General features: G+C 66.4%; 108 protein-coding genes and 1 pseudogene (1 of these 109 running past the window's edge). 52 read left to right on the forward strand and 57 right to left on the reverse strand.

All coding sequences use genetic code 11. From position 1 onward, the window contains the following. The 3 genes and pseudogenes from KHO22_RS04455 to rfaE2 all read left to right on the forward strand — a co-directional run. A pseudogene (locus KHO22_RS04455) lies at positions 1-196 on the forward strand (ferritin-like domain-containing protein); the annotation flags it as partial. A 658-nt stretch (positions 197-854) separates the two neighbouring features. After that, complete coding sequence (locus KHO22_RS04460) at positions 855-1,808, forward strand: LysR family transcriptional regulator (RefSeq protein ID WP_211945906.1); 954 nt, start codon at positions 855-857, stop codon at positions 1,806-1,808. Between the two features lie 65 nt (positions 1,809-1,873). After that, positions 1,874-2,368, forward strand: a complete 495-nt coding sequence (gene rfaE2, locus KHO22_RS04465) for a D-glycero-beta-D-manno-heptose 1-phosphate adenylyltransferase (RefSeq protein ID WP_211945907.1) — start codon at positions 1,874-1,876, stop codon at positions 2,366-2,368. A 51-nt stretch (positions 2,369-2,419) separates the two neighbouring features. On the opposite strand, the gene KHO22_RS04470 is transcribed toward rfaE2, so the two are convergent. From KHO22_RS04470 to KHO22_RS04480, 3 genes are all read right to left on the reverse strand, one after another. Further along, a complete protein-coding gene (locus tag KHO22_RS04470; RefSeq protein WP_211945908.1) occupies positions 2,420-3,172 on the reverse strand; it encodes an SPOR domain-containing protein in 753 nt (250 codons plus the stop codon). Positions 3,173-3,258: 86 nt separating this feature from the next. After that, the gene (locus tag KHO22_RS04475; protein WP_211945909.1) at positions 3,259-4,095 is read right to left on the reverse strand and encodes a type III pantothenate kinase; all 837 of its coding nucleotides are present in this window, start codon (positions 4,093-4,095) and stop codon (positions 3,259-3,261) included. Then, entirely contained in the window at positions 4,092-4,952 is an 861-nt protein-coding gene (locus KHO22_RS04480; RefSeq protein WP_211945910.1) for a biotin--[acetyl-CoA-carboxylase] ligase, read from the reverse strand. The genes KHO22_RS04475 and KHO22_RS04480 overlap by 4 nt, the downstream gene beginning before the upstream one ends. A gap of 198 nt (positions 4,953-5,150) precedes the next feature. On the opposite strand from KHO22_RS04480, the gene KHO22_RS04485 reads away from it, so the two are divergent. From KHO22_RS04485 to KHO22_RS04505, 5 genes are all read left to right on the forward strand, one after another. Then, positions 5,151-6,281 (forward strand): MlaE family ABC transporter permease, encoded by a 1,131-nt coding sequence (locus KHO22_RS04485; protein ID WP_211945911.1) that lies wholly within the window; start codon positions 5,151-5,153, stop codon positions 6,279-6,281. Positions 6,282-6,283: 2 nt separating this feature from the next. After that, a complete protein-coding gene (locus tag KHO22_RS04490) occupies positions 6,284-7,135 on the forward strand; it encodes an ABC transporter ATP-binding protein (RefSeq protein WP_211945912.1) in 852 nt (283 codons plus the stop codon). Then, on the forward strand, positions 7,132-8,073 hold the full coding sequence (locus KHO22_RS04495) for an MlaD family protein (protein WP_211945913.1): 942 nt from the start codon (positions 7,132-7,134) through the stop codon (positions 8,071-8,073). Before KHO22_RS04490 ends, KHO22_RS04495 begins: the two co-directional genes overlap by 4 nt. 64 nt (positions 8,074-8,137) lie before the next feature. Then, positions 8,138-8,773 (forward strand): ABC-type transport auxiliary lipoprotein family protein, encoded by a 636-nt coding sequence (locus tag KHO22_RS04500; RefSeq protein ID WP_211945914.1) that lies wholly within the window; start codon positions 8,138-8,140, stop codon positions 8,771-8,773. Between the two features lie 12 nt (positions 8,774-8,785). Then, positions 8,786-10,048, forward strand: a complete 1,263-nt coding sequence (locus KHO22_RS04505; RefSeq protein WP_211945915.1) for a VanZ family protein — start codon at positions 8,786-8,788, stop codon at positions 10,046-10,048. A 70-nt stretch (positions 10,049-10,118) separates the two neighbouring features. Here the strand turns inward: KHO22_RS04505 and pcp are convergent, their stop codons facing one another. The 9 genes from pcp to KHO22_RS04550 all read right to left on the reverse strand — a co-directional run bounded on the left by pcp (position 10,119) and on the right by KHO22_RS04550 (position 17,514). After that, positions 10,119-10,769 (reverse strand): pyroglutamyl-peptidase I, encoded by a 651-nt coding sequence (gene pcp / locus KHO22_RS04510; protein WP_211945916.1) that lies wholly within the window; start codon positions 10,767-10,769, stop codon positions 10,119-10,121. 15 nt (positions 10,770-10,784) lie between these two features. Further along, entirely contained in the window at positions 10,785-11,735 is a 951-nt protein-coding gene (locus KHO22_RS04515; protein ID WP_211945917.1) for a DUF979 domain-containing protein, read from the reverse strand. Positions 11,736-11,738: 3 nt separating this feature from the next. Continuing rightward, on the reverse strand, positions 11,739-12,467 hold the full coding sequence (locus tag KHO22_RS04520) for a DUF969 domain-containing protein (protein WP_211945918.1): 729 nt from the start codon (positions 12,465-12,467) through the stop codon (positions 11,739-11,741). Positions 12,468-12,566: 99 nt separating this feature from the next. Continuing rightward, a complete protein-coding gene (gene pxpA / locus KHO22_RS04525; RefSeq protein WP_211945919.1) occupies positions 12,567-13,307 on the reverse strand; it encodes a 5-oxoprolinase subunit PxpA in 741 nt (246 codons plus the stop codon). A gap of 12 nt (positions 13,308-13,319) precedes the next feature. After that, the gene (locus tag KHO22_RS04530; protein ID WP_211945920.1) at positions 13,320-14,339 is read right to left on the reverse strand and encodes a 5-oxoprolinase subunit C family protein; all 1,020 of its coding nucleotides are present in this window, start codon (positions 14,337-14,339) and stop codon (positions 13,320-13,322) included. Continuing rightward, a complete protein-coding gene (gene pxpB / locus KHO22_RS04535; RefSeq protein WP_211945921.1) occupies positions 14,336-14,986 on the reverse strand; it encodes a 5-oxoprolinase subunit PxpB in 651 nt (216 codons plus the stop codon). The genes KHO22_RS04530 and pxpB overlap by 4 nt, the downstream gene beginning before the upstream one ends. 240 nt (positions 14,987-15,226) lie before the next feature. Continuing rightward, positions 15,227-16,222 carry a lipoyl synthase gene (gene lipA, locus KHO22_RS04540; RefSeq protein ID WP_211945922.1) on the reverse strand — a complete coding sequence of 332 codons (996 nt, stop codon included), beginning with the start codon at positions 16,220-16,222 and terminating at the stop codon, positions 15,227-15,229. Between the two features lie 44 nt (positions 16,223-16,266). Then, positions 16,267-16,980, reverse strand: coding sequence for a lipoyl(octanoyl) transferase LipB (gene lipB / locus KHO22_RS04545; protein WP_211945923.1), 714 nt, complete (start codon positions 16,978-16,980; stop codon positions 16,267-16,269). 165 nt (positions 16,981-17,145) lie between these two features. After that, positions 17,146-17,514: a DUF2917 domain-containing protein gene (locus KHO22_RS04550; protein ID WP_211945924.1), complete on the reverse strand. Its 369-nt coding sequence runs from the start codon at positions 17,512-17,514 to the stop codon at positions 17,146-17,148. 224 nt (positions 17,515-17,738) lie between these two features. Between KHO22_RS04550 and KHO22_RS04555 the strand changes: the two genes are divergently transcribed. Continuing rightward, the gene (locus KHO22_RS04555; RefSeq protein WP_211945925.1) at positions 17,739-18,698 is read left to right on the forward strand and encodes a transcriptional regulator GcvA; all 960 of its coding nucleotides are present in this window, start codon (positions 17,739-17,741) and stop codon (positions 18,696-18,698) included. Between the two features lie 4 nt (positions 18,699-18,702). Here KHO22_RS04555 and KHO22_RS04560 read toward each other — a convergent pair whose 3' ends face one another. The 7 genes from KHO22_RS04560 to KHO22_RS04590 form a co-directional block, all read right to left on the reverse strand. Beyond that, positions 18,703-19,800 (reverse strand): tyrosine recombinase XerC, encoded by a 1,098-nt coding sequence (locus tag KHO22_RS04560; RefSeq protein ID WP_211945926.1) that lies wholly within the window; start codon positions 19,798-19,800, stop codon positions 18,703-18,705. A gap of 34 nt (positions 19,801-19,834) precedes the next feature. After that, on the reverse strand, positions 19,835-20,506 hold the full coding sequence (locus KHO22_RS04565) for a DUF484 family protein (protein WP_211945927.1): 672 nt from the start codon (positions 20,504-20,506) through the stop codon (positions 19,835-19,837). 83 nt (positions 20,507-20,589) lie between these two features. Then, positions 20,590-21,732 (reverse strand): rod shape-determining protein RodA, encoded by a 1,143-nt coding sequence (gene rodA / locus KHO22_RS04570; RefSeq protein ID WP_211945928.1) that lies wholly within the window; start codon positions 21,730-21,732, stop codon positions 20,590-20,592. Positions 21,733-21,743: 11 nt separating this feature from the next. Then, complete coding sequence (gene mrdA, locus KHO22_RS04575; RefSeq protein WP_211945929.1) at positions 21,744-24,044, reverse strand: penicillin-binding protein 2; 2,301 nt, start codon at positions 24,042-24,044, stop codon at positions 21,744-21,746. A gap of 31 nt (positions 24,045-24,075) precedes the next feature. Next, positions 24,076-24,588 carry a rod shape-determining protein MreD gene (mreD, locus tag KHO22_RS04580; protein WP_211945930.1) on the reverse strand — a complete coding sequence of 171 codons (513 nt, stop codon included), beginning with the start codon at positions 24,586-24,588 and terminating at the stop codon, positions 24,076-24,078. Next, complete coding sequence (mreC, locus tag KHO22_RS04585; protein ID WP_211945931.1) at positions 24,588-25,553, reverse strand: rod shape-determining protein MreC; 966 nt, start codon at positions 25,551-25,553, stop codon at positions 24,588-24,590. The genes mreD and mreC overlap by 1 nt, the downstream gene beginning before the upstream one ends. 181 nt (positions 25,554-25,734) lie before the next feature. After that, entirely contained in the window at positions 25,735-26,778 is a 1,044-nt protein-coding gene (locus tag KHO22_RS04590) for a rod shape-determining protein (protein ID WP_211945932.1), read from the reverse strand. A gap of 627 nt (positions 26,779-27,405) precedes the next feature. Between KHO22_RS04590 and gatC the strand changes: the two genes are divergently transcribed. From gatC to gatB, 5 genes are all read left to right on the forward strand, one after another. Next, the gene (gene gatC, locus KHO22_RS04595) at positions 27,406-27,705 is read left to right on the forward strand and encodes an Asp-tRNA(Asn)/Glu-tRNA(Gln) amidotransferase subunit GatC (protein ID WP_211945933.1); all 300 of its coding nucleotides are present in this window, start codon (positions 27,406-27,408) and stop codon (positions 27,703-27,705) included. 71 nt (positions 27,706-27,776) lie between these two features. Next, positions 27,777-29,282, forward strand: a complete 1,506-nt coding sequence (gene gatA / locus KHO22_RS04600; protein ID WP_211945934.1) for an Asp-tRNA(Asn)/Glu-tRNA(Gln) amidotransferase subunit GatA — start codon at positions 27,777-27,779, stop codon at positions 29,280-29,282. Beyond that, entirely contained in the window at positions 29,279-29,743 is a 465-nt protein-coding gene (locus KHO22_RS04605; RefSeq protein ID WP_211945935.1) for a hypothetical protein, read from the forward strand. Before gatA ends, KHO22_RS04605 begins: the two co-directional genes overlap by 4 nt. Before the next feature lie 11 nt (positions 29,744-29,754). After that, a complete protein-coding gene (locus KHO22_RS04610) occupies positions 29,755-30,822 on the forward strand; it encodes a dienelactone hydrolase family protein (RefSeq protein WP_211945936.1) in 1,068 nt (355 codons plus the stop codon). A gap of 85 nt (positions 30,823-30,907) precedes the next feature. Further along, positions 30,908-32,365 carry an Asp-tRNA(Asn)/Glu-tRNA(Gln) amidotransferase subunit GatB gene (gene gatB, locus KHO22_RS04615; protein ID WP_211945937.1) on the forward strand — a complete coding sequence of 486 codons (1,458 nt, stop codon included), beginning with the start codon at positions 30,908-30,910 and terminating at the stop codon, positions 32,363-32,365. 67 nt (positions 32,366-32,432) lie between these two features. On the opposite strand, the gene KHO22_RS04620 is transcribed toward gatB, so the two are convergent. From KHO22_RS04620 to KHO22_RS04640, 5 genes are all read right to left on the reverse strand, one after another. Further along, positions 32,433-33,332 carry a transglutaminase family protein gene (locus KHO22_RS04620; protein ID WP_230426740.1) on the reverse strand — a complete coding sequence of 300 codons (900 nt, stop codon included), beginning with the start codon at positions 33,330-33,332 and terminating at the stop codon, positions 32,433-32,435. Positions 33,333-33,340: 8 nt separating this feature from the next. Further along, on the reverse strand, positions 33,341-36,070 hold the full coding sequence (locus KHO22_RS04625; RefSeq protein ID WP_230426741.1) for a circularly permuted type 2 ATP-grasp protein: 2,730 nt from the start codon (positions 36,068-36,070) through the stop codon (positions 33,341-33,343). A 2-nt stretch (positions 36,071-36,072) separates the two neighbouring features. Further along, positions 36,073-39,549, reverse strand: coding sequence for a transglutaminase family protein (locus tag KHO22_RS04630; RefSeq protein WP_211945939.1), 3,477 nt, complete (start codon positions 39,547-39,549; stop codon positions 36,073-36,075). Between the two features lie 97 nt (positions 39,550-39,646). Beyond that, on the reverse strand, positions 39,647-40,396 hold the full coding sequence (locus KHO22_RS04635; protein ID WP_211945940.1) for a tetratricopeptide repeat protein: 750 nt from the start codon (positions 40,394-40,396) through the stop codon (positions 39,647-39,649). A 152-nt stretch (positions 40,397-40,548) separates the two neighbouring features. Continuing rightward, the gene (locus tag KHO22_RS04640; protein ID WP_211945941.1) at positions 40,549-41,520 is read right to left on the reverse strand and encodes a magnesium and cobalt transport protein CorA; all 972 of its coding nucleotides are present in this window, start codon (positions 41,518-41,520) and stop codon (positions 40,549-40,551) included. Positions 41,521-41,718: 198 nt separating this feature from the next. Between KHO22_RS04640 and minC the strand changes: the two genes are divergently transcribed. The 4 genes from minC (at position 41,719) to KHO22_RS04660 (ending at position 45,103) form a co-directional block, all read left to right on the forward strand. After that, entirely contained in the window at positions 41,719-42,519 is an 801-nt protein-coding gene (gene minC / locus KHO22_RS04645; RefSeq protein WP_211945942.1) for a septum site-determining protein MinC, read from the forward strand. A 68-nt stretch (positions 42,520-42,587) separates the two neighbouring features. Continuing rightward, positions 42,588-43,403 carry a septum site-determining protein MinD gene (minD, locus tag KHO22_RS04650; RefSeq protein ID WP_211945943.1) on the forward strand — a complete coding sequence of 272 codons (816 nt, stop codon included), beginning with the start codon at positions 42,588-42,590 and terminating at the stop codon, positions 43,401-43,403. A 24-nt stretch (positions 43,404-43,427) separates the two neighbouring features. Continuing rightward, positions 43,428-43,682: a cell division topological specificity factor MinE gene (gene minE / locus KHO22_RS04655; RefSeq protein ID WP_006164360.1), complete on the forward strand. Its 255-nt coding sequence runs from the start codon at positions 43,428-43,430 to the stop codon at positions 43,680-43,682. A gap of 305 nt (positions 43,683-43,987) precedes the next feature. After that, positions 43,988-45,103 carry a porin gene (locus tag KHO22_RS04660; RefSeq protein ID WP_211945944.1) on the forward strand — a complete coding sequence of 372 codons (1,116 nt, stop codon included), beginning with the start codon at positions 43,988-43,990 and terminating at the stop codon, positions 45,101-45,103. Between the two features lie 131 nt (positions 45,104-45,234). Here the strand turns inward: KHO22_RS04660 and KHO22_RS04665 are convergent, their stop codons facing one another. Further along, a complete protein-coding gene (locus KHO22_RS04665) occupies positions 45,235-45,942 on the reverse strand; it encodes a response regulator transcription factor (protein ID WP_211945945.1) in 708 nt (235 codons plus the stop codon). Between the two features lie 199 nt (positions 45,943-46,141). Here KHO22_RS04665 and KHO22_RS04670 point away from each other — a divergent pair, with 199 nt between their 5' ends. Then, positions 46,142-46,843: a response regulator transcription factor gene (locus KHO22_RS04670; RefSeq protein WP_211945946.1), complete on the forward strand. Its 702-nt coding sequence runs from the start codon at positions 46,142-46,144 to the stop codon at positions 46,841-46,843. Here the strand turns inward: KHO22_RS04670 and KHO22_RS04675 are convergent. From KHO22_RS04675 to KHO22_RS04685, 3 genes are all read right to left on the reverse strand, one after another. Next, positions 46,830-47,816 (reverse strand): Bug family tripartite tricarboxylate transporter substrate binding protein, encoded by a 987-nt coding sequence (locus KHO22_RS04675; RefSeq protein WP_211945947.1) that lies wholly within the window; start codon positions 47,814-47,816, stop codon positions 46,830-46,832. The genes KHO22_RS04670 and KHO22_RS04675 overlap by 14 nt on opposite strands. 79 nt (positions 47,817-47,895) lie before the next feature. Beyond that, complete coding sequence (locus KHO22_RS04680; RefSeq protein WP_211946220.1) at positions 47,896-48,180, reverse strand: hypothetical protein; 285 nt, start codon at positions 48,178-48,180, stop codon at positions 47,896-47,898. A 268-nt stretch (positions 48,181-48,448) separates the two neighbouring features. Then, on the reverse strand, positions 48,449-49,681 hold the full coding sequence (locus KHO22_RS04685) for an MFS transporter (RefSeq protein WP_230426742.1): 1,233 nt from the start codon (positions 49,679-49,681) through the stop codon (positions 48,449-48,451). A 127-nt stretch (positions 49,682-49,808) separates the two neighbouring features. Between KHO22_RS04685 and KHO22_RS04690 the strand changes: the two genes are divergently transcribed. Further along, the gene (locus tag KHO22_RS04690) at positions 49,809-50,636 is read left to right on the forward strand and encodes an AraC family transcriptional regulator (RefSeq protein ID WP_211945948.1); all 828 of its coding nucleotides are present in this window, start codon (positions 49,809-49,811) and stop codon (positions 50,634-50,636) included. A 54-nt stretch (positions 50,637-50,690) separates the two neighbouring features. Here the strand turns inward: KHO22_RS04690 and KHO22_RS04695 are convergent, their stop codons facing one another. From KHO22_RS04695 to KHO22_RS04705, 3 genes are all read right to left on the reverse strand, one after another. Next, a complete protein-coding gene (locus KHO22_RS04695; protein WP_211945949.1) occupies positions 50,691-51,914 on the reverse strand; it encodes a M20 aminoacylase family protein in 1,224 nt (407 codons plus the stop codon). Between the two features lie 300 nt (positions 51,915-52,214). Continuing rightward, on the reverse strand, positions 52,215-53,057 hold the full coding sequence (locus tag KHO22_RS04700) for a fumarylacetoacetate hydrolase family protein (protein ID WP_211945950.1): 843 nt from the start codon (positions 53,055-53,057) through the stop codon (positions 52,215-52,217). Next, the gene (locus tag KHO22_RS04705; protein WP_211945951.1) at positions 53,054-53,794 is read right to left on the reverse strand and encodes a GntR family transcriptional regulator; all 741 of its coding nucleotides are present in this window, start codon (positions 53,792-53,794) and stop codon (positions 53,054-53,056) included. Before KHO22_RS04705 ends, KHO22_RS04700 begins: the two co-directional genes overlap by 4 nt. A 178-nt stretch (positions 53,795-53,972) precedes the next feature. Between KHO22_RS04705 and KHO22_RS04710 the strand changes: the two genes are divergently transcribed. From KHO22_RS04710 to gstA, 5 genes are all read left to right on the forward strand, one after another. Next, positions 53,973-55,271 carry an MFS transporter gene (locus KHO22_RS04710; RefSeq protein WP_211945952.1) on the forward strand — a complete coding sequence of 433 codons (1,299 nt, stop codon included), beginning with the start codon at positions 53,973-53,975 and terminating at the stop codon, positions 55,269-55,271. A gap of 94 nt (positions 55,272-55,365) precedes the next feature. Further along, positions 55,366-56,094, forward strand: coding sequence for a maleate cis-trans isomerase family protein (locus KHO22_RS04715; protein WP_211945953.1), 729 nt, complete (start codon positions 55,366-55,368; stop codon positions 56,092-56,094). A gap of 31 nt (positions 56,095-56,125) precedes the next feature. Continuing rightward, positions 56,126-57,547: a dihydropyrimidinase gene (gene hydA / locus KHO22_RS04720; RefSeq protein WP_211945954.1), complete on the forward strand. Its 1,422-nt coding sequence runs from the start codon at positions 56,126-56,128 to the stop codon at positions 57,545-57,547. A 24-nt stretch (positions 57,548-57,571) separates the two neighbouring features. Beyond that, the gene (locus KHO22_RS04725; protein ID WP_211945955.1) at positions 57,572-58,309 is read left to right on the forward strand and encodes an aspartate/glutamate racemase family protein; all 738 of its coding nucleotides are present in this window, start codon (positions 57,572-57,574) and stop codon (positions 58,307-58,309) included. Between the two features lie 144 nt (positions 58,310-58,453). After that, on the forward strand, positions 58,454-59,080 hold the full coding sequence (gene gstA / locus KHO22_RS04730) for a glutathione transferase GstA (RefSeq protein ID WP_211945956.1): 627 nt from the start codon (positions 58,454-58,456) through the stop codon (positions 59,078-59,080). Here the strand turns inward: gstA and KHO22_RS04735 are convergent, their stop codons facing one another. The 5 genes from KHO22_RS04735 to KHO22_RS04755 form a co-directional block, all read right to left on the reverse strand. Next, positions 59,081-59,872, reverse strand: a complete 792-nt coding sequence (locus KHO22_RS04735; protein ID WP_211945957.1) for an oxygen-binding di-iron domain-containing protein — start codon at positions 59,870-59,872, stop codon at positions 59,081-59,083. A gap of 136 nt (positions 59,873-60,008) precedes the next feature. Further along, on the reverse strand, positions 60,009-60,647 hold the full coding sequence (locus tag KHO22_RS04740) for a glutathione peroxidase (RefSeq protein ID WP_211945958.1): 639 nt from the start codon (positions 60,645-60,647) through the stop codon (positions 60,009-60,011). 89 nt (positions 60,648-60,736) lie between these two features. Continuing rightward, entirely contained in the window at positions 60,737-62,227 is a 1,491-nt protein-coding gene (locus KHO22_RS04745) for an MDR family MFS transporter (protein WP_211946222.1), read from the reverse strand. 376 nt (positions 62,228-62,603) lie between these two features. Then, on the reverse strand, positions 62,604-63,044 hold the full coding sequence (locus KHO22_RS04750) for a CBS domain-containing protein (protein WP_211945959.1): 441 nt from the start codon (positions 63,042-63,044) through the stop codon (positions 62,604-62,606). 153 nt (positions 63,045-63,197) lie between these two features. Beyond that, positions 63,198-63,902 (reverse strand): TetR/AcrR family transcriptional regulator, encoded by a 705-nt coding sequence (locus KHO22_RS04755; protein ID WP_211945960.1) that lies wholly within the window; start codon positions 63,900-63,902, stop codon positions 63,198-63,200. Between the two features lie 56 nt (positions 63,903-63,958). On the opposite strand from KHO22_RS04755, the gene KHO22_RS32715 reads away from it, so the two are divergent. Then, the gene (locus tag KHO22_RS32715) at positions 63,959-64,600 is read left to right on the forward strand and encodes a DUF2855 family protein (RefSeq protein WP_268914525.1); all 642 of its coding nucleotides are present in this window, start codon (positions 63,959-63,961) and stop codon (positions 64,598-64,600) included. After that, on the forward strand, positions 64,597-65,079 hold the full coding sequence (locus KHO22_RS32720) for a DUF2855 family protein (protein WP_268914527.1): 483 nt from the start codon (positions 64,597-64,599) through the stop codon (positions 65,077-65,079). The genes KHO22_RS32715 and KHO22_RS32720 overlap by 4 nt, the downstream gene beginning before the upstream one ends. A gap of 68 nt (positions 65,080-65,147) precedes the next feature. Here the strand turns inward: KHO22_RS32720 and dbpA are convergent, their stop codons facing one another. The 3 genes from dbpA to KHO22_RS04775 form a co-directional block, all read right to left on the reverse strand. Further along, on the reverse strand, positions 65,148-66,566 hold the full coding sequence (gene dbpA, locus KHO22_RS04765) for an ATP-dependent RNA helicase DbpA (RefSeq protein ID WP_211945961.1): 1,419 nt from the start codon (positions 66,564-66,566) through the stop codon (positions 65,148-65,150). Between the two features lie 36 nt (positions 66,567-66,602). After that, positions 66,603-67,538, reverse strand: coding sequence for a DUF72 domain-containing protein (locus KHO22_RS04770; protein ID WP_211945962.1), 936 nt, complete (start codon positions 67,536-67,538; stop codon positions 66,603-66,605). A gap of 154 nt (positions 67,539-67,692) precedes the next feature. Then, the gene (locus tag KHO22_RS04775; RefSeq protein WP_211946223.1) at positions 67,693-68,871 is read right to left on the reverse strand and encodes a DUF4382 domain-containing protein; all 1,179 of its coding nucleotides are present in this window, start codon (positions 68,869-68,871) and stop codon (positions 67,693-67,695) included. Positions 68,872-69,417: 546 nt separating this feature from the next. On the opposite strand from KHO22_RS04775, the gene KHO22_RS04780 reads away from it, so the two are divergent. After that, positions 69,418-71,217 carry a methyl-accepting chemotaxis protein gene (locus KHO22_RS04780; RefSeq protein ID WP_211945963.1) on the forward strand — a complete coding sequence of 600 codons (1,800 nt, stop codon included), beginning with the start codon at positions 69,418-69,420 and terminating at the stop codon, positions 71,215-71,217. A gap of 54 nt (positions 71,218-71,271) precedes the next feature. On the opposite strand, the gene uraD is transcribed toward KHO22_RS04780, so the two are convergent. Both uraD and KHO22_RS04790 read right to left on the reverse strand, forming a co-directional pair. Continuing rightward, positions 71,272-71,799, reverse strand: a complete 528-nt coding sequence (gene uraD, locus KHO22_RS04785; RefSeq protein ID WP_211945964.1) for a 2-oxo-4-hydroxy-4-carboxy-5-ureidoimidazoline decarboxylase — start codon at positions 71,797-71,799, stop codon at positions 71,272-71,274. 129 nt (positions 71,800-71,928) lie between these two features. Beyond that, positions 71,929-72,876, reverse strand: a complete 948-nt coding sequence (locus KHO22_RS04790; protein WP_211945965.1) for a LysR family transcriptional regulator — start codon at positions 72,874-72,876, stop codon at positions 71,929-71,931. A 405-nt stretch (positions 72,877-73,281) separates the two neighbouring features. Here KHO22_RS04790 and KHO22_RS04795 point away from each other — a divergent pair, with 405 nt between their 5' ends. The 4 genes from KHO22_RS04795 (at position 73,282) to KHO22_RS04810 (ending at position 76,512) form a co-directional block, all read left to right on the forward strand. Beyond that, positions 73,282-74,622 carry an MFS transporter gene (locus KHO22_RS04795; RefSeq protein ID WP_211945966.1) on the forward strand — a complete coding sequence of 447 codons (1,341 nt, stop codon included), beginning with the start codon at positions 73,282-73,284 and terminating at the stop codon, positions 74,620-74,622. Between the two features lies 1 nt (position 74,623). Continuing rightward, positions 74,624-75,130 carry a hydroxyisourate hydrolase gene (gene uraH, locus KHO22_RS04800; protein ID WP_211945967.1) on the forward strand — a complete coding sequence of 169 codons (507 nt, stop codon included), beginning with the start codon at positions 74,624-74,626 and terminating at the stop codon, positions 75,128-75,130. Positions 75,131-75,161: 31 nt separating this feature from the next. After that, positions 75,162-75,497 carry a hydroxyisourate hydrolase gene (gene uraH, locus KHO22_RS04805; RefSeq protein WP_211945968.1) on the forward strand — a complete coding sequence of 112 codons (336 nt, stop codon included), beginning with the start codon at positions 75,162-75,164 and terminating at the stop codon, positions 75,495-75,497. A gap of 268 nt (positions 75,498-75,765) precedes the next feature. Beyond that, on the forward strand, positions 75,766-76,512 hold the full coding sequence (locus tag KHO22_RS04810) for a carbonic anhydrase (protein ID WP_211945969.1): 747 nt from the start codon (positions 75,766-75,768) through the stop codon (positions 76,510-76,512). Between the two features lie 184 nt (positions 76,513-76,696). Here the strand turns inward: KHO22_RS04810 and KHO22_RS04815 are convergent, their stop codons facing one another. Continuing rightward, positions 76,697-77,029, reverse strand: coding sequence for a nucleotide pyrophosphohydrolase (locus KHO22_RS04815; protein ID WP_211945970.1), 333 nt, complete (start codon positions 77,027-77,029; stop codon positions 76,697-76,699). Between the two features lie 138 nt (positions 77,030-77,167). Between KHO22_RS04815 and KHO22_RS04820 the strand changes: the two genes are divergently transcribed. Further along, the gene (locus KHO22_RS04820) at positions 77,168-77,827 is read left to right on the forward strand and encodes a methyltransferase family protein (RefSeq protein ID WP_211945971.1); all 660 of its coding nucleotides are present in this window, start codon (positions 77,168-77,170) and stop codon (positions 77,825-77,827) included. 75 nt (positions 77,828-77,902) lie between these two features. On the opposite strand, the gene KHO22_RS04825 is transcribed toward KHO22_RS04820, so the two are convergent. From KHO22_RS04825 to KHO22_RS04840, 4 genes are all read right to left on the reverse strand, one after another. Then, positions 77,903-78,586, reverse strand: coding sequence for a type 1 glutamine amidotransferase domain-containing protein (locus KHO22_RS04825; protein WP_211945972.1), 684 nt, complete (start codon positions 78,584-78,586; stop codon positions 77,903-77,905). Between the two features lie 243 nt (positions 78,587-78,829). Then, entirely contained in the window at positions 78,830-79,570 is a 741-nt protein-coding gene (locus KHO22_RS04830) for an SDR family oxidoreductase (RefSeq protein WP_211945973.1), read from the reverse strand. A gap of 61 nt (positions 79,571-79,631) precedes the next feature. Further along, positions 79,632-81,293 (reverse strand): AMP-binding protein, encoded by a 1,662-nt coding sequence (locus tag KHO22_RS04835; protein ID WP_230426744.1) that lies wholly within the window; start codon positions 81,291-81,293, stop codon positions 79,632-79,634. A 46-nt stretch (positions 81,294-81,339) separates the two neighbouring features. After that, entirely contained in the window at positions 81,340-81,930 is a 591-nt protein-coding gene (locus tag KHO22_RS04840) for a 2-hydroxychromene-2-carboxylate isomerase (protein ID WP_211945974.1), read from the reverse strand. An 82-nt stretch (positions 81,931-82,012) separates the two neighbouring features. On the opposite strand from KHO22_RS04840, the gene KHO22_RS04845 reads away from it, so the two are divergent. From KHO22_RS04845 to KHO22_RS04855, 3 genes are all read left to right on the forward strand, one after another. Then, the gene (locus KHO22_RS04845) at positions 82,013-82,588 is read left to right on the forward strand and encodes a TetR/AcrR family transcriptional regulator (protein ID WP_211945975.1); all 576 of its coding nucleotides are present in this window, start codon (positions 82,013-82,015) and stop codon (positions 82,586-82,588) included. A gap of 204 nt (positions 82,589-82,792) precedes the next feature. Continuing rightward, the gene (locus tag KHO22_RS04850) at positions 82,793-83,422 is read left to right on the forward strand and encodes a 2-hydroxychromene-2-carboxylate isomerase (protein ID WP_211946225.1); all 630 of its coding nucleotides are present in this window, start codon (positions 82,793-82,795) and stop codon (positions 83,420-83,422) included. Positions 83,423-83,462: 40 nt separating this feature from the next. Then, a complete protein-coding gene (locus KHO22_RS04855) occupies positions 83,463-84,281 on the forward strand; it encodes a YdcF family protein (RefSeq protein ID WP_211946226.1) in 819 nt (272 codons plus the stop codon). A 3-nt stretch (positions 84,282-84,284) separates the two neighbouring features. Here KHO22_RS04855 and KHO22_RS04860 read toward each other — a convergent pair whose 3' ends face one another. Continuing rightward, complete coding sequence (locus KHO22_RS04860; RefSeq protein ID WP_211945976.1) at positions 84,285-85,196, reverse strand: LysR family transcriptional regulator; 912 nt, start codon at positions 85,194-85,196, stop codon at positions 84,285-84,287. 113 nt (positions 85,197-85,309) lie between these two features. Here KHO22_RS04860 and KHO22_RS04865 point away from each other — a divergent pair, with 113 nt between their 5' ends. Next, positions 85,310-86,215 (forward strand): aldo/keto reductase family oxidoreductase, encoded by a 906-nt coding sequence (locus KHO22_RS04865; RefSeq protein WP_211945977.1) that lies wholly within the window; start codon positions 85,310-85,312, stop codon positions 86,213-86,215. Here KHO22_RS04865 and KHO22_RS04870 read toward each other — a convergent pair. Next, positions 86,212-87,261 (reverse strand): AraC family transcriptional regulator, encoded by a 1,050-nt coding sequence (locus KHO22_RS04870; RefSeq protein ID WP_211945978.1) that lies wholly within the window; start codon positions 87,259-87,261, stop codon positions 86,212-86,214. The genes KHO22_RS04865 and KHO22_RS04870 overlap by 4 nt on opposite strands. A 311-nt stretch (positions 87,262-87,572) precedes the next feature. Here KHO22_RS04870 and KHO22_RS04875 point away from each other — a divergent pair, with 311 nt between their 5' ends. The 3 genes from KHO22_RS04875 (at position 87,573) to KHO22_RS04885 (ending at position 92,305) form a co-directional block, all read left to right on the forward strand. Then, complete coding sequence (locus tag KHO22_RS04875; protein ID WP_211946227.1) at positions 87,573-88,475, forward strand: TauD/TfdA dioxygenase family protein; 903 nt, start codon at positions 87,573-87,575, stop codon at positions 88,473-88,475. Positions 88,476-88,499: 24 nt separating this feature from the next. Next, a complete protein-coding gene (locus tag KHO22_RS04880; protein WP_211945979.1) occupies positions 88,500-89,564 on the forward strand; it encodes a beta-keto acid cleavage family enzyme in 1,065 nt (354 codons plus the stop codon). Positions 89,565-89,797: 233 nt separating this feature from the next. After that, a complete protein-coding gene (locus tag KHO22_RS04885; RefSeq protein ID WP_211945980.1) occupies positions 89,798-92,305 on the forward strand; it encodes an EAL domain-containing protein in 2,508 nt (835 codons plus the stop codon). A 110-nt stretch (positions 92,306-92,415) separates the two neighbouring features. Here the strand turns inward: KHO22_RS04885 and KHO22_RS04890 are convergent, their stop codons facing one another. Continuing rightward, entirely contained in the window at positions 92,416-92,745 is a 330-nt protein-coding gene (locus KHO22_RS04890; protein ID WP_211945981.1) for a DUF1484 family protein, read from the reverse strand. Between the two features lie 503 nt (positions 92,746-93,248). On the opposite strand from KHO22_RS04890, the gene KHO22_RS04895 reads away from it, so the two are divergent. Beyond that, positions 93,249-94,637, forward strand: coding sequence for a DUF3427 domain-containing protein (locus KHO22_RS04895; protein WP_211945982.1), 1,389 nt, complete (start codon positions 93,249-93,251; stop codon positions 94,635-94,637). 201 nt (positions 94,638-94,838) lie between these two features. Here KHO22_RS04895 and gyrB read toward each other — a convergent pair whose 3' ends face one another. The 3 genes from gyrB to dnaA form a co-directional block, all read right to left on the reverse strand. Further along, on the reverse strand, positions 94,839-97,364 hold the full coding sequence (gene gyrB, locus KHO22_RS04900; protein WP_211945983.1) for a DNA topoisomerase (ATP-hydrolyzing) subunit B: 2,526 nt from the start codon (positions 97,362-97,364) through the stop codon (positions 94,839-94,841). A 215-nt stretch (positions 97,365-97,579) separates the two neighbouring features. Further along, entirely contained in the window at positions 97,580-98,707 is a 1,128-nt protein-coding gene (gene dnaN, locus KHO22_RS04905; RefSeq protein ID WP_211945984.1) for a DNA polymerase III subunit beta, read from the reverse strand. A 385-nt stretch (positions 98,708-99,092) separates the two neighbouring features. Further along, on the reverse strand, positions 99,093-100,826 hold the full coding sequence (gene dnaA, locus KHO22_RS04910) for a chromosomal replication initiator protein DnaA (RefSeq protein WP_211945985.1): 1,734 nt from the start codon (positions 100,824-100,826) through the stop codon (positions 99,093-99,095). Between the two features lie 787 nt (positions 100,827-101,613). On the opposite strand from dnaA, the gene rpmH reads away from it, so the two are divergent. The 5 genes from rpmH to tam all read left to right on the forward strand — a co-directional run bounded on the left by rpmH (position 101,614) and on the right by tam (position 105,158). After that, positions 101,614-101,748, forward strand: coding sequence for a 50S ribosomal protein L34 (gene rpmH / locus KHO22_RS04915; RefSeq protein ID WP_008650850.1), 135 nt, complete (start codon positions 101,614-101,616; stop codon positions 101,746-101,748). Between the two features lie 61 nt (positions 101,749-101,809). Further along, complete coding sequence (gene rnpA, locus KHO22_RS04920; protein ID WP_420839579.1) at positions 101,810-102,292, forward strand: ribonuclease P protein component; 483 nt, start codon at positions 101,810-101,812, stop codon at positions 102,290-102,292. Positions 102,293-102,304: 12 nt separating this feature from the next. Continuing rightward, positions 102,305-102,601 carry a membrane protein insertion efficiency factor YidD gene (yidD, locus tag KHO22_RS04925; RefSeq protein WP_211945986.1) on the forward strand — a complete coding sequence of 99 codons (297 nt, stop codon included), beginning with the start codon at positions 102,305-102,307 and terminating at the stop codon, positions 102,599-102,601. Positions 102,602-102,622: 21 nt separating this feature from the next. Further along, positions 102,623-104,290, forward strand: a complete 1,668-nt coding sequence (yidC, locus tag KHO22_RS04930) for a membrane protein insertase YidC (RefSeq protein ID WP_211945987.1) — start codon at positions 102,623-102,625, stop codon at positions 104,288-104,290. Between the two features lie 97 nt (positions 104,291-104,387). Next, positions 104,388-105,158 (forward strand): trans-aconitate 2-methyltransferase, encoded by a 771-nt coding sequence (tam, locus tag KHO22_RS04935; RefSeq protein ID WP_211945988.1) that lies wholly within the window; start codon positions 104,388-104,390, stop codon positions 105,156-105,158. Positions 105,159-105,161: 3 nt separating this feature from the next. Here tam and KHO22_RS04940 read toward each other — a convergent pair whose 3' ends face one another. Beyond that, on the reverse strand, positions 105,162-105,548 hold the full coding sequence (locus KHO22_RS04940; RefSeq protein ID WP_211945989.1) for a VOC family protein: 387 nt from the start codon (positions 105,546-105,548) through the stop codon (positions 105,162-105,164). A 35-nt stretch (positions 105,549-105,583) separates the two neighbouring features. Further along, positions 105,584-106,021: a PaaI family thioesterase gene (locus KHO22_RS04945; RefSeq protein WP_211945990.1), complete on the reverse strand. Its 438-nt coding sequence runs from the start codon at positions 106,019-106,021 to the stop codon at positions 105,584-105,586. 167 nt (positions 106,022-106,188) lie between these two features. Between KHO22_RS04945 and KHO22_RS04950 the strand changes: the two genes are divergently transcribed. Continuing rightward, positions 106,189-106,986 (forward strand): CHAD domain-containing protein, encoded by a 798-nt coding sequence (locus KHO22_RS04950; RefSeq protein ID WP_211945991.1) that lies wholly within the window; start codon positions 106,189-106,191, stop codon positions 106,984-106,986. 107 nt (positions 106,987-107,093) lie between these two features. Continuing rightward, positions 107,094-108,521: a tRNA uridine-5-carboxymethylaminomethyl(34) synthesis GTPase MnmE gene (gene mnmE / locus KHO22_RS04955; protein WP_211945992.1), complete on the forward strand. Its 1,428-nt coding sequence runs from the start codon at positions 107,094-107,096 to the stop codon at positions 108,519-108,521. An 11-nt stretch (positions 108,522-108,532) separates the two neighbouring features. Here mnmE and KHO22_RS04960 read toward each other — a convergent pair whose 3' ends face one another. Both KHO22_RS04960 and KHO22_RS04965 read right to left on the reverse strand, forming a co-directional pair. After that, positions 108,533-108,796, reverse strand: a complete 264-nt coding sequence (locus KHO22_RS04960; RefSeq protein WP_211945993.1) for a FitA-like ribbon-helix-helix domain-containing protein — start codon at positions 108,794-108,796, stop codon at positions 108,533-108,535. 100 nt (positions 108,797-108,896) lie between these two features. Beyond that, a complete protein-coding gene (locus KHO22_RS04965; RefSeq protein WP_211945994.1) occupies positions 108,897-109,511 on the reverse strand; it encodes an HAD family hydrolase in 615 nt (204 codons plus the stop codon). Positions 109,512-109,682: 171 nt separating this feature from the next. Here KHO22_RS04965 and KHO22_RS04970 point away from each other — a divergent pair, with 171 nt between their 5' ends. The 4 genes from KHO22_RS04970 (at position 109,683) to KHO22_RS04985 (ending at position 112,533) form a co-directional block, all read left to right on the forward strand. Next, positions 109,683-110,927 (forward strand): glycosyltransferase, encoded by a 1,245-nt coding sequence (locus tag KHO22_RS04970; RefSeq protein WP_211946229.1) that lies wholly within the window; start codon positions 109,683-109,685, stop codon positions 110,925-110,927. Positions 110,928-110,974: 47 nt separating this feature from the next. Next, a complete protein-coding gene (locus tag KHO22_RS04975; RefSeq protein WP_211945995.1) occupies positions 110,975-111,544 on the forward strand; it encodes an OB-fold putative lipoprotein in 570 nt (189 codons plus the stop codon). Positions 111,545-111,598: 54 nt separating this feature from the next. After that, positions 111,599-111,799 (forward strand): hypothetical protein, encoded by a 201-nt coding sequence (locus KHO22_RS04980; RefSeq protein ID WP_211945996.1) that lies wholly within the window; start codon positions 111,599-111,601, stop codon positions 111,797-111,799. 155 nt (positions 111,800-111,954) lie between these two features. Next, positions 111,955-112,533, forward strand: a complete 579-nt coding sequence (locus tag KHO22_RS04985; RefSeq protein ID WP_211945997.1) for an Sbal_3080 family lipoprotein — start codon at positions 111,955-111,957, stop codon at positions 112,531-112,533. 19 nt (positions 112,534-112,552) lie between these two features. Here the strand turns inward: KHO22_RS04985 and KHO22_RS04990 are convergent, their stop codons facing one another. Beyond that, on the reverse strand, positions 112,553-112,676 hold the 3' portion of the coding sequence (locus tag KHO22_RS04990) for a M14 family metallopeptidase (RefSeq protein ID WP_211945998.1). The gene runs 851 nt beyond the window's last position; only the last 124 of its 975 coding nucleotides appear in the window; its start codon lies off the right edge, out of view — the gene reads right to left on this strand; its stop codon occupies positions 112,553-112,555.

Here is a 112,676-nt window from a genome sequence, read left to right on the forward strand (position 1 = left end):
TCCCGACTGGCTGGAAAAATGGCTCGACGAGCAGATCCGCTTCGACGAGGGCTGGGAAAAGAAAGTCATCGAACGGATCCTGCACAATATGTCGCTGCTGTTCGAGCGCACCTTTGAAACGGTGCAGGACCTGAACCGCTATCGCAAGGAACTGAACGCGAGCCTGCAGGCCGGCGGTGGCGAGCAACCGGCCTGAACCCCGGAATCATTCCCCGCTGACTGAAAAGCCCCATCGGACCGATGGGGCTTTTTTCATTGGTGCCCGCCATTTTCACGGGCAAACCCGTCGGCATGGTTTCATCCGATCCAAATCTCGCTGACACAATCGTCGTGTAGCGATGGGGCGGATCAAGGGGTGAATGCACGCCAGGGCCGCTGCTTTGTTCGAAGGGGCCAAAGTATTACCTACAACATCGCCCGTGAAGGTAGTAACGGGCTACCACATCGCCTGGATGGTGGATCACTGTGCCCTCGTCGCCGCCTTCCATCTGGCTTTTCACGGTTTTTCACGAAATCTTTTAAATCACCTAAAAGAAAAACTAAATCACCACTCACCGTTAATGTGGTAACGAATATTGATTATTAATGTTCGTTTTTGCAAACATTAGATGATTTAATCTAGTCATTTTGTAAGGGACTGAAATATACGATAAGATAATCACGCCTCCTGTCCTGGAGGGCCTTGTCGCAGTGCTCCTGGCCCGAATGGGTGAGTCATCCCTCGCGCAAGCAGGGAGCCCATTCCGCATATCCACCTTTCCACAAAACATGGGAATTTCCGGATATGGCCGGTTATTCGATCGGCTGGCATTTTGATTCGGCACGCGGCAACATAATCGTCAGGGGGTTGAATATTGCGTCACATTGATTTCAAGGCGCTCGATGTCTTTCTCCACGTCATGCGCCACGGCAGTATCGCCACTGCCGCCGCGGCACTCGGCATGCGCGCGCCCACGGTGGTCTACGCCATCCGCAAGCTGCGCGAAGTGACCGGCGACCCGCTCTTCCTGGAACGGCGCGGCAACCTGGTGCCGACCGCGCGTGGGCTGAAGCTGGAAAAGGCCGCCTCCGGCATGCTGCAGAACTGGCACGGCCTGATCGAACACAACCGCCAGGCGCCACGGCTGGCGGGACCGAGGCAGACCCTGCGCATCGGCTTGTCGATGGCACTCGGCGACCCGGCGCTGACGCAGATCCTGGCGGGGCTCTCGGCCGCGCTGCCGGAGCGCCAGATCGTCTCCAGCGTGCTCGACAACGGCCGGCAAGTGGGCCAGGCGCTGCGCCGGGGGCTGATCGATTGCGCGGTGACGGTCGACGGCGTGGTGTCGCTCGACGGCATCGCCACCGAGCACATGCTCATGGCGCAGCGCTGCATGATCGGCCTGCCGGCGGCGGACACCGGCCCTGGCCACGGCCAGCGCGAGCACTGGACCCTGCTCAGCGACGATGCCGACACCGACAGCCCCGTGCGGCGCTACCTGGCCGGCGCGGCGGAGGGCGTGCGGCTGACCGTGGCGCCGTCCTGGAACGGCCAGCTGGCGCTGTGGCGCTCGCGCGGCGGCCTGACGCCGGTGCTCAAGTTCAATGTGCCGTGGATCGATGGCGCCAGCGCGGCCTACGTGACCGAGGTCCCGCCGGGCTTCCCTGCCTGGGCCAACCTGAGCCTGTTCTATCTGGCCGGGTGCGCCGATGCGCCGTGGCTCGGCACGGTGCGCCGGGAGTTGCTGGCGGTGCTGCGCGGGATCGCGGCGGCCACCATGCCGCTGCCGGCCAATGACGAGGCCTTGCCTTTGCGGCGCGCAGGCTGAATCGGCCGCCAGGGGTCGAGCCGGGGTGGGGTACCATTCCGGGGATGAAAAACCTGGCCCCAGACATGTCCGTACCCGCCTTCGAATCCAAACTGATCCTGCCCGACGATGCCGCCGCGCTGGCCGCGCGCATCGCGGCGCTGCCGCGCCCGCTGGTATTCACCAACGGCGTCTTCGATATCCTGCACCGGGGCCACGCGACCTACCTGGCCCAGGCGCGCGAGCTCGGCGCCAGCCTGGTCGTGGGCGTCAACAGCGACGGCTCGGTCCGGATGCTGGGCAAGGGCGACGACCGCCCGCTGAACCATGAATCCGACCGCATGGCACTGCTGGCCGCGCTGGCTTCCGTGGACCTGGTGGCGATGTTCCGCGAGCAGACCCCGGTGGAGCTGATCCGCCAGGTGCGTCCGGATATCTACGTGAAGGGCGGCGACTACGACATCGAGACGCTCGAGGAAACGCGCCTGGTGCGCAGCTGGGGCGGGCGGGCCATCGCCATCCCCTTCCTCCACGACCGCTCCACCACCAAGCTGCTGACCAAGGTCCGGCAGCATCGTTAAAGCAACGGGCCCCCGGCCCGTCATCCGCCTGCCTCTGCTGAAACCGGAGACTCAGGTGGCGCCGCAGCTCAGCAGCGTTTCCGCGCCGTAGCGCTGGCGCATGGCGTCCAGCCGTGCGCGCGCCGCTTCGTCGGCACCGCGCACGCGCAGCCACGGGCGCGTGAACGGGCGCGGCGCATCAGCCAGCACGGCGGTGCGCACGCCCTGTCCGCGCAGCGTCTCCATGTAGTGTTCCGCGTGTTCGCGTTCGCGGAACAGGCCCAGCGACACGGTGAACGACTCCGCGTCGGGCGCGCCGCTGGTCACCACCGAATAGTCGGTCACGTTGCGGCGGCGCAGTTCGGCCAGCTTGCGTTCGAGGTTCTCGCGCGTGGGCTGGGCGGGCAGGTGGATCCACCAGCGCACCTGTTCGCGGCGCTCGAACTGCTCCACCTGCCAGGCGCCACCGGAGAGGTCTTCGGCCGCGCGGCGCGCGGCCTGCGCGCTGAACCCGCCGATTTCCACGCACTGGCTGTCACTGCCCGCGCTCGCTACCGCAACGACCTTGCCGGCCGGGCCGGCGCTGCGCGGAGCCGCCGCGGGGGCTGCGCCGGACGCCGGCGGCGCGGGCCGAAGCTCCATGCGCTCGGTGCGCACCTGCTGCCGCAGCCGCGCCGGTTCCCGCGGCGTGCCGAGCCAGCCCGACATCGGGTCGGGGCCGAACGCGCCCAGCACGGCCGCGAGCAGGACGACGTTTGCCAGCAGGAGCAGCGGCAGCAGGATCGACAGCCAGTGCGGCTGGTCGGGCGGGCCAAGGCGGAACATGGGGCGGGGCGGTGTGAAAAGGTCGACGCGTAGACGAATGCGGGCGGATCCTGCCGGGCCTGGCGATGACGGCGGCGGCGCGGCGCTCAGGCCGTTGCCATCGCATGCAGCCCGAGCAGCACGAGATTATCGTGCATCTCGAACGGCACGGCGAGCGCGCCAGCCAGCGCCTGCCGCGCGCCGCCCGACAGCAGGCAGCGCGTGGGGCCGCGCTCGCTCAGCGTGCGCCAGGTCCGCTCCACGGCGCCGGCCTGCGCGGCCAGGCAGCCCGCGGCAATGGCGTCATGCGTGTTGTCAGCCCACGACAGGCGCGTGGCGGCTGCGGTTCCGGTATCCTCCACGTCCAGCGCCGGCAGTTGCGCCGTGTTGCGCGCCAGCGCGCCGAGCATCAGCGCCAGGCCCGGCAGGATCAGCCCGCCTTCGAAGCACGCCTGGCCGCCCGGCTGCGCCGTGACGATATCGAGGGTGGTGGCGGTGCCCGCCGTGACGATCAGCAGGGTTTCGCCGGGTAGCCAGCGGTGCGCGCCGACGCCGCCGACCCAGCGGTCCACGCCGAGCTGCGTGGGTTCGCGGTAGCCGTTGACGAGGTCGCCGTGGGCGGCCGCGCTGCGCACCCATTGCACCGCGGGGCATGCGCCGAACGCCGCCACGAGCGCGGCGTCGACCCGAGTGGCAATCACCGGTCCCGCGACATTGGTAACCCACACCGATGGCATCGGCCCGTTGCCGCGCAGGTCGCGCAGGCCGCGCAATGCGCCAGCCAGCGCGTTCATCGCGCCCTCTTCGGTGTGCGCAACGGCGCCACAGTGCTGCCATGGCGTGGGCAGGTGCCCCGGCTCGGCCACGGACGCCCGGCCGGCATCGCACCAGGCCCATTTCAGGCGTGTATTGCCGATATCGATCAGCAGCACCGGCGCGCTCATGCCGCGCCTCCGGCGGGCCGCAGCGACAGCTCGCCGCTGGTGATGCGTTCCAGCCCGGCCGGCGTTTCCAGCAGCAGCTGACCGTCGCCATCGACGCCGCGCGCGATGCCTTCGGCCAGCACCTTGCCGTCGTGCAGCAGGCGTACCGGCTGGTCGCGATAGGCGTCCAGTGCGGACCACTGCGCGGCCATGGGCGCGAAGCCCTGCGCCAGGAACAGCTCCCGCATCGCACCCAGCCGCGCGAGCACGGCGGCCAGCAGCCCGGTCGCGTCGCGCCGCGCGTCGAAGCCCGGCACGGCTTCGGCCACGCCGGCCAGTCCGCGTCCGAGTGCGACCTCCATCTGCGGATCGCGCACCAGGTTCAGGCCGATGCCGACCACCGCCCAGACGCGTTGCGGGCCGGCCGGCACGGCCTCGATCAGGATGCCGGCAAGCTTGCGCCCGTCGATCTGCAGGTCATTCGGCCATTTCAGGCCGACGCGCGCGCCCAGGCCCGCGTCGACATCGCCAAGCGCCTGCGCGAGCGCCAGCCCGACGGCCAGGCTCAGGCCGCTCAACTGCGACGGCGCCAGCGCCAGCGGCAGCGCCACCGAGAACGTCAGCCCCGCCTGCCCCTGCCACGGACGGCCCTGCCGGCCGCGGCCGGCGGTCTGGCGGTAGGCCAGGCGCAGCGTGCCGGCCTCCGACCACGGCGCTTGCCGGCAGGCCAGCGTCAGGTCGGCGTTGGTGGAGCCGGTTTCTTCGACCAGGTCGAGCGTCCACCCCTGCAGCGACTGGGGCAATTGCGCACGCAGGGCGGCGGCGTCGATGCGCCAGGATTGCGCGTTGGCGGGCTGCGGATCGGGGGCGGCGGTCATGGGAATGCGAGGCATGGACGTGGCAAGCGCGTGGCAAGGGCGTGGAAAGCCGATAAGCGGCGCCGGTCTCGCCGGCCCGGGAACCGCCGTGATGCAAGCGCCGGTTCCAAGGCCGCATTGTAGCCGCGGGCGCCCTTTCCTCGCGCCACCCCGGCCTGTGGCTTAGAATCGGGACTAAGCCATCACATTGTCCACCCCTTGGAAAGCCAGACGACGCCTGCCTTCGACATCACGCGCCAGGACGGAACCGTCAGCGTTCAGCTGTGTGGCGACTGGACCGCGCTCGCGCTGGCCGGGTGCCACGAGGCGCGCACCATGCGCTCGCGGCTGCACGCGTTGACGGAGGCGCCCGAGGACGCCCACTGGTCGCTGGCCGGCGTGGACAAGCTCGACCACGTGGGCGGGCAGCTGCTATGGCAGGCCTGGAACGGCAAGCTGCCGGAGCGGCTCGAAGCGAGCCAGGGCCAGCGCCGCGTGTTCGAGCGCATTGCCAATCTGCACAGCGATGGCTGGAAGAAGCATATCGTCGAGCGGTTCAACCCGATCACGGTGTTCGGCGGCTCGGTGTTGTCGTTCGGCGCGCAGGCCGCCAACGGCATCAGCATGCTCGGACAGCTCGCCTTCGACCTGATCCGCTTCGCGCGCGTGCCGCAGCGCGGACCGTGGCGCGAGATTTCGGCCAATATCTACAACATCGGCTACAAGGCGCTCGGCATCACGGCACTGGTCGGTTTCCTGATCGGCGTCGTGCTGTCATACCTGTCGGCCAACCAGCTGCGCACGTTCGGGGCGAGCACCTTCATCGTCAACATCCTCGGCATGGCCGTGATCCGCGAGCTTGGTCCGGTTCTGGCCGCGATCCTGGTCGCCGGGCGCTCGGGCTCGGCCATCACCGCGCAGATCGGCGTGATGCGCGTGACCGAGGAGCTCGACGCCATGCGCGTCATGGGCATTTCCCACGGCTTCCGCCTGATCATGCCGCGCGTGGTCGCGCTGGCGGTGTGCATGCCGCTGCTGGTGGCGTGGACAGACGTGCTGGCACTGGCCGGCGGCATCCTCGCCGCGCGCATGCAGCTCGGCATCAGCCCGACGTTTTTCCTGCGTGCGCTGCCCGACGCCGTGCCCGTGGCCAACCTGTGGCTGGGCCTGGGCAAGGGGGTGGCCTTCGGCATGCTGATCGGGCTGGCGGCCTGCCACTTCGGGCTGCGTATCAGACCCAATACCCAAAGCCTGGGCGAAGGCACCACGGCCTCGGTCGTTGTGTCGATCACCATCGTGATCATTGCCGATGCCATCTTCGCCGTGATGTTCAAGGACGTGGGCCTGTGATTATGACCGTCACCCCCGCGACCGCCACCCCCGACGTGTCACCGGCCCCCGCGCGCGGCGATGCCGTCATCGAAGTACACGACCTGGTCAAGCGCTATGGCAAGGCCGTCGTGCACGACGGGGTGAACCTGGACGTCTACCGCGGCGAAGTCCTGTCCATCGTGGGCGGCTCGGGCAGTGGCAAGACGGTGCTGCTGCGGCAGATCGTCGGGCTGGAGCGGCCCACGTCGGGGTCGATCCGCGTCTTTGGCGAGGATCCGACCCGCCTGAAGTCCGCACAGCTGCAGGCACTGCGCAATCGCTGGGGCCTGCAGTTCCAGGGCGGGGCGCTGTTCTCGGCATTGTCGGTCATCGACAACATCGCGCTGCCGCTGCGTGAACTCCGGGCCCTGCCCGACAATCTCATCTGCCAGGCAGCCTTGCTCAAGCTGCAGATGGTCGGCCTGACAGCGCGCGATGCCGACAAGATGCCGTCGGACCTTTCCGGCGGCATGACCAAGCGCGTGGCGCTGGCGCGCGCGCTGGCGCTGGAGCCGGAACTGCTGTTCCTGGACGAGCCCACCGCCGGCCTGGACCCGATGGCCTCCGACGGTTACGTGGAGTTGATTCGCGAGTTGCGCCGCGAACTGGGACTGACCGTGGTGATGATCACGCACGACCTCGACACGCTGGTGGCGCTGTCCGACCGCGTGGCCGTGCTCGCCGACCACAAGGTGGTGGCCGCGGCGCCGATCGAGGAAGTCGTCAAGGTGGACCATCCGTTCATCCACGAGTACTTCCTCGGCGAACGGGCGCAGCGCGCGATGCAGGCCCTGCAGCCGGCCTCCGGCGGCGCGCAACCTGGAGAACAATGATGGAAAACAAGTCACACGCATTCCTCGCCGGCCTGTTCACGATCGGCCTGGCCGTGCTGGTGCTGTTCGCGATTTTCTGGTTCAGCAGCGACCACGCCGTGCGCGTGCCGTACGACCTGATCACGCGCTCCACGGTGAACGGCCTGGGCCCGCAGGCGGACGTGAAGTACCGCGGCCTGGAAGTGGGCAAGGTGGTGTCGATCCGCTTCGACCCGCAGGTGCCCGGCCAGATCATCGTGCGCGTCAGCGTGAACCAGGACACGCCGATCACGCGCACCACGTACGCCACGCTGGGCTTCCAGGGCGTGACCGGCATCGCCTACGTGCAGCTCGACGACACCGCCGCGGAGGAAGGCACTGTTACGTCGCCGCCGCTGCACACATCGCCCAAGGCCGTGGCACGCATCGCCATGCGGCCCGGCTTCTTCGAGGAACTGGAAAAGCGCGGCGACTCGCTGCTCACGCAGGTCGAGACCATCATGACCTCGCTCAACGACATGTTCCAGACCAACAACCGGGCCGAGCTGATGGCGGCCATCCGCTCGATCCACAAGACCGGCGAGGACTATTCGCGCCTGTCTGCATCCCTTGCGCCGGCCGCGGCGCGGCTGCCGCAGGTGGCCGAGAACCTCAACATGACGCTGCAATCGACACGCCGGCTCACGCAGGAACTGGCCAACCCGAACGGCACGGTGCTGCGCACGGTCGATACGGTCGGACACGACCTGCAGGGCGCGTCCGAGTCGATCCAGTCCGCCGCCGGTACGCTCAGCCAGGAGACGCTGCCACAGATCAACGGCCTGGCACGCGACGCGCGTCAGACCGCGCGCACCTTCGAACGCGCCGCCGGACAGTTCAGCGACAGCCCGAACAGCCTGCTGTTCGGCTCGCCAACGCCGGTGCCGGGTCCGGGCGAGCCCGGCTTCAGCGCCCCGTGATTGTCGTGACCGCAGTGACCGCCGCGACCAATATGCCAGCCCTGATGACCCACCGAGGCCGATCGTGACATCGACACCAGCCCTGCCCACTGCCCGCCGCGCCGCCAGGACTCTGTTCGCCGCGCTGGCCATTGTGTCCGCCCTGGCGGGCTGCGCGCTGACCCGTTCGTCGCCGCCCGTCACCACCTATGACCTGGGGCCGCCGCTGTCCATCGAGAATTCGGCCGGCACGCTCGCGAAGCTGCCGAAGCTGAGAATCGCCCAGACCGAAGGCCCGACATGGATGGAAAGCAATGCGCTGTTTTACCGCCTGCAGTACTCGCAGGCGCAGCGGATGCAGTCCTATGCCACGCAGCGCTGGGTGATCCCGCCCACGCAGCTGTTCGACGGCCGCCTGCGCGAAGCCGTGGCCGCGCGCGGCGCGCTCACGTGGTTTGGCGATACCTCCGTGCCCGCACTCAAGATCGACATGCTCGAGTTCGAGCAGGTGTTCGACAGTGCCACCGAAAGCCGCGGCGTAGTGCGCGTGCGCGCCACCGTGTACCACCATGGCATGATCGGCCAGCAGACCTTCGCCGCACGCGAGCCGGCGCCCAGCGCCGACGGCGCGGGTGGCGTCAAGGCGCTGGCGGACAGCACCGACAAGGTCATCGCCGACATGCTGGCGTGGGCGGCCACGCTGCCCCTGCAGGGCAAGTAGGACAACAGCACCATGGTGCCGGCACCCACGCCGCCCGCCATGCCGCCGCAGGCACCGCTGCCTGAGGCGAACGGGCCCAGGCACTCGCCGCTGGCGCGGGTGGGCCTCGTGTGCTTCACGCTGCTGGTGGTCTACGCGAGCCTGTACCCGTTCAGCGGCTGGACCGATAACGGCATCTCGCCGTTCGCGTTCCTGAGCGCGCCCAAGCCGCGCTACATCACCGAGTTCGACCTGCTGACCAATGTGCTCGGCTACTGTCCGTTCGGCGCGCTGGCGGTGCTTGCCTTGCATCCGCGCGTGTCGGGCGCGCGCGCCACGCTGATCGCGTTCGTCGCGGGCGCCCTGCTCTCCGGCTGCATGGAAGCGCTGCAGACCTGGCTGCCGAGCCGCATCTCCTCGAACATCGACCTCATCACCAATGCGCTGGGCGCGCTGCTCGGCGGCGCCGTGGTGGCGCCGTTCACCTCCGCGCTGATCGACCGCGGCACGCTCACGCAGCTGCGCACCGCATGGTTCGAGCCCCATGCAAGCTTCGCCATCCTGCTGCTGCTGCTGTGGCCGTTCGCGCAGATCTTTCCGCAGGAGCATTTGTTCGGCATGGGCGGCATCGTGCGCGAATGGCTGACCGACCCGGACTCATGGCCCATGCAGGTCTTGCAGATGCTGGTGCCGTCGCTGCCGGCATGGCAGGAAAGCATCGGCCTGCGCCCTGACGACATGCAGAGCCAGCAGTTGCTGGAAACGCTGGTGACGGCCAGCAGCTGGCTGGGCACGGGGCTGTTCGCATCGATCGCCATGCGCCGGCACGCGCCGATGCTGCGCATCCTGGCCGGGCTGCTCGCCACGGCCTTGCTGATCAAGGCCGCGGTGGCGGAACTGCAATTCCCCGATGGCAACGCCTTCAACTGGCTCTCCGAAGGCGGCCGCTTCGCCTTGCTGACCAGCTCGCTGGCGCTCGCCGTGCTGCTGTATGCGCCGCGCTGGATACGCGCGGTACTGGCCATGGCCGCGCTGATCACGCTGGTCGTGCTCACCAATGTGCTGCCGTCGAACCCGTATGCATGGATCTCCGAACAGGGCTGGCGGATGGGGCGCTTCGTCCATTTCAACAGCCTGGCGCAATGGCTCGGGTGGCTGTGGCCGTTCCTGGCGTTCTGCTATGTGATGTGGCGCTTTGAACAGGTGAGCCTGCGGCGGCATGAGCGGCGCAAGGCGGCGGCGGCGCGGAGGGAGGCGCTCAAGAAGACCGCGGAGGAGACCACGGAGGCGCAGTAAGGCCAGCGCCTGCTGCCGTTTCCCACCTGTCGGAGAGGGAAAGACAAGACGTCCGTCGGGACGCACGCACTCAGTGCAACTGGCCACCCTGCTCGCGCACATCGACCTCCGTTGCCAGCGTGGTGGCAACAGCCTGGCGGATACCCCGGACCATCATCTCCAGCGACATGCTGGGCTCGCCCGGATGGCGCGCAGCCTGCTCGGGCAGGTAGGGGATATGGATAAAGCCGCCGCGCACGCCTGCGCCGGCGGGCGTAGCCAGGGCGTGCATCAGGCCATAGAACACGTGATTGCAGACGAACGTTCCCGCCGTCTGCGATACCGCGGCAGGCACGCCGGCCGCGCGCATGTCGCGCGCGATCGCCTTGATCGGCAGCGTGGAGAAGTACGCGGCCGGACCTTGCGCCGCGATCACGGTGTCGATTGGCTGCGCGCCGGCGTTGTCGGCGATGCGGGCATCGTCGACATTGATGGCCACGCGCTCGACCGACATTTCCGTGCGTCCGCCCGCCTGTCCGACCGCGATGGCCACCGCGGGCTTCAGTTCGCGCAGCAGCGTGGCCATGGCATCGATGGCGGCACCGAACACGCACGGCAACTGGCGCGCGACGACCATGGCATCGCCGATGCGCTCGCCGTCGAGTGCGCGCACCGCTTCCCAGGACGGGTTGATCGGCTCGTTCTCGAACGGCTCGAAGCCTGTGAGCAATACGGTGCGCATGACGGGTCTCCGGATTTACATGAGGAAGTAAAGCAGCGCGATGTTCGCGGCGAGGATCGCCAGCGCGGTCGGCACTTGCGCGCGAATCACGGCGTTCTTGTCTTCCAGTTCCAGCAGCGCGGCCGGCACGATGTTGAAGTTGGCCGCCATCGGCGTCATCAGGGTACCGCAGTAACCCGAGAACATGCCGATCGCCGCCATCACCGCCGGGTTGCCGTGGAACATGCCGATCAGGATCGGCACGCCGACACCGCCGGTCATGACCGGGAACGCCGCGAAGCCGTTGCCCATGATGACCGTGAACAGCGCCATGCCGACGCAGTACACCACCACCGCGACCAGCTTGTAGTCCATGTTGATGTAGGCGGTGGTCAGGTGTGCCACGGCCTTGCCCACGCCGGCGTCGGCGAACACCAGGCCAAGCATCGCCAGCATCTGCGGCAGCACCAGCGCCCAGCCGAGCGACTCCGTCAGCCGGCGCGATTCGCGCACGCCCTGCGCGACCGAGTCGCGCGTAAGCCAGCACACCACGCCCAGCGAGATCAGGCAGCCGATGCCGAGCGAGACGAAGGTCACGTTCTTCGGATCGAGCAGGGGAATGCCCGCGATCTTCACATCCTTGAACAGCACGGTGCCGATCACGGTCACCAGCGGAATCAGCAGCGCCGGCACGAACAGCTTGTTGCCGAGGCGGCGCGCGCTGGCGCGGCGCTCTTCTTCGGGCAGCGTGTCATGCTTGCCGTGGCCGACGCCGCCGAAGCCGGCGATCAGCGCCATCACCACGGCGCCGATGCCCACTGCCGCGGGCGGCAGGCGGTCGCCGATCAGGAAGACGGCGGCATACAGCAACCAGAACAGGCCCGTGCTGAAGCGGCGCGGATGCTCGCGGTCGGCAAAGGTCAGCAGCGCGGTAATGGCCAGGACCAGGCCCGCCAGCCAGTACAGGTACTCGATGGAAACGATCATGGCTTACTCCCCGCTCTTGGCCGCGACATCGGTGGCGGCGGCCTTGCCGCCAAGCTCGCGCTCCAGCCAGCCGTCCAGGCGCTTCAGGCGCACCGCGTGGATCAGGAACGCGCAGACCGCGGTCGGGATGCCCCACACGGCGATATGCAGCGGCTCCACGTCGATATTCGACGACAGCAGGAAGGTATGCATCAGCGCGATGGCGCCGAACGCCACGAAGATGTCCTCGCCGAAGAACAGGCCGACATTGTCGGTGGCCGCGCAGAATGCCAGCACACGCTGCCGCACGGGCTCCGGCAGGTGGCCGAAGCGGTTCTCCGCCGCACCTTCCGCCATCGGCGCCAGCAGCGGGCGCACCATCTGCGGATGGCCGCCGAGGCTGGTCAGGCCGACCGCCGCGGTCAGCTCGCGCACGCCCAGGTAGACGATCAGCAGGCGGCCGACGGTGGCCGATGCGATGCGCGCGATCCACGCCTGCGCATGCTCGCGCAGGCCGTGCCGTTCCAGCAGGCCGATCACGGCCAGCGGCAGCAGGATGATCAGCGGCAGGTTGCGCGCCTTGACGAAGGCGGTGCCGATCGCGGCGAAGATCTGCATGACCGGCATCGGGGCGGCAAGGCCCGTGGCAATGGCGGCCAGGGCCACCACCAGCATGGGATTGAAGCGCAGCACGAAGCCGATGATGATGACGCCGACCCCGATTAGGGGCCAGAGGTTGACTGCCTGTTCCATAAGAGACACCAGAGCGTGTGATGGAGGCGGGCGGCCTTCAGCCGTCAGACTGCACGACGGGAAAGGCTGCGGGAATTGCCGGAGGCCTCGGTTGCGTGCCTAGGCGCCGGCACGGACTGCAATGCCTTCGGCGCCGAGCCGCTCGCGGATGCGGCGCGCAAAGGCAAGCGCGTGGGCGCCGTCGCCGTGCAGGCACACGGTCTCGGCGCGGATCGGGACCCAGTTGCCATCGATGGCGCGCACGCGCTGCTCGCGCACCATGGTCAGCGTCTGGTTCAGGGCGACTTCCTCGTCTTCATGCAGCGCGCCCGGCGTGCCGCGCTTGACGAGCGAGCCGTCGGGGTTGTAGCCGCGGTCGGCAAAGACTTCTTCCTTGACGCGCAGGCCGGCCTGGCGCGCCACGTCGATCATCTTGCTGCCGGCCAGGCCGAAGAAGACGAGGTCGGAATCGAAGTCGCGCACGGCGCGCACGATCGCCCCGGCCAGCGCCGGGTCGCGCGCGGCCTGGTTGTACAGCGCGCCATGGGGCTTGACGTGGTGCAGTTGGCCGCCCTGTGCGCGAACGATCGCGGCGAGCGCGCCGATCTGGTACAGCACGTCCGCGTAGACGGCTTCGGGGTCGCGCTGCATCTCGGTGCGGCCGAAATTCTCGCGGTCAGGGAAGCTCGGGTGCGCGCCGATGGCAACACCCTTTTCAATGGCCCACTTCACGGTCTGCAGCATGGTGGCGGCATCGCCCGCATGCCAGCCGCACGCCACGTTGGCGGAACTGATCAGCGCGAGCAGCGCCTCGTCATTGCTACAGCCTTCACCAAGGTCGGCGTTCAAATCGATCTGCATTGCGGTTCTCCTTCAGGCTGCTGCGCGCGTGCGGGTGCGGCGGCGCGCGGCAATGGTCATGCCGTCTCCCTGCCATTGCAGGGCCTGGTCAATCTGGCGCAGGTAGCGGTCCACGGTGGCCTGCGCGGCTGCGGCCTGCGCGAGCGTGACACGCACGAAGCGCACCGTCGCGCCCAGCGGCACCTGCGCCAGGCGCCACAGGTCGGCGCCGATCACGACGCCGATCTTCGGGTAGCCGCCGGTGGTCTGCGCATCGGCCATCAGCGCGATCGGCTGCCCGGCCGGCGGCACCTGGATCACGCCCGGCACCACGCCGTGCGAGAGCAGGTCGGCACTGCGCTCTGCCTTGCGCGCGAGCACGGGGCCCTGCAGGCGCAGGCCCATGCGGTTGCTGTTCGGCGTGATGGTCCACTCGGAATCCCACAGCGCGGCCTGCGCGGCGGGCTCGAAATCTTCGTACTCGGGGCCGGGCAGCACGCGGATCGGCATGGCGTCGCCGGCGTCGGCGCACGGCAGCGCCCACGCCGGCGCCTGCACGCCGAGCCAGTCCGAGCCATCGACTACGCCGGGGCGCGCGGCGACTAGGCGGTCACCCTCATGCAGCGCACGCCCGGCAAAGCCGCCGAAGCCGGCCTTCAGGTCGGTGCTGCGCGAGCCCATCACCGGCTCCACGTCGATGCCGCCCGCCACGCACAGGTAGGCACGCGTGCCGCCGCGCGTGGCGGGCAGCGTCAGCGTCTCGCCGCGGCGCACGTCGAAGGCGTGCCAGGACCAGACCGATATGCCGTCCAGGTTGGCGTTGCACTCGGCGCCGGCCAGTGCCACGCGCATATCGGCGTGGAAGCGTACGGCGGCACGGCCAAGCGTGAATTCGATGGCGGCGCAGCCGGGCGCATTGCCGAGCAGCCGGTTGCCGATGGTCAGCGCCAGCGGGTCCATGGCGCCGGAGCGCCCCACGCCGAAGCGGCGAAAGCCGGTGCGGCCAAGATCCTGCACGGAGGCCAGCGCACCGGGCCGGATGATCTCGATCACGCGATGACCTCCTCGGCAACAAAACGCACGGTATCGCCGGGGGCGAACAGCGAAGGCGGGTCGCGATCGGCCACGAACAGCGCGGCATCGGTATGCCCGATCAGTTGCCAGCCGCCCGGGGCGGAGGCCGGATAGATGCCGGTCTGCTCGCCGCCGATGCCAACCGAGCCGGCCGGGACGGCCAGCCGCGGCTCGCGCCGGCGCGGCGTGGCCAGTTCCGGCGCCAGCCCGCCCATGTAGGCAAAGCCCGGCTGGAAACCGAGGAAGTACACCACGTACTCGCCCGCGCTGTGGCGGCGCACCACTTCCTGCGGGCTCAGGCCCGTATGCGCGGCCACATCGGCCAAGTCGGGCCCATGCTCGCCGCCGTAGCGCACGGGAATCTCCACGAGCCGGCCGATAGCCTGGCTCGCCTCGCCCGAGGCCCAGGCGAGCTTCAGGTTGCGTTCGAGCGCCGCGACATCGGCGGCCTCGTCAAAGATCACCATCAGGTTGTTCATGCCGGGCACGACGTCGACCACGCCGCGCCAGTCGGCCGCGCGCGCCGCCATGGCCCAGATGCGGCGCTGGGCCTCGAGCGAGGCCGGCGGCGGCACGCTGCAGAGCAGCGCCTGTTCGGCAAGACGGTGGACAGTACAGGAGGTCATGGGCAACACAGGCTGGACCACTGCTGATCAGTGTAGGCCGGTATGGCACCAGATGTGACTCACCAGCAATTCATCGATAATTTATCGATGAATTCATCATAACGAAACAAGGCCAGGCGCGGCACTAAGGATTGACCCTAATAAGAACTGCGACCTGCCCCGCTTGCGCAGTGGGCTGCCCCAAAACAAAACGGCCGGGTTTCCCCGGCCGCCTGGCTGATTCCGATGCGCGGGTGCCGATCAGGCAAACCCGGCCTGATGCGCCTGCTGGTCGGCGTGGTAGGAGCTACGCACCATGGCGCCCACGGCGGCGTGCGTGAAGCCCATCTTGTAGGCCTCTTCCTCGAACATCTTGAAGGTGTCGGGATGGACGTAGCGCAGCACCGGCAGGTGGTGGTTCGACGGCGCGAGGTACTGGCCGATGGTCAGCATGTCGATGTCGTGCGCGCGCATGTCGCGCATGACTTCGAGGATTTCCTCGTCGGTCTCGCCCAGGCCCACCATCAGGCCGGATTTGGTCGGCACGTTCGGGTTGCGGCGCTTGAACTCCTGCAGCAGCTTGAGCGAGTGCGCGTAGTCGGCGCCCGGGCGGGCCTGCTTGTACAGGCGCGGCACGGTTTCCATGTTGTGGTTCATCACGTCCGGCGGGCAGGCCTGCAGGATGTCCAGCGCCTTGTCCAGGCGGCCGCGGAAGTCGGGCACCAGCACTTCGATGCGGGTAACGGGCGACAGCTCGCGGGTCTGGCTGATGCAGTCGACATAGTGCTGGGCACCGCCGTCGCGCAGGTCATCGCGGTCGACGCTGGTGATCACCACGTAGTTCAGCTTGAGCTGGGCGATGGTGCGGGCCAGGTTGCCCGGCTCGTTCACGTCGAGCGGGTCGGGGCGGCCGTGGCCGACGTCGCAGAAGGGGCAGCGGCGCGTGCACTTGTCGCCCATGATCATGAACGTGGCCGTGCCCTTGCCGAAGCATTCGCCGATGTTCGGGCAACTCGCTTCCTCGCACACCGTCACCAGGTTGTTGGCGCGCAGGATGTCCTTGATCTCGTAGAAGCGCGAGTTGCCGGTGGCGGCCTTCACGCGGATCCAGTCCGGCTTCTTGAGCTTCTCGGCCGGCACGATCTTGATGGGGATGCGCGCGGTCTTGTCGGCAGACTTCTGCTTGCGGGTCGGATCGTACTGCTCCGCGGGGGATTGCGGGGTGTCGCTGGAGGAGGCGATCAGGGCGTCGCTCATAAATATCTCCGCACGCAATGGCGTGCAATTCGCTTGTCAGCTTGTCACAAAGAGGCCAGGGCCGGCGTGGCGGCAGTCTTGTCTGCCGCCAGCGCACGGGCCTCGCGCGCTGCCAGCACCTCGCACAATGCCGCCGCCAGGCGTCGCGCGATGTCAGTTTGTTGTGCGGCGGTCACGGGCTGGTCCTGCCAGTGTCCACCGGCAGTGGCCATGTCGACGGTTTCCAGTCCGGCATAGCCGCACGGATTGATGCGCAGGAACGGCGCCAGATCCATCTGCACGTTCAGGCTGACGCCGTGATAACTGCAGCCATTGCGGATCTTGAGACCGAGCGCGGCAATCTTGGCGCCCCGGTGCAGCCCGTCCGACAGGTAGATGCCGGGGGCGCCGGGCTTGCGCTCAGCCGCGAGATTATACGCCGCGAGCGTGTCCAGCACGGCCTGCTCGATGTCATTGACCAGCTCGCGCACCATCAGCCTGCGGCGCTTGAGATCGAGCAGCAGATAGGCCACCACCTGGCCGGGGCCGTGGTAAGTGATCTGTCCACCACGATCGATCTGCACCATCGGGATGTGCGCGTCCGGCGCCAGCAGGTGCGCGGGATCGCCCGCCTGGCCAAGCGTGTAGACCGGAGGGTGTTCGACCAGCCAGACCTGGTCAGGCGTCTCGGGCGAGCGCGCGGCAGTGAAGGCGCGCATCGCGTCGAAGCAGGGCTGGTAATCCTCGCGGCCCCGCTCGATGACTTGAATCGGATGCATGGCGAGAGTGTAACGAAAAGGGCCGGCTTTCGCCGGCCCCTGCCACGTTCATGGGGGATTCGTCAGTCCCGCCCCGTGTCCGGGCTGCCGGTTTCATCACCCGGCCTGGACCAGACCAGGCGCAACCGCGGTGCATGTGCCGGGGACGATTCTCCGTGCATCGCGTCACGCGACCTTGGCGTGGTCGTCGCCTGGCGTCCACTCCGTGCCTCGAACCAGGCGCCGCAGCGCGCGGTACACGAGGTGCGGGACATCGGCCAGCGTCGGCACCGGGCGACGCGCCTCGGCGATCAGCGCCAGGCGCACGGCACGGCGGGCACGCGGGTCGATGCTCAGCACCACTTCATCGCCACGCCGCAGCAGCAGGCTCGCGCCACAACGCAGCCAGTAATCCTCGGAATCGCCTTCGCGGGTGATCCACAGGTCGGTGCCGGCGGCATCTTCCACATGGAGGCGCTGTGCCGCATGCATGGACAGCGCGGTCACTTCGCCGGGACTCAGGGTGAAAACGGTCGTTGTGAGCAGGGCTTGCATAATGGATCTCCTATCCGCCGGCCTCGGCAGGTCTTGCCGGGTCTTGCCGAGTGCTTGCCATCTGACCGGTACTGGCCTGGTTTTCCCTCCAGGCCACTTCGAATCGCAAGATTCGCAGAGGCAATGGGGCGCCGGTGAATTGAATTCTAGTGATTGCCCGGGCACTGGCAAAACGATATATTTTTGAGGTTCTTGTTAGTGAAGCTCACAAAGCGGAGGGTGTCATGGCATGGAAAGGTGCATCGGACAGCGACATGCCGCGCGGCTGGCACCGTGAACTGCCGCGCTTGCCGGCGCTGACGGCACTGCGCGCGTTCGAGGCGGCAGCCAGGCATGAGAGCTTTTCGCGCGCAGCGACCGAGCTGTTCGTCACGCATGGCGCAGTCAGTCACCAGATCCGCGCACTCGAAGAAGAGCTTGGCATGCCGCTGTTCGAGCGTCACGGCAAGCGCGTTGCCCTGACGCCGTCCGGGCGCCTCTACGCCGAACGCATCCGCGACGCCCTGCTGCAGATTGCCGACGCCACGCGGGTGCTGCAGGCCGGCAACCGTGACAAGCGGCTCACCATCAGCACCATGCCGTCATTCGCCGCGCGCTGGCTGATGCCGCGCATCGGCAGCTTCATCGAACGGCATCCCGAACTGGACGTCGAACTGCTGTCGTCGAATACGCTTGTGGATTTCGGCCAGGAAGAGGTCGATATCGCGCTGCGCATGGGCACCGGCGACTACCCGGGCCTCTATGTGGAAAAGCTGCTCGACGATGTGTTCTTTCCGGTCTGCAGCCCGAGCTTCAACGGCGGCCGCCTGCCGCAGCGGCCTGGCGACCTGGCCGGCCTGAACCTGCTGCGCGGCGAAGGGGATCCCTGGAAGCCATGGTTCGACGCCGCCGGGCTGGACTGGCCCGAGCCGCGCAAGGGGCTGCTGCTCGAAGATTCCTCACTGCTGCTGCAGGCGGCGGCCGAAGGCCAGGGCATTACGCTGATCCGTTCCTCGCTGGCCTACAACGACCTGCTGTCCGGGCGCGTGGTGCGGCTGTTCAATGTCAGCATTCCGTGTCCGTGGCTGCTGTATTTCGTGTGCGCGCCCGGGACGCTCGATTCGCCGAAAGTGCAGGCGTTTCGAGGGTGGTTGTTGCCGGAAATCGACCGGTTCCGGGAGGTGCTGGCGCAGTGGGCGGATTGAGGGATCAGTCCTTCAGGGACGACGCGCTGCCATCGTGGTCATCCTCGTCATCGTCCTTGGCCGGCGCCGCGCGCCCGGCCCGCGGATGCGCCTTGTCATAGACCTTCGCCAGATGCTGGAAGTCCAGGGACGTGTAGATCTGCGTCGTGGAAATGCTGGCGTGCCCGAGCAGCTCCTGCACCGCCCGCAGGTCGCCCGACGATTGCAGCATATGCGTGGCAAACGAATGCCTGAGCATATGCGGATGCACGTCCGCTGGCACCCCGGCACGAATGGCCTGCTCCTTGAGCCGCAATTGCACCACGCGCATCGACAGCCGGTGTCCGCGCGCACCCAGGAACAGCGCGCATGCATCCACGGGTGCGGCGCCCGGCCGCAATAGCTGCTCCCGCACGGCAAGCCAGCCGCGCAAGGCTTCCATCGCCTTGCTGCCAACCGGCAACGTACGCCGGCGCGAGCCCTTGCCGGTCACGGTCAGTTCGGCGCCCGACATGTCGAGCCAGCCGGCAGACTCATAGCCATCGAGCTTTTCATAGCGGACATCGAGCTGCACCAGCTCCGACAAACGCAAGCCGCTGGAATAGAAGAGTTCCCACACCGCCTGGTCGCGCAGCGCCGCGGCATCGGTCCCCCCGGCATGGGACACCAGCGCCACGGCATGCTCGACGGATAGTGCCTTGGGCAGCCGGTGACCGGAACGCGGCGCGCGCACGCCATCCACCGGATTGGCCTGGACCCCAAGGCCGTGCTGCGCCGCCCAAAGATAGAAGCCACGCCAGGCGGACAAGGTGCGGGCAATGCTGGTGCCGGCCAGCCCTTCGCCGTGCATGCGCGCGGCAAAGGCGCGGATATGGCGGGTCTGCAGCGTCAGCAGCGCGAACCCGGGCGCGTGCCTGGCGGCGTGCGCCTGCAGCGCGGTCAGGTCGCGGCGATAACTGCGGATGGTGTGTTCGGCAAGCTTGCGGCTGCCCTGCAGCCATGCCAGGTAGCGCGCGACGGCCGGGTCGGCCGCCGGCGGCTGCGTGTCGACCGCCCGAGGCTGCGGGTCGGCCGCCCGAGGCTGCGCCTCAGCCCCTGAGGCATTGGCCGGATCGGTGGTCATGGCGGCAAGCGTGGACGGAGCGGTACGCCGGATTTCAGTCGCGCAGGCGGTTCAGCGCGGCACCGGCCACTTCGCCGATCTGCACCAGGTAGGCCGTGCCCATGCCTTCGTGGAAACGGCGCGCGTCGGCCGAGCCCAACACCAGCAGGCCGAAGGCCGCGCCCGGAACCTCACCGGCGCTGCGCACGGGCGGACGCAGGGCCACCATGGCAATCGAGGCGACTTCGTCGAGTTCCAGCAGCCCCGCGGCCTCGAAGCCCGCATTGGCGCCGCAGTACGGTGCGCGCAGGCCTTCGGCGAACAGCCGCAGGTCATCGCTGCCGCCCTGCACCACTTCCATATGGGCATACTGCTCGGCCACGTCCCACAGCTTGAGCGCCACGGCGGGCACATCGAACACCTGTTGCAGGCCGTCCTGCACGGCATAGGGCAGCGCGTGGGAGTCCGGCTCGCCCAGCAGGCGCAGCTGCCATGCGTGCATGCGCTGCTGGGTGCGGTCGTTGTCGTGCCCGTGGCGCATCAGGTCGGCCAGGCGCAGTTCCAGCCCCTTGTTCTTTTCACGCAGGATTTCCATCTGCCGTTCCTGCAGCGACACCGCGCGGTGGCTGTGCGGACTGGTCAGCTGCACGGTGGCCAGCAGCTCCGCATGCTCTTCGAAGAACTGGGGATTGCTCTGCAGGTAGGCGGCGACGTCTTGGGCGTTCATGGGCTTCGAACCGGGTGAAATTTGCATGGCAGTTTAGCAAAGCGGGGCGCCGGCGCCCCGCACCCGGCCATCTTCCTTCCCGATTACGTCTGGATCAGCCGTTTCTGTCGCGAAATCGCCATCAGGATGCCAATGCCCGCGCCCAGCGTCACCAGCGCCGTGCCGCCGTAGCTCATCAGCGGCAGCGGCACGCCCACCACGGGCAGGATGCCGCTCACCATGCCCATATTGACGAAGGCATAGGTGAAGAAGATCAGCGTGATCGAACCGGCCAGCAGACGCGAGAACAGCGTCGGCGCGTTGGCGGCAATGAACAGCCCGCGGAAGATCAGCAGCAGATACAGCACCAGCAGGATGGCGTTGCCGATCAGGCCGAACTCCTCCGAATACACCGCGAAGATGAAGTCGGTGTGCTTTTCCGGGATGAATTCCAGGTGGGTCTGGGTGCCATTGAGCCAGCCCTTGCCCTCGACGCCACCGGAGCCGATCGCGATGATCGACTGGATCGTGTGGAAGCCCTTGCCCAGCGGATCGGTAGTCGGATCGAGCAGCGTGCACACGCGGTGCTGCTGGTAGTCATGCAGGATCGGCCAGTTCACGCCGGGCGCGCAGATGTCGTTCTGGAACGTGATCAGCAGCGAGACCGCCACCACCAGCACGCCCAGCAGCGGCAGGATGATGCGCCACGTCAGGCCGGCAAAGTAGATCACGTAGACGCCGGCCGCCATTACCAGCAGCGCGGTGCCCAGGTCTGGCTGCTTGGCGATCAGGCCGACCGGGATCAGCAGCAGCACCAGCGCCACCGCGAAGTCATACCATCGGATCACGCCCTCGCGCTTCTGGAAGTACCACGCCAGCATCAGCGGCATCGAAATCTTCATGATCTCGGACGGCTGGATCACCATGCCCACGTAGAGCCAGCGGCGCGCGCCCTTGCGGATCAGGCCGAACATGGCCACCGCGATCAGCAGCGCCACGCCGACGGTATAGATCGGCACCGCTACCCGCATCAGCGTCTGCGTGGGCAGGTAGGCGATGATCAGCATGATCACGTAGGACAAGAGGATATTGCGCAGCTGGTCCTCGACCTTGCCCGGCATGTCGATGGCAGCCGAGTACAGGGCCACGATACCGGTGGCGAACAACAGGAACACGATCAGCGCGAGCGGCTTGTCGAAGCCGGTGAACGCTGTCTTGATCAGCGACAGGACGCGACGCTTGTCCATGCGCGTCTCCTTCAACGGATGACGTCGGCGCCCGTCGCCGGCGTGGCGGCAACGGGCTTGACGCGTGGTTTGGGCGCGGGCGCCTTGGCGGCGGCCGGCGCGGAGGCAGGTGCCGCGGGCCGCGGCTTGCTGTGGCCCAGCGCCTGCAGCATGCGCTCGTCCAGCGTCTGCACGGCGGAGGCCGGCGCAATCGCGGCCGGGTCGAGCGCCGGGGCGGAGGCGGAGGCGGAGGCGCTCGCCACGGCGGACGACGCCGCCGCCACGGATGACGCACCCGCCGCGCTGGCCGCCACGGTGCTGGCTGCGCCGGACATGACCGTCGCGCTGGCGATGCTTGCGGTGTTGCCGGTGGTGAAGACACTGGCCGTATCGACCGGCGGCCGCTCGGCCGGCTGTGGCGCCGAGGCCTCCAGTTCGGCCGGCCACTTGCCGAGCAGGTAGTAGTCCATCACCTTGCGCGCGATCGGGGCCGCCACCGCGGCGCCGAAGCCCGCGTTCTCGACGATCAGCGCAAGCGCGATCTTCGGGTTGTCTGCGGGCGCAAACGCGGTGTAGAGCGAGTGGTCGCGCTTGCGTTCGTCCAGCGCGTGGTGGTTGTACTTCTCGTTCTTGCCCATGGTGTAGGTCTGGGCCGTACCGGTCTTGCCGGCGGACTCGTAGGCCGCGCCGGCGAACACGCGCGCGGCGGTACCCGAATGCGTCACCGCGACCATCGCGCGCTTGATCACGTCGATGTCGGCCTGCTTGAAGTTCAGGCGGTAGCTTTCCTTGGGCACGGTCAGCGTGCGCTTGCGCGTGACCGAGTCCTCCACGGCCTTGACCAGGTGCGGCTTCATCGCCGCGCCGTTGTTGACGATGATCGAGATCGCGTTGGCCAGCTGCAGGATCGTGAAGCTGTTGTAGCCCTGGCCGATGCCCAGCGAAATGGTCTCGCCGTCATACCACTTCTGCTGCTCGGGCTTGCGATAGGCCTTGCGCTTCCAATCCGTGGACGGCAGGATGCCGCGGCTTTCACCCTCGATGTCGATGCCCGTGATCTGCCCGAAACCCAGCGGCTTCATGAAATCGTGGATGGCGTTGACGCCCATGTCGCGTGCGAGCGCGTAGTAGTACGTGTCGCACGACTGCACGATCGAGGCCTGCATGTCGACCCAGCCGTGGCCGCCCGGCTTGTCGTCGCGGAAGGTATGGTTGCCCAGCGTGAACGAACCCGGGTCATGCATGCCCCACGCGGCCGTGCGCTTGCCCGTGGTGAGCGCCGCCAGCGCCATGAACGGCTTGTAGGTCGAACCCGGCGGATAGGTGCCCCTGAGGGGGCGGTTCAGCAGCGGCTTGTCGGGCGAACCGTTGAGTTCGCTCCAGGTGTTGGAGTCGATGCCTTCGACGAACAGGTTCGGGTCGAAGGTCGGCTTCGACACGAAGGCCAGGATGTCGCCCGTGGAAGGCTCGATCGCCACCAGTGCGCCGCGGCGGTCGCCGAACAGTTCTTCGGCAAGCTGCTGCAGCCGGATGTCGAGCGACAGGATCAGGTTGTTGCCCGGCGTGGCGGGCGAGGTCGACAGCGTGCGGATCGGCCGCCCGCCCGCGCTCACCTCCACTTCCTCGAAGCCGGTCAGGCCGTGCAGCTCGGTTTCGTAGCTCTGCTCCAGGCCGATCTTGCCGATGTAGTTGGAGCCCTTGTAGTTGTCGGCATCCTTGCGCGGGTCGTACTTCGCGCCATCGGCATCGTTGGCCTCGTCCATGGCCTCGATGCGCTCCTGGTCGCGCTGCGAGATGCGCCCGAGATAGCCGATCACGTGCGAGGCCGATTCGCCCAGCGGATACTGCCGGAACAGGCGCGCGCGCACATCCACGCCCGGGAAGCGGAAACGCTGCGCGGAAAAGCGCGCGACCTCTTCGTCCGTGAGCTGGCTGCGGATCGGCAGGCTTTCGAAGCTGCGCGACTCTTCCTGCAGGCGCTTGAAGCGGCGCCGGTCGCGCGGCTGGATGTCGACCAGCGTCGACAGGGCTTCGATCGTGTTGTCCAGCGTATCGGTCAGCTTCGACGGCGTGATTTCGAGCGTGTAGGCCGAGTAGTTGCGCGCCAGCACGATGCCGTTGCGGTCCATGATGATGCCGCGGTTGGGCTCGATCGGCGCCACGGAGATGCGGTTGTCTTCGGCCTTGGCCGAATACTGGTCATGCTTGTACCACTGCAGCCAAAGGAAGCGCGTGAACAGCAGCCCGAAGCAGATCACCGTGAACAGCGCCGCGGCCGCCACGCGGAGGCGGAAGCGGCCGATTTCCAGTTCGACGTTGCGGATTTCGGTCATGGTGCTGCCGGTTGGGATACGTTGGTCGCGCTCAGATCGGACGCGTTTCGTCCACATCGACCGAGCGGCGCTGCGGTGCGAGCAGCACTGCGGTAGCCAACGGCCAGAGCAGGGCCTCGATGCCGGGCGCCAGCAGCAGCGGCCAGCCCGGCAGCGGCGCGCCCATGGCCAGGCGGATCACCACGGGCACCGCGTGCGCGACGAACAGCAGCGGCAGCACGTGCAGCGCCTGCGTGTAGACCGTGAACCACAGCACGCGGCGGTGGATGGTGATGGCGAAATAGGCCAGCAGCGTATAGGCCACCGCATGCTCGCCCAGCAGGCGCGCGTCATGCACGTCCATCAGCAGGCCCAGCGCGAACGCCACGCCCATGCCGACCTTGCGCGGCTGGTGGATGTTCCAGAACACCAGCACCAGCGCCACCATGTCCGGGATCCACAACGTGGTGCCCCACGGCATCAGGTTGAACAGGAAGGCCATGACAAAGCTGAACGCGATGAACGCGGGGTTCACCGGGCGCAGCAGGTACTGGGGATTGGTCACTATTGAGCCTCCTTGGCGGCGGGGGCGGCCTTGGCCGCCGCAGCGCTGGCCGCCGCGGCACGCGCCGCCGCCGACCGGGCACCCCTGGCGGGCGCCTCGGGCTTGTCCTCGACCGCCTCGCGCGGCGGCATGGCCGAGTCGTAGCGCACCACCAGCAGCTGACGGTGCGCGCGCACGCCGGCCACCGGTTCGCACCACACGCGCGAGAATGCGGTATCGGCCTTGCGCTCGATATGCGTGATCTTCGCCACCGGCAGGCCGGGCGGGTAGGTGCCGTCCAGCCCGGAGGTCACCAGCAGGTCGCCCTGCTGCAGGTCGGCCGCCGCGGCCATGAAGCGCAGGTCGAGCTGGCCGGCGCGCGCGCCGCCGAACGCCACGCTGCGCAGCCCGTTGCGCACCACCTGCACGGGAATCGCCAGGTCCTTGTCGGTCAGCAGCGTGACTTCGGACTGGAACGGCGAGACCCGCGTCACCTGCCCCACCACGCCGCGCTCGTCGATCACCGGGTAGCCGGCGCGCAGCCCTTGCTGGCTGCCCTTGTCGATCACGATGCGCTGCGAATACGGGTCGCGCGCGTCGTAGAGGATCTCCGCCGCCGTGACCGGCGTGGCCGACTGCTGCTGCAGGCCCAGCAGCTTGCGCAACTGGTTGTTCTCGGCCTCAAGCTGCGTCTGGCGCACCGAGGCTTCAGCCTGCTGCACGGCGCTGAGGCGCAGTTCACGGTTCTCGCTGGCAAGCGCGGCGGATGATTGCGCGAAGTCGAACACGGCGCGCAGCGCATCGCGCGGCACCAGCACGACGCGTTCGACGGGCATCAGCACCGTGGCAGCCACCTGGCGCACGACGCTGAGCGCGTTGAAGCGCGCGTCGACGATCAGCAGCGCCAGCGCGATGGCCACGTACAGGACCAGGCGCGCGACGGCCGAAGTCCCTTGCTTGAAAAGCGGCGGTGGAGAGTAATCCATTTAGCCGGGCGCGGGCGTTGACGGGATGGAAGACGGAAGCGAAGACGCAAAGACATTGCCGCCCCGGCGTGCCGGGGCGGCAATCGGTGCCGCGGAAGCGTTCCCGCGAGCGCGGCCTTGCCCCGCAGCCCTGATCAGCAGATCCGGCAGGCGGTGCATCGCCGCGCGCAGTCCTGTGGCCTTACTCGTACGAGAAGATGCCGCCGAGCTTGTCCATGCGCTCCAGCGCCATGCCGGAACCGCGCACCACGCAGGTCAGCGGGTCTTCGGCGACCAGCACCGGCAGGCCGGTTTCCTCGGCCAGCAGGCGGTCCAGGTCGCGCAGCAGCGCGCCGCCACCGGTCAGCATCATGCCGCGCTCGGCAATGTCGGCGCCCAGTTCGGGCGGGGTCTGTTCCAGCGCGATCTTGACGGCCGACACGATCTGGTTGAGCGGATCGGTCAGCGCTTCCAGGATTTCGTTGGACGACACCGTGAACGCGCGCGGAATGCCTTCGGACAGGTTGCGGCCCTTGACTTCCATCTCGCGGACTTCGGAACCCGGGAAGGCCGAGCCGATTTCCTTCTTGATGGCTTCGGCGGTCTGTTCGCCGATCAGCATGCCGTAGTTGCGGCGGATGTAGTTGACGATGGCTTCGTCGAACTTGTCGCCGCCGACGCGCACCGAACCCTTGTAGACCATGCCGCCCAGCGAGATGATGCCCACCTCGGTGGTGCCGCCGCCGATATCCACCACCATCGAGCCCGACGGCTCCGACACCGGCAGGCCGGCGCCGATCGCGGCCGACATCGGCTCCTCGATCAGGTACACCTGGCTGGCGCCGGCGCCCAGGGCCGATTCGCGGATGGCGCGGCGTTCGACCTGGGTCGAACCGCACGGCACGCAGATGATGATGCGCGGGCTCGGACGCAGCAGCTTCGAGTCATGCACCATCTTGATGAACTGCTTGAGCATCTGCTCGGTGACGGTGAAGTCGGCGATCACGCCGTCCTTCATCGGGCGGATCGCCTCGATATTGCCCGGCACCTTGCCCAGCATCTGCTTGGCTTCCTTGCCCACCGCCTGGATGGTCTTCTTGGCGTTGGGGCCGCCTTCCTGGCGGATGGCCACGACCGAAGGCTCGTCCAGGACGATGCCCTTGTCGCGCATATAGATCAGCGTGTTGGCGGTGCCGAGGTCGATGGCCAGGTCGTTGGAGAAGTAGCTGCGGAGAAATCCGAACATCAGGAATCCTGTTTCTGTTGGGTTCGCGGGTAGGCGAAGTGGCCGGCACCGCCTGCGGGCCGGCCACAAAATCTGTTCATACGGGTAAGGTCAAGGCTTCCCGGGCGGCGGACAGTGCGCCATTCGCCACCCTGGCAGGGTGGTGCCGGCAAACTGCCACAGTGCGCTCCCGCGCACCGCTCTTACGGGAACCTTTGATTAGACCTCGCGAAAAAGTTCGCGAAAAGATCACGTCGGTGCCACTTTGCTGAAGATCAGCAAAGCAACGGAGGGCTAATCAGAGGGACCCAGACCACCCGGCTTCGGACACCGCCGCCACGGGGAGTGGCCAGTGCAGTCCGGAGCGCATTTCGTGACAGCGAAGCCTACGCCGCAAAAGTGACAAATCGCGCACTTGCGAGATTGCACCGGCGGTCGTGTGGCGTGGACGCTGCCAAAGGTCGGGAGCACGCAATGATACCTTATAATTCCTGCTGAATCGGGCGTTTACGGCCTGAAAACCACAGCTGATCCGACGACCCCGGGGCGCCCCTCCGGCACCCCGCCCTGGCCGCGCGACGCACCCGCCGCATGCCTCCGGCGCCTGTGCCGCAAGCGCCTTTTTGCACCCGACCTATCCACCTCGCCATGGCCCTCGACCTTTCCGACGTCAAGCGCATCGCCCATCTGGCCCGCATCGAAACCAGCGATGAAGAGGCGTCCCAGACGCTTGCGCAGCTCAATAATTTCTTTTCGCTGGTCGAGCAGATGCAGGCGGTCGACACCACCGGCATCGAGCCCCTGGCCCACCCGCTGGCGACCGTGCGCGACATGGCCCAGCGCCTGCGCGCAGACGCCGTGACCGAAAGCGACCGGCGCGAAGACTACCAGCGCCCCGCGCCGGCCACCCAGAATGGCCTCTACCTGGTGCCCAAGGTCATTGAATGACCCGGCCGAATGCCCCGTCGTCAAGCCGCACCCGCACCGACGCACGCCACCCCTGATGCCAACCGACTGTCATGCCCTTTTCCGCTGATTCCGTGACCTCCCTGCGACAGCTGGCCGATGCCCTGGCCGCGCGCACCGTCTCCGCCGAGGAGCTCGCCCGCACCTACCTGGCCCGCATCGAGCAGGCCGGCGCGCTGAACGCCTTCACCCACGTCGACGCCGAACGCACGCTGACCCAGGCGCGCGCAGCCGATGCGCGCCGCGCGCGCGGCGAGGCCACGCTGCTCACCGGCGTGCCGGTGGCCCACAAGGACGTGTTCGTCACGCGCGGCTGGCGCGCGACGGCCGGCTCGAAGATGCTGGCCGGCTACGAAAGCCCGTTCGACGCCACCGTGGTCGAGCGCATGGCCGCCGCCGGCATGGTCACGCTGGGCAAGACCAATATGGACGAGTTCGCGATGGGCTCGTCCAACGAAAACTCCTTCTTCGGCGCGGTGCGCAACCCGTGGGACACCAACCGCGTCCCGGGCGGCTCGTCGGGCGGCTCGGCCGCCGCGGTGGCCGCGGGCCTGGCGCCGGCCGCGACCGGCACCGACACCGGCGGCTCGATCCGCCAGCCATCGTCGTTCTCGGGCATCACCGGCATCAAGCCCACCTATGGCCGCGTGTCGCGCTACGGCATGATCGCCTTCGCGTCGTCGCTGGACCAGGGCGGCCCGATGGCCCATAGCGCCGAGGACTGCGCCCTGCTGCTCAACGCCATGGCGGGCTTCGACCCCAAGGATTCGACCAGCATCCCGCCCGAACAGGGCGGCGTGGATGAAGACTTCACGCGCCACCTGGGCCGCGCGCGCGCCGGCGCGTCGGAAAGCCAGCCGCTGGCGGGCCTGCGCATCGGCCTGCCGCGCGAGTACTTCGGCAAGGGCCTGTCGCCCGATGTGGAAGAGACCGTGCGCGCCGCGCTGCGCCAGTACGAACAACTCGGCGCCACGCTGGTCGAGGTGTCGCTGCCCAAGACCGAGCTGTCGATCCCCGTGTACTACGTGATCGCGCCGGCCGAGGCTTCGTCGAACCTGTCGCGCTTTGACGGCGTGCGCTACGGCCACCGCGCGGCCGAGTACCGCGACCTGCTCGACATGTACAAGAAGAGCCGCGCCGAAGGCTTCGGCGCCGAGGTCAAGCGCCGCATCATGGTGGGGACCTACGTGCTGTCGCACGGCTACTACGACGCCTACTACCTGCAGGCGCAGAAGATCCGCCGCATCATCGCCGACGACTTCCAGCGCGCCTTCGCGCAGTGCGACGTGATCATGGGCCCGGTCGCTCCGACGGTGGCCTGGAAGCTCGGCGAGAAGACCTCGGACCCGGTGCAGATGTACCTGGCCGACATCTTCACGCTGTCGACCAGCCTGGCCGGCCTGCCCGGCATGAGCGTGCCGTGCGGCTTCGGCGAGGGCAATATGCCGGTCGGCCTGCAGCTGATCGGCAACTACTTCGACGAAGCGCAACTGCTGCAGACCGCGCACGCGTTCCAGCAGGCCACCGACTGGCACCTGCGCCGTCCCGCCAAGCCATGAAACCGCTTGCGCAAGTCTTCCGCCTGATCCTCGCCGCGGCACTGGCCGCGGTGGTGGCCGGTTGCATCCAGTTGCCGACCATCGGCAAGCCGACGCCGATCGCCAGCCGCGATATCGACATCGCCGGCGACTGCCGCCGCACCGAGGAAGACGGCTACCGCGAGGACGCCCAGCTGCGCGTGTCCGACAACAGCGTGCAGCAGCTCTCGTGGAAGCTGTGGGTCGGCAAGCGTGGCTCGTGCACGTTCAACCTGGCCGATTTCCGCCAGGTCCAGAAGAAGCCGCACATCGAGCTGCGCGCCAATGACGGCAGCGGCTGCAAGCTGATGGTCTGGCAGGATCCGCGCCGCATCACGCTCGCGCATGCCAACTGCGCGCAGCGCTGCACGCCGGGCATCTACGAACATACCTGGCCGGTGATGTTCGAGCCTGGCACCGGCGCCTGCGCGCAAATCCGCTAAGGCCGCCCGCCATGACCGCCCAGCCTGCCAGCTACCGCCTGCATCGTCTGCACCGGCTCGCCACGCGCGTTGCCGGCGCGGCCGGCATGCTGCTGGCCGGTACCGTGTTCGCGCACACGCCCGCGCCACCGACGCCGGCACTCGTGCAGCCGGCCACTACCGCGCCGCTCACGGCCTTCGCGCCAGGCGCCGCCACGCGCACCGCGCCGGCCGTCAGGCCGGCCACGCCGGCACTGCGCGTGCAACTGCCAGGCGAACCGGGCGCACCGGCGCTGAACGCCTACTGGTTCGTGCCGCGCGAAGGCAGCACGCCGCGCACCCAGGCGCTGCCAGTGGTGATCGCGCTGCATGGCTGCAGCGGCCTGATGGCCTCGCGCCCCGAAGCCGTGCGCGCGGGCAGCAATGCCGGCGAAAGCGATGCCGCCCCCGCGCTGCAACCGCGCTATCGCGATTACGCGCAATGGCTGGCCGAGCGCGGCTACGCCGTGCTGATGCCCGACAGCCTGTCGGCGCATGGCAGGCTGCAAGGCTGCGGCGATTCGCCCGAGGCGCGCGGCCTGGACGAACGGCTGCGCCGCGCCGACGCGCTGGCGGCGCTGCGCTGGGTGGCGCGCCAGCCCGGCATCGATGCCGCGCGCATCGTGCTGCTCGGCTGGTCCAACGGCGCGCAGGCTGTGCTGGCCACTGTCGATGCGAGCCGTCCGTGGCCGGCCAGCACGCCGCAAGTGGAACGTGCCGTGGCCTTCTATCCCGCCTGCAAGCGTGCCGTGCAGCAGCACAATTTCCGGCTGCGCGCACCGGTACTGCTGATGATCGGCGGCGCCGACGACTGGACCCCGGCCACGCGCTGCGCGATGCTGCAGAACGCGGTGCTGGCGCGCCAGCCGGGCGCGCGTTTCCGGCTGGAGATCTACCCCGGCGCTTACCACGGCTTTGACGGCACCAGCGAATTGCAGGGGCGCCGCGACGAGCCTGGCGGCTCGCGCCCGGGCCGCGGCGTGACCGTCGGCGGCGACGCCGTGGCACGCGTCGCCGCGATGGCCCAGCTCGACTCCTGGCTCGCCAGCCCCGACCCCTGAGCGCGCCCGCACAGACACACGGGCCCGGCGCCTGCGCCGGCCCTTTGCAACAGACAGAACCCAAGAACCGAACAGGAATACCGCCATGCAATGGGAAGTGGTGATCGGCCTCGAAACGCACACGCAGCTCTCGACGGCCTCCAAGATTTTCTCCGGGACCTCCACCGCCTTCGGCGCCGAGCCCAACACGCAGGCCTCGCCGGTTGATCTCGCGCTGCCGGGCGTGCTGCCCGTGCTCAACAAGGGCGCGGTGGAGCGGGCCATCCAGTTCGGCCTGGCGATCGGCGCCACCATCGCGCCGCGCAGCATCTTCGCGCGCAAGAACTACTTCTACCCCGACCTGCCCAAGGGCTACCAGATCAGCCAGTACGAAATCCCAGTCGTGCAGGGCGGCACCATCACCATCCAGGTCGAAGGCAAGAAGGGCGAGGTCTACGAAAAGACCGTGCAACTGACGCGCGCCCACCTGGAAGAAGATGCGGGCAAGTCGCTGCACGAGGACTTTGCCGGCATGACCGGGATCGACCTGAACCGCGCCGGCACGCCGCTGCTCGAAATCGTGACCGAGCCCGACATGCGCAGCGCGGCCGAAGCCGTGGCCTACGCCAAGGCCCTGCACTCGCTGGTGGTGTGGCTGGGCATCTGCGACGGCAACATGCAGGAAGGCAGTTTCCGCTGCGACGCCAACGTATCGGTGCGCCCGGTCGGCCAGAAGGAATTCGGCACGCGCCGCGAGATCAAGAACCTGAACTCGTTCCGCTTCCTGCAGCAGGCCATCGAATACGAAGTGCAGTGGCAGATCAACGAGATCGAGGACGGCCGCAAGATCCAGCAGGCCACGGTGCTGTTCGACCCGGACACCGGTGAAACGCGTGCCATGCGCACCAAGGAAGACGCGCACGATTACCGCTACTTCCCTGACCCTGACCTGATGCCGCTGGAAATCGACGCGGCGTGGGTCGAACGCGTACGCGGCGAGCTGCCGGAACTGCCGGCCGCGATCCAGGCGCGTTTTGTTTCGCAATACGGCCTGTCGGCCTATGACGCGAGCACGCTGACCGCCACCAAGGCGCTGGCCGGCTACTACGAAGCTGTGGTCACCGATGCCGGCGCGGCCAACGCCAAGCCCGCGGCCAACTGGCTGATGGGGGACGTGGCGTCGCAGCTGAATCGCGAAGGCATCAGCATCGACGCCGCCCCGGTCAGGCCGGCGCAACTCGCCAAACTACTTGCGCGCATTGCTGACGGAACGGTCTCCAACAACACCGCCAAAAAGGATGTCTTCCCCGCCATGTGGGCCGGCGAAGCGGACGGCGATGCCGATGCGATCATCGCCGCCAAAGGGCTGAAGCAGATGTCCGATACCGGTGAGCTGGAGAAGATCATCGATGACGTGCTGGCGGCCAACGCCAAGTCGGTGGAAGAGTTCCGGGCCGGGAAGGAGAAGGCCTTCAATGCGCTGGTCGGGCAGGCGATGAAGGCGACCAGGGGGAAGGCCAATCCGGCGCAGGTGAATGAGTTGTTGAAGAGGAAGCTGGGCTAAGGGTTTCGAGGGGTGGCTGCCTGCCTGCGCCATGCGCGGGCTTGTCGTTCCTGGCAGCCCCCCCGAATCACTCCACCGGCACCACCGTCACGGCTACATCCACGCCGTGCGCGCCGCCGCCAACGATCACGCCATGCAGCAGCGGCACGTCGCTATAGTCCCGGCCCAGCGCCAGCGTGACGTGTCGCGTGTCCGCCAGCACATTGTTGGTCGGGTCAAGGTCGACCCAGCCCGCGACAGGGCAATACACCGACACCCACGCATGCGATGCGTCGGCGCCGACCAGGCGCGGCTCGCCAGATGGCGGCACGGTACATAGATAGCCGCTGACATAGCGCGCCGCGAGCCCGACGGATCGCAGGCAACCGATCATCACCTGCGCAAAATCCTGACACACGCCGCTGCGCTGCGCGAACGCCTGCATCGCTGGCGTATGCACCTCGGTGGATTCGCTGTGATACTCGAAGTCCGCATGGATGCGCCGCATCAGGTCCATCGCGCCCGCCACGACCGGCACGCCTGCGGCAAAACTGGGCGACGCATACTCGCGCAGACCCGGATGCAGGGCGATATTGGGCGAGGCAAAGACGAACTGCGCGGCGGGATCGAACGGCTGGCCCGCGTGGAAACGCAGGGATCGCGCCACCGTCTCCCACGGTGCGGACGCGGCCGCGTCCAGCGCCTGCCAGCGCGGCGTCAGCACCACGGTGCTGGAACAGGTCAGCTGCATCTGCGTATGCGGCACGTCGAGCATGAAATGCTGCACGCGGTTGCCAAACGCGTCGATCCTCACATGCTGGTGCGTGGGCGCGGGCTCGATGAGGGTGTCGTGCGCGGTCACGGCCTGCCATGGCAAGTCCGGCGGCGTGGCCACGGCACGCTGCTGGGCGTGCTCGACCGGCTGCGAATAGCGATAGGTGGTGGTATGCAGCACGTTGAGCGTGCAGCTTCCGGCAGGAGATGTCACGGCGTCGTTCACTGGATGTCGGCGTCGGGGTTGGCGGCTGCGTGGCTGAAGTAGCGCGCGCTGATCTCATCGGACACCCGCGCCATGCGCTCGATGAACTGGAGGCACAACGCCGACAAGCTGGCCGCGTCGCCGTCCGCGTCGCAAAGGGCCTCGCACAGCGCTGCGCGCGTTGGCAGCGCGCTCGGCGCGGGCAGCAGTTCCGCGAGCGGCACGCGTGCCTGCGCGCTGCCGCCCGGTGCCAGCTGCACCAGCTTGCCGCGCAGCCGCTCCAGCAAACCGTAAAGGCCGCGCGGATTGGTGGGCTCCAGCACGAGCAGGTCGACCAGCGCCGCCAGGTCGGTGCGGCCCGGATAGAGCGAGCGGTAGGTCAGCGTGCAATCGAACAGGTGCAGCAGCAGTTCGAAGCCGCTGCGCGAGCGCAATGCGCCGGTGTCGATGGCCGCCAGCAAGAAGCCGCTCATGGTGGACAGGCGTTCGATATGGCGGCCGATGAATACCAGGCGCCACGCTTCGTCGCGCGACATGCGGTCGCCCTGCGCACCGTTGATGGCGCCAAGCTGCATCGCCAGGTGCTCGAGCGCAGCCAGCACGCGTGCGCGGTCGTAGCTGACGGAGCCGCCGTCGCCGGTGGCCAGCGTGGCTTCCATCATCGCGTCGCCGAAATCGTTGCGCGCGGCGAGGATGGTGCGCCAGTGGTCGTTGGACAGCCGGTTGCGGATCTCGCTGGCCGTGGCCGCGTGCGCGGCGAGATTGCGCACCAGGCCGGTGCCGGCACGCGCGTCGGCCAGCGTGGCGACCAGGCTGCGCTCGAACAGGCGCAGCGATACCTTCGGCTGCGGTGCCTCGGCCGGCACCAGGCCAGCCAGCTGGGCGAGGCGACCCACCATCGACAGCGTGCCGTCATCGGTATCGTCGCTGCTTTCGATCGACCCGAGAATCTGCCGGCACAGCCTCACGTTGTTCTCGGCGCGTTCGGCATAGCGCCCGGCCCAGAACAGGTTCTCGGCAGCGCGGCTCGATACCGCCAGCGCCCGCGCCGGTGTCCGTGCCGGTGCCGGTACAACAAGCCCGGCGCGCCCGGCCAGCGGCGCGGCCGGCACCGGCTGGCCGGACAGCACCCACGTATCGGCACTGGTGCCGCCGAGCTGCATCGACACCGATTCGAGCCGCGGCGCCGCGAGCCGGCTGAAGCCGCCCGCCATGACCTGCCAGCCGCCATTGCCGTCCGCGACGGCGAATACGCGCAGCATGGCCGCGCGCGAGCCGATCCGGTCCCCTTCCCAGCACGGCGTGTGCGACAGCGGCAGCGGCGGCTGCAAGGTGTAGCGGTCGGGCATGCGGGCAATGCGCTCGCGCCAGCCGTCCAGCGCCTGCAGGCCCAGCTCCATGCCCACCACGGGCTCGTCGGTGAGATCGGCGCGGCGCGGATAGGTCGGCATCACGAAGGCTTCGGGCAGCGTCGCCAGCGCCTGCTCGCGCGCGGCGTCTTCCCCGCACCACCAGCTCGGCACACCGGGCAGGAGCAGCGGCTCGCCCAGCAGCGCTTCGGCAATGCCGGGCAGGAAGCCGTGAATCGCCGGGGACTCCAGGAAGCCGGAGCCGGGTACGTTGGACACCATGACATTGCCCGCGCGCATCGCCTCCAGCAGTCCGGGCACGCCCAGCGTGGAGTCGTGCCGCAGTTCGAGCGGATCGCAGAAGACATCGTCCAGGCGCCGCAGCACTACGTCCACGCGTTCGAGTCCGCCGAAGGTCTTCAGATAGACCACGTCATTGCGCACGGTCAGGTCCTTGCCCTCCACCAGCGTGATGCCAAGGTAGCGCGCGAGAAACGTGTGCTCGAAGTAGGTCTCGCTGTAGGGGCCGGGCGTGAGCAGCACGATGTGGTGGCCGGTGCCGGAAGCGGCCGCCCCGTCGCGCCCGCTGCCAGCCTCGGTCGCGGCGGCCAGTGGCGCATGCGCGAGCGTGGACACCAGTTGCGCGAACGCCGGCGGCAGCCGGCGCACGTGCAGGTCGCGGAAAGCGTCGGTGAACAGGCTGGAGATGATGAGCCGGTTCTCGAGCGCGTAGCCCATGCCCGAAGGCGTATCGGTGCGGTGTGCCATGACGGTCCAGCCGTCTTCGGTGTGCACCAGGTCCACCGCGACGATCTGCAGGAAGCTGCCGCCCGGCGGCTGGTAACCGCGCAGCGGGTGCAGGTAGCCCGGATGCCCGTACACCAGCCCGGGCGGCAACAGCCCGCGCGACAGCAAGGTCTGTTCGCCATAGATGTCGGCCAGGATCGCATTGGCCAGCGTCGCGCGCTGGGCGGCGCCACGTTCGATGACCCGCCAGTCCTGTTCGGTGACCAGGAACGGAAACAGCTCCAGCGGCCATGCGCGCGCCGCGCCCTGGTCGGCATAGACGTTGTAGGTCACGCCGTTGTCGCGGATCTGCCGCGCCATGGCCGCCGCGCGCGGGGCCAGCTCCACCATGCCGGGCTCGCCCACCACGGCAAAGAAGCGTGCCCACGCGTCGCGCAGCGTGCCGGCCGGCAAGCGCAGTTCATCGAGGTGACCGGCGGGCACCGGCTGCGCGAGTCGTGCGGCGGCGGCAATGGCCACCGAGGCTTGAGGGGCGTCGGTGTCGTCGGCGTGCCGTGACTGGGGCCGCGATTGAGGCCGCGACAGGGGTTGGGCCAAGGTCTGGTCTCCGGTTGGCGGCGCGCCGGTCCCGGCGCGGCCGCGCTGCTGCATGCCTACCCCTGGCGCAGGTCAAGCGTGAAGGGAAACTCCAGGCTGCGCCGCGGCGCCTGCGCGATGGTGCACCCTGGCGTATGTCCGTGGGCCGAGAAGCGGGCCAGGCGCCGGCTTTCCGCCTCATAGGCATTGACGGGGAAGGTCTGGTAGTTGCGCCCACCCGGATGCGCCACATGATACTGGCAGCCACCGATGCTGCGCTCGGTCCAGGTATCGACCACGTCGATGGTCAGCGGCGCGTGCGACGCAATGGTCGGATGCAGCGCCGACGCCGGCGCCCACGCGCGGTAACGCACGCCCGCGACGAATTCGCCCGCGCGCCCGGTGGGCTGCAGCGGCACGGCCCGGCCGTTCGCGGTGACCACGTGGCGGCTGTCGTTCATGCCGAGCACGCGCACCTCAAGGCGTTCCACCGATGAATCCACGAAGCGTACCGTGGTACCGGCCGCGCCCTCCTCGCCCATCACATGCCACGGCTCCAGGGCACCGCGCAGCGTGAGCGCCAGGCCGCCGGCGGCCAGTTCGCCGATGCGCGGGAAGCGGAACTCGAAGTGCGGGGCAAACCAGGCGGCATCGAAGGCAAAGCCCGCGGCGCGCATGTCGGCCAGCACGTCGTCGAAATCCATCTGCACGAAGGTGCCCAGCATGAAGCGGTCATGCAGGGCCGTGCCCCATCGCGTGAGCGATGCCTGGTATGGCTCGCGCCAGAAGCGTGCCACCAGCGCACGCAGCAGCAGCTGCTGCACCAGGCTCATGCGCGCATGCGGCGGCATCTCGAAGGCGCGCAACTCCAGCAGGCCGAGCCGGCCGGTCGGGCCGTCGGGGGAGTAGAGCTTGTCGATGCAGAATTCCGCGCGATGCGTGTTGCCGGTGACATCGATCAGCAGGTTGCGCAGCACGCGGTCGACCAGCCACGGCGGCACGTAGCCGCCCGTGCCGCCCTGCTCGCGCCCGGCAAGCTGGCGGCGCAGTTCGGCGAACGCGATGTCGAGTTCGTAGAGCTGGTCGTTGCGCGCCTCGTCCACGCGCGGCGCCTGGCTGGTCGGCCCGATGAACAGCCCGGAGAACAGGTACGACAGCGACGGATGGTTGTGCCAGTACGCAATCAGGCTGGCGAGCAGGTCCGGCCGGCGCAGGAACGGGCTGTCTGCCGGCGTCGCCCCGCCCAGCACGAAGTGGTTGCCGCCGCCGGTGCCGGTATGCCGGCCGTCGAGCATGAACTTCTCGCTCGACAGGAAGCACTCGTGCGCGGCCTGGTAGAGGAACTCGGTGTGGTCGGCCAGTTGTTCCCAGTCGGCGGCAGGATGGATGTTCACCTCGATCACGCCGGGATCGGGCGTGACCTGGAGCACCTTGAGCCGCGCATCGCGCGGCGGCGGATAGCCTTCCAGCACGATCTGCACGCCAAGGGACGCGGCCGTGGCCTCCACCGCCTGCAGCAGGGCGAGGTAGTCTTCGAGCCTGGGTAGCGGCGGCATGAAGACGTAGATGACGCCGCGCTTATCGACCGCCTGGTCCGCCTGCTCGGCCTCGACACGCGGACCTGCCGCGCGCGCCGGATGGCGGACTTCGACGCACAGTGCCGTGCGCACGACGCCGGGCGCGGATTGCCCGCGCGCGGGCCCGGCGTGCGCCGTGCCACTGGTGCCGCTGCCCGTACCCGTTGCAGCGGCAGTGGTGGCGGCGTACCGCGCCGCCGCCGCCGGTGTCGCGGACAAAGGTGCCGGCGACTGTCGGCGCAGACCCGCTGCTGCCGGCAGCGGTGCGCGCGGCGCGAAGGGATCCTGCTCGAACTGCTGCTCCCGGTCGGCGGGGCTCGACCAGGGCAGCGCATCGAGCGGCAGCCGGTAGCCCATCGGCGAATCGCCGGGCAGCAGGTACAGGCGTTCGTCGCGCAGATGCCAGCGGCCGCTGGACCAGCCGCCCGCGTCGCCCTGCCCCGACTGGTCCGACTGGTCCGACTGGTCCTTCTCGCGCGCAAGCGGCAGCACGTAGCCGGTCACGCTCGCCAGGCCCGCGTCGAATACGCGGCGCAGGCGCATGCGCTCCATTTCGTCATCCAGGCGCGAAGCATGCGGATCGACGTTGACGGGCAGCCGCCGCTCGCGCCACAGGTAGTACCAGGCATCCTCATAGCCCGGCATCGCACAGGATGGGTCGAGCCCGAGCCGGTCGCACAGGGCCATGATGAAGCGGCGCGCATCGGCGTCGGTATAGTCGCGGGGATGGCGCTCGTCGGCGAACAGCGCCGGGTCTTGCCAGCAGGGCGCGCCGTCGGCGCGCCACGCGATCGTCAGCGCCCAGCGCGGCAATTGCTCGCCCGGATACCACTTGCCCTGCCCGAAATGCAGGAAGCCGCCCGCGCCGTAGCGCTCGCGCAGGCGATGCACCAGTTCGGTGGCCAGGCCGCGCTTGGTCGGCCCGAGCGCATCCGTATTCCATTCCGCACCATCGCGGTCCCGCGCCGAGACAAAAGTCGGCTCGCCGCCCATGGTCAGGCGCACATCCATGGCCTGCAGTTCGCGGTCCACCGCGGCGCCGGCGGCGTTCACGGCCTGCCACTGTTCCTCGGTATAGGGCAGCGTCACGCGCGGCGACTCATGGACGCGCGTGATGGTCATGGCATGGCTGAACTCGACTTCGCTCATTTCCACGGCGCCCGTCACGGGTGCCGCGCTGCCGGGCTCGGGCGTGCAGGCGAGCGGGATATGTCCCTCTCCCGCCAGCAGGCCGGAGGTCGGATCCAGCCCGACCCATCCTGCCCCGGGCAAGTACACCTCGCACCAGGCATGCAGGTCGGTGAAGTCGCGCTCGGCACCGCTCGGGCCGTCGATGGCCTTCACATCGGGCGCCAGCTGCAGCAGGTAGCCCGACACGAAGCGCGCGGCCAGCCCGAGGTGGCGCAGCGTCTGCACCAGCAGCCAGCCCGAATCGCGGCACGATCCCGAGGCATTGGCCAGCGTGGTTTCCGGGCTCTGCACGCCCGGCTCCATGCGGATCAGGTAACGGATATCGTGCTGCAGGCGCTGGTTCAGCGCCACCAGGAAATCGAGCGTGCGGCGTTCGGTGCGGTCGATGCTGTCGACAAAGGCGGCGAACCGTGGCGTCAGTTCGTCGCGCACCAGGTAGGGCGCCAGGTCGTGCGCGAGGCCCGCGTCGTACTCGAACGGAAAGCGTTCCGCCGACGGCTCCAGGAAGAAGTCGAACGGGTTGTAGACCGACATCTCGGCCACCAAGTCGACTGTGACCTTGAATTCCGTCGTCGCCTCGGGGATGACCAGGCGCGCCAGATAATTGGAGAACGGGTCCTGCTGCCAGTTGATGAAGTGCTGCGCCGGCTCGATGCGCAGCGCGTATGACAGGATCGGCGTGCGGCAATGCGGCGCCGGCCGCAGGCGCACTACCTGCGGCGACAGCTTCACCGGACGGTCATAGCGATAGTGCGTGACGTGATTCAGTGCGACATGTATGGCCACGGCGCCCTCCCAGGCGGTTGCTGCGATTGGTGTCGCGCTGTCTCAAGCAAGACTTGTACCCTGACTTCTACCCTGACTTCTACCCTTCGCCGGCCACTCACATCGAGCCACCGGCCTTCGCGCGCACGGACTCCTCCAGCAGCGAGCGCAGCTTGGCCAGCGCGCCCGGATCGCCATGCGCCGCCGAGCGCGCATACCAGATCTTGGCCTGTTCGATGTCCTTGCCGACCACGCCGGGCTCGCCGCGCTCGTAGTAGCTGCCGACGATGTACTGGGCCCCGCCGTCGCCCGCGCTGGCCGCGCGGCTGTACCACTCGAATGCCTTGGCATAGTCGCGCGGCATGCCGCGGCCGGTGAAGTAGTTGGTGGCCAGCGCCATCTGCGCCTGCACGTGGCCGCCCTGCGCGGCGCGCTCATACCAGCGATTGGCCTCTTCCAGCGAACGGGGCACCAGTTCGCCGCGCTCGTACAGGTCGCCAAGGGTGAACTGCGCGTGTGTCATCTGGTTGTCGGCGGCCTTGCGCAGCCAGACCAGCGCCTCCTGCGGCTTGGGCGGCGTACCCTCGCCGCGCAGCAGCATCATGGCGTAGTTGAACTGGGCCAGCCGGTTGCCATCGCGCGCCGCGGCGGCAAAGCCGCGGAGTGCGGTATCGAACGCCCCGGCCTCATAAGCGGCGAGCGCATCGCGGGTCTGCGCCTGGGCCGGCTGGGCAGGCGCGGGCGTGGCCTGGACCGGGACACCGGGGCAGACAGCCAGCGCGATAGCCATGACGGCAAGGGCCAGCGCACGACGAGGGGCCGGGCCGGCTGTTGCGGCGGGCCAGAGCGGGGGGCGGGCTAGTGGCATGGCGGACTCCGGATGCGCTGGGCCTTCTCGAATCCAGTGTAGGAGGCGGCGATGCGGCCCGGAAGCCGATAGCGAGGGCACGACTATTCAGGCGAATAATCAACAACCAAATAAACTACACCAATAAATCCATACGGTTAATGATTGGGTGCTCAGATCCATCCGGCGCGATGCAAACGCCGCCATAGCGCGCCGCACGCCACGGCTGTCACGCCGATCACGACCGGGTACGCATAGTGGAACTGGAGCTCCGGCATGAACGAGAAATTCATGCCGTAGAGGCTGAACACCACCGTCGGGATCGCCAGGATGGCGCCCCAGCCCGCCAGCCGCTTGACCACCTCGTTCTGCCCCACCGTGACCAGGGCCAGGTTGACCTGCACCGCCGTGGTCAGCATCTCGCGCACGACATCGAGCGTGCGCACGAGCCGGCTCGCGTGGTCCGCGATATCGCGGAAATAGGCGCGCAATTCCTTGGGCACGAGATCTTCGTGAAGGCGGATGAGCTGGCCGCAGATATCTTCGACCGGGTTCACCGCATTGCGCAGGCGCAGCACCTGCCGCTTGATCTGGTACAGGCGCTCGATCGCGGCGCGGTCGAACTCGTCACGGAAGATGCCCTGCTCCAGTTCGGCGAAGGTGTCCTCCAGGCCGGTGACGATGGGCAAATAGTGGTCAACCACGAAGTCCATCAGCGCATACAGCACGTAGCCGGGGCCGTTGGCGAGGCCCTGCGGGTCATGCTCGCAGCGCTCGCGCACCGGCGCGTAGGTGCTGCTGGCGCCATGCCGGACCGACACCACATAGTTCGGGCCGACAAACAGATGGGTCTCGCCGACCACGACCTCGTCCCCGACGAGCTGCGCGGTATTGAGCACGACGAAGACCGAGTCGCCATACGCCTCCAGCTTGGGGCGCTGGTGTGCATCGAGCGCATCTTCCACTGCCAGATCATGCAGTCCGAAGGATTGCTGGACCTGGCGCAGCAAGGCAAGGTCTGGCTCATGCAAACCCAGCCAGACGAAGGTGCCGGGTACGCTCAATGCCTCGGGAATCTCCTCGATGCCGACGGTGCCGATCCGCTTGCCTGCCCGGTAAGCCACACTATTGACGATCGCACCCATGACAGCTCCATTGCGCAGATGGCGCAATCGTAACAAGGCGGCGCGGGATGCGTCGCAGAAGTCCGAGAGCCCTGCCGTCAGCGCCACTTCCGCGCGTCCGATGGATCGCGTGCGGCACCCGGGGATAAAGTCGGCCTATTTGTTACAGTTCGCACCGAAGACGCAGTTAGAATGTGGCATTTCCACGGTCACCCGGCTATGTCACAGAAGAAATCGCCACGCTTCGAGCTGCGCAGTGGCAATGTAGACGCCCTCCTTCTCGCGCTCCAGACCGCCGACATGGCTGCACTGCGGGACGACCTGCTCTCCCGGTTCGAAACCACTCCCGATTTCTTCTCCAATGACGTGATTGCGCTGGACCTGCGCGCGCTCGAAAGTGACGACAGGGTCTCGCTCGACACCGTGATCGGCACGCTGGCGACGCTCAAGGCCCGTGCGATCGGCGTGGTCGCGCGCCCGGCGCAGCATGAGTGGGCGCAGCGCTTCGGCCTGCCGCTACTCGACAGCCAGAGCCGCCGCGGCCTGCGTGAATCGGCTGAAGCCGCCGAGGCCACCGAACGCGCTGCCGCGAACGCCGCCGCCGAACAGGCCGCGCGCGAGGAAGCTGCCCGTACGGCCGCCCAGTCCGCCGCCGAGGCCGCTGTCAAGGCCGCCATCCAGCAGACCCAGACCCTCCTGATCGACAAGCCGCTGCGCTCGGGCCAGCAGGTCTACGCGCAGGGCGACGTGGTCATCATGGACGTGGTCAGCTACGGCGCCGAGGTCATCGCCGAAGGCAACATCCATGTCTATGCCCCGCTGCGCGGCCGCGCGCTGGCGGGCGTGAAGGGCAACACCAGTGCACGCATCTTCAGTACGTGCATGGAACCCGAACTGATTTCCATTGCCGGCATCTATCGCACGGCCGAGCAGACCCTGCCGGCCGACGTACTCGGCAAGACCGCCCAGGTTCGCCTGGCCGATGAAAAGCTGATCCTGGAAGCCATCCGGTTCAAATGAGCCGGCGACCAGTCACGAACCGAATCACAGCAGCGCAAAGCTTCAACCTAATTACGGACCAAAGAGCCATGGCAAAAATCATCGTTGTGACCTCCGGCAAGGGAGGCGTCGGCAAGACCACCACCAGCGCCAGCTTTGCCGCGGGCCTGGCCCTGCGCGGCCACAAGACTGCCGTGATCGACTTCGACGTCGGCCTGCGCAACCTTGACCTGATCATGGGTTGCGAGCGCCGCGTGGTGTATGACCTGATCAACGTGGTGCAGGGCGAAAGCAATCTCCGCCAGGCCCTGATCAAGGACAAGAAGTGCGAAAACCTGTTCATCCTGCCGGCCTCGCAGACGCGCGACAAGGATGCGCTGACCAAGGACGGCGTTGAGAAGGTGATCAAGGGCCTGGTCGAGATGGACTTCGAGTACATCGTCTGCGACTCGCCGGCCGGTATCGAGTCGGGCGCGCTGATGGCCATGTACTTCGCCGACGAAGCGCTGATCGTCACCAACCCGGAAGTGTCCTCGGTGCGCGACTCCGACCGCATCCTGGGCATCCTGGCCTCGAAGACCAAGCGCGCCAGCGAAGGCGGCGATCCGATCAAGGAACACCTGCTGATCACGCGCTACAACCCCAAGCGCGTGCACGGCGGTGAAATGCTGTCGCTGACCGACATCCAGGAAATCCTGCGCATCAAGCTGATCGGCGTGGTTCCCGAATCCGAAGCCGTGCTGCACGCGTCCAACCAGGGCACGCCCGCCATCCACCTGGAAGGCAGCGACGTGGCGGACGCCTACGGCGACGTGGTGGACCGCTTCCTGGGCAAGGACAAGCCGATGCGCTTCACGGACTACCAGAAGCCGGGGCTGCTGTCGCGCATCTTCGGCAACAAGTAAAACAAGTACGGAGGACTCATCCCCATGTCGATCCTGTCCTTCCTGCTGGGGGAAAAGAAGAAATCGGCCTCGGTCGCCAAAGAGCGGCTGCAGATCATCCTGGCGCATGAACGCACAGGCCATTCGGCCCCGGCAGACTATCTGCCGGCACTGCAGCGCGAGCTGGTGGCCGTCATCTCCAAGTACGTCAAGATCAGCGACCAGGACCTGCGCGTGAGCCTCGAGCGCCAGGACAACCTGGAAGTGCTCGAAGTCAAGATCGAGATCCCGCAGGGCTGATTCGCCAGTCCCGCCCGCTGCACTATCCACCGGCGCCCCTTCCAGCAAGGGTGCGCCGGTGTCATTTCACGCCCCTCCCTACACCGCCAAAAGGCGGCCGATGCTGGTGCAACGCACCAACACGGTATTGTGTAGCGGCCAGACAACGGATTTGCACCAAAATCCTGCTCGAATCCGCCCCCCAACGCGTATTTGTGTCCTTAGCTCCGGTGTTTTGTTAAATTTTCGCGGCGTTTACACGAAACGTAGACCCCGTGCACCGTCGTGATCCGGCGGAGAACAGAACAGAACAGAAAAGGAGCACCATGAAGAAATCGGCCATCGTCCTCGCCGCCGGCAGCCTGCTGGCAGGTTCCGCGTTTGCACAAACTTCCGTCACGCTGTACGGCATCGCCGACGTCAGCCTGCGCTATGAGAACCACGCTGACGCATCGGGTCACGGCAAGACCTACATGACCGACGGCGCCATCACGCAAAGCCGTTGGGGCCTGAAAGGCGCCGAAGATCTCGGTAACGGCCTGAAGGCGATCTTCCAACTGGAAAACGGTTACAGCATCGACACCGGCAAGATGAACGGCGCCTCGACCGGCCAACTGTTCAATCGTCAAGCCTATGTCGGTCTGGCCGGCAACTTCGGCGCCGTCAAGCTGGGCCGCCAGAACTCGGAAGCGTTCGCCTTCTTCGGTGACTACGATCCGCTGACCGTGGGTAACTACTTCCAGAACTCCTGGATGTACGGCACCCTGGCCCGCCTGCGCAACAACAACGTCATCAACTACAGCGGCAAGTTCGGTGGCCTGGACGTCGGCGCCAGCTACGGCTTCGGCGAAACCCCGGGCAGCTTCACCAAGGCCTCGGGCGACCCGACTTCCAACGGCTCCTCGGTTCCCTACTGGGGCGTTCATGCCGCGTACGAATACGGCCCGTTCGGCTTCGGCGGTGTGTTCCAGGAATCGCGTGACCAGGTTGGCAACAAGCAGCAGTTCTGGGGCATTGGCGGCAAGTACAACATCGCCGCGTTCAAGCTGTTCCTGGGCTACCAGGGCGGCAAGGACCGCACCGGCGCGGGTGACATCAACCTGAACCAGAGCATCAACTCTCCGGCGGCAGCGACAATTATCGCCGGCGCAGCCAACAACCCGCGCAAGGACAGCATCGCCTACGCTGGCACGACCTGGCAAGCCACGCCGGCTCTGGCTGTGACGGGCGCGTTCTACTACGACTGGGCGCAGAACGTGAACGGCACGACCGCCAGCGGCAAGCGTTACACCGGCGCGCTCATCGCCGAGTACTCGCTGTCGAAGCGCACGCAGGTTTACGGCGCAGCCGACTACAACCACGTTTCGGGTCAGTCGATCACCGAACTGCCGAGCTCCAACAACCAGTTCGGCGTGGCCGCTGGTATCCGCCACATTTTCTGATCGTTTCCCGATCAGCTGACTGTTTGGCAGAAAGGCACCTTCGGGTGCCTTTTTTTATTGCCTCGACGAAGCCCGGAAAGACAACGACATCGTCTAGATCATCGCCCGCCGGCTCACGGCGCTGTGCTGCCTCAGGCGGCCTCGCTCTCCGCCAGCTCCAGTCGGTATCCATGCGTATAGACCGGCGTCAGCCGGAGTCCATTCGCGGCATGCAGCCCGAGCTTGCTGCGCACGCGCGACACATGCGTATCGATGGTGCGCGACAGCGGCGAGATCTCGCGGCCCCAGACCGTGGCGATGATGTGGTCGCGCGTGACGATGCGCCCCTCGTTGCGGAACAGCAGCACCGCCAGGTCGAACTCCTTTGGCGTCAGGCAGACCGGATGCCCGTGGAAGGTCGCCTGCCGGGCGGTGCAGTCGAACACGTAGCCGGCCAGGCGCAACGGCGCGTTGCGCGCGAAATCCCCGGGACAGGCGCGGCGCAGCACGGCGCCGATGCGCGCCGACAGTTCCGCGGCCCGGATGGGCTTGACCATGTAGTCGTCGGCGCCGGCGATCAGCGCGCTGACAGCGTCGGCCTCGGCATCACGCGCGGACAGGAACATGACCGGGATGCGGCGGTCGAGGTTGCCGCGCACCCAGTTCAGCACCTCGCGGCCGGACATGCCCGGCATCTGCCAGTCGAGCAGCAGCAAATCAAAGGCGGAGTCATGCAGGGCCAGCAGCAGGCGCCGGCTCTGGCCGAAGCTCACGCATTCGTAGCCGGCCTCATTGACGATCCTGCGGATCAGCGCCGCATGGACAGGATCGGCTTCCAGCGAGGCAATGGTCTTTCTCATGGTCTGTCTTCCTCAGCGTTTGCGCGTGACGGAATTAGAAACCTCGGACCGGGACGTCAGAATAGGACGGGCCTCAAAACGGGCCTTCAACAATCGTTCACTTCTTGCCGCAGGCGCGGGTCCATACCATGGGCCATTGCCGTGCCGGCCATCGCGCCTGCCGGACTTCCCCGCATCCGGAAGCGCCAGGAGAGACGACGTGAGAATTGCCGTATTGGAGGCCGACCCGACCCGGGCCATCGGCATTGACCAGACCCTTCGCCTCAACGGGCACCAATGCACGCGCTACATCCACGGCCGCTCGCTGATCCAGGCGCTGCGCGGCGGCACCTTCGACATGCTGTTGCTGGACAGCGATGTGCCGGGCATTTCAGCGCTGGACGTGCTGGCGTGGGTACGCCGCACGCTCGGCCACGAGCTGCCGGTGATGCTGCTTGGAGACAGCGACGACGACAGGCATATCGCCGCCTGCTTTGGCGAAGGTGCCGACGCCTATCTGCGCAAGCCCGTCGGCATGGCGGAGCTCGCCGCAAGAGTGATGGCGCTGCAGCGCCGTGCCTACCCGGGCGGCGCGCATGCCTGCGATCTGAATCATGGCGCCTTCCGCTTCGCCACGGCCGACCGCCGTGCGTGGGTCCACGGCCGGCCGGTGGCGCTGGCGCCAAAGGAATTCGACCTGGCCGTGCTGCTGTTCCGCAACCTCGGCTCGCTGGTGCTGCGCCAGACCATGGTGAACGAAGTCTGGCGCTACCACGTCGATGCGGCTTCGCGCACCGTCGACAGCCATCTGTCGCGGGTCCGCACCAAGCTCGCGCTGTGGCCGCACAACGGCGTACGGTTGTCCGCCGTCTACGGCCTCGGGAACCGGCTGGACCAGGTGCAGGGCATCAGTCCGCCTTGATGCCGGCTTCCTTGACGATGCGGGCGTTCTCCACGGATTCGTCGTGGATGGCCTTGGCGAACTGCGCGGCCGTGCCGCCGGTCGGCACTTCGCCGCCCTTGAGCAGGCGTTCACGCACCTCGGGCTCGCCGAGGGCCTTGTTGAGTTCGGCGTTGAGCTTGCTGATGATTGCCGGCGGCGTCTTGCCCGGGGCAAAAATGCCGAAGGTCGAGGTCAGGTTCGCCTTCGGGTAGCCGAGTTCCGCGAGCGTCGGCACGCTGGCCATGCTTTCGATGCGCTTCGGCGCACCCACGGCGAGCGGGCGCAGCCGTCCGGCCTGCATGTGCTGGGTCAGCACGGGGCTGGCATTGGTGCTCATGACCTCGAACTGGCCGCCAAGCGCGTCATTCATCTGCTGGCCGGCGCCCTTGTACGGAATCAGCGTCAGCTCGGCCTTCGACTTCGCCTTCACCTGCTCGAGCACGACATGGCCGACCGTGCCGAGGCCCGACGTGGCCCAGCGCACCGAGCCCGGTTTGGCCTTGCCCTGTGCCACCAGGTCCTGGAAGGTCTTGCCGGCAAAGCTCTGCGTGGCGACGATCAGCACCGGCGAGTACATCACGCTCATGACGGGCGCCACGTCGCGCAGCGGGTCATAGTTGACGTGGCCCACATGCGGGTTGAGCGTGAGCGGGCTGGTCGAGGCGAACCCGAGCGTGTAGCCATCCGGCGCGGCCTTGGCCACGGCATCGATGCCGATGCTGCCGCCGGCGCCAGCCTTGTTCTCGACCACCACCGAGGTCCCCATCTGGGCAGAGAGCCGCTCGCCGAGCGCGCGCGCCACGGTATCGCTGATCCCGCCGGTGGGATAGGCGACGATCATGCGGATCGGACGGCTGGGGTAGTTGTCGGCGGCGGCAGCGGGCAACGCTGCAGCCATCAGGCCGGCGGCGCCAAGCGCGGCCAGCACGGGCAAGCGGGAATGAAAAGCCATGACGGGTGCGGGAAATGGAAGGGCGCGGCGCGTGGCCGCGTCGCGCTATGTTAGCCGATCGGCTGGCCGGGCTTGCGTCTCAGCGCACCAGCGGGTGCTCCGGCACCCACGACACGAACAGTTCGTTGGCGCGGTCGTACAGGCGCCAGACCGTGCCGCAGTCGCGGCAACAGAAGGTCAGCATGCTGTACGGAACGCCGGCCTGGCTCTGGCTGACCAGCGGTGCGGTATTGCGCAGCGCCAGGCAGGACGGCGGCTCGCGGCGCCGCGGATCCTCCGCCAGCGCCAGGCAGCGCTCACAGGCAGGAACAGCGGTGGGAGGAGAAACAGGGAGCGAAGGTACGGCGGACGTCATGCCCGCCATGATGCCGCAAAACGCCCGCGTGCTGCGCGCCTCGCAGCAAGGCGCGCACCATTGCGCCTTCCTGCGGCACATTCGCCACATCCATTACGATCCATCCGATTCGCGCGCATGCGCATGTATGGGACTCGCGATCTCCGCCGTCATTCGATGGCTGGCGTGCAGGCATAGGCCCCAGTGTAGGAGACGCCGCTACCAGTGAAAACGCCCCGCCGGCCGCGGGGCGCGATGGCGCTGTGTGCGCTGTGTGCGCTATGTGCGCTGGCGCGCGTCAGGCAGTCTTGCGCCTGCCGCCGAGGTCGGGCAGGAACACCGCCAGCAGGCCCAGCAGCGGCAGGTACGCGCACAGCCGGTAGACGCTCTGGATGCCGTGCGTGTCGGCCAGCCCGCCCAGCACCGCGGCGCCGATGCCGCCCATGCCGAAGGCCAGGCCGAAGAACAGGCCCGAGACCATGCCCACCTTGCCGGGAATCAGCTCCTGCGCGAACACCAGGATCGCCGAGAAGGCCGAGGCCAGGATAAAGCCGATGATGAAGGTCAGCACGCCGGTCCAGAACAGGCCCACGTGCGGCAGCACCAGCGTGAACGGCGCCACGCCGAGGATCGAAGCCCAGATCACGCGCTTGCGGCCGATGCGGTCGCCGATCGGGCCGCCCAGGATGGTGCCCGCCGCCACCGCGAACAGGAACACGAACAGGTAGACCTGCGCGGTCTGGCGCGCCAGCCCGAACTTCTCCATCAGGTAGAAGGTGTAGTACGTGGTCAGGCTCGCCATGTAGAAGTACTTGGAGAACACCAGCACCAGCAGCACCAGCATGGCCCGCACCACGACGCGCGTCGGCACCGGACTGGCCGTGGCACCGGCCGTCTTGCCCTTGCGCGCGCGATGCGCGAGTTGCTGCGCATACCAGCCGCCGATTTTCCACAGCACCACGATGGCCAGCAGCGCCGCCAGCGAGAACCACGCCACACTGGCCTGCTTGTGGACGATGCCCGCCGCCAGCAGTGGCCCCATGGCGCTGCCGCCGTTGCCGCCGACCTGGAAGATCGACTGTGCCAGCCCGTGCTGGCCGCCCGACGCCATGCGCGCCACGCGTGACGACTCCGGATGGAAGATCGACGAACCGGTGCCGACCAGCGCCGCTGCCACCAGCAGCACGCCATAGGTCGGCGCTACCGACAGCAGCAGCAGCCCGGCCAGCGTGAAGCCCATGCCGATGGCCAGCGAGTGCGGCTTGGGATGCTTGTCGGTGTACAGGCCCACCACCGGCTGCAGCAGCGATGCCGTGACCTGGTAGGTCATGGTCAGCAGGCCGATCTGCACGAAGCTCAGGTTGAAGCCGCCCTTGAGCATCGGATAGATGGCCAGGATCAACGACTGGATCATGTCGTTGAGGAAGTGCGCAAAGCTGATTGCGGACAGGACGCGGAAGCCCGTGCGCTCGGCGGATTGATCGGAATGAACGCCGGACGCAGCAGCGTTGGAGTCGATGGTTGTGCTCATTGGCGGTCTCGACAGGACGGATGACGAACCGCCGGGGGCGCTCGTCGGGACAGTAAGAAACGCGATGCTATCTGGCCGCAAGCCGCCTGTCCTGCGAGAATGGGTCCACAACCTTGGAGAAAAGGACATGCCTGCCTCACGTGTGTGGAAGCCGGCACCGGCGCAAACCCAGGCGCTGGGAGACACGTACACCAGCCCGCCGCGCTATGTGCACTTCGATCGGGGCCCCATGCCGGTCACGGCGATGGCGGCCGACTACCAGCCCGGCGACGTCACGGCCCGGCACCAGCACCCGCATGCGCAGCTGATCCACGCCGTCCATGGTGTGATGGTGGTCTCGACCGACGAGGGCCAGTGGATCGTGCCGCCCACGCGGGGCATGTGGATGCCCGGTGGCACGCTGCACTGGATCCGCATGGTGGGACAGGTGCAGATGCGCACCGCCTACATCCGGCCCGATGCAGCGCCGGACCTGCCGCTGCGCAGCACCGTGCTGGGCATCTCGCCGCTGCTGCGCGAACTGATTCTGGCCGCGATCGACGTGCCGCTGCCCTACTCCGCCGACTCGCGCGACGGGCGGCTGATGCAGTTGCTGCTCGATGAGGTGGTGCTGGTGCCGACGCTGCCGCTGCACCTGCCGCATCCGGCCGATGCCGGACTGCGCCAGATCTGCGATGCCATCATTGCCACCCCCGACACATCGCTGACGCTGGCCGACTGGGGCGAACGGCTGGGCGTCGATCCCAAGACCATCCAGCGCCGCTTCGCGCGGGAAACCGGGATGACGTTCGGGCAGTGGCGGCAGCAGGCGCGATTGCTGGCGGCGCTGGAGAGGCTGGCCGCTGGCAGCAAGGTGGTGGATGTGGCGCTCGATCTCGGTTACGAGAGTCCGAGTGCGTTTGCGACGATGTTCAAGCGGCAGTTCGGGGTGCCCCCGAGTGCGTTCTTCCGGTGAGTAGGCCGGCGGCCGTCGGTAGCGATGCGTACCGAACTACGGCGCTACGGGGGGTTACCGCGCCAGGTAACGCTCCACCAGCCTGGTCCAGTACGCTGCGCCGACGGTCAGGTTCTCGTCATTGAAGTCATAGCCGGGGTTGTGCAGCAAAGGCTGGTTCGCGCCATTGCCCAGCCGCACGAAGCATCCGGGCCGCTGCTGCAGGAAGTAGGCGAAGTCCTCGCTGCCGGTAATGCGCGCGGCCTGCGTGACCACCTTGTCGGCGCCGACCAGTTCCTCGGCGATCTGGCGCGCGAACTCGGTTTCCCTTTCGCTGTTGATCAGCACCGGGTAGCCATGCACATAGTTCACTTCGGCCACGGCGCCGTAGCCCTCGGCCTGCGAGAGCGCAAGCTGGCGGATACGGGTCTCCAGCGAGGCCCGCACTTCGGGACTGAACGAACGCACGCTGATTTCCATGCGCGCGCTGTCCGGGATCACATTCGGGGCATGGCCCGCGTGCAGCGTGCCGATGGTGACCACGGCGGTCTCGTTCGGGTCGACATAGCGCGACACCACCGACTGCAGCGCCATCACCAGGCTGCCCGCCACCAGGATCGGGTCGACCGACTGGTGCGGGCGCGCCGCATGGCCCCCCTTGCCGCGGATGGTGATGGTCACCGTGTCGCAGGCCGCCATGAACGGCCCCGCACGGAACAGGAAGTGGCCCTGCTCCACGCCCGGGTGGTTGTGCAGGCCGAAGATGGCATCGCACGGGAAGCGTTCGAACAGGCCGTCGGCCAGCATGCGCTCGGCCCCGCCGCCGGCGCCGATTTCCTCGGCTGGCTGGAAGATCAGGTGGACGGTGCCATTGAAGTTCTGTGTGCGCGCAAGCTGCTTCGCGGCGCCAAGCAGGATGGCGGTGTGGCCGTCGTGCCCGCACGCGTGCATGCGTCCTTCGTTCGCGCTCGCATACGGCAGGCCGGTGCGCTCGTGGATGGGCAACGCGTCCATGTCCGCGCGGATGCCGATGCTGCGCGCACCGGTGCCCGCCTTCAGCGTGCCGACCAGGCCGGTGCCGCCCACGCCGCGCGTGACCGTGAAGCCCCAGCTCTCCAGCAGGCTGGCGACCAGCCCGGAGGTACGGACTTCGTCAAAGGCGAGTTCGGGATTCTGGTGGATGTTGCGCCGGATGGCTTCCAGTTCGGCGCGGCTGTCCAGGGTGTCGGCCAGCGCGCAGAAACGGCGCTTCAGCGTGGTGCCGAGGTAGGACTCGATCTCGGGGGCGTGCTCGGACATGGTTTGCTCTTCTGGCAGAGACTGTGGACGGTCAGAACGCCGTCCTTATAACCAGTATTTCACGCAGAAATCGCAACGCAAACGTGATTGGTCGGATTTCATGTAAAACGATGTAATCCCGCCCTTTTCGACACCGCAACTGTTGCTCTCACGGCACGCTTTGTATGGAAACCCAACGCTTTGTATGAAAGCGTTTCGGCGGGGAACCTTGGCGGGCGCCTTGCACGCCCGCCTTTTACGCCGACCTTACGCCCGTCTCGCGCGACGCATGTCACGCGCAGTGCCGCCGCAGCGGATCACTCACGCGTAAGGCACCACCTTCTGTGCCTGCACGCCCAGGCCCTCGATGCCCAGCCGCATGGTATCGCCCGCCTTCAGGAAGCGCGGCGGCTTGAAGCCCATGCCGACGCCCGGCGGCGTGCCCGTGGCGATCAGGTCGCCGGGCTGCAGCGTCATGAAGCGGCTCACGTAGCTGACCACCGTGGCCACGTCGAAGACCATGGTCGCCGTGCTGCCTTTCTGTACGCGTTCGCCGTTGACCTCCAGCCACAGGCCCAGCGCCTGCGGATCGGGCACTTCGTCGCGCGTCACCAGCCACGGGCCGACCGGGCAGAAGGTGTCGCAGCCCTTGCCCTTGTCCCAGGTGCCGCCGCGCTCGATCTGGAACTCGCGCTCCGAGACATCGTTGACCACGCAGTAGCCGGCCACATGGCTGAGCGCGTCTTCACGCGAGACATTGCGTGCGGTACTGCCGATCACCACGCCCAGTTCCACCTCCCAGTCGGACTTCAGCGAGCCGTAGGGCAGCATCACGTCGTCGTCGGGCCCGTTGAGCGAGCTGTTGGCCTTCAGGAAGACGATCGGCTCGGCCGGGATCGGCATGCCGGCTTCGGCCGCGTGGTCCGCATAGTTCAGGCCGATCGCGATGATCTTGCCGATGCCGGTCCAGGGCACGCCAAAGCGCGCGCCCTCCACGACCGGCAGCGTGGCCGCATCCAACTGCGCCAGGCGTGCCAGCGCGTCCGGCGACAGCTGCGACGCGGTGATGTCCCCGACCACGCCGGACAGGTCGCGCACCTTGCCCTGCGCGTCGATCAGGCCCGGGCGCTCGGCGCCGGGCTGGCCAGTTCTTACCAGTTTCATTGTCTTCCCTTGGATGGTGGATTGACCTGACGGTCGGGCGCCCCTGCGAGCGAGCGGGCGACCACCGTCAGCACTTCATTGGCAGTGTTCTCGGAATGCCGGCGCAGCACTTGCGCCAGGTGCGGGCGGCCCGGCTCGCGCAGGGCCGCCATGATTTCCTCATGTTCCTCATGCGACTCCTGCCAGCGCAGCGTATCCGCGTTGGCGGCACCGCGTGCGCGGTGCACCTTGCTCATCAGCGCGGCATAGACGCCGGCCAGCACCGGGTTGGCGGCCCCGTCGATGATGAGCTGGTGGATTTCCTGGTTGATGCGGAAATAGTCGGTACGCCGCCCCGCTTCATGCGCGTCGATCATGGCCTGGTGCCGGCGCTCCAGCTTGGCCTGCGCGGCGGCGTCCAGGCGTTGCGCGGCCAGTTCGCCGGCGGTTGCCTCCAGCCCGTGCAGCGTCTCGAAGGTGGAGCGCAGTTCGTCCAGGTCCAGCGGCGCGACGCGGTAGCCGATGTACTGGCGATGCAAAACCAGCCCTTCGGCCACCAGCACCTTGAGCGCCTCGCGCAGCGGCGTCTTGGAGACATCGAACGCCTCGCAGAAGGCCCGCTCGTCGATGCGCTCGCCGGGCGGCAGTTCGCCCTCTTCGATCATCGTGCGCAGCCGCGCCGCGATTTCGGCGGACATGCCCAAAGTGCGCAGACGGGCGGTTTTCGGAAGGGTTTGTGTCACGGACGTCACCAGCATGGGGAATTTGCACCAACCGAAGGCTATCACACCCACGATTGTGCAATTACATCATCGTGAAATCAATGACTTACACGAGTTGTAATTACAGATTACGTATCCTATACTCCGGCCAGTTGCGCGATACACACTACAAACGCCTCAATCGCAGGACCAGAAGCAAAGGAGACACCCCGTCATGCAAACGACAAGCCAAGCCGGCACCCTCACGGCCACGCGCAGCAGCGTGCGCTGGAAAATCTTCCTGATGATGCTGATGCTCGTCGCGATCAACTACATCGACCGCGCGTCGCTGTCGGTAGCCATGCCGCTGATCGCCAAGGAGTTCGACCTCAGCCCCGCCATGCAGGGCCTGATCCTCAGTTCCTTCTTCTGGACTTACGCATTCATGCAGATCCCGGGCGGGATGCTGGCCGACAAATACAAGCCGCGCATCGTGATTGCCTGCGCCACCGTGTTCTGGGGCTTCTTCCAGGCCATCGCGGCGGTCTGCACCAACGCCACCTCGCTGCTGCTCACGCGGCTCGGGCTGGGCGCCGCCGAAGCGCCGATCTATCCGGCCGGCGGCAAGCTCAACGCCATCTGGATGACGCAGAACGAACGCGGCCGCGGCGCGACGCTGCTTGACGGCGGCGCGCCGCTGGGCGCGGCGCTTGGCTCGCTCATCATCGCCGGCCTGATCAGCGAGCTCGGCTCGTGGCGCATGTCGTTCGTGGTCGCCGGCGTCGGCACCGTGCTCGCCGGCTTCGTGGCCTGGTGGTACATCCGCAATTCCCCGCGCGAACACAGCGGCGTCAATGAACTGGAAGCGCGCCACATCGAGGAAGCCCAGGCGCGCGAGCACAGCGCCGAGCCGACCAACCTGTCCGGCCGTTCGCTCGACTTCTTCAAGTACCGCTCGGTCTGGTGCATGGCCATCAGCTGGATGTGCTTCAACGCCGTGTTCTACGGCCTGCTGACCTGGATGCCGACCTACCTGAGCAAGGCACGCGGCTTCGACCTGAAGACGATGGGCGGTGCGAGCTTCCTCATCTTCATGAGCGGCTTCGTCGGCGAACTCGTCGGCGGCTGGATCGCCGACAAGTGGAAGGAAGCCGGCGGCCGTCCCAACGTGGTGATGCGCACGCTGTTCGGCATCGCCGCCGTGGTCGCCACCGTGTCGATCTTTTCGGTGGCCTATGTCGCCGACGCGGTGGCCGTCGTGGCGCTGCTCTCCTCCACCATGTTCTTCCTGCGCTGGTGTGGCCTGTTCTGGTCCGTGCCGTCGATGCTGGGTACCCGCAACAAGATCGGCTTCCTGGGCGGCCTGATGAACCTGGGCGGCAATATCGCCGGCATCAGCGTACCGATCATCGTCGGCCTGATCGTGCAGGCCACCGGCTCCTACTTCCTTGCGCTGATGTTCTTCGCGGCGGCCGGCGTGGGCCTGCTGTTCGCGTCCACCGCGATCGACTACGAAACCAAGATTCCGGTCTGACCGATTCAGCGCGCGCCCGCAGCGCGCGCTCACCATACCAACGAGGTGCCGGCGCGGATGCCGGCACCCGCCACGATTCCTGAGAACCACTGCAATGACCAAGCAAATCCGCCTCGGCATGCTGACGCCGTCTTCCAACACCGCGCTCGAACCGATCACCAGCGCGATGGTCAGCGGCCTGCCCAACGTCAGCGCGCATTTCTCGCGCTTTACCGTCACCGAGATCTCGCTGCGCGACCAGGCCCTGGGCCAGTTCGACCTGGAAAAGATCCTGGGCGCCGCGCGCCTGCTGGCCGACGCGCGCGTCGATGTGATCGCGTGGAACGGCACGTCGTCGGGCTGGCTCGGCTTCGACAAGGACGAGGCGCTGTGCAAGCAGATCACCGAAGCCACGGGCATCCCCGCCACCACGTCGGTGCTCGCGCTCAACGAGATCCTGGAGAAGACCGGCGCGCGCCGCTTCGGCCTGGCCACGCCATATCTCGATGACGTGCAGCAGCGCATCGTCGCCAACTACCAGCGCAGCGGCTTCGACTGCTCGGCCGAGCGCCACCTGGACCTGCACGTGAACTACAGCTTCGCCGAGGTCGAGGAGGACACCATCCGCACCATGGTGCGCGCCCTCGCCGAAGACAAGCCGCAGGCCATCACCACGTTCTGCACCAACCTGCGTGCGGCGCACCTGGTGGAAGCACTGGAAGCCGAGACCGGCATTCCCGTGTACGACACCATCTCCACCGTCGTGTGGAAGTCGCTGCGCCTGGCCGGCGTGGATACGCGCGCGCTGACCGGCTGGGGCCGGCTGTTCCGCGAAGTCGAATAAGGCAGCGAGTCAACGAACCGGAGTGATGACCATGCCCGCAGACAATAACCTCGACCTGGTGATCCGCAATGCCGACGTGGTCACCGCTTCCGACCGCTTCCAGTGCGATATCGGCGTGCGCGACGGCCGCATCGTCGCGCTGGGCCAGGGCCTGCCGCAAGGCAACCGTGAAATCGACGCAACCGGGCTGCTGGCGCTGCCCGGCGGCGTGGACGGCCACTGCCACCTGGACCAGCCCATGCCCGACGGCATGCGCATGGCCGATGACTTCTTCACCGGCACGCGCGCGGCCGTGTGCGGCGGCACCACCACGGTGATCCCGTTCGCCGCGCAGGAAAAGGGCGCTTCGCTCAAGGCCGCGGTCGAGGACTACCACAGCCGCGCCGAAGGCCGTGCCGTGATCGACTACGCGTTCCACCTGATCGTGGCCGACCCGACGCCCGCGGTGCTGCAGGACGAGCTGCCCACGCTGATCCGCAAGGGCTATACCTCGTTCAAGGTCTACATGACCTACGACGACCTCAAGCTGTCGGACCGCGAAATGCTGGAGGTGCTCGACGTCGCGCGCGAACACAAGGCGCTCGTCATGGTCCACGCGGAAAACTCGGACTGCATCTCTTGGCTGACCGACAAGCTGACCGGGGAAGGGCGCATCGCCCCGCGCTTCCACGGCCTGGCACGTCCCGCGCCGGTCGAGCGCGAGGCCACCCATCGCGCCATCACGTTCGCCGAACTCGTCGACGTGCCGATCCTGATCGTGCATGTCTCGGGCAAGGAAGCGATCGAGCAGATCCGCTGGGCGCAGGGCAGGGGACTGAAGATCCTGGCCGAGACGTGCCCGCAGTACCTGTACCTCACCGCCGATGACATGGGCCTGCCCGGTGATGACGGCTACGAAGGCGCCAAGTGCGTCTGCAGCCCGCCGCCGCGCGACCCCGAGAACCAGGCCGCCGTGTGGCGCGCGCTGGTCAACGGCGTGTTCAGCGTGTTCTCGTCGGACCACGCGCCGTTCAGCTACGACGATCCGCAGGGCAAGAAGCTTGGCGGCAGCACCGAGCATTCGTTCGACCATATTCCCAATGGCGTGCCCGGCATCGAAACGCGCCTGCCGCTGCTGTTCGACGGCGTGGCGCGCGGCAAGCTGTCGCTGCACCAGTTCGTCGAGCTGACCTCGTACCGTCCGGCCAAGATCTACGGCCTGTATCCGCGCAAGGGCACCATCGCGGTCGGCGCCGATGCGGACATCGTGCTGTGGGATCCCGTGCGCAAGGTGCGCATCACCAACAGCGCGCTGCATCACGCGGTCGACTACACGCCGTATGAAGGCATCGAGGTGACGGGCTGGCCCGTGACCGCCTTCTCGCGCGGCGACATGCTGGTGAGCAACGGCGAGTACCTGGAGCCCGCGGCCGGACGCGGCAGGTTCCTCGAAGCCGGGCAACCCGAGGTCTGAACCAGAACCCATCGCAAACCCATCATGAATCTCCTGATCGTCAACCCCAACATCAGCGAGTCGGTCACCGACCTGATCCACGCGGAAGCCCTGCGCACCGCCGCACCCGAAACGAACATCACCATGGCCACCGCGCAGTTCGGCGTGGCCTATATCGAAACGCGCTTTGAAGCGCTGGTCGGTGGCTACGCGACCGCGTGCGCCGCCGCCGGGCATGCCGGCAAGTTCGACGGCCTGGTGGTCGCCGCGTTCGGCGACCCGGGCCTGGCCGGGCTCAAGGAGCTGTTCGACGTGCCCGTGGTCGGCATGACCGAGGCCGCACTGGCCAGCGCCTGCCTGCTCGGCCAGCGCTTCTCGATCATTGCGATCTCGCATCGGATCGAGGCGTGGTATCGCGAATGCGTGGCAAGCAACGGCCTCTCCTCGCGCCTGGCCAGCATCCGTTCGCTGCAGGAACCGCTGCGCGATATCGGCAGCGTGCAGGAAGACCATGCCGCACGGCTGGAAGAACTCAGCCTGCAGGCCGTGCGCGAAGACGGCGCCGACGTGATCATCGTCGCCGGCGCGCCGCTCGCGGGGCTGGCGCGTTCGCTCAAGGGACGCATTCCGGTGCCGGTCGTCGACGGCGTCAGCAGCGCCGTGCGCCATTGCGAAACGCTGGTCGCGCTGCAGGCCGGCACCACGCGCGAAGGCAGCTTCGCGCGCCCGCCGCGCAAGCCCAACGCGGGCCTGCCGGCAGCGCTCGCGCAGCTGCTCGCCTGAGCGCACGCCCCCGTGCAAACTTGCGGGGCCGCTGCGCGTCCCTGCGCATTGCCTGCCCATTGCCCGCCACCCGGGCGCGTCCTAGACTGCCTGCACGGCCACTGCACGACGCAGTGGCCGCCCAACGCGACATAGGACAGCCTGATGAAGCTCTACTATTCCCCCGGCGCCTGCTCGATGGCGGTCCACATCGCCCTGCGTGAAGCGGGCCTGCCCGTCACGCTCGCCAGGGTCGACCTGATCCATCACAAGCTGGTGGAAGCCGAGAACGGCACCGACGACTACTACGCGATCCATCCGCGCGGCTACGTGCCCCTGCTGCAGCTTGACGACGGCTCGCGCCACAGCGAAGTGGGATCACTGCTGCAGTACATCGCCGACCTGGTGCCCGAACGCAAGCTGCTGCCGGCTGCCGGTACGCGCGAGCGGCTGGAAGCGGCGAGCTGGCTCACGCTGGTTTCCACCGAACTGCACAAGGTATTCAGCCCGTGGCTGTGGCACAAGGAAACCGCCGACAGCACCGCGCGGGCGTGCAAGGCGAAGCTACAGCTGCGCTTCGCCGAACTCGACCGCCACCTGAAATCGCGCGAGTACCTGACCGGCGGCACCTTCACCGTGGCCGATGCCTACTGCTTCACGATCATGGGCTGGGCGCGCATGCTGATGATGCCGCTGACGGCCTACCCGTCGCTGCAGCAATACCTCTCGCGCGTCGCCGCGCGCCCCGCCGTGCAGGCAGCCATGCGCGCGGAAGGCCTGATCCGCGACTGATCAGGCCATCGTGGCGCGGGCTGACGGCACGCGATAGTGCTTCGCCGTGAGCAGGTCCAGCCCGCATTGCAGGTTATCGACCCAGTCGATCAGGCGCGCCACCATGGCCTTGCCGCGAAACGACGGGCCGTGCTGCGGCACGATCCATTCGATATCGAGCGTGCGCGCCATGGCCGCCCACAAGCGGCAGGCGCGGTTGCCGCTCATGTAGCGCTGGTGGAACGGCAGCATGCGCGGTGCGTGGGCATCGAAATCCGTGACGGTGGTGCCGGCCTCGGCGGCGCTCGTCATGGCCGCGCCGAGGTCGCCCGAGAACAGGATCTTGCTGACCGGATCGTAGAACTGGAAATTGCCCTCGGAATGCAGGAAGTGCGCCGGCAGGGCAACCAGCGAACCGCGGCCCAGCGGGATATGCGCGCCGGCATCGGGAATGGTTACGATGCGGCCGGCGGTCTTGCCCGCCTGGCAGAAATGCGGAAGGAAGCGCGCCCAGACCTTGGAGATCAGCACCTGGCAATCCGACCCCGTCAGCCAGCGTCCGACCGAGGCGACGATATCCGGATCGGCGTGCGAGGCCAGGACGTAGTCGAGCTGCTTGGGCGGAAAGTAGCGGCCGATGGCCAGGTACAGTTCGCTGTAGGTCATGTTCCCGCCAGGATCGATCAGCGCGCCGTGGCCGTGGTCCACCACCAGGAACTGGTTGGTCTGCACCACCTCGCCATGCGCTTCCTCGACCAGGTCGGCAAACATCAGGCAGGTGTGTCCGTCTGCGTCGTACAGGGTGATGCCCATCGTCTGGTCCCGCCGTCTGAAAGACGCGACGTTAATCAGCGGGCAGCAATGGGAGCTTGATGCAGGTCAATTTCCCTAAGCAAAACAGCCCGGCCATGGCCGGGCTGTCGCAAGCGAAAGACAGGAAACGGAGGGCTCAGCGCGGGCTGGCCAGCAACTGCTCGATCGTTGCCACGAACTGCTTGTCATCCGGCGTGGTCTTGCTGTTGTAGCTGGCCACCACCTTGCCACTGCGGTCGATCAGGTATTTGTAGAAGTTCCACTTCGGCGCAGTACCGGTTTCCTTCGCCAGCAGCGCGTACATCGGATTGACATCGCCGCCGCGCACGTGCGACTTGCCGAGCATCGGGAACTTGACGCCGTAGGTGTTGTAGCAGAAGTCGGCGATCTCCTTGGCCGACCCCGGCTCCTGCGAGAAGTCATTGGACGGGAAGCCCAGCACCACCAGCCCGCGGTCGCGGTACCGGGAATAGAGCGCCTCCAGCCCTTCGTACTGCGGCGTGAAGCCGCAATAGCTCGCGGTGTTGACCACCAGCACCACCTTGCCGGCGTACTGGCAAAGGTTCTGCGGTGCCTCGTCCTGCAGGCGCGGGAACTGGAAGTTGAGCGAGGCCGGGCAGTTGCCGGCCGCGGCGGCCGGGATGGCGGCCGGCTTGTCCGCAGCACGCGCCGGGTGCGGCAGGAGCGTGGCACTGGCAGCGGCAAGCGCCAGCGCCGCAGCAAGCATGGCAGGACGCAGTGAAGCAGCGGCTAGGGCGGTGTGGCGGCGGTTCATGCGATGTCTCCTGTCTTCATATGGGGGGCGTCTCGCTGTATCGGGTACGCAATAGTCTACGCCCTTGCCTGGCTTGCCGCCGGCGGCCGCTAGTCCATGGCCAGCGTGGCGGCGTGTTCGGTGACGCTGCCGCGCAGTTCCAGGTCCGGCATGCAGCGCACGATGCCCAATGCCAGGAGCGCAGCCACGGCACCCGCGGCGAAGATCAGCTGGAAGCCCGATTCGACGCCCGCGGCAAGCACCTCCCGCACCATCGGCGAGAGCTGCGCGAGTGCTTCGCTGCCGTGCCGCAGCGCCCCCAGGTCCAGCGCTTGCGTCACGCCGGCGGCGGCCGTCGCGTGGCGGAACTCCAGCGTCAGCAGCGTGCCCGCCAGCGCGCCGCCAAGCGCGCTGCCGAGCGAGCGCAGCACCAGCAGTGCGCCGGTGCCGGCGCCGGTGTCGCGGCGCTCCAGCGTATTCTGCACGCTCATCAGCGTGCCGACCATGGCCATGCCGAGGCCGACGCCACCCACGGCCATCGCCATCAGCACCATCGCCAGCGGCACGGCGGGCGTGGACAGCGCCAGCACCGCGAGCCCGAGCACGCCCGCCACGAAGCCGGCTGTCAGGATGCCGCGCATGCGGCCCACGCGCGGCGCCAGCCACGCCACGATGAAATTGCCCGCCACGGTGGCCAGCAGGAACGGCATCACCAGCAGGCCCGACATCGACGCGTCGGCGCCGCGCACGAGCTGGAAATGCAGCGGCAGGGCGAAGATGCACAGGAAGATGTTCAGCGCGGCCAGCGCCGACGCCGCGACGCCCATCACATAGGCACGGTTGGCGAACAGCCGCGGCGGCAGCATCGGGTCGGCGGCGCGGCGCTCCTGCCAGGCCAGCGCGGCGACGGCGGCCACGGTCAGCAAGGCCAGCAGGCCAAGCTGCGGCGACAGCCAGTCGAACACGTCGCCGCCCCAGCTCATCGCCAGCAGGAACGCGATGATCGCCACGGCGAGCAGCACGGCGCCCAGCCAGTCCACGCGCGCACGGCCGCCGCGCACGGGCAGCATGGCGAGGCCTCGGTAGCACATCACCATGGCCAGCCCGCCCAGCGGCAGGTTGATCCAGAACAGCCAGCGCCACGACGTGTTGTCGGACACCCAGCCGCCCACCAGCGGCCCGGCGATCGACGCCACCGCCCACACCGTGGCCAGGTAGCCCTGGTAGCGCCCGCGCTGGCGCGGCGCCACCACGTCGGCAATAGCGGCCTGCGCCAGCGACAACAGCCCGCCCCCGCCGATGCCCTGCAGCGCGCGGAACAGGATCAGCTGGCCCAGCGATTGCGCCATCGCGCATGCGGCCGAGGCCAGGATGAACAGCGTGATCGCCACCATCAGCAGCCGGCGCCGCCCGAAACTGTCGGACAGCTTGCCGTACAGCGGCGTGGCGACCGTCGAGGTGATCAGGTACGCGGTCACGATCCACGACAGGTGCCCGAACCCGTTCAGGTCATTGGCAATCGCCGGCACGGCCGGAATGACCACGGTCTGGTCCAGCGCCGCCAGCAGGATGCAGAGCACGATGCCGCCGATGACGCGCATGATGGCGTGGTGGTCGCTGGCGGAGACAAGGGGAATCGAAGCGTTGGCCTGACTGGCCGGGGTAAGCGAGGACATGGGCAGAACAACAGCAAGCGCGCAGCCAGATGGCCGCAAGCGGGCAACAAATCAGGGGACTGGCCGGCCGGGAGTCCAGGCGCGCGGCGGGTTGAGACGGAGGGCGCCGCGGCGGATGGCCGGATTCACGAATTCAGCAACCGCATAATTATATGCGTGTATCGCATATGGCGTGCGGCTGTGCAACAACGAGGCGGTCAGGAACGGTGACTCCCGACCGAATGCGCCTAATCCGGCACCGAAAAGGACCGGGGCAAAGGCAGCGGTGCGCCTGGTGCGCACCGCGCTGGGAATCCGGCAGCTAGCGGCTGCCGCCGTGGATATAGTGCTCGAGCTGCTCGATGATGAACTGCTGCTCGGAGATGATGTCCTTCACCAGGTCACCGATCGACAGCATGCCGAGCAGGTCTTCGCCGTTCATCACCGGCAGGTGGCGCATGCGATGCTTGGTCATCAGCGCCATGCACTCGTTGGTGCTCTGGTCCCCGCTGACGTAGATGACCGACGACGTCATGATGTCGCGCACCAGCGTGTCGCGCGACGAACGCTGCATCAGGATCACCTTGCGCGCATAGTCACGCTCGCTCAGGATGCCAACGATCTTGCCGTGCTCCATCACCAGCACGGCACCGATGCCTTTTTCCGCCATCAACTGCAGCGCGGCATACACCGTCGCCGTGGGCGGAATGCTGAAGATGGACTGGCTTGGCTTGGACTCTACGACCTGGCGTGCGGTTGTCATCACCCACTCCTCTTCTGTCGATCATGCGCGGCGGCAGAAATGCCATGTCCTCCAGATTAGCAAAGGATCGGGCGCCGTTACAGGGTGACTTACACGAATCTTCCTAAACACAGATCTGTACGAAACTGTCAGGTGCCCGACGGTACCGGGCCGCTATGCCTGCGGGGCACCACCGAGTGCCGCCAGGCAAATGCGCCCCATCTGCTCCTGCCACGCATCGCCCGGCAAGGCAGCCTCATGCAATAACAGCCGGTAGCGGCGCGCGCCCCACACGGCCACCACCAGCGACACAACGGTTGCCTGGTCAACCATGACGGGCAGGTCATCGCAGGCAGCCAGCGCGCGCTGCCACGCCTGCGCCAGTTCGTCGAACACCCGCCGGTGATGCTTGGGCTCGGCGATGCGCGCTTCGAGCATCAGCATCTCGTGGTCGAACACGATGCCCGAGGCGGCATCGTCGGCCCCGCAGGTGATCGCCACCAGCCGCGCCACGCGCGTACGCCAGTCCTGGCCGACGGCCTGGGTGACCTCGGCATCGATGCGCCCCAGCAACCATTCCACCGTATGCCGTACATAGCCGGAGAGTAGCGCTTCCTTGCCCGGGAAGTACTCGTACAGCGTACCGACCGAGAATCCAGCCTCCAGCGCCACCGCCCGCGTGGTCACGGCGTCCCATCCGCGGGCGCGCCAAATCCGAACAAAGGCGTCGTAGATGGCGTTGACGGTGAAGCGGGCGCGCTGCTGCGACGGGCGCTTGAGCGGCTTGCTGCGCGGCGCGGGGCGCCCCGGCTTTGCGCCCTGGCCTCGCTCCGCATTTCCGAACCCGGCTGCGGGCAGGCGGCGATAAATTCCTGGCATCGGGTTTTGGCTTCGTTCCGTAGCAAAAGCCGGAACCAACTCACAGGGGGGACAAGATGACCAACACGCCATCCACCATTGCCGTCACGCGGCTGTTCACACGCAAGGATGCCCTAAACGAAAGCCGGCTGGAAGCCGGCACGGAGCGCGCCGATGCCGCCGATGCCGAGGTGCTGTTGCGCATCGACCGCTTTGCGCTGACGACCAACAACATCACCTACGCGGCCTTCGGCGATGCCATGCAGTACTGGGACTTCTTTCCCACCGGACAGCCGGGCTGGGGCCACATGCCGGTGTGGGGCTTTGCCGATGTGGTGGCCTCGGGCGTGGAGGGCATCGATGTCGGAGAACGCTTCTATGGCTACTTTCCCATCGCCAGCCATCTGCGCGTGCAGCCCGTGCGCGTGACGGAACGCGGCTTCTACGATGGCGCCGAGCATCGCGGCAAGCTGACATCGGCGTACAACCAGTACACGCGCGTCAGCCAGGACGCAGCCTACGCGCACGAACTGGAGTCCTACCAGATGCTGTACCGGCCGCTGTTCATCACCTCGTTCATGCTGGCGGATTTCCTGCAGGACAACCGCTTCTTCGGCGCCACGCGGCTGGTCGTGTCCAGTGCGTCGAGCAAGACCGCGTACCGTACGGCACCGCGTTTTGCCTGCAGGCGCTCCCGGGCATTTCCCTGGTTGGCCTGACCTCCTCACGCAATCGCGCCTTCGTCGAGGGCCTGCGCTGCTACGGCGAAACCATCACTTATGACCAACTCGACACGCTGACGACGGACACGCCAACGCTCTACGTCGACTTTTCCGGCGATGAATCGTTGCGCGCACGGGTCCACCAGCACTTCGGCGCCTCGCTCGTCTATGACTGCTACGCCGGCTCCGCGCAGAACACCGCCTTCCTGCGCGACCTGCACCTGCCCGGGCCCAAACCCGAGTTCTACTTCGCGCCCGTGCAGATCCGCAAGCGCAACGCCGACTGGGGACCGCACGAAGTCAATCGCCGCTTCAACGCCGCCCAGCGGGCGTTCATCGACCACGCGCGCGAACCCGGCAACGGCTGGCTGTCGCTGATTCAGGAACGGGGATTCGGCGCGGCGCAGGAGAGGATCGCGCGGCTGGTGGCGGGCGGCGGAGAGCCGAGGGAAGGCTATGTCGTGGAACTGGGCTGAATGTTGACACTGAATGCTGACCAGTTGACCAGCGTCCCGCCGCAGGCGGGCGGGACGCTCCGAACCACCTACTCCGTCAGCATCCTCACCTTCACCTTCTTCCCCTTGACCTTGCCGGCATTGAGCCGGCGCACCGCTTCCCGGCCGATGGCACGATCCACCGCGATGTAGGTCGACATCTCCATCACGTTGATCTTGCCGATCTGTTCCTTGGTGAAGCCGGCGTCGCCCGTCAGCGCGCCCAGGATATCGCCCGGACGGATCTTTTCCTTGCGCCCGCCCAGCATCTGCAGCGTGACCATGGATGGCAGCAGGCGCTCGTTGCTGGCAGGCCGCAGTTCCGCCAGTGCGTGCCATTCGAATTCCCCGCCGTGGTGCTGCTCCAGGTTGCCCACGCGCCCCATCTCGTCCATGCTGACCAGGCTGAAGGCCCAGCCGTCCTCGCCGGCACGGCCGGTGCGGCCGATGCGGTGGATGTGGATTTCGGGGTCGGGCGTGACTTCCACGTTGATGACCGCTTCGAGTTGCGCGATATCCAGCCCGCGCGCGGCCACGTCGGTCGCCACCAGCACCGAGCAGCTGCCGTTGGCGAACTGCACCAGCACCTGGTCGCGGTCGCGCTGCTCCAGGTCGCCGTGCAGGGCCAGCGCCTGGAAGCCTTGCGCGCGCAGCAGGTCCACCAGGTCGCGGCAGCGCGCCTTGGTATTACAGAACGCCAGCGTGCTGGCCGGACGGAAATGGTCCAGCAGGCGGCCCACGGCGCCCAGCCGCTCGCCCTCATCGACCTCATAGAAATACTGGCGGATGCTGGTGCTGTCGTGCCGCTCGGCCAGCTTGACCTCCTGCGGCTTGCGCAGGAACTTCTGGGTGAGCTTGTCGATGCCGGGCGGATAGGTCGCCGAGAACAGCAGCGTCTGGCGCTCGCGCGGGCAGCGGCTGGCCACGTAGGCAATGTCGTCGAAGAAGCCCATGTCGAGCATGCGGTCCGCTTCGTCGAGCACCAGCGTGCTGATCGCCGACAGCTCCAGGCTGCCGCGGTCGATATGGTCGAGGATACGGCCCGGCGTGCCCACCACGACGTGCGCGCCATGGACCAGGCTGTCGACCTGCGGGCGCATCGGCGAACCGCCGCACAGCGTCAGCACCTTGATGTTCTCTTCGGCGCGCGCCAGGCGGCGGATTTCCTGGGTGACCTGGTCGGCCAGCTCGCGTGTGGGGCACAGCACCATGGCCTGCACGTCGAAGCGGCGCGTGTCCAGCCGGTGGAGCAGGGCCAGCGCAAACGCGGCAGTCTTGCCGCTGCCGGTCTTGGCCTGGGCAATCAGGTCATGGCCGGCCAGCGTCAGCGGCAGGCTGGCGGCCTGGATCGGCGTCATCTCGTCATAGCCGAGCTGGGCCAGCGTGGCCAGCATGGACGGCGACAGGGGCAGGGCGGAGAAATCCGCGGCGGGGGCGCCGGCTTGCGGCGATTGCGAGTTTTCGTTCATGCCGGATTGTAGCAACGGGGTTTCGGTCAACCGCCCTCAGGCGCGCTTTTTCGCCGGCACCGGTTCCCGCGGCTCCCATCCCAGACGCGCAAGCAGTGCCTGCGCGGCCGCCGGGGCGCGTTCCTTGGCGCCGTTGATGAAGAAGATGAAGACTTCACGTTGTCTGGCTGCCGGCGGCTTGTCTTCCACCTGCTCCAGCTCCGCCGGTGCCTTGCCCGCGGCCCAGGCATGCGCGTGCCCGGCCCATGCATCGAGCGCCTTCGGCCCGTAGCCGGTCTTCAGCTTCTCGCTGCTGTCCATCAGGCGCGCATAGACGAAATCCGTGGTCAGGTCCGCGATCGACGGAAACTTCGGCGAATCGGTGTAGACCGTGGCGGCCTGGTACTTTCGCGCGAGCTTCAGGTACTCGGGCGACCTGAAACTGTCATGCCGCACTTCCAGCACGTGGCGCAGTTTCACGCCTTCCACCGAATCGGGCAGCAATTGCAGGAAGGCCTCGAAATCCTCGGCGTCGAACTGCTTGGTCGGGGCGAACTGCCAGACCAGCGGCCCGAGTTTCGGGCCAAGTTCCGCAATGCCGCTGTCGATGAAGCGCGCGACCGAGTCGCCGGCTTCCGCCAGCACGCGGCGGTTGGTGGCAAAGCGCGAGGCCTTCACCGAGAACATGAAATCATCGGGCGTTTCATCGCGCCACTTGGCGAACGACGTGCGCTTCTGGGTGCCGTGATAGGTGCTGTTGATCTCGATGGCCGTCAGGTGGCGGCTCGCGTATTCAAGCTCGCGCGACTGCGCGAGCCCTTCGGGATAGAAGTTGTCGCGCCACGGCGCGTAGCTCCATCCACCGATGCCGACGCGTATCAGGGAACCGGCCGTGCCCGCTGCACCGGCCTTGCGCCGCGAAGCAGGCTGCGGTGCCGAGGCAGGCGATTCATCTGGCGTGGCTGCGGACTTGCCCGCGGTACGTGCTGCCATGGCGCGATACTCCGGGGAAGGGAGATTCAAAGTCTAGCGGGAAACCACGGCCAGCGGGAATGAAAAGACGGGACCGCCCAGGGAAGGCCGGCAACGAAAAAGCCGGAAGCAGGCTTGCGCCCCTTCCGGCTCGTCCGACCGCGGCTGGCTTCGCTCAGAACGAGAAGTTCTGGACCACGTCGGCGCTGTTTACATCCACCTGCTGCGTTGCCACCACGCCAGCGGAGCTGGTGGCCTGCACGCTGTATTTGCCGCCTGCCGCGCCATCAGGCTGCAGCGGGATCGGCAGCGCTGCCTGGTACGTGCCGATCACCGGCGCGGCAACCGGCAGCGCCGGCGCGGCCGCGAAGAAGCTGTAGGCACCGGTATCGCTCGCGGCAGCCGTCGCGGCGATCTCGAAGGTACCGCCGCTGACCAGTTGCAGCGCGCGCAGCGTCGCCTCGGCAGATGCCGGCGAGACCGTCCCCGAAACCCGGCGGTAGGTCGAGGTCGGCAGCGACATCGGTGATGCGGAGGTCGAGATCGCGGTGCTGCCGCCCGCCACCACCGGCACGCCGCGCACGATACCCGTGCCGCGGCCATTGGCAGCGCCCGGCACCACCACGACATCCACCGCGCCGGCAGTGCTGCTCTGCTCGATCGGCGACAACGTGAAGTTGCCGTTGGCATCCGCCACCGTGGCCTTCACCACCACGCCATTGCGCTCGGCATAGACGCTTGCGCCCGGGGCCGAACCCACCACGCCGGTCACCGCGCCGCTGACCACGGTCGGTACCGCCGTCACCACCGGCTTCAGGCCAAAGCTGCCGTTGCCACGCTTCACCACCGACTTGCAAGCGTCGAAGTCCAGCACCAGGTCGGTCAGCGTGCCGGACGATACCGTGAATGGCCGGTTGATCTTGATGCCGGACTGCACCGCACTCGGCGTATCCAGCGATTGCTCGGTGCCGCCGGTAGGCACCACCGAGTTGGCCAGCGCCGCCGAACCGCCCCCGGTGTTGGCGTCAAGCACCAGTCGCACCTGCTGGTAGTTGCCGGCTGGCAGTGCGGTCTGGCCCAGCGAAGTGAGCACGCCGTTGGTCAGCGACAGCAGATCGATCTTGCGCGCGGGCGACACGTCGATGTTGACCCAGCCGCTGGCAGTGGGATCGGCGTTGGCGCTGGTATGCACGCGCACCCTGTTGACGGTCACGAAGACATGGTCGAAGCCGCAGGCCGGCGCGTCAGTCATCGAGACCTTCAGCGTCCCCTGGCCGCCGCCACCCGAGTCATCGCCACCGCCACCACCGCACGCTGCCAGCCCAAGGGCGCCGGACAGCGCCACGATGCGCATGGCCCTGGAAGAAAAACAGAAAGAAAAAGCCGACACGGTATGTCTCCGCTCGTTTGTTTATGGGGTGCGCCGAGGATATGTTGCAACGTGCATATTCGCTGTAAGTGTTTGTAATGCGTTGTAAAGAAGCTTCCTCCATGTCTGCACGACCATTCAGGCGAACGGGTGCGGCCAGCTTCCGAGTGACCATGCAGTGCAGCGTCGCTTTTGCTGCGTCGCCATCGCGGCAGCAAGCATTGCCATTGACCATGGTTGCCGCGACCTCGCGCTGCACGGCGACACGCATTGCATGGCGGCGCAACGTCTCGCCATGCGTCGCTCGACGCCCCGGATCCCCGTGACGAACAGATACGTGAAAGCGCGCGCCGGGGCGACTCCGAGCGACGAAACGCGCACAAAACTGGTGGATTGCACCACCAACCTGCGTCGAATCCACGGTAACTGACGCGCCCACCTCAAGTCGGCCGGAGGGCCTCCGTTTACCTGCGCTGTGGAGATCCCACCTGCAACGCCCCCAACCATTCCCTACGAAGGAAAACTGCCCCGATGTTCAACACCATCCGTGCCCGGATCATGGCCCTGTGCGTGGCCATTGTCGTCATCGCACTGGCCGTCAACGCTATGCTCGGCCAGCTGGTCGCCAACCGCTACAACAACGAAGCCATCGACAGCAGCCTGACGGCCGTACAGAACGGCCACGCCGCCGCCATCTCCGACTGGGTTGCCTCGCACAGCCAGATGATCAACTCGCTGCAGGACGCCGTGCAGCAGCCCGAACCCGACGCCGCGCTGAAACAGATCGCCGATGCCGGCGGCTTCACCAACGTCTACGTCGGCTACGCGGACAAGACCGCCAGGTTCTCTAACCCGACCGGCATCCCGCCCGGTTACGATCCCACCGGCCGCCCCTGGTACAAGCAGGCCGTCGGCGCCGGCAAGCCGGTGGTGACGCCGCCCTATGTCGATGCCGGCACCGGCAAGCTGGTGGTCGCGTTCGCGGCACCGGTGGTCCGCGACGGCGGCGTGAAGGGCGTTGTCTCAGGCGACGTGGCCATGGACACCGTGATCGCCAACGTCAAGGCGATCCACCCCACGCCGGCGAGCTTCGGCATGCTGGTGTCGAAGAACGGCCTGATCGTCGCCCACCCCGACGACAAACTCACGCTCAGGCCCGTGTCGGAACTGATCCCGGCGCTGGGCGCCGACCAGCTCGCTTCGCTGCCGGGCGCGGCCCGGCCGCTCGAAGTGGAAGTCGCCGGCGTCGCCAAACTGCTGCGCGCGCGTGAGATCCCGAACTCCGACTGGATGGTGATCGTCGCACTGGACAAGTCCGAGGCCACCGCCGGCATGCGTTCGACGCTGATCGCCGCGGTGGTGGCGCTCATCATCATCGCGTGCGTGGCGGCGGTGGTGGCCGGCGCGGTAACAGCCGTATCGTTCCGCCGCCTGTCGCAGATCTGCGATGCCATGCGCGCGATCGGCTCCGGCGATGGCGACCTCGCGCAGCGCCTGCCTGCCCACGGACGCGACGAAGTCGCGCAGATCGCGGTGGCATTCAATACGTTCGCCGACAAGCTCTGCACCGTCATGCGCGAAATCCGCGAGGCCAGCGAATCCGTGCGCGCCGCCTCCGAGGAAATCGCAGCCGGCAACGTCGACCTGTCGCGCCGCACGGAAAGCGCCGCGGCCAGTCTCGAGCAGACCGCGGCGTCAATGGAAGAGATCACGGCCACCGTATCGCAATCCGCGAACTCGGCAAGCCAGGCCAATGAATCCGTCGGCGCGGCGTCGCGCGTCGCCGCGAACGGTGGCGTGGTGATCGGCGAAGTGATCCGCACCATGGGCGAGATCGAAAGTGCCTCGGTGCGTGTGTCGGACATCATCAGCGTGATCGAAGGCATTGCCTTCCAGACCAACATCCTCGCGCTGAACGCGGCCGTTGAAGCCGCGCGCGCAGGCGACCAGGGACGCGGCTTCGCAGTGGTGGCGGGCGAGGTGCGCGCGCTGGCGCAACGCAGCGCGCAGGCGGCCAGGGAAATCAAGACGCTGATCGAATCGACCGTGGGCAGCGTGACCACCGGCTCGGGCCAGGTGCAGCGTGCCGGCGAGACCATGCATGAGATCGTCAGCAACGTCTCGAAGGTGACCAGCATCATCTCGGAGATCACGCACGCCGCCATCGAGCAGACGCGCGGCATCCAGGAAGTGAACAAGGCCGTCACGCAGCTGGACGAGATGGTGCAGCAGAACGCGGCGCTGGTGGAGCAATCCACGGCCGCGGCATCGGCGCTGCAGACGCAGGCGGCGAGCCTCGCGGGGGCGGTGGGGCAGTTCAGGCTCGGTTGAGTTGCCCGGCCCCGGTTGCGTGCCCCGCGATCCTGCGCGGGCACGCAGCCGCCATCATGACGCCAGCGTATTCAGCCGCGCATCGAGCCGCCCGCGCGTAATCGCCGCGATCTGCGCCAGCGCCTCGTCGAGCTCCACGGGCGTGCTGCGGTCGACACGGCGCTCCAGCGCGGCGAAGATGCCCTCGCGCGTGTAGTGCCGCACGCAGATGATGAACGGGAAACCGTGGCGCGCGAGATAGGCCGCGTTCATGCGGTCGAGCGACGCTTCCTGCTGCGCCGACATCGCATCGAGCCCCGCGCTCCTCTGTTCCGCATTCGAGTCCGCCGTCATCGTGCCCGCGCGGATGTTGGCGCCGGACAGCAGCGGGTGCAGGTTGAGGAAATCGCGCTGGCCCTTGTCGTCGAGCTGGCGCACCACGTCCATCATCGCGTCATGCAGCGCCGCCACCGACGCAAACGGGCGCTGCGCCCAGGCCCCCGCCGCCGCCTGCGGAAAGTGCTCGAACACGCTGCCGAACACGCGCGCGAAGCCCGCCTGGTCCAGCGCGTTGACCGGCGCGAGATCGATTGACTGTGACATGGACTGCTCTCCCGTAGAACCCGCCGCGTTGGCAGGGCATGGTCGTTGAATACGGGCCGAGTATAGGAAGCGCTCCGGGCAGCGGCGAGGCCCGCCACCCTATAGGTCCCATAACAGAATCCGATACGGCTAGGCTTGCCGCATGTCGCGCAGATTGCGCAACGCTTGCGAGGCCGTCGTCAGCATGCCGCGCAGCCACATGTGCGCGGCCGAGCGGTGGCGCGACGGGTGCCACAGCTGGTAGAAGCGCATGAACGGGAAGTCGATCGGCGGCCTGAGCACCGCCACCGGCACATGCTGTGCGTGATAGTTGGCAAAGTGACGGCCCGTGGTCAGGATCAGGTCGGTGCCGGGGATCAGGCTCGGCGCCAGGTTGAAGTAAGGGCAGCTCACGCGGTTGTCGCGGTGTACGCGCATGGTGCTGAGTCCCGAATCGACCAGCCCGCGCTGGTCGCGCGAATAGGGCGTGGGCACGATATGCGCCGCACCGAGGTAGGCCTGCGCGGTGAACTTGCCTGGCTGGTTATGCACGCTGTCCTGCGCCACCATGCAGACCACCTCGTCCTCCAGCAGCACCGACAGGTGCAGGTGTTCCGGCGGGTTGGGCCAGTTGCCGATGACGATATCCGCCGTGCCTTCCGACAAGGCCTGCTCGTAGTCGAAGCTCGCGCTCAGCGGCACGGCCACCAGGCGCGCGTGCGGCGCCGCGCGGCGGAACTCGCGCACCACGTGCGCAAAGAAGGGCGGCGCCAGGTAGTCGGGCATCGCCACGGTGAAGGTCTGCTCGGTGGTGGCCGGATCGAAGCGGTCATCCGACACCAGCAGATTGTCCAGCGCGCTGAGCGCGGCCTGCGCGTTGCGCGCGATCTGCAGGGCGCGCTCGGTCGGCACCATCACGTTCTTTTCGCGCGTGAGCAGCGGGTCGTTGAAGATCACGCGCAGCCGCTTGAGCGCCGAGCTGATCGCCGGCTGCGACTGGTTCAGGCGAATGGCCGTGCGCGAGACGCTCTGTTCGGCAATCAGGATGCACAGCACGCGCAGCAGGTAGGTATCGAAGGGGTCGTCGGCGCGAATCATAGTGATGTCCTGGGCGAGAATGACAGCTGGGTGCAGCCGGCGACGCAATCGTCGCAGGATCCCTGCCTGCCAATGGCGACTTTGTAGCGTGTCGCGCACCGCACGGCAACGCGGTCGAACCCGGAGGCGATCGGGGCTTGCCGAAACCGACACCCGCCCAGGGATCTGAAACGGGCAGGCTAGGGTAATCCATAGGTCCGCGAACGCGTCCCGCGATCGCCCGCAAACCCGCCCCACACAAGGCTTTCCGCCCCATATCGATGCTGATATAGGGCCTATACCAGCCCTCCCGTTCCGCCCCGTCAGGCCGTTCCTATACTTGCTTCCAACCAAACGGACGGCGCCCGCCGCACCGCCTTCGGGCACCCGGGCCGCACGACGCAAACCGACAAGACAGGAGACACCATGTCCATCACCAAGCAAGGCGTGCCGATCTTCGCCGGCACGGCGGATGACGCCGAAGCCAGCGTCTACCGCAAGGTTTCCTGGCGCCTGCTGCCCTTCCTGGGCGTGCTGTGGGTGCTGGCCTGGCTGGACCGCGTGAACATCGGCTTCGCCAAGCTGCAGATGCTCGATTCGCTGCAGTTCAGCGAAGCGGTGTACGGGCTCGGCGCCGGCATCTTCTTCATCGGCTATTTCCTGTTCGAAGTGCCGTCGAACATGCTGCTGCAGAAGATCGGCGCCAAGAAGACCATCATGCGCATCACCATCTGCTGGGGCGTGATCTGCATGCTGCAGACCCATGTCACGACGCCCACGCAGTTCTACACGCTGCGCTTCCTGCTCGGCGCGTTCGAAGCGGGCTTCTATCCGGGCGTGATCCTGTATCTCACGTACTGGTACCCGTCGGAGCGCCGCGCCCGGGCGTTCGGCACCTTCATGTCGGCCTCTGCCATCGCCGGCGTGCTGGGCGGCCCGCTGGCCGGCTGGATCATGACCTCGATGGGCGGCGTGCATGGCATGCACGGCTGGCAGTGGCTGTTCATCATCGAAGGCATCCCGTCCGTGCTGGCCGGCATCTTTGCCTGGTTCTACATGACCGACAAGCCCGAACAGGCCAACTGGCTCAGCGACAATGAAAAGCGCGTGGTGCTCGATGCCCTGAAGCGCGACAACGCGGCCATGGGCGATCGCGGCCACGACTGGCGCAGCGTCTTCACCAACCGCAAGGTGTGGCTGCTGATCGCGATCTACTTCTGCCTGCTGTGCGCCAACTCCACGCTGACGTTCTGGATTCCGACCATCATCAAGGACGTGGGCTTCACCACGCCCATGGCGGTCGGCTGGATTGCCGCGGTGGCCTACCTGTGCGGCGCCATCGGCATGATCGCCAACGGCGCGCATTCCGACCGCCGCAATGAAGTGCGCTGGCACTTCAGCAGCGCGGCGCTGATCGGTGGCGGGGCCATGGCCGTGCTGGCCGTGCTGCTCGGCATGAACGCGCTGCCACCCGTGATCGCCCTGCTGGCCATGACCGCAGCGCTGGTCGGCACCATGAGCGCGATTCCCGTGTTCTGGCAGCTGCCCAATCGCTATCTGGCCGGCAGCGCCGCCGCGGTGGGCGTGGCACTGATCAACTCCGTCTCAAATCTGGCCGGCTTTGGCGCGCCGTACGTGATGGGCCTGATCAAGACCGCCACCGGCAAGGTCACCACCGGCCTGTACATGGTGGCTGTCATCGAGATCGTGGCTGTGGTGCTGGTGGTAGTCGGCATCCGCCAGCTCGGCAACAAGCGTGAGGCCTGATATGCGCGACCAGCAAGACCCCGGCTTCGACGCCAGCCGCCGCCGCTTTGCGCTGCAATCCCTCACGCTGGGCGGCGGCGCCCTGCTGGCCGGCAACGCGCTCGCAGAGACCGCGCCCAACCAGACCACCGGCCCCGTGCAGCAAGGCGGCCTGAGCCCGCGCCTGACCATGCACGCGCTCGACACCTGGCACGGCACCCCTGCCGCCGGCATGCGCGTCGACATGTATCGCATCGACAATGGCCAGCCGCGCCACCTGCAGACCGTCACGCTCGCCGCCAACGGCCGCAGCGAACCGCCGCTGCTGATCGGCGACACCTACCGCACGGGCACCTACGAACTGCTGCTGCACGTCGACGAATACTTCGCCGCGCGCAAGGCCAGCCTGCCGCAGCCGCTGTTCCTGTCGAAGATCCCGCTGCGCTTGCGCGTGACGGACGCCAGCCAGCGCATCCACCTGCCCGTGCTGTTCGGGCCGTGGAGCTACAACTACTATCGCGGCAGCTGATGCAGCCCGCTCGCTGACAAGGAGACCGATCATGGCAGGCATCAGCACCCACGTACTCGACGTATCGCTCGGCAGGCCTGTTGCCGGCATGCAGATCGAACTGTTCGACATGGGCACGCAGCCCCCCAGACTCATCACCCGCGCGCGCACCAACAGCGACGGCCGCACCGACAGCCCCATGCTGCCCGCCGCGCAGGCGCGCACCGGAGACTTCGAGCTGCGCTTCTGGGTCGCCGACTACTTCAAGACGCCGGACGTGTTCGCCGACATCGTGCCCGTGCGCTTCACCGTTGCCGACGCTGCGCAGCACTATCACGTGCCGCTGCTGTGCTCGCCGTGGAGCTTCGGGACGTATCGGGGTAGCTGATCCTTCGTGGTGTTACTGCGCGTTTGTGCGCCCGGGCGGCTCATCGAGGCCGCCCGTTTTTGTTTGTGGCACCTGATTCATACCGGCGTCATGGGATTCGCGTGGTCGTGCTCCATTGCCCGCTACACTTCCCCGGTCCAATGCGACGGTTTGATGCATTCTCCCGGTCAACCCTGCCCTTCAGGCAGCGTTCCGGAGCCATGGGCATCGGTCCGTTCGGCATACGGCCGCCTGCTCATCCCTTGGTTTCCATAATGGTAACGATCAGATGAAGACACGCATTGCGATTGCAGCATTGGGCACACTTTTCACGGCATTTGCCAACGCCGCCGAGGCTCCGCACTGGACGTATCAGGGCAAGACCGGAACGAGCCAGTGGGCCCACCTTGAAGCGGACTACGCCGTATGCGGCACCGGCCAGCGCCAGTCGCCGATCAACATTGAGACGCGCAAGGTAACGGGCACCACGGCACAGGCCATTGGCCTCTCCTACGCGCCGGCGAATGCCGAGGTCATCAACAATGGCCACACCGTTCAGGTGGAACCGGCCAATGGCGGCGCACTGACCATCGACGGCGTGGAATACAAGCTCGCGCAGTTTCACTTCCACACGCCGAGCGAAGAGAAGATCGACGGCAAGTCCTACCCGCTGGTGGCCCACCTCGTGCACAAGAGTGCCGATGGCAAGCTGGCGGTGATCGCCGTGCTGTTCCGGACGGGCAAGTCCAACGCAACGTTGCGACCGGTGTTTGCCAGGCTGCCAGCCAAGCCTGGTGACAAGCATGCGCTGCACGGCACCATCAACGTCGGCGACCTGCTGCCGCCCAAACGCGACAACTACAGGTTCATCGGCTCGCTCACCACGCCCCCTTGCAGCGAGGATGTGCGATGGGTGGTGATGAAGAGGCCGGTATCGATCTCCTCCACGCAACTCGCGGCGTTCAGGAAGCTTTACAAGATGAATGCGCGGCCGGTACAGGCGGCGAATGGGAGGGAGGTATTGGTGGGGAGGTAGTGCAAGCATCCCCCGGGGCTGCGTAGCACAGCCATCGCCGCACAAGCTGCGGCGATGGCGCCTGCGCGCTGCCAGTTCATATGCCCCGATTCACGGCAGCGAACATCGATGCGAATAATGCGGCGAACGAAATAATAATAGCCTTCATTCATCAACCGAATAATCGGTCACCTGAATCTCCCAATCAGGACTCCGCATCCTTCAGCGGATACTTCTTCGCATTCATCTCCATCTTCGCCCGTACCGCAGCATCCAGATCCACGCCCAGCGCCGTCACGAGCTGCGTCAGGTAGATGGTGATATCCGCCAGTTCCTGCTCCACGTGCGCGCGCTCATCTGTCGACATGATCCCGCGCGATTCCTCTTCGGTCTGCCACTGGAAAATCTCCACAAGCTCGGCCACCTCGACGCTGAGCGCCATGGCCAGGTTCTTGGGGCTGTGATATTTGCCCCAGCCGCGCGCTTCGCCAAACGCGATAGCGGCTTGCTGGAGGTTCCTGATATCGATGAGAGGCATGATCTGCGGCATTCCGTGTCTTCCGGCAAAGGTGTATTGAACCATGCCAGACCTGCCCGGCAGCCGGTTCGCGCCTGCAACCGGCTGCCAAACGGCATACGCTAGAGGTTAAGAACCCTCCTCATGGCGGAGCCCGACATGCGTTCTTCCCTTGGCATGGCTGTCTTCACCCTGGCAGGCACCCTCGCCTACCTGGCGCTTCCCGTTCTCGGCTGGGGCGGCGTCGCCCCCTTCTTTGCCCATCCGGCGCGCATCATACTGGCCGAGGCGACCATGGCACTGGCGGTGGTCGCCGTCTTCTCCCAGGGCAATATCAGCAGCGGCGAACGCGAAGACCGCGGCAACCGCTGGGTGCTCGCAGCGTTCGGCGTGCTCGGCCTGCTGGCCGGCTACGTGCCGGCGTGGAACGACCGCATCGGCTTCTGGATCCTCGACGGCGACACCCTGCGCTGGATCGGCGTGGCGCTGTTCGCAGGTGGCGGCGTACTGCGGCTGGTGCCTGTGTTCATCCTGGGCAAGCGCTTCAGCGGACTGGTCGCGATCCAGCCGGGGCACACGCTGGTAACCACAGGCCTGTATGGCGTGATCCGGCACCCGAGCTACCTCGGCTTCGTCATCAGCTCGCTGGGATGGGTACTGGCGTTTCGCTCGGGCGTGGGCGTGATCCTGACATTGCTGATGCTCCCGCCGCTGGTCGCGCGCATCCGTGCAGAGGAAGCGATGTTGCTTTCGCAGTTTGGCGCGCAGTATGAGGCGTACCGCGCAAGGACGTGGAGGATGGTGCCGGGCGTGTACTAGTCCGGGTCGCGAGATGCTGCGCGCAGCGTTGCATCTCGCGACCCGGACTTCTGCCCCGGACAAGCGGCTGACGCCTCAACGATGCTTCAGCTGGGTCAGCAATGCGTGCGCGGCGGGATCCGAAGACGCCGGGTTCTGCCCGGTGATCAGGAGGCCATCTGTCACCACGTAAGGCTGCCAGTCCGCGACCTTCGAGAAGTGGGCGCCGTTCGCCTTCAGCATGTCCTCGACGAGGAATGGCACGACTTCCGTCAGGCCGACTGCGGCCTCCTCGCTGTTCGTGAAGCCTGTGACGTTCTTGCCCTTCACCATCGGGCTGCCATCCTTCGCCTTCACATGACGCAGCACACCCGGCGCGTGGCAGACCAGCGCGACCGGCTTGCCGCTCGCGAGAGTGGATTCGATCAACGCCCTGGAGTCTGCATCTTCGGCGAGGTCCCACATCGGCCCGTGGCCGCCCGGATAGAACACCGCATCGTAATCGCCAGCCGGGATGCCGGACAGCTTCCGCGTGGCCGCCAGCGCGGCCTTTGCCTCGGCATCGGCGTCGAAGCGGCGCGTTGCCGCTGTCTGGAACGAGGGATCATTGCTCTTCGGGTCGAGCGGCGGCTGGCCGCCTTTCACCGACGCGAGCGTGACCTCGACACCGGCATCCTTGAGCACGTAGTAAGGCGCGGCCAGTTCCTCGAGCCAGAAGCCGGTCTTTTCACCGGTGTTGCCGAGCTGGTCGTGAGACGTCAGGACAATCAGGACTTTCATGTCGGAGCTCCGGAAGACACAAAGGAGGGTGTCCATGCCGGGCGCGACATCGCCTGGAACATATCGGCGCGCGGCCGGCCGCGTCTTCCCCGACGCACAGCCGGCTGCATTGCCTTGCGGCATACGGACCTACGTAAGCATGGTGCATTCGCCTTCAATGTCAAAGGTCCGTGCGGCATGCAGGCGAAGCATGCGACGCCCGGCGCGACGATGCAAGGTTGCCGCCACAGGCGGCCCCATGGCCTACCAGGATTCCATGTAGGGACGCAGATCCAGCTCGAAGGTCCACGCGTCGCGCGGCTGCGTATGCAGGTACCAGTAGTTCTCCGCGATGTGTTCCGGGTTCAGGATCCCATCCTGTTCCTTGAGCGCATAGCGCTGCGGAAACGTATCGCGGATAAAGGCCGTGTCAATGGCACCATCCACCACCACATGGGCAACATGGATGTTGCGTGGACCCAGCTCGCGCGCCATGCTTTGGGCCAGCGCCCGCAAGGCATGCTTCGCGCCTGCGAACGCCGCGAAGTTCGCCGAGCCGCGCAGCGCGGCCGTGGCGCCGGTGAACAGGATCGTGCCCCTGCCGCGCGCAACCATGCGGCGCGCCGCTGCCTGGGCATTGAGAAAGCCGCTGAAACAGGCCATCTCCCAGATCTTGAAGTACTTGCGCGGCGTTTCTTCCAGGATCCCGCAGGGAACGTTGGCACCGATATTGAAGACCAGCACTTCAACGGGGCCATGTTCTGCTTCGATCTGCTCGAACAATGCCGCCACCGACTCTTCCTTCCGGGCATCGCTGCTATAACCGAATGCCTGGCCGCCTTCGGCCCGGATGTCGTCGACCAGCGGCTGCAGCTTGTCTGCCGTGCGACGGGTGACACAGGCGATATAGCCTTCCCGGGCGAAGCGCTTTGCAATAGCGCCTCCGGTAGCGTCGCCTGCGCCGATGACCAGCGCCACCTTGGGCTGCGAATGGTTTGATGTCACGGTGTCTCCAGTTGAAAATGATCGTTTGGCAAATGGGTGTTGGTTCAATGAATCCGGGCTCTCAGGCTCCCTCCTGTGCGCATTTCGAGTTTAGTTCGCGGCGAAGAACCTTCCCAACGGTGGATTTGGGCAGGGCCGTCAGGAACGTGATGTGCCGCGGAACCTTGTACGCAGCAAGGTTGGATCGGCAGTGGGCCTGTATCGCGGTCCTTGATGCCGCCGGAACGTGCTGGGGGTTGCGGACCACGACAAAGAGGTGTGGGGCTTCTCCGGAACGCTCGTCGGGCACGCCGACGCAGGCGCATTCGAGCACCTCTTCCATGCGGGCCACGACAGCTTCTATCTCATTGGGATAGACGTTGAATCCGGACACAAGAATCATGTCCTTCTTGCGATCCACGATGGTCATCGCGCCATGTTCGTCCATGGTCACGATATCTCCGGTCCGGAACCAGCCGTCAGCATGGAACGCGTTCCGGGTTTCCTCGTCCCGGCCCCAGTATCCGGCAAACAACTGCGGGCCCTTGATGAGCAGTTCGCCAGGCATGCCCGGCGGTACGGGGTTGCCATCGTCATCGGCGACCAGCACGTCCGTCGATGGCACCGGCATGCCGATGCTGCCGTTGCGCCCCGGCGGATTGAAAGTGGCGCTTGGCGATGTCTCCGTCAGCCCGTAGCCTTCGGTGATGGGAGGCGCTCCGGCAGCGGCCCAGCGGTTGGCCACGGCATCCTGCACCGATGCGCCTGCGCCGGTAACCAGTCTCGTGCGCGAGAAATCGACATGGGCCAGGCCCGGATGCGCCACCATCGCATTGAACAAGGTGTTGACCCCGATGAGCACCTCGAACGGCCGCGCGGAAAGCTCCGCGATCATCGCATCCATCTCGCGCGGATTCGGGACCAGCCGGTTCTCCACCCCGCAAGCCATGCACAGCAACGCGATCGCCATGGGGTACACGTGGTACAGCGGCAGCGGCGTGACCAATGACACGTCCGGGCCCTCAAGGATCGGATCCATCCAGGCTCGCAGTTGCGCAAGGCTCGCGCAGACACTGCCGTGCGTCAGCATCGCCCCCTTCGCCACGCCGGTGGTTCCCCCCGTGTACTGGAGAAAGGCCAGGCTGGCCGGAGCAACTGACACAGGAGCATGTCGCAACGCGAGACCTTCGCGCAACGCACCTGCAAGGGTCGATCGTGACGTGGAACCTTGCAGGGCGTTTTCACCTGCTGCGCCAGCTGCGGCGACGATTCCGCAAAGCGCCGTGGGAATGACCAGCCGAACCGCCGTGCGGGACAGGACGTCCTGCAGGACCGCCACCGATGACTCCCAGATAAGAAGGCATGTTGCACCCGAATCTCGCAACTGGTGCTCCACTTCCCTTGGCGTATAGAGCGGATTGATCGCCACGACGACGAGTCCCGCGCGCAGAGCGCCCACCATCCCGATCAGATAGGGCAGGCTATTGGGGAGCATCAAGGCAACGCGGTCGCCCTGGGACAGACCCGCACCTTGCAGCCATGCCGCGAACGCCGTCGACTTCCGGTCCAGTTCGGCGAAGCTCAGCGTGTCACCCTGACAGGAGGCGACCGGTCTGTCCGCATGCTTCCTGAAGGCGGCGGACAGCAGTGTCAGGAGGTCCATCGGCGCAGCCGGACTGATGGTGCGCGGCACGTAAGACGGATCGTGGCGATACCAGGGACGATCATCGAGATCGGTAGTCACGTTGTCTCCTTATGTTGTATTTCGTTCCCGGACTGACGCTTGCCAGCTAGACGAGTGCTTCGCGCACAAAGTCCAGGCGGTCCTGGCCGAAGTACATTTCCGTCCCCACGAACATCGTCGGCGCGCCAAAGACCCCGCGCTGCAAAGCCTCGTCTGTATTCGCCTTCAGCGCCGCCTTGACTTCAGGGTCGCTCACCCATTGCGCCACCAGTTCCGGAACAAAGTCGCGGCCTGCCAGCGTCTGCGCGACGAGCCCCGCGTCATTCAGATCGAGCGCGTCCACCCAGAGTGCCCGGAAGACGGTGGACAGGTAGTCGTCAAGGCGCTCCGGCTGACGCAGCTGGACTCCGACCGCGGCACGCATGAGGCTCAGCGTCAGAATGGGAAAGTGCGGGTTATGCGCGAGGGCAACCCCATAGCGCCGCGCATGGCGCGCCAGGTCAGTCGTCACGTAGCGACCTTTTGCGGGCACGGAAGCGGGTGACGAATTCCCGGTAGCCTGGAAGATGCCTCCCAGCAGCATCGGCCGATAGACCAGCCGGGCCCCGGCTTGCTCGCAGAGCGTCGGGAGCTGCGTCCATGCAAGGTAGGAAGCCGGACTCCCGACATCGAAGAAGAACTCCACGGCTTTCGTCATCTCTGCCTCCTTTATAAAACGATCGTTTAGTTAACGGACGATATGCTATCGTTCATGGCATGTCAACCGCACACCGACTGTCATGCGCTACACCAAGACTCACAAGGAAGAAACCCGTGCGAAGCTGCTGGATTCCAGCAGCGCCATCGCCAAGAAGGGAGGATTCGCTTCCACGGGCGTCGATGCGCTGATGTCTGCCATCGGCCTTACCGGAGGCGCGTTCTACAGCCACTTTCGCTCCAAGCAGGAGCTGTTCGAGGCCATCGTCGAGCAGGAGATGCAGAAGAGTTGCGACATGCTGGCGGGCAACCCCGATTCCCCGGACAACCATGTGGCCAAGTGCGTGAGAGACTACCTGAGCAGCTTTCATGCGATTTCGCCCGAGGTCGGTTGCATCCTCCCGACGCTCGGTCCGGAAATTGCGCGTGCCGATCCCGAAGTGCGTGAACGGGTGGAGCGGGGCCTGAAGCAGACGCATCAGAGCTGGCGCGAACGAACCGGCGACGCCGATGCCGCGTGGGCACTCATCGCCCAGCTTGTCGGCGCGCTGGTGGTGGCCCGGGCGGTGGAAAGCGAGAAGACGCGCAAGGAAATCCTCGCGGCCAGCCGCCGCTTCCTCAGCAAGACGATTCCCTCCACGGCGCCGACCAAGGCCTGAACACGCAAGGACAGGCGCCGCCCTCTCGCACGATTCACTTCGCAATCGGCGCCATGGAACGCGAGAAGGCGGTCCCGGAATCGATCCGATACAGGAAGAACAGCGGCTGATGCGGACACGGCCACCAGAATGACGACCGACGCCCTCGCCTCGATTCCCGACCCGAATTCCCCGCCCCGAATTCCCCGACCCAGGAGACAAACAATGAGTGTTGTAGACGTCCAGTTCCAGTTCGACTTTGGCAGCCCGAATGCCTACCTTTCGCACAAGGTCATTCCCGCGATCGAAGCCCGGACGGGCGTGAAGTTCGAGTACGTGCCCGTTCTGCTCGGGGGACTGTACCGGCTGACGGGCAACCGCTCGCCCGGCGAGGCCTTCGCCGGCATCAAAAACAAGCCCGAATACGGGCGTCTTGAGGTCCAGCGCTTCGTCGAGCGCCACGCGCTCTCCGCATACCGGTTCAACCCGCATTTCCCGGTCAATACGCTTCAGATCATGCGGGGCGCGATTGCGGCACAGATGGAAGGCGTATTCGAGCGCTACGTGGACGTCGTCTACTCGGCCATGTGGGAACAAGAGAAAAAGATGGATGATGCCGCGGTGATCCTGGCGGTGCTGGAGGAAAACGGCTTTGACGGCGCGCGCATCCTAGCCCGGATCGACGAACCCGCCGTGAAGGCGAAGCTGCTGGATAACACCCAGAAAGCCTTCGAGCGCGGCGCCTTCGGCTCGCCCACCTTCTTCGTCAACGACGAGATCTACTTCGGTAAAGACCGTCTGCGAGAGGTCGAGGAAGAAATCAATCGCGTTCTTGCCGCTGAAGGCTCGGCATAAAGCGGAAACGCCGCAGGCCCCAACGTTGTCGACGTTCACCATGCAAGCAGTAGACAAGACCACATCACCGCCCGGAAGGCTTATCGCATGGAAGCGTGCATTGCTCGCACTGGTGGGCGCCATACTGCTTGGCGACGCCGTCGGGCTGATGTCCCTGGGGCTGTTCAACTTTGGCATCGTGCTCCCCGGCAGCATCGGCATCGCGTTCCTGCTGCTCGCGCTGTGCTGGAATCGGGTCGCACGCTGGCGCGTGGCGGACCGGCGCAGACAGTTGCTCTGGCGTGCGACATGGACGGGTTTTGCCGTGTGGCTCGTGACCGTGGGCCTGTACTTCCATGGCATCCGCAGCGGCATGGGCGTGACCGTGCCTGAAGGCATCCCGATCGAGGCCATCATCGTTCTCGGATCGGGCACCCCCAACTGCCAGGCATCTCCCGCGTTGACGGCGCGACTGGACCAGGGGCTGGTGCAGGCTCGGCGATGGCCCGCGGCGAAAGTCGTGGTGAGCGGCGGACAGGACTTCGGCCAGCATTGCACCGAGGCCGACATCATGGCCGACTACCTCATTGCGCGCGGCGTGGCGGCTGACAGGTTGATTCGGGAGGGCCGCAGCACCAGTACCGAGGAGAACCTTTTGTTCAGCCGAAGCTTGCTGGAAGCGCGGCACGTCGACGCGGCAGGCCCAATCGTGCTCGTGACCAGTGACTTCCACGTGCGGCGCGCCGTGGGCATTGCTCGCAAGGCGGGATTCAGCGAGGTATTCGGCGTGGGAGCCAGCACGCCTTTATACCTCCGCTTCAATGCGTGGTTGCGTGAGTACTTTGCGTCGATCAGCAGTTGGGTCTTGCGGGAGTATTGAGCTTTACGCCCTCTGCTCCACGTCTCCACGTTCCTTCAAGAAATCCACAAACGCCCGCAACGGCGCCGGCAAGTGCCTTCTCCCCGGATAGTAAAGAAACGGCCCTGAGAACTGTTGCCACCAGGGCTCCAGAATCGGCTCCAGCGCCCCGCTTTCCAGATGCGGCCGCAGCTTGCCCTCGAAGATGTGGATCACGCCCATGCCCGTCAGCGCCGTCTCGACCGCCAGATCGATCGACGCCACAGGCCGGATCAGCAGGCGATTCGGCGGATCCAGCCGCAGTTCCTCGCCGTCGCGCTCGAAGATCCACGGTGGCGTCGCCCCGCTGGCGAACTGCCCGCGCAGGCAGACGTGAGAGAGCAGGTCGCGCGGATGCTCCGGCCTGCCATGCCGGTCGAGATAGTCCGGCGTTGCCGCCGTCGCAAAGCACTGCACGCGCGGACCGATCGGGATGGCGATCATGTCCTGCTCGAGTCGCTCTTCGTAGCGGATGCCAGCGTCACAACCGATGGCCAGCACGTCAACGAATCCATCCTCGACCACGACCTCCAGGCGGATGTCGGGGTAGGCCTCCATGAATGGCGGCAGGATGGATGGCAACACGGTCCACGCGGCGCTCGATGGCACGTTCAGCTTGAGCGTTCCGGATGGCTTGTCGCGGAAGGCGTTCAGGACGTCCAGCGCCGACTCCATCTCGCTGAACAGGGGCGTGAGCCGCTCGAGCAGGCGCAGCCCCGCTTCGGTCGGGGCGACACTGCGCGTGGTGCGGTTGAGCAGGCGCAGGCCCAGCTTCGCCTCCAGGCGGCGCACAGCGATGCTGAGGCTGGACGCCGACACACCGCTGATGCGTGCCGCATCCCGAAAGCCCCCGGCGCGGGCCACCGACACGAATGCGGCCAGATCGTTGAATTCCATGCCAGTGTTCGATTTTTGAAACAGCCCATTCAATCTAGGCGGGATTATCAAACACTGCAACGGCAAACATACTGGCCCCACCTGTTCAGCCAAGCCGAATCAAGGAGAGCGCCATGTCCCCCACATCCCAACCGCACCGCCCCGCCACCACCTATACGCTTGCCGGCCGCACCGTGAACCGCATGGGCTACGGCGCCATGCAGCTCGCCGGTCCCGGCGTGTTCGGACCGCCGAAGGATCGTGACGCGGCGATCGCCGTGCTGCGCGCAGCCGTCGCGTCGGGCGTGAATCACATCGATACGAGTGACTACTATGGCCCGCACATCACCAACCAGCTCATCCGCGAAGCGCTCCATCCCTACCCGGACGACCTGGTGATCGTCACCAAGGTCGGCGCGCGGCGCGGTGCAGACGCCTCGTGGCTGCCGGCGCTGGAACCGGCAGCGATCCGGCAAGCGGTCCATGACAACCTGCGCAATCTGGGTGTGGAGGTGATGGATGTCGTCAATCTTCGGATCATGGGCGATATCCATGCACCGACGGAAAGCTCGATCGAACGGGAGTTCACCGCGCTGGCGGAGCTGCAAAGGCAGGGACTGGTTCGCCACATCGGATTGAGCAACGTGACATCGGCGCAGGTCGCTCAGGCGCTGAAGATTGCACCGGTCGTCTGTGTGCAGAACCAGTACAACCTCGTGCAGCGTGGCGATGATGCGCTGGTGGATGAACTGGCGGAACAGGGCATTGCATACGTGCCGTTCTTTCCGCTCGGCGGATTTACGCCGATTCAGTCGGCGGGGTTGTCAAAGGTGGCGAGCGCCATCGGGGCGACGCCGATGCAGGTAGCGTTGGCCTGGTTGCTGCATCGGGCGCCGAATGTGTTGCTGATTCCAGGGACATCGTCGGTGCAGCATCTGCGGGAGAACCTGAAGGCCGCGGAGATCGTGCTGACGGATGCCATCCTTGCGGAGCTGGATGCGATCGGCGGCGGGACGCCGCAAGCCTCCCGCATCGCCTAGCCGTGCCGCAGGCACACCGCCCGGCGACCTCCTGCCGTTGCATCGGCGTGTGCCAGCCGCTGGCGCCACTGCGACGGTGCGACACCGAACTCCGCCGAGAACCAGCGCGTAAAGGAGCTCGGCATCGAGAAGCCGAGCAGCTCCGCGACCTCGGCCAGCAGATGGCCGCCGCTGACAAGGTACCGGACCACCAGTTCGCGCCGCACGTCATTGACCTGATGCGAGAACACGGTACCCGCCGACTTGAGCCTGCGCTGCAGCGTTCGTACCTCCACCTCCAGCCCCCGGGCCACTTGCTCGATCGAAGCGTGGCCCATTGGCAGCAGCAGATAGATGGCCTTGCGGACCTCCAGGACGCAGGATGTCGCGCTGGTCACTGACTGCGCCTCCAGACAGCGGCGCGCATACTCCGCCATCATCGGGTCCGCGATCGGGTTGGGATGGTCGAAATCCGTGGCGGCACAGGCGATCCCGTTGAACTCGCTGTGAAACTTCAGCTTGCAGCCAAACATCCGCTGATGCAGTTGCAGATCGGCCGGCGCGTCATGCGTGAAATGAACGCTGTGCGGGTTCCACTGCAGACCGAGCAGGACACTGCACGCGCGATGCAGCGTACCGGTGGCGAGTTCGATGGCCTGACGCGATACCGCCGCATCCTCCAGTACGATTTCCTCGCGCACGATCACTGTCGTGCCGGCATCCTCCACCAGCATCGCCAGCGATTCGTTCATCAGGCTGCGATAGCGGATCAGCGTACGTAGCGCATCACGCAGGGTGGCCTGGTGCATCAGCAACAGGCTGATGGCACCCAGGTCCGCGAGCTGGCGCGTCGCGGCCATGCGCAGGCCGAATGTCTGGCATCCGCTTGCGCGCGCCGCCTCGTCCAGCAAGGTCATGACCGTGGTCACCGGAATGCGCTGGTCCGGGTCATCGAGCAAGGCGCGCGAGACGCCTGCCGCGCGCAGGATCGGTTCCGTATCCAGCCCCAGTTGCGACGCCACGTCGAAGTAACCCGTCAACGCCGCCGCGCGAACCTGTGTCGTCATCGCCCCCCTCCTCTGATCTTTGCCGCAAGGATGGTGTGGGCAGCAGGCGAGGAATTTGACGGCGATCAAATTGGTGCGACCCCACCTCCGCCCTTGGCATCAAACGCAATGCAGGTGTCGCGCGATGAAAAGTCCCTCGCCGCTCCCGGACAGTAATTTTCACCTGACGCCAGAAGCGTCGACTGACCCCGATCCAAAAACGGCAGGAGACAAAGAGTGACCACAACCAGCATTTCCCATCGCCCTGCGGGGCGCGGTATCACATACCCGGCATGCCCGGCTTTCGTCATGACCCGCACGGAGGCCGCATGATGCGCGTAGAACAACTGACCGCCACCATCGGCGCCGAACTGACGGGCGTGAGCCTGGCCGATGCCATCCACGATGACGGGCTGTTCGGAGAGATCCGGGCCGCCTTGCTGCGGCACAAGGTGCTGTTCCTGCGTGACCAGCATATTTCCCGCGCCGAGCATGTTGCGTTCGCGGAGCGATTCGGCAAGCTGGAGAATCACCCGGTCGCCGGCAGCCACCCGAAATACCCGGGCCTGGTGCAGATCTACAAGCAGCCGGACCAGCCGATGGACCGCTACGAAAACGCCTGGCACACCGATGCGACCTGGCGCGAGGCGCCGCCCATGGGATGCGTGCTGCGCTGCGTGGAAGGTCCTGCCGTCGGGGGCGACACGATGTGGGCCAACATGGCGCTCGCCTACGAGAACCTGCCCGAGCATGTGAAGGCACAGATTGCCGGCCTGCGCGCCCGGCACAGCATCGAGGCCAGCTTTGGCGCCGCCATGCCGATCGAACGGCGCCTGGCCCTGAAGGAGCAGTACCCCGATCCCGAGCACCCGGTGGTACGCATCCACCCCGAGACCGGCGAGAAGATCCTCTTCGTCAACGCCTTCACCACCCACTTCACCAACTTCCACGCGCCGGCAAACGTGCGTTACGGCCAGGACTACAACCCGGGTGCCCTCGAACTGCTGCGTTACCTGGTGTCGCAGGCGTTCATTCCCGAGTACCAGGTGCGCTGGCGCTGGAAGGCGAACAGCATGGCGATCTGGGACAACCGCAGCACCCAGCATTACGCGGTAATGGATTACGCGCCGTGCCATCGCAAGATGGAACGCGCCGGCATCATCGGCGACAAGCCCTTTGGCATTGGCGAGCGCGCCATCGACACCGACACACCCGCACCCGCACTGGCCGCCTGAGCCAACCACCACGAGGAGAGAGACATGGATTTCATCGACGGTTCGCTGTTCCCCGAGAACCAGCAGAAGCTGGTCATTACCGCAGCCCCTTATGGCCCGGAATGGATGCCTTCCGATTTCCCGGAAGACATCCCGGTGTCCATGGAAGCGCAGATCCAGAAGGCCGTGGATTGCTACAACGCGGGGGCCACCGTGCTGCACGTGCACGTGCGTGAAGCGGACGGCAAGGGCTCCAAACGCCTGTCCAAGTTCAACGAACTGCTCGCCGGCATCCGCGCCCGCGTGCCGGACATGATCCTGCAGGTGGGGGGCTCGATTTCCTTTGCGCCCGAGAACGACGGTGACGTGGCCAGGTGGCTGTCCGACGATACCCGCCACATGCTGGCGGAGCTGAAGCCGACGCCGGACCAGGTGACTATCGCCATCAACACCAACCAGATGAACGTGGTCGAGCAGATGTGCGCCGCTGACGTGGCGGGCACCTCGCTGGCCGAGCCGGCGAACTATCGCGCCTATCGCGAAATGACCATTCCTGCCGGGCCGGAATGGGTGGAAGAGCACATCCGCCGCCTCAGCAGCAACGGCATCCAGACCCACTTCCAGCTTGCCACCATCGCGCAACTGGAAACGGTGGAGCGGATGATGCGCAAGGGCAACTGCAACGTGCCCCTGATACTGACCTGGGTGGCGATCGGCGGCGGCTTTGAAGCGCCAAACCTCTACAACCTCGCGAACTTCGTGCGGGCCTGCCCCAACGGTTCAGTGCTGACGCTGGAAACCTCCATGCTCAACGTGCTGCCGCTGAACATGATGGCCATCGCCCTGGGCCTGCATGTGCGTTGCGGCATCGAGGACAACATCTGGAGCCAGCGCCGCGACCGCAAGCTGGGCACGGTGGCGCAGATCGAGCAACTGGTGCGCATGTCACGCGAGTTCGGCCGCGACGTGGCCAATGCGAGCGAGGCGCGGGACATCTACAAGATCGGCACGTTCTACGACAGCGCCGCCGAGACGCTGGCCGAGAACGGGTTCGCGCCGAACCGCAAGCCCGGCCAGGTCGGATTCACCAGGCACGCCAGCCGCGCATAAGCTGTCACCTACGCCGCGTGTTAGCCGGCATGCCCGCCGCGCCGCCCCACAGGCATTGCCGGGGCGGCACGGCGGGCATTGTTTTTTTCAGTCCGTCTTCGGCGTGTTGCGCTTTGGCACCTGCTAATTCCACCTTGATTTACGTCAAGAGTCGCCACCGGCCTCGCCACTATGCTCACGGGCGCTGTCGGGCAGTCTGAACAACAACGAGACGCAGGGGCTAGGGGAGCGACATGCCGCATCACACCATGGATATCGAGATCGAGCGCCTGGTATCCAGATCCACGCTGGAGTGCGAGCTGCTGACTCCCGTCAGTGAGGTGGTCGCCAAAATGGCGAGGCGCCGCTGCAGTTCGATTGTCGTGGTGGATCAGGGGCGAGCCGTAGGCATCTGGACCGAACGCGACGCGCTGGCGCTCGGCGATGATGTCAACGCCCTGTACAGGCCGATCAGCGCGCTGATGAGCCATCCCGTACAGGCCCTGTCCGGCACCACGCGCCTTGGCGACGCGGTGGTCCATTTCAAGAACCGGGGCATCCGCCATTGCCTGGTGGTCGACGACGCCGAGCGCCCGCTCGGCATGCTCACGCAGACCGACCTCGTCATGGGCCACGGTGCGGAATTCTTCCTGCGCACCAAGCCGATCGATTCGGTCAACCTGTCCCAGCCGGTCACGGTCGCGCCAGCCACCTCGCTGCTCGACGCCATGCGCACCATGCGCACCGCCGGGCTGACCGCCATCGTCGTGCGCTACCCGGGGGATGAGTACGGCATCCTGACCGAGCGCGATATTGTGCGACTGGCCGCCGCCAATGCACTCGGCGGCACGGTGGCCGAGCATGCGACACGTCCGCTGCGCGCACTAAGGCGGTCGCAGACCCTGTACGCGGCGCGCCAGACGCTGGTCGAACACCGCATCCGCCATGTCGGCGTCCTCGACGACCAGGACGAGCTGGCGGGTGTGCTGAGCCTGGCCGACATCCTGAGCAATATCGAGTACGAGTACGTGCACGAGCTTCAGCTGGCGCTGCGCGAGCGTGACGAGGCCTTGCTCGAGTCCGCCTATCACCTGAAGCTGGCCGACCGCGTGTTCGAAGCCACGCTCGACGGCGTCATGGTGACCGACCTGAACGGGACGATCGAGCGGGTCAATCCAGCCTTTACGCAGCTGACCGGCTATTCCCGGGACGAGGCCGTCGGCCAGACCCCGCGGATGCTGAACTCGGGGGAACAGAGCCCTGCGTTCTATCAGGCCCTGTGGCACGAGCTGCGCGAGAACGGCTCCTGGCAGGGCGAGATCTGGAACCGCCGCAAGAACGGTGAACTCTATCTGGAGTACCTGTCGATCTCGGGCATCTACAACCACGATGGCAAATGCACGCACTACGCCGCCATCTTCTCGGACATCACCCAGCGCCGGATGGACGAAGAGCGCCTGAATCACCTGGCGATGCACGATGCCCTCACGGCCTTGCCAAACCGTACCCTGTTCAGCGAGCGCCTGAAGCAGGCCATCGCCCGCGCCAAGCGTGCCGCCCGGCGGGTGGCCGTGCTGTTCATCGACCTTGACCGCTTCAAGCTGATCAACGACACTATGGGGCACGGCGTGGGCGACCAGGCCCTCAAGGTCATCGCCCGGCGGCTCAAGGAAGCCATTCGCGAAAGCGACACGGTGGCGCGCCTGGGCGGCGACGAGTTCACGGTGATCGTCGAGGAGATCGAGGACATCCGCCACGTCGTGCAGATTGCCCAGGCGTTGCTGAACGTGGTCGGGCAGCCGATCGAAGCCAACGGACAGACCGTGTTCGTGACACCGAGCATCGGCATCAGCATCTACCCCGACGACGGCACCGACCCGAAGCAGTTGCTGATGCAGGCCGATCGCGCCATGTACGAGGCCAAGGACGAAGGCAAGAACAACTTCCGCTTCTTCGCCGCGCAGATGACCTCGTCCTCGATGGAGCGGATCACGCTCGAAAGCGAGTTGCGCAACGCCCTGGCGGCGAGCGAATTCCGCCTGCACTACCAGCCGGTCTTCGACTTGCGCAGCGGGGCCATCGTCAGCGTGGAAGCGCTGCTGCGCTGGCAGCATCCGACGCGGGGCCTGTTGCCGCCCGGCGCGTTCATCACCACGGCCGAGGATTCGGCCCTGATCGTGCCGATCGGCACCTGGGTACTGCGCGAAGCCTGCAGGCAGGCGCGCCTCTGGATCGAAGAGGGTTTCGAGTTCGGCCGGATAGCGGTCAACCTCTCCGCGCGGCAATGCCGCCACGAGCAGTTCCTGCATGACTGCACCACCATCCTGAGCGATACCGGCTTGCCGCCGTCCAGGCTGCAGCTGGAACTGGTCGAGAGCATGGCCATGACCGGCAACGGCATGACGGAATCGCTGCTGGGCGAACTGGCCCGGCGTGGGGTGAGCCTTGCCATTGACGATTTCGGGACGGGGTACTCGTCCTTCACCTATTTGCAGACCTTGCCGGTGGATACGCTGAAGGTGGATCGGTCTTTCCTCGCCGGCATCGACGCGCGGCAGCGTGACGGAGCGATCCTGCGGGCCATGGTCGCCATGGCGCATTCGCTTGGGTTGACGGTGGTGGCGGAAGGGGTGGAGAACGAGGAGCAGTTGCGGTTCCTGCGGGAATTCGGGTGTGATCGTGCGCAGGGGTTTTTGCTGGCGCGGCCGGTGCCGGCGGAGTTGTTGCGGCGTGCGGGGATTGGGGCTGAGATCACGACATAGCCACCACCTACTCGCTTGCCGGCCACCAGTGCCGGAACCAAAACGACGCGAAGCCAGTTGGCTCGCGTCGTTTTGCATTCAGGCCCGTTTGTGGACGAGCCCGCCCCTCGTCAGACCAGCGCCTGCAGGCGATCGGCGTTCTGGTCGATCTGCTGCTTGAGCGGCAAGAGCAGGGCGTAGAGACCCATGCAATCGGGGATGTCGTCGCTCTGGAAGTCCAGCAGGGTCAGGACGGAACGGAGGCCGGCGCTGATGCGCAGGAGGTCGTCGCTGGTTTCGAGGATGTGGTCTTCGAGGGTGACGGGTGTGCTGGGTGGGGGCAGGGTGGTTTTGGCGAGGCGGCGGGCTAGGGCGCGGTCGGCTTTTGCTAGGTTTTGGGCTAGTTGGGCTTGTTTTTGGGCGAGGGTGGGATCCTCGGGAACTGGGGTGGTGGGTTGCATTGCGACCTCCGTGTGAGTGATGGAGGCCCGCCGTCCGCTGCTAATCGGGGTGGGCGGGCACAGGGCAGGGTTAGCAGACCGGCACACACGGAACACCGGCGAGCCCGAAGGCTCCCCCGCCAAGGCCCGCCCGTTGGGTATGGGCGTGCGAAGGCGTTTCGGACGAAAGAGGAGCCGCTGAGCGGCTCCGTCCGGCGTGTGTTGGGCAGGCTGCTAAACCTGGTCGCCGTTGCATCGGCGACGAGTGAATCTTGAACACGGGCGCCAGAGAGGTCAATGCAGCGCCGAAAGCGCGCAACGAATTTTGACACACTGGCTGGAAAGTCCCTACTCCTCTGGGGAAAACTGCTGCAGAGCGGTCTGAATCTTCGTCGAGGGCAATGGGGAAATTCTCAAACGATCATCGAATTTTCGCTATAGTCTTAGCGCCCCCGGCGCAGTAGGCGGCAGCGACCACACCCTGGAGGCAACCAACTTCGAATGCAACTCAAATAATAAAAGTCGTGGACAACGTCGATTTGCAGATTAAAAAGGGGCCAACAGGGCGAATCAAGGGACTGCGAAAGCTGCTGGAAGGCATGAAGCGGGAAGATGTTTTGGGGGTGTTATCAAGCTTCTCCCTCGAGGCCGCGGCTCCTCACGGGTACATTCAGTCGACCGACTTCGACCTTGTTTATGAGGGGCGTACATATCCTCCCAAAGCGGTATTGGGCCTCGCAGCCGAGAGAGTACTTGGTCGTCCATTGAACTCTGGAGAGTTCTCCGGAGGAGAGAAATCAGCTTGCTTTGCGGTTCTCCAGTCGCTTGACTTCGAAGTTTCCCGGAAAATTACAAAAAAACCGCTTCAGTATGATTTCCGAGGACTTGAGCGACTGCAGTCGTACGACCGAAGAGAGATCGCGGGGGTCTTCGAACCTGATGCAAAGTTCACGCCCGGAGCTGGTCTCTGGGGCATACAGGGCATTGTCGAGACTCCGGCCAACAGTGGTAGTTTTGTATTCATAGTGACGTTAGGAGAGCCTGTTGAAGGCAATCCCTACCAAGACGCGTTGACGCTCGACGGGTACCTGATCTGGGAATCCCAAACAAGGCAAAGCCTTCAGTCGCGAGTAATTCAGAAGCTGCTCGCCCATGATCCGCAAGAGCAAAACATTCATCTCTTCCTGCGCCCAAATGACCGGGTCAAGTACACATACTTGGGCTTGCTGGAGTACTTTTCTCACGATCCCCAAAAGAACAATCCTGTTCATTTCATTTGGAGGATTCAAAACTGGGATCTGAATCAAGAACGATTGGACAGCGTGAACCTGCCCGTTCTTCCACCGCTTGATCCGGCATACTCTCCACCGCATCAGTCACCCGTTGTTCAAGGACTCGTTCGGGTGCCATCGCCCGCTCACGTTCCACTACCCGCTGCGCCACGGAGAAGAACGGCTTCTCGTGCGAAGGCGAAGGACCCCATAGATTGGGCCGAGCGTGACCTTCGGAATCGACAACTTGGCCTTCATGGGGAGAAGCTCGTACTCAAATATGAGATCGATATGCTGCGGGCAGCAGGCCGTCCAGAGCTAGCAGATCAAGTACGTCATGAGGCGCTCTACGACTCCGCTGCGGGCTTCGACATCGCATCGTTTCGCCCGGACGGTCGCTCTAAGCGGATCGAGGTCAAGACTACTCAGGGGCCAGCGTCGACGCCGTTCTTTATCTCGATCAATGAGGTCTTGGCATCGCGTGAGTATGCGGATAGCTATTTCATTTACCGGGTCTTCGGGCAACAACCCGGAGCTGAGCAAGTTAAGTTCTTTGAATTACCCGGGGATGTTGAGATCAGCTGCGGTCTCCAGCCCACTACTTTCCGAGCCTATCCGCACGATGAGATAGAACAAGACTAAATTACCCATGTGACCGAGAACGCGACCTTCAACCTATCGGCCAGCAGTCAATTTTTGGGTAATACGCGGACACAGCTTCGAGGCAACCTAGGTAGGTGGAAAGCCTTCACTCCTAATGAAGACATCGCTTCGCAGGATCAAAAAAAAAGCCAATCCCGAATCAGGATTGGCTTTTTTATCGGAAAATTTCAGTGATGGCTATCAAACATCAATATTCCGCGCCACCAACGCATTACTCTCAATAAAGTTCCTCCGCGGCTCCACCTCATCCCCCATAAGGGTGGTGAAAATCTGATCCGCCGCAATAGCATCCTCAATCTGCACCTTCAACAGTCGCCGCTGGGTAACGTCAAGGGTAGTCTCAAACAACTGCTCAGGGTTCATCTCCCCAAGACCCTTATACCGCTGACGCGACACCCCACGTTCGGCTTCGGAGAGCAACCACTGCATCGCCCCATGGAAGTCATTGACAGTCTGATCCCTCAGCTTGTCCCCTTCCCCGCGCTGCACCTTGGTCCCCTCAGGCGTCAGCCCCTGGAACGTCTTGGCCGCATTGGACAGCGCCGCGTAATCCGCCCCGTGGACAAAGTCCGCGTCCATGTGCGACAGCCGCACGTTGCCATGATGGCGACGCGCAATCATCAGCCGATGCTTGTCGGTCTTCTCGTCGAACTGGGCATACACATCAGCCGTGCCATCGTCATTGACCGCAGCGCCAAGCAGCGTCTTGGCATGCATCTCCGCCAGCTTGGCCTTCAGCGCCACGGCCGAAGCCTCGGCCGCCGGCGCGCTGTCCAGATCCAGCGCCACGCCATCGGCAATCGCGCGCAGCGCATCCGTATCCACGATGCGTGACAGACGGCCGATCACGCCTTCCGTCAGCTGGTACTGCCGCGCCAGCTCGGTCAGCGCATCGCCATTGATCTCCACGCCGTCCGGGCGCACCAGCACGGCCTTTTCCATGGCCAGCTTGAGCAGGTAGGCGTTGAGCTCGACGTCGTCCTTGATGTAGCGCTCTTCCTTGCCATGCTTGATCTTGTAGAGCGGCGGCTGGGCGATGTACACGTAGCCGCGCTCGATGATGTCGGGCATCTGGCGGTAGAAGAACGTCAGCAGCAGCGTGCGGATGTGCGAGCCGTCCACGTCCGCGTCGGTCATGATGATGATGCGGTGGTAGCGCAGTTTGTCCAGGTTGTAGTCGTCCTTGCCGATGCCGGTGCCCAGCGCGGTGATGAGCGTGAGCACTTCCTGGCTGGAGAGCATCTTGTCGAAGCGCGCGCGCTCGACGTTGAGGATCTTGCCCTTGAGCGGCAGGATGGCCTGGAACTTACGGTCGCGGCCCTGCTTGGCGGAGCCGCCTGCGGAGTCACCCTCCACCAGGAAGAGTTCGGACAGGGCCGGGTCTTTTTCCTGGCAGTCGGCCAGCTTGCCGGGCAGGCCCATGCCGTCCATCAAGCCCTTGCGGCGGGTCATTTCGCGGGCCTTGCGGGCGGCTTCGCGGGCGCGTGCGGCGTCGACGATCTTGCCGCAGATGATCTTGGCATCGCCCGGGGTTTCCAGCAGGAAGTCGCTCAGGGCCTTGCCGACGAGTTCTTCCACCGGCAGGCGCACTTCGGACGAGACCAGCTTGTCCTTGGTCTGCGAGCTGAACTTGGGCTCGGGCACCTTGACGGAGAGCACGCACGACAGGCCTTCACGCATGTCGTCGCCGGTGGTTTCCACCTTGGCTTTCTTGGCGACCTCGTTCTCTTCGATGTACTTGTTGATGACGCGGGTCATCGCGGCGCGCAGGCCGGTCAGGTGGGTGCCGCCATCCCGCTGCGGGATGTTGTTGGTGAAGCAGAGCACCTGCTCGTTGTAGCCGTCGTTCCACTGCATGGCCACTTCCACGGCGATACCGTCTTTTTCGGTATTGGCGTAGAAGATGTTGGGGTGCAGCACGCTCTTGGAGCGGTTGATGTACTCGACAAAACCCTTCACGCCGCCGGAGAAGGCAAAGTCTTCTTCCTTGCCGGTGCGCTGGTCGACCAGCTTGATGTGGACGCCGTTGTTCAGGAACGAGAGCTCGCGGATGCGCTTGGAGAGGATCTCATAGTGGAACTCGACGTGGGTGAAGATTTCTTCGTCCGCGAGGAAGTGGACTTCGGTGCCGCGCTTGTCGGTGGCGCCGATGATCTTCATCGGGGACACTTCGACCGGCTGGCCATCCGGGCCGTTGACGGTTTCGACGATGCGGTTCTGCACATCGCCCTTGGCGAATTCGATCAGGTGGACCTGGCCGTCACGGCGCACGGTCAGGCGCAGCCACTTGGACAGCGCGTTCACGCAGGACACGCCCACGCCGTGCAGGCCGCCGGACACCTTGTAGCTGTTCTGGTTGAACTTGCCGCCGGCGTGCAGCTCGGTCATGGCGATTTCCGCCGCGCTGCGCTTGGGTTCGTGCTTGTCGTCGAACTTGACCAGGGGCGGGATGCCGCGGCCGTTGTCGACGATTGAGATCGAGTTGTCGCTGTGGATGGTGACCTGGATCTCGGTGCAGTAGCCGGCCAGCGCTTCGTCGATGGAGTTGTCCAGCACCTCGAACACGAGGTGGTGCAGGCCGGTGCCGTCGGAGGTATCACCGATGTACATGCCCGGACGCTTGCGTACCGCCTCCAGGCCTTCCAGGATCTGGATCGAAGAGGCTCCGTAGGTGTTTTCCTGCTGCGGGTTCTGCTGTTCGGTCATGTTTTCCTACTCACGGCAAATGCGGAGTCCGGCCACGGCGGCACATTGGCCAGGCCCGGGAGGCTCCGCAAGGCGGTTACTAAAAACGGCAAAAGGGGCGGACCGTTTTCGATCCTGCCCCCGCTGCGAGAAGACTGCCCGTAATGATGCGGGTGTCGGTGCGTGCCGTTTGCTGCTCCGGTATGTCGTTGTCTGCGTGTCCTGTTACCGGATCATCAGATGCGCATCGGCATGACGACGTACTTGAAGTTGTCGTCTTCCGGCACGGTGATCAGCGCGCTCGAATTCGAGTCGCCGAGGCTGACCTGCACTTGCTCGCTCTTCAGGTTGGCGAGGACGTCGAGCAGGTAGGTCACGTTGAAGCCGATGTCGAGCGCGTCGCCCGAGTAATCGAGTTCCAGCTCTTCCTGCGCCTCTTCCTGATCGGCGTTGGTGGAGCTGATCTTCAGCATGTGGGTGTCCAGGATGCAGCGCACGCCCTTGAACTTGTCGGTCGTCAGGATGGCGGTGCGTTGCAGCGCCTGCTGCAGCTTCACGCGGTCAATCGCAAAGGCGTTCTTGTAGCCCTTGGGAATGACGCGCTGGAAGTCGGGGAACTTGCCTTCCACCAGCTTGGAGATCAGCTCGATATTGGCAAAGCTGAACTTGACCTGGTTGGCGGCGAGCTGCACCTGCACGGGATCGTCGTTGTCTTCGAGCAGGCGTTGCAGTTCCAGGATGGTCTTGCGCGGGATGATGACTTCCTGGCGCGAGGTGGCACCACCCTGCACGCCGGCGGCTTCGGTGTCCAGCTCCACGCCACAGTAGGCCAGGCGGTGGCCGTCGGTGGCGACTGCCATGACCTTCTTGCCGTCGACGACGAGCAGCATGCCGTTGAGGTAGTAACGGATGTCTTGCTGCGCCATGGCGAAGTGGACCATCGCCAGCAGGTGCTTGAAGGTCTTCTGCGGCAGCGAGACGCTGGCGTTGAATTCGGTGGCTTCGGCAACGGTCGGGAATTCTTCCGCGGCCAGGGTCTGGAGTGCGAAGCGGCTCTTGCCGGACTGCACGGTCATGCGCTTGTCGTTGAGCGACAGGGCGACGTCGCCGTCGGGCATGGCGCGCAGGATGTCGAGCAGCTTGCGTGCGGCCACGGTGGTGGCCACGCCGTCATTGCCCACGCCGCATTCGGCATGCGTGGTGATCTGGATCTCGATGTCGGTCGAGAGGAAGGATACGTTCGAGCCGGACTTGCGAATCAGCAGGTTGGCCAGGATCGGGAGGGTGTGGCGGCGCTCCACGATGCCGCTCACGATTTGCAGCGGACGCAGCAGATTGTCTCGCGAGGTTTTGACCAATTGCATTGAATTTATCCTTCGTCGTTTGTCGTCGGCGACCGCAAACTCCAGGCAACTCCAATTCACTTAGAAATCAAGGAGTTAATATGCCATTGTACCAAGGATAAGCCGCTGCGGTGAAGCGGGGCGAAACCGCCGGAAGTGGGGTCTGTGCACAAAAAGCCACGATGCTGGCTGCGCACTTTCCACCGCACTTCCCGCATTCCGTCCCGACTCACCGCAAAGCCTTATCTGTGGCTGACACTGCACACGGCTGCGGCTGGGCCGATATTGTTTAACAGGCGCCCCGGAGTCTCCTCCAGTGACGCCGAACCTACAGTATGCCAGCCTCGTCGGCCGGCTCTTCAAAATCCGTCGGGCCCGGTTTCCCGGGCCCGCGTCCACCCAAAACTCAACCCTTGAGCGTCTGTTCCAGCACGTGCAGTTCGTGGTTGAGCTGCGCGTCCTTGCTGCGTTCGTCGGCGATCTTGCGCACCGCGTGCAGCACGGTGGTGTGGTCGCGCCCGCCGAAGAGTTCGCCGATCTCGGGCAGGCTCTTCTGCGTGAGTTCCTTGGCCAGGTACATCGCGATCTGGCGCGGCCGGGCAATGTTGGCAGGCCGCTTCTTCGAGTACATGTCCGCGACCTTGATGTTGTAGAAGTCCGCGCAGGTCTTCTGGATGTTCTCCACCGAGATCTGGCGGTTCTGCACCGTCAGCAGGTCCTTCAGCGCCTCGCGCGTCACCTCGATGGTGATGTCGCGGCCGTGGAAGTTGGAGAACGCCAGGATCTTGCGCAGCGCGCCTTCGAGCTCGCGCACGTTGGAACGCAGGTGCTTGGCAACGAAGAACGCGACTTCTTCCGGCACGCTCACGTTCTCGGCGGCGGCCTTCTTCATCAGGATCGCCACGCGCATTTCCAGCTCGGGCGGCTCGATGGCCACGGTCAGGCCGGAGTCGAAGCGCGAGATCAGGCGGTCGTCGATGCCGGTGATCTCCTTCGGGTACGTATCGCTGGTGATGATCACCTGCGCCCGGTTGGCGATCAGCGCCTCGAACGCGTAGAAGAATTCTTCCTGCGTGCGGTTCTTGCCGGAGAAGAACTGGATATCGTCGATCAGCAGCAGGTCGAGCGAGTGGTAGTAGCGCTTGAACTCGTCGAACGCCTTGCGCTGGTAGGCCTTCACCACGTCGGACACATATTGTTCGGCGTGGATGTAGCGGATGCGCGCGCGCGGGTTCTCCAGCAGCATGAAATTGCCGATGGCGTGGATCAAGTGCGTCTTGCCCAGGCCCACGCCGCCATAGAGATACAGCGGGTTGTAGGACTTGCCCGGGTTGTTGGCCACTTGAATAGCGGCGGCGCGCGCGAGCTGGTTGGCCTTGCCGGTGACGAAGTTGTCGAACGTCAGGATCGGGTTCAGACGCGAGCGCTCATGCACCGTATCGTTGGCCTGGCCAGGCTGGCCGGGCTGCGCGACGGGCGCGCCGGGGTGCTGCACCATCGGGCCCGACTGCATGGGCGGTTGCTGCTGCTGCATGCGGTAGGAGCGGGCGGCGGCTTCGGACGGATCCATCTGGACCACGTCGACCTCACCCATGTCCGACCCGTGCTGCGCACCCGGCGCCTGCTGCTGGCGGGAGCCACCTTGAAGCGGATGGCCGGGGTAGGGCGACTGGCCCGGCCCGAAGCCTGCCTGGCCACGGGCGGACTGGTATTCGCCATAGCCCGGCTGCATGCCGGGCTGGGTGAACTGCTGGCCCATCGGCTGCCCCATGGGTTGCCCCGTCGGCTGGCCGGCATAGCCCTGCATCCCCGTACCCGGTGCTGCGTGACCGTCGGATCCGGCACCCATGCCGCCCACCGGCGGCTGCGCATAGGCCGCGGCACGGCCCGACGCAGCGGGATCCAGGACAAAGTGAACACTGACCTGCGCTTCCCAATATTCGCAGGCAAGGGCAGTAATACGCCCCGAAAACTGGCTCTTGACCCAATCCAGCTTGAACCGGTTCGGCGCAGCAATGCGCAGCGTGAGCGCTTCTTCGTCGAAACCGACGGGCGCCAACGGCTTGATCCAGGTTTTGAACTGTTGCGGCGTCAGTTCGCGCTCGAGTTGCGCGGCTGCCGCCTGCCAGAAGTCTTGCATTGTTTTTTGTTAAGTTAGCGCATCCCCAGGGTGCGCCACTGGCTGCTGTCGCGCCTCGCCAGCCCGGCCTTCCTCGTACCCATGCCTGCGGCGCCGGCAGCGACTGACGTATACGTCGATGTAAACGGTCCGCCGCGTCGGCCTGCAAAAACTTGGGGGGAAGCCCGGGATGCGCCTGCGCCACGCAGCCCGTGTAGTGATTGGACCGGGATTGTACCCCCGGCCTCAAGTTATCCACAAAGGATAAGTCTGTGGACAACTTGTGCAAATTCAGTGGATTGGTGTGCACAACCCGAGCACTGGCGCGGGGCTCCGGCATGCTGCAATGCCGGAAAATGCAGCGGAAACAGGGACTTCGGCCAATCCGGCAGCCTGACGCGGTGCATGAATCAGCACGCAAACTTGTTAACAGGCTGTTGTGGACAATGGCGCACGGGTGTTTACGTAGTGCTGTCGCGATTGTGTCCTCGCACACATTACGGAGTCTTGACACTGGCGCAGAAAATCGTTTAAATGGTGGGTTCTGCGATGCGGCAGGGGATCACGTATGCGCATCGCCGGGTCTGGCCTGTCCGTGCCGCCCGCGATTGCAGGTATACCTGCAATCCAGCGCTGGCCGGCTTCAGGGCCGGCACCAAGACAGAACCAGAATCGTCGTGACCATGCCGGTAAACGCCCTTGGGTATTTGCCGGCGCGCGGCAACCCCAACGCGAACCATACGCGGCGGCCACGGCACCCCGGCACCGGCCGGAGGCGGGCTAGCCCAGATCAACCAGAGAGTGCAACATGAAACGTACCTACCAACCTTCCGTTACCCGTCGCAAGCGTACCCATGGTTTCCGTGTGCGCATGAAGACCCGTGGCGGCCGTGCCGTCATCAACGCTCGTCGCGCCAAGGGCCGCAAGCGCCTGGCCATCTAAGGGCCGGGCGACCGGTCTGGACGGTGGCAACGCCGTCCATGCCAACCGCCTCGCGTTCCGGATGGCCGGTAGCTTGCCGCAGGCTGCAGTGTTCCCGCTAGCTTTGCCAAGCGTGTCTACCTTTGCCTTTCCCAAAGCCGCGAGGCTGACAAAGACGGATGAGTTTTCATCCGTTTTTGCTTTGCGGCCGCGCAAGCGCAGTCCGCACTTCGTGCTCTATGTGCGCGCCAACGGCCGGGCCGAAGCCCGGCTGGGCGTGGTCGTGGGCAAGAAGTTCGCACCGCGCGCGGCCGAGCGCAACCTGGTCAAGCGCATGGCGCGCGAGCTGTTCCGCCAGCGGCAAGACCAGCTTGGCGGGCGCGACGTGCTGCTGCGCTTGCAGACAAAGTTTCCGCGCGCGGAATTTACCAGCCGCGCGGCAGTCCGACACGCGTGCCTGACGGAGATTTCCAGCCTGCTGGAAGTGGCCGCCCGGCCGTTGCCGCCTCAGCCACCGCCTTCACCATCGGCCTCGCCAGAACAGCCCAAGGGCCTTCCGACCTGACCGCTCCCAGCCATGAAGCGAATCCTGCTAGCCCTGCTGCGCATCTACAAGATCGCTCTGAGCCCGTACCTGGGCTCGCGGTGCCGCTTCTGGCCTACCTGTTCCGACTACGCCCGCGACGCCGTCATCCGTCATGGCGCCGCGCGCGGCAGCTGGATGGCGGCCTGCCGGCTATGTCGTTGCCATCCTTTCGCACAAGGCGGGTATGATCCCGTGCCGGGTGCGGAAGCGGAAACGGCACAAACGGGCAAGTTTGCCCATCCCGCGACAGGCCACAGGCCTGTCACCGTCCGTCTCCCACGACCCTGAATTCCCCGACCATAGCGAGACATGGATATCAAACGCACTATCCTCTGGGTCATCTTCTCGATGGCCCTCGTGCTGCTCTATGACAACTGGCAGCGCGCCAACGGCCACGCGTCGATGTTCTTCCCGAGCGCGACGCAGCAGCAGGCCGCCTCGGCGCCCGCCGCCGGCGCAGCCCAGGGCGATGTGCCCAAGGCCAACGCCACCGCAGGCGCCGCCGCTCCGGCAGCCCCGGGCGCTGCCCCTCAGGCAGCCGCCCAGCCCTCCGGCGAGAAGATCATCGTGACCACCGACGAGGTGCGCGCCGAGATCGACACCGCCGGCGGCATCCTGTCGCGCCTGGAACTGCTCAACGAGCACGAGAAGGACGGCAAGCCGGTGGTGCTGTTCGAGCGCGACACCACGCGCACCTACCTGGCCCGCTCCGGCCTGATCGGCGGCGACCTGCCGAACCACACCACCGTGTTCACGGCCACCCCCGGCCCGCGCACGCTGGACGGTGCCGACAAGCTGGAAGTCACGCTGACCGCCGACAAGAACGGCGTGAAGTTCGCGAAGACTTACATCTTCCACAAGGGCAGCTACGTGGTGGACACGCGCTTTGCCGTGACCAACGAAGGCACCGCGCCGGTCTCGCCGACGCTGTACATGGAACTGGCGCGTGACGGCAGCAAGGTGGAGCAGTCGCAGTTCTACAGCACCTTCACCGGCCCGGCCATCTACACGGACGCGGACAAGTACCACAAGATCACGTTCGAAGACATCGCCAAGGGCAAGGCCAGCACGCCGGCCGCCACCACCAGTGGCTGGGTGGCGATGGTGCAGCACTACTTTGCCTCGGCCTGGATTCCGCAGGCCGGCAAGGAGCACAGCTTCTACGTCCAGCAGATCGACCCGAACCTGTACCGCGTGGGCATCCAGCAGCCGCTGGGCCAGATCGCCCCGGGTGCCACGGTGACGACCGATGCGCGCCTGTTCGCCGGCCCGCAGGAAGAGCGCATGCTCGAGAAGATCACCCCGGGCCTGGAACTGGTGAAGGACTACGGCTGGCTGACCATCCTGGCCAAGCCGCTGTTCTGGCTGCTGGAAAAGCTGCACGGCTTCCTGAACAACTGGGGCTGGTCGATCATCGCGCTGACGGTGCTGATCAAGCTGGTGTTCTTCCCGCTGTCGGCCGCAAGCTACAAGTCCATGGGCAAGATGAAGGACCTGCAGCCGCGCATGACGGCCATGCGCGAACGCCACAAGGGCGATCCGCAGAAGATGAACGCGGAGATGATGGCGCTGTACAAGACCGAGAAGGTCAACCCGCTCGGCGGCTGCCTGCCCATCGTGATCCAGATCCCGGTGTTCATCGCGCTGTACTGGGTGCTGCTGTCGTCGGTGGAAATGCGCGGCGCGCCGTGGCTGGGCTGGATCCATGACCTGTCGGTGCCGGATCCGTTCTACATCCTGCCGATCGTGATGGCTGCATCGATGTTCGTGCAGACCAAGCTGAACCCGACCCCGCCGGACCCGGTCCAGGCCAAGGTCATGATGATCATGCCGCTGGTGTTCTCGTTCATGTTCTTCTTCTTCCCGGCCGGCCTGGTGCTGTACTGGGTAGTGAACAACGTCCTGTCGATCGCCCAGCAATGGCAGATCAACCGCATGCTCGGCAAGGGCAAGGCGGCTGTGGCGGCCAAGAGCTGATCGCAGGCGATGATGAAGGTTTGATGCAAGCCCGGTGGAGACACCGGGCTTTTTTGTTTTGGGCATCCGGTGATGCCCCGTTCCCGAGGAGATATCCGTGACGTGGTCCGCCAATCAATACGTTGCCTTTGAAGATGAACGCACGCGGCCGGTGCGCGACCTGGTGGCCGCCATCCCGAACCAGATGATCCGCACGGCCGTGGACATCGGCTGTGGCCCTGGCAACTCCACCGAGGTCCTGATGGCGCGCTACCCCGGTGCGTCGATCACCGGCATGGACAGCTCGGACGACATGATCGAAGCCGCGCGCAAGCGCCTGCCGGACGTGCAGTTCGGCCTGGCGGACATCGCGGCGTGGAATGATCCGGGCCCGTACGACGTGATCCTGGCCAATGCCGTGCTGCAGTGGGTGCCGGACCACGCCACACTGTTTCCCGCGCTGGTGCAGAAACTGTCGCCCGGCGGCACGCTGGCCGTGCAGATGCCGGACAACCTGGAAGAACCCGCGCACCGGCTGATGCGCGAGACCGCCGCGAACGGCCCATGGGCCGGCAAGCTGGCCGCGGCCAGCAATGCCCGCGCGGCGCGGGCTTCGGCGCGCTGGTACTACGAGCTGCTGCGCCCGCACTGCGCGCGCGTGGATGTGTGGCTGACGGTCTACCACCACCCGCTGGCCGGCGGCGCGAACGCGATCGTGGAGTGGTTCAAGGGCAGCGGCCTGCGGCCGTTCATCCAGCCGCTCGATGATGCCGAGCGGGCGGCCTACCTCGCGCGATATGAAGCAGAGATCGCCAAGGCCTACCCGGCGCTGCCCGATGGTTCGGCACTGCTGCCGTTCCCGCGCTTGTTCATTGTGGCGACGCGCTGAGGCTCAGCCAGGCTTGTGGCAGACGGCCTCGATATTGTGGCCGTCCGGATCCAGCACGAATGCGCCGTAGTAGCCCGGGTGGTAATGCGCGCGGACACCGGGCGCGCCGTTGTCGCGCCCGCCCGCGGCCATCGCGGCCTGGTAGAAGGCGTCCACCGCCGCCCGCGTATCGACGCGGAACGCCACATGCAGCGGCGGCTGGTTGGGCGTGCCAGCGTGGATCCAGAACTCCGGCTTGCCCGGCGGTCCGAAACCGGCCACGTCGACCGAGCCCGTCACGCTGGCCGGAATTTCCATGAGCGGCACGATGCCGATCGCGCCCAGCGCTGCGGTATAGAAGGCCTTGCTGCGGCCGTAGTCGCTGACGTTCACACCGGTGTGGTCAATCATGTTCGCTTCCTTTGGGGAGATGAGGACTGGGCGATTCAGGCCAGGTCGATGACGCTCATGGTGGCATTGAGCCGGCTGACCAGGACGGGTTCACCATGCACGTCGGCAAAGACATCGGCCTCGACCACGATGATGGACCGGCCCGACTTGAGCACGTCGGCGCGGCAGCGCAACCGCTCGCTGCGCACGGCGCGCAGCAGGTTGATCTTGAACTCGGCGGTCACCACGTGGCGGCCGGCTTCGAGGATGGTCGTGGCCGCCGCGCCGGCGGTGTGGTCGGCCATGGTGGCCTGAACGCCCGCGTGCACCACGCCGCCGTGCTGAAGATGGCGCGCCGTGACGGCCAGTCCGGATTCGCACCAGCCGGGCCCGCAATCGACCAGCATGATGCCGACGTCACTGACAAAAGCCGCCTGGCGAAAGCCGGCCTCGATGGTCTCACGCAATAACTGCCGTTCCTGTTCGGTCGACATGGTGTCCCTCGCGCTGTGGTCGCCTGTGCGCGCATTGCAGCGTGAAGGGGCGGCGCTGTCAATCCGCCAAGCGGCGGGCGCGACGCACCGCACCCTTGCCGACGTGCCGTATCGCCTACACTTGAACGTGCGTCCCGCCCCTCGCCGAATGTCGAGACGCCATTGCCATGAACGCTCACTCCACCCCGAGGCTGCGCCACAAGACGCGTCCGGCCGCGGCCTTCGCCGCGCTCGGCGAGACCGGCCTGCGCCGCATCGAAGACTGCATCGTCAACCTGTTGCAGCGCGACGAGGCGGAGGACGTGCATGCGTTGCGCGTCGGCGCACGCCACCTTCGCGCGGTGTTGTGGGTGTTTGGGCCGCTGCTGCCGCCGGGCATCGCGCAGCGGTGGAAGCAGGACCTGCGTGCGCTGGCCGACGCGGCAGGCGAGGTGCGCGACTGGGATGTGTTCATGGTCGAGACCGTCCAGCCGGCACTGGAGCGCCAGCCCGGCGACTCGATCCTCCATGCCGTGGCCGACACGGCACGCACGCGCCGCCGCCTCGCGCGCGAGACCATGCTGACCCGGCTGGCCCAGTATCGCGACGACCCGCTGCCGGCCCTGCACCGGGACCTGGCTCACCTCCCGCTACACACCGACGATGGCAGCGGCAGCCTTGGGCCCTTCGCCCGCACGCGCGTGCGCAAAGCGCGCAAGACGTTGCGGCGGCGCGCCCTCGCGGCACGCCATGACGGCCTGCGGGCCCTGCACCGCCAGCGCATCGCGGGCAAACGGCTGCGCTACGCGATTGAGGCGCTCGCGCCCATATTGCCGAAGCAAAAGACCAGGCGCCTGCATCACAAGCTGGTCCGGCGGCAGGTCAGGCTGGGCGGCGTGGTCGATGAGAGCGTCGCGCGCCGGCTGATGTCCGAATGCCTGGGCGTACCGCTGCAGGAACAAGACGCCGGACCCGACGCTGCGTGAAGACGCAAGAAAGCCGCACGCCTTGCCGGTTCACCGCTTTCTCCGTGCCATGCGCCCGGCAAGGCACGCCACCGACCCCGCCCACATCGATCTGAGACAATAGCGCCATGACTGCCAACCTGCCCCCAATCGCCGCCATTGCCACCGCACCCGGACGCGGCGGCATCGGCGTGGTGCGCGTGTCGGGCCCGGATGTGCGCCCGGTCATGCACGCCATCTGCGGCCAGGCGCTCAAGCCGCGCCACGCCACCTACCTGCCGTTCCTGGACGGCGAGGGCAAGGTCATCGACCATGGCCTTGCGCTGTACTTCCCGGGGCCGAATTCGTACACCGGAGAAGAGGTGCTGGAGTTGCAGGGCCACGGCGGGCCGGTCGTCATGCAGATGCTGCTCGCGCGTTGCCTGCAGGCCGGCCACGAGACCGGCCTGCGCCTGGCCGAGCCCGGCGAGTTCACGCGCCGCGCCTTCCTCAACGACAAGCTAGACCTGGCCCAGGCCGAAGCCGTGGCCGACCTGATCGAGGCCAGCACCGAAGCCGCCGCGCGTTCCGCGGCCCGGTCGATGGAAGGCGAGTTCTCCGGCGCCATCCACACGCTGGTGGAGAAGGTCATCCACCTGCGCATGCTGGTGGAAGCCACGCTGGATTTCCCGGAAGAGGAAATCGATTTCCTGGAGGCCTCCGACGCGCGCGGCCAGCTCGCCACCATCCGCAAGGACCTGGGCAACGTGCTCGCACAGGCCCGGCAGGGCGCGCTGCTGCGCGAAGGCCTGTCGGTGGTGCTGGCGGGCCAGCCCAATGTGGGCAAGTCATCGCTGCTGAACGCGCTGGCCGGCGCCGAGCTGGCCATCGTCACGCCGATTGCCGGCACCACGCGTGACCGCGTCAAGGAAACCATCCAGATCGAAGGCATCCCGCTGCATATCATCGACACCGCCGGGCTGCGCGACGAGGCCACGGACGAGGTCGAGCGCATCGGCATCGAACGCACATGGGACGCGATCCGCCGCGCCGATATCGTGCTGCATCTGGTCGATGCCACCGACTACCTGCGCCACGGCCTGTCGGAGATCGACGATGCCATCGACGACCGCCTGAGCGGCCAGCTGCCGCCCGGCGCGCCGATCGTGCGCGTGGTCAACAAGATCGACGTCGCGCCGACCGTGGGCGGCATGATGTTCAACGGCAACCGCCCGCACGTGGTCGCCGCCAACGGCCCCAACCCCACCGAGATCTGGATCTCCGCGCGCACCGGCTCAGGCATCGAACTGCTGCGCAAGGAACTGCTGCGGCTGGTCGGCTGGCAGTCGGGCAACGAAGGCACGTTCCTCGCGCGCGAGCGGCACCTGACGGCACTGCGGCAGGCGCAATCGCATCTTGACGTGGCCGCCGAGCAAAGCGAGCGGCAGGCTCAAGCGCTGGATCTGTTCGCCGAGGAGCTGCGGCTGGCGCAGGAGCATCTGAACAGCATCACCGGTGAGTTCACCAGTGATGATCTGTTGGGGACGATTTTTACGCGGTTTTGTATTGGGAAGTAGTCTTCCAGGGATCAATCACCGGAACAAAGCCCCGGCGGACTTGCAGGCGTCCGGTCACGGGTCTGTTCGAGCGCCTCCACGTCGGCATTGGTCAGCCCCAGGCGATGCCCGAGTTCGGCCAGTGCATCGCCCATCCTCACCCGCCCCGAGGGGTTCACGGCGCGCGCCAGAATGTCGCGGACCTCGGCCTCCGTGCTACGTCCATGCGCGGCTGCCAGTATTCGCAATGCGCGGTGGGTTTCGTCGGGGAGATTGCGTACGGTTAAAGTCGCCATCGCAGTCACCATTCGATTTCGCTTTCAATGCCGTCATTTTGTCACGATGACAGCGCAAGGCACGGTCAGGACCTTGGGCGTCGCCATCTGGCCCGAAGCGCTATATCAACTGCCTCCGCACCAGGTCACCCGACAACGCGTCCGCCCCCACAAACCTGTACCCGAGCAGGCCGGCATCAATTGCCCCATCGACGTTGGCTTCCGTGTCGTCGATGAACAGCGTGTGCGAGGCATCGCAGCCGAGCTGGCCGATGCAGCCCAAATAGGCTTGCGCATCCGGCTTGGTCGCACCGAACGCGGCGGAGGGATAAACGTGCCTGCCGAACAACCGGGCCACCGCCGGATTCAGGTAGTCGATATGGTCCGTCACCAGCCGGCAGTTGTTGGTGAGTATGGCGATCCGGTGGCGGCCGGACAGCCGGGCCGCAAGCGCCAGTGTTTCGGCGTTGGGCGTGATCGATGCGCGGCGAGAGGCCAGCCAGTCGGCACGACCGACATGGCAGCCCAGCAGTTGGCCGAGTTCGCTCAGGTACTCGTCATCGCCGATCTCGCCGGCATCGGCACGCGCTTCGAGCCCCGATCCCCAGATGGCGTGGCGTACCTGCTCCGGTGACCGGCCGGTGGTTGCGGCCAGGTGCTCCGCCCGCGCCGCACGGTCATAGTGGGTCAGTACCCCTTCCATGTCGAACAGGACAAGCGTGATCGGTGCGGTCATGGCGTCGGTCCCCGTGGATGACCCGAAGCCCCATTTTGCGCGGGCCGGCGAGTCTTTGGCAGGATTTCCGCGTGGCCCGGCCGTCCCATGTCATGCGGGTACACTATCGGGCCGGCGCGCCTGCGCCATCCGCGCAAGCCGCAAGCCGCCAATCCCGACACCTTCCACCGCATGCGCCTGACCCTCATCACCTTCGGCACCCAGGGTGACTGCCGCCCCATCGTCGCGCTCGGCGCGGGGCTGCGCGCGGCCGGCCATGATGTGCTGATGCTCGGGGAACGGTCGGCCGGGGCGCTGGCCGCCGGGCATGACCTGGCGTTCGAGGCACTGGCCGGCGACATCCAGGCCACGCTGGCGCCGGGCGGCGCGCTGCACAAGCTGATGACCGAAGGCGGCAATGTCAGCGAGGCCACGCGTGCCTTCGCGCGCATTGCGGAGGACAATACCGCGCAATGGATGGCGCAACTGGCCACCGCAATGCGCGAGCGCGATGCCATCGTCTTCTCGGGGCTGGCCGCCTATGTCGGCATGGCGGTGGGCGATGCACTGGGCAAACCCGCCATCGCCGCCGCCATGTTCCCGCTGTCGCCGACACGCGATTTCCCGTCGGCATTCCTGCCGCCGTGGCGCCTGCCGGGCTGGGTCAACCGGGCCACCCACCAATTGATCAACCACGTGCTGTGGCGCATGTTCCGGCCCGCCATCAACGCGGGCCGGCAGGCACAGTTCGGGCTCGCGCCGCGCAAGGCGATGTGGCAGGACTTCCCGTCGCTCTACGGCATTTCACCGCACCTGGTGCCGCGCCCGCGCGACTGGCATGCGGACTGGCTGGTCTGCGGCGCATGGACACTGCCTGCGCAGGATGGCTGGCAGGCGCCCGCCGCGTTGCAGGACTTCCTGGCTGCGGGCGAGCCGCCGGTCTACGTGGGCTTCGGCAGCATGGCCGGCTTTGACCGCGACAAGGTGGTGCGCGCGCTGGTGCAGACGCTGGACGGGCGGCGCACGCTGTTCTATCCGGGCTGGAGCGGCATCGATGTGGCGGCGCTGCCGCCGAACTTCCATGTGATCGGCGCCACGCCGCACGACTGGCTGCTGCCGCGCGTGAGCGCGGCCATCCATCACGGTGGCGCCGGCACCACGCACGCGGTCGCGGCGGCCGGCGTGCCGTCGATCGTGCTGCCCTTCGCCGGCGACCAGTTCTTCTGGGCTGGCCGGCTGGCGGCGCTTGGCGTGGCGCCACGCCATGTCGCCGGGCATGATATCGACGCGGGCAAGCTTGCGGCGATGCTCGCCTTCACGCAACGGCCCGACGTGCGCGAAAAGGCCGCGGCGCTCGGCGCTGCCATCCGGGCGGAACGCGGCGTGGATCACGCCGTGGCCGCCATCGAAACCTTTTGCCAGCGGGGCAGGGGATAGCGGCCGCCGCCAGGCGCCGGCCAACCATTTCAAGCAGGAATTTCCAGATGATGAACCGTACCCAGCAGATCCTCATCGCCGTCGTCGCCGTGGCTGTCCTTGGCATGCTCTGGTTCGCAGGCAATAACACTGGCCAGATCCAGGATCCCGCGACGGCTGAGACGGCCCCCGCCACCGGACCGGCCGCCAGCGATGTGCGCGGCGTGCCGCGCAACGGCACGCTCGATCCGGTGAGCATCGACCCGGACCGTCCGGCCGACCGGCTGCCCCAGTACCAGGCCGATGCCCTCCTGACTGACTACCGCGACAACCCCGGTGCGGCCGATGACCTATACCTCGGCAAGTACATCATCGTCGAAGGCGTGGCCAGCGGCGTGCGGCGCGGCGAGGCAGACAATGTCTTTGTCGATATCCGCACCAACGACCCTAACGTGGCCGTGCGCGCACAGCTGCTGCGCCGGCAGATCTGCGGACCTGCCGGCCGCGTGTGCGAAGTGGAAGCACGCGCCACCATGGTCCGGCGCGGGCAGAAGGTAGCCGTGGAATGCAACGGCGCGGGCCTGTCCGACGGCACGCCGTTGCTGAGCGATTGCCTGTTGCGCGGCGGCGCCAACTGAGCGGCCGACTAGGCAAACCAAGCGGCCAACCAAGCGGCCGACCGAGCCAACAACATGCAGACCCTCCTCTCCGTCCTTGCCCTCCTCATCCTGATCGCCACCGTGGTCGGGCTGGTGTCGCCGACTTTCATCAGCCAGACCTTCCTGCAAGGCAAGCCCGTTGGGCGCTTGCAGATTGCCGTGATCGGCCTGTGCCTGGCGGCGTTCCTGCTGATCCTGGTCGGGCGCCTGGCGCAGCCCGTCGCGGGCGGCTGAAGTGCCACGCGACGGGCGCAACCGGCGGGCAGCGCCCGTTTTGCGCCTCTGTTCCTGGCTTTAACGCGCCCCGCCGGCGCATACAGTGGACGGATACGCTACCGATGCTCCGCCTGCCGCGAACAGCGGCTCCGGGAAGCCATCCAGGACACTCCATGAACAAAGCACTGCTGGCCGCCGCGCTGGGCCTGACGATTACCGGCTGCTCCACCTACCAGGCCGTGATGCCCGTGGACCGGCCCGAGCAGGCCGACCCGCTCGGCGCCTTCCAGGTCCCCGCCGGCAGCCAGGCCGCGACGGGTCCGCGTGGCAGCTACGGCGCCAATGGCGCGCTGCTGTGCGTGGTGGCGAACCCGGTGAGCGGCAATGAGTATCTCGACGCGTTCCGCGCGTCGCTGCAGGCGCGCAATTTCGAAGTGAAGCTGCTGCCGCCGTACGCGCCCGTGGTGTCGTGCCCGCTGGTGGCCACGTACTCGGCCAGAAGCGCGTGGTTCTGGATGACGTACCTGAACAGCGTGGACATCACCGTGTACCAGAACGGCGCGCGCGCGGGCAAGGCGGTCTACAGCGCCAACCGCGGCGCCGGCGGGATCAATCTGAGCAACTTCGTCATGCCGCAGAAGACGCTCGATACGCTGGTGGAACAGCTGTTCCCCGGCATGCTGCCCCCGCCGCCTCCGCCGGCCGGCACGCCCGTGGCCGCGCCGGCAGCGAACACCGCCGCCGCATCCTGAGCGCTCACTTCCTGAGCGCTCACTCCTCCAGCCGACCCAGCCGCACCACGGTCACGCCGGGCCGCAGCTGCCGCAGCGAGGGCATGACGAGCACGCAGTTCGGGTAAGGCGTGACCACCGGCTCGCCCTCGCGCCAGCCGATC

This window comes from Cupriavidus yeoncheonensis (assembly GCF_905397275.1).
Lineage (GTDB): Bacteria > Pseudomonadota > Gammaproteobacteria > Burkholderiales > Burkholderiaceae > Cupriavidus > Cupriavidus yeoncheonensis.

Excerpts from the sequence above, each read along its gene's own strand:
- rfaE2 (WP_211945907.1), top strand. The coding sequence starts at position 1,874 with ATGTCCGTACCCGCCTTCGAATCCAAACTGATCCTGCCCGACGATGCC.
- KHO22_RS04470 (WP_211945908.1), bottom strand. The coding sequence starts at position 3,172 with ATGTTCCGCCTTGGCCCGCCCGACCAGCCGCACTGGCTGTCGATCCTG.
- KHO22_RS04475 (WP_211945909.1), bottom strand. The coding sequence starts at position 4,095 with ATGAGCGCGCCGGTGCTGCTGATCGATATCGGCAATACACGCCTGAAA.
- KHO22_RS04480 (WP_211945910.1), bottom strand. The coding sequence starts at position 4,952 with ATGACCGCCGCCCCCGATCCGCAGCCCGCCAACGCGCAATCCTGGCGC.
- KHO22_RS04490 (WP_211945912.1), top strand. The coding sequence starts at position 6,284 with ATGACCGTCACCCCCGCGACCGCCACCCCCGACGTGTCACCGGCCCCC.
- KHO22_RS04495 (WP_211945913.1), top strand. The coding sequence starts at position 7,132 with ATGATGGAAAACAAGTCACACGCATTCCTCGCCGGCCTGTTCACGATC.
- KHO22_RS04505 (WP_211945915.1), top strand. The coding sequence starts at position 8,786 with ATGGTGCCGGCACCCACGCCGCCCGCCATGCCGCCGCAGGCACCGCTG.
- pcp (WP_211945916.1), bottom strand. The coding sequence starts at position 10,769 with ATGCGCACCGTATTGCTCACAGGCTTCGAGCCGTTCGAGAACGAGCCG.
- KHO22_RS04515 (WP_211945917.1), bottom strand. The coding sequence starts at position 11,735 with ATGATCGTTTCCATCGAGTACCTGTACTGGCTGGCGGGCCTGGTCCTG.
- KHO22_RS04520 (WP_211945918.1), bottom strand. The coding sequence starts at position 12,467 with ATGGAACAGGCAGTCAACCTCTGGCCCCTAATCGGGGTCGGCGTCATC.
- pxpA (WP_211945919.1), bottom strand. The coding sequence starts at position 13,307 with ATGCAGATCGATTTGAACGCCGACCTTGGTGAAGGCTGTAGCAATGAC.
- pxpB (WP_211945921.1), bottom strand. The coding sequence starts at position 14,986 with ATGACCTCCTGTACTGTCCACCGTCTTGCCGAACAGGCGCTGCTCTGC.
- lipA (WP_211945922.1), bottom strand. The coding sequence starts at position 16,222 with ATGAGCGACGCCCTGATCGCCTCCTCCAGCGACACCCCGCAATCCCCC.
- lipB (WP_211945923.1), bottom strand. The coding sequence starts at position 16,980 with ATGCATCCGATTCAAGTCATCGAGCGGGGCCGCGAGGATTACCAGCCC.
- KHO22_RS04550 (WP_211945924.1), bottom strand. The coding sequence starts at position 17,514 with ATGCAAGCCCTGCTCACAACGACCGTTTTCACCCTGAGTCCCGGCGAA.
- KHO22_RS04555 (WP_211945925.1), top strand. The coding sequence starts at position 17,739 with ATGGCATGGAAAGGTGCATCGGACAGCGACATGCCGCGCGGCTGGCAC.
- KHO22_RS04560 (WP_211945926.1), bottom strand. The coding sequence starts at position 19,800 with ATGACCACCGATCCGGCCAATGCCTCAGGGGCTGAGGCGCAGCCTCGG.
- KHO22_RS04565 (WP_211945927.1), bottom strand. The coding sequence starts at position 20,506 with ATGAACGCCCAAGACGTCGCCGCCTACCTGCAGAGCAATCCCCAGTTC.
- rodA (WP_211945928.1), bottom strand. The coding sequence starts at position 21,732 with ATGGACAAGCGTCGCGTCCTGTCGCTGATCAAGACAGCGTTCACCGGC.
- mrdA (WP_211945929.1), bottom strand. The coding sequence starts at position 24,044 with ATGACCGAAATCCGCAACGTCGAACTGGAAATCGGCCGCTTCCGCCTC.
- mreC (WP_211945931.1), bottom strand. The coding sequence starts at position 25,553 with ATGGATTACTCTCCACCGCCGCTTTTCAAGCAAGGGACTTCGGCCGTC.
- KHO22_RS04590 (WP_211945932.1), bottom strand. The coding sequence starts at position 26,778 with ATGTTCGGATTTCTCCGCAGCTACTTCTCCAACGACCTGGCCATCGAC.
- gatC (WP_211945933.1), top strand. The coding sequence starts at position 27,406 with ATGGCCCTCGACCTTTCCGACGTCAAGCGCATCGCCCATCTGGCCCGC.
- gatA (WP_211945934.1), top strand. The coding sequence starts at position 27,777 with ATGCCCTTTTCCGCTGATTCCGTGACCTCCCTGCGACAGCTGGCCGAT.
- KHO22_RS04605 (WP_211945935.1), top strand. The coding sequence starts at position 29,279 with ATGAAACCGCTTGCGCAAGTCTTCCGCCTGATCCTCGCCGCGGCACTG.
- KHO22_RS04610 (WP_211945936.1), top strand. The coding sequence starts at position 29,755 with ATGACCGCCCAGCCTGCCAGCTACCGCCTGCATCGTCTGCACCGGCTC.
- gatB (WP_211945937.1), top strand. The coding sequence starts at position 30,908 with ATGCAATGGGAAGTGGTGATCGGCCTCGAAACGCACACGCAGCTCTCG.
- KHO22_RS04625 (WP_230426741.1), bottom strand. The coding sequence starts at position 36,070 with ATGCAGCAGCGCGGCCGCGCCGGGACCGGCGCGCCGCCAACCGGAGAC.
- KHO22_RS04635 (WP_211945940.1), bottom strand. The coding sequence starts at position 40,396 with ATGCCACTAGCCCGCCCCCCGCTCTGGCCCGCCGCAACAGCCGGCCCG.
- KHO22_RS04640 (WP_211945941.1), bottom strand. The coding sequence starts at position 41,520 with ATGGGTGCGATCGTCAATAGTGTGGCTTACCGGGCAGGCAAGCGGATC.
- minC (WP_211945942.1), top strand. The coding sequence starts at position 41,719 with ATGTCACAGAAGAAATCGCCACGCTTCGAGCTGCGCAGTGGCAATGTA.
- minD (WP_211945943.1), top strand. The coding sequence starts at position 42,588 with ATGGCAAAAATCATCGTTGTGACCTCCGGCAAGGGAGGCGTCGGCAAG.
- minE (WP_006164360.1), top strand. The coding sequence starts at position 43,428 with ATGTCGATCCTGTCCTTCCTGCTGGGGGAAAAGAAGAAATCGGCCTCG.
- KHO22_RS04660 (WP_211945944.1), top strand. The coding sequence starts at position 43,988 with ATGAAGAAATCGGCCATCGTCCTCGCCGCCGGCAGCCTGCTGGCAGGT.
- KHO22_RS04665 (WP_211945945.1), bottom strand. The coding sequence starts at position 45,942 with ATGAGAAAGACCATTGCCTCGCTGGAAGCCGATCCTGTCCATGCGGCG.
- KHO22_RS04675 (WP_211945947.1), bottom strand. The coding sequence starts at position 47,816 with ATGGCTTTTCATTCCCGCTTGCCCGTGCTGGCCGCGCTTGGCGCCGCC.
- KHO22_RS04680 (WP_211946220.1), bottom strand. The coding sequence starts at position 48,180 with ATGGCGGGCATGACGTCCGCCGTACCTTCGCTCCCTGTTTCTCCTCCC.
- KHO22_RS04685 (WP_230426742.1), bottom strand. The coding sequence starts at position 49,681 with ATGAGCACAACCATCGACTCCAACGCTGCTGCGTCCGGCGTTCATTCC.
- KHO22_RS04690 (WP_211945948.1), top strand. The coding sequence starts at position 49,809 with ATGCCTGCCTCACGTGTGTGGAAGCCGGCACCGGCGCAAACCCAGGCG.
- KHO22_RS04695 (WP_211945949.1), bottom strand. The coding sequence starts at position 51,914 with ATGTCCGAGCACGCCCCCGAGATCGAGTCCTACCTCGGCACCACGCTG.
- KHO22_RS04700 (WP_211945950.1), bottom strand. The coding sequence starts at position 53,057 with ATGAAACTGGTAAGAACTGGCCAGCCCGGCGCCGAGCGCCCGGGCCTG.
- KHO22_RS04705 (WP_211945951.1), bottom strand. The coding sequence starts at position 53,794 with ATGCTGGTGACGTCCGTGACACAAACCCTTCCGAAAACCGCCCGTCTG.
- KHO22_RS04710 (WP_211945952.1), top strand. The coding sequence starts at position 53,973 with ATGCAAACGACAAGCCAAGCCGGCACCCTCACGGCCACGCGCAGCAGC.
- KHO22_RS04715 (WP_211945953.1), top strand. The coding sequence starts at position 55,366 with ATGACCAAGCAAATCCGCCTCGGCATGCTGACGCCGTCTTCCAACACC.
- hydA (WP_211945954.1), top strand. The coding sequence starts at position 56,126 with ATGCCCGCAGACAATAACCTCGACCTGGTGATCCGCAATGCCGACGTG.
- KHO22_RS04725 (WP_211945955.1), top strand. The coding sequence starts at position 57,572 with ATGAATCTCCTGATCGTCAACCCCAACATCAGCGAGTCGGTCACCGAC.
- gstA (WP_211945956.1), top strand. The coding sequence starts at position 58,454 with ATGAAGCTCTACTATTCCCCCGGCGCCTGCTCGATGGCGGTCCACATC.
- KHO22_RS04735 (WP_211945957.1), bottom strand. The coding sequence starts at position 59,872 with ATGGGCATCACCCTGTACGACGCAGACGGACACACCTGCCTGATGTTT.
- KHO22_RS04740 (WP_211945958.1), bottom strand. The coding sequence starts at position 60,647 with ATGAACCGCCGCCACACCGCCCTAGCCGCTGCTTCACTGCGTCCTGCC.
- KHO22_RS04745 (WP_211946222.1), bottom strand. The coding sequence starts at position 62,227 with ATGCGCGTCATCGGCGGCATCGTGCTCTGCATCCTGCTGGCGGCGCTG.
- KHO22_RS04750 (WP_211945959.1), bottom strand. The coding sequence starts at position 63,044 with ATGACAACCGCACGCCAGGTCGTAGAGTCCAAGCCAAGCCAGTCCATC.
- KHO22_RS04755 (WP_211945960.1), bottom strand. The coding sequence starts at position 63,902 with ATGCCAGGAATTTATCGCCGCCTGCCCGCAGCCGGGTTCGGAAATGCG.
- KHO22_RS32715 (WP_268914525.1), top strand. The coding sequence starts at position 63,959 with ATGACCAACACGCCATCCACCATTGCCGTCACGCGGCTGTTCACACGC.
- dbpA (WP_211945961.1), bottom strand. The coding sequence starts at position 66,566 with ATGAACGAAAACTCGCAATCGCCGCAAGCCGGCGCCCCCGCCGCGGAT.
- KHO22_RS04770 (WP_211945962.1), bottom strand. The coding sequence starts at position 67,538 with ATGGCAGCACGTACCGCGGGCAAGTCCGCAGCCACGCCAGATGAATCG.
- KHO22_RS04775 (WP_211946223.1), bottom strand. The coding sequence starts at position 68,871 with ATGCGCATCGTGGCGCTGTCCGGCGCCCTTGGGCTGGCAGCGTGCGGT.
- KHO22_RS04780 (WP_211945963.1), top strand. The coding sequence starts at position 69,418 with ATGTTCAACACCATCCGTGCCCGGATCATGGCCCTGTGCGTGGCCATT.
- uraD (WP_211945964.1), bottom strand. The coding sequence starts at position 71,799 with ATGTCACAGTCAATCGATCTCGCGCCGGTCAACGCGCTGGACCAGGCG.
- KHO22_RS04790 (WP_211945965.1), bottom strand. The coding sequence starts at position 72,876 with ATGATTCGCGCCGACGACCCCTTCGATACCTACCTGCTGCGCGTGCTG.
- KHO22_RS04795 (WP_211945966.1), top strand. The coding sequence starts at position 73,282 with ATGTCCATCACCAAGCAAGGCGTGCCGATCTTCGCCGGCACGGCGGAT.
- uraH (WP_211945967.1), top strand. The coding sequence starts at position 74,624 with ATGCGCGACCAGCAAGACCCCGGCTTCGACGCCAGCCGCCGCCGCTTT.
- uraH (WP_211945968.1), top strand. The coding sequence starts at position 75,162 with ATGGCAGGCATCAGCACCCACGTACTCGACGTATCGCTCGGCAGGCCT.
- KHO22_RS04810 (WP_211945969.1), top strand. The coding sequence starts at position 75,766 with ATGAAGACACGCATTGCGATTGCAGCATTGGGCACACTTTTCACGGCA.
- KHO22_RS04815 (WP_211945970.1), bottom strand. The coding sequence starts at position 77,029 with ATGCCTCTCATCGATATCAGGAACCTCCAGCAAGCCGCTATCGCGTTT.
- KHO22_RS04820 (WP_211945971.1), top strand. The coding sequence starts at position 77,168 with ATGCGTTCTTCCCTTGGCATGGCTGTCTTCACCCTGGCAGGCACCCTC.
- KHO22_RS04825 (WP_211945972.1), bottom strand. The coding sequence starts at position 78,586 with ATGAAAGTCCTGATTGTCCTGACGTCTCACGACCAGCTCGGCAACACC.
- KHO22_RS04840 (WP_211945974.1), bottom strand. The coding sequence starts at position 81,930 with ATGACGAAAGCCGTGGAGTTCTTCTTCGATGTCGGGAGTCCGGCTTCC.
- KHO22_RS04845 (WP_211945975.1), top strand. The coding sequence starts at position 82,013 with ATGCGCTACACCAAGACTCACAAGGAAGAAACCCGTGCGAAGCTGCTG.
- KHO22_RS04850 (WP_211946225.1), top strand. The coding sequence starts at position 82,793 with ATGAGTGTTGTAGACGTCCAGTTCCAGTTCGACTTTGGCAGCCCGAAT.
- KHO22_RS04855 (WP_211946226.1), top strand. The coding sequence starts at position 83,463 with ATGCAAGCAGTAGACAAGACCACATCACCGCCCGGAAGGCTTATCGCA.
- KHO22_RS04860 (WP_211945976.1), bottom strand. The coding sequence starts at position 85,196 with ATGGAATTCAACGATCTGGCCGCATTCGTGTCGGTGGCCCGCGCCGGG.
- KHO22_RS04865 (WP_211945977.1), top strand. The coding sequence starts at position 85,310 with ATGTCCCCCACATCCCAACCGCACCGCCCCGCCACCACCTATACGCTT.
- KHO22_RS04870 (WP_211945978.1), bottom strand. The coding sequence starts at position 87,261 with ATGACGACACAGGTTCGCGCGGCGGCGTTGACGGGTTACTTCGACGTG.
- KHO22_RS04875 (WP_211946227.1), top strand. The coding sequence starts at position 87,573 with ATGCGCGTAGAACAACTGACCGCCACCATCGGCGCCGAACTGACGGGC.
- KHO22_RS04880 (WP_211945979.1), top strand. The coding sequence starts at position 88,500 with ATGGATTTCATCGACGGTTCGCTGTTCCCCGAGAACCAGCAGAAGCTG.
- KHO22_RS04885 (WP_211945980.1), top strand. The coding sequence starts at position 89,798 with ATGCCGCATCACACCATGGATATCGAGATCGAGCGCCTGGTATCCAGA.
- KHO22_RS04890 (WP_211945981.1), bottom strand. The coding sequence starts at position 92,745 with ATGCAACCCACCACCCCAGTTCCCGAGGATCCCACCCTCGCCCAAAAA.
- gyrB (WP_211945983.1), bottom strand. The coding sequence starts at position 97,364 with ATGACCGAACAGCAGAACCCGCAGCAGGAAAACACCTACGGAGCCTCT.
- dnaN (WP_211945984.1), bottom strand. The coding sequence starts at position 98,707 with ATGCAATTGGTCAAAACCTCGCGAGACAATCTGCTGCGTCCGCTGCAA.
- dnaA (WP_211945985.1), bottom strand. The coding sequence starts at position 100,826 with ATGCAAGACTTCTGGCAGGCGGCAGCCGCGCAACTCGAGCGCGAACTG.
- rpmH (WP_008650850.1), top strand. The coding sequence starts at position 101,614 with ATGAAACGTACCTACCAACCTTCCGTTACCCGTCGCAAGCGTACCCAT.
- rnpA (WP_420839579.1), top strand. The coding sequence starts at position 101,810 with ATGGCCGGTAGCTTGCCGCAGGCTGCAGTGTTCCCGCTAGCTTTGCCA.
- yidD (WP_211945986.1), top strand. The coding sequence starts at position 102,305 with ATGAAGCGAATCCTGCTAGCCCTGCTGCGCATCTACAAGATCGCTCTG.
- yidC (WP_211945987.1), top strand. The coding sequence starts at position 102,623 with ATGGATATCAAACGCACTATCCTCTGGGTCATCTTCTCGATGGCCCTC.
- KHO22_RS04940 (WP_211945989.1), bottom strand. The coding sequence starts at position 105,548 with ATGATTGACCACACCGGTGTGAACGTCAGCGACTACGGCCGCAGCAAG.
- KHO22_RS04945 (WP_211945990.1), bottom strand. The coding sequence starts at position 106,021 with ATGTCGACCGAACAGGAACGGCAGTTATTGCGTGAGACCATCGAGGCC.
- KHO22_RS04950 (WP_211945991.1), top strand. The coding sequence starts at position 106,189 with ATGAACGCTCACTCCACCCCGAGGCTGCGCCACAAGACGCGTCCGGCC.
- mnmE (WP_211945992.1), top strand. The coding sequence starts at position 107,094 with ATGACTGCCAACCTGCCCCCAATCGCCGCCATTGCCACCGCACCCGGA.
- KHO22_RS04960 (WP_211945993.1), bottom strand. The coding sequence starts at position 108,796 with ATGGCGACTTTAACCGTACGCAATCTCCCCGACGAAACCCACCGCGCA.
- KHO22_RS04965 (WP_211945994.1), bottom strand. The coding sequence starts at position 109,511 with ATGACCGCACCGATCACGCTTGTCCTGTTCGACATGGAAGGGGTACTG.
- KHO22_RS04970 (WP_211946229.1), top strand. The coding sequence starts at position 109,683 with ATGCGCCTGACCCTCATCACCTTCGGCACCCAGGGTGACTGCCGCCCC.
- KHO22_RS04975 (WP_211945995.1), top strand. The coding sequence starts at position 110,975 with ATGATGAACCGTACCCAGCAGATCCTCATCGCCGTCGTCGCCGTGGCT.
- KHO22_RS04980 (WP_211945996.1), top strand. The coding sequence starts at position 111,599 with ATGCAGACCCTCCTCTCCGTCCTTGCCCTCCTCATCCTGATCGCCACC.
- KHO22_RS04985 (WP_211945997.1), top strand. The coding sequence starts at position 111,955 with ATGAACAAAGCACTGCTGGCCGCCGCGCTGGGCCTGACGATTACCGGC.